Raw genomic sequence first — 111156 nt, 5'->3', positions numbered from 1 at the left:
ATAACGTCTTTCGCAAGCTGAGCGTGAAGAATCGTACTCAGGCGGTGAGCTGGGCTAACGAGCATCTCCGTCACTAGGTCGTCACTAAGTCGTCACGATGATGGCGCCGGCTCGGCGCCATCATGTCGGGGTTTAAAAACCCTGCTCGAAGTAGCTTTCCAGAATAACCACCGCCGAGGCTGAGTCGACGCTGCCTTTATTCAAGGCGCGAAACCCGCCGTGCTCAAAGAGCCCCGCGCGGGCTTCCACCGTGCTCAGACGCTCATCGTGCAGGGTTATCTTGACCCCGAAGCGGCCGTGAATTTTATTGGCGAAGTTGCGCGCGCGCGCGGTTAGCGGCTGCTCGGTGCCGTCCATATTCAGCGGCAGGCCGACGATAACGGCTTCCGGCTGCCACTCTTTCAGCAGCTTTTCGATAACGTTCCAGTCCGGCTTCCCATCCTGTGCTTTTAGCGCAGGAAGCGGGCGGGCGGTGCCGGTAATGCGTTGTCCAATCGCGACGCCGATGCTTTTGGTTCCAAAATCAAAGCCCAGTAAGGTTCCACTCATTACGCATGCCCCGCAACGCCGGGCATCGTCACAATATCGATCCCAATCAGTTTTGCCGCTTCACGCCAGCGATCGGCAATCGGTGTTTTAAACAAAATATTCTGATCCGCCGGGGCGGTGAGCCAGGCGTTATCGAGCAGCTCCTGCTCCAGCTGTCCCTTTTCCCAGGAGGCGTAGCCCAGCGCGACCAGAACGTTGCTCGGCTGTTTATCGGTACCGAGAGTTTCCAGCACGTCTCGCGACGTGGTGATCACGGTGTTGTCGGAAATACGGATGCTGGAAGAGAAGTCGGAGGGCGGCGAGTGCAGAATAAAGCCGCGATCTTCCGCCAGCGGGCCGCCAAGCATGACCGGCTTATCGAGACGAATATCGGGATTGCGCGGCTCAGCGACAATTTTCAGCTTCTCGAGGATCCCGTCAATCTGCAGATTTTCCAGCGGTTTGTTGACGATAATACCCATGGCACCGTCATCGTTGTACTCGCAGATATAAACCACGGAGCGGCGGAATATGGGGTCCTGAAGCGCAGGCATGGCAATCAAAAAGTGATGCTGTAAATTCATTGGCAGAGGTTCTGTTCCTGGTTCAAAAAGCAGCACCCAGTATGCGGGCAAAGTGCTGCCCTGTCGATTCAACTTTATCTTTCACGCTACGGGGGTGTTGGCTTCCTCGCTCGCCCCGGTCACATAGTAAACTATGCTCCCGGGCGCTCGCTGCGTCGCCGCCTTCCCGTAGCGCGAAATCTTTCGTTGAATCAGTTTGGCCGATTATCGGTTCGAAAAGGGCGAAGAGTAAAAAGCGAAGAACAAGGAGCAAAGAGCAAAGGGCAAGAGAACAAAAGAGTAAAGGGGCGTTGGCCCTTTTACTCTTAAGCTTTTGTTGATGCAAGCTGGCTCATCTACAAGCCGCGGATTACTTAGCGAGGCGCTTCTCGATGGCGTCCATCAGCATCCCGGTGATGGAGATCGGGAAGGCGGCCTCAATCTCGCGTACGCAGGTTGGGCTGGTGACGTTAATTTCCGTCAGGCGATCGCCGATGATATCCAGACCGACGAAAATCAGGCCCTTGGCCTTCAGCGTAGGGCCGACGCGGCGGGCAATCTCCCAATCGCTCTCGGTCAGCGGGCGGGCTTCGCCGCGACCGCCGGCGGCCAGGTTGCCGCGCGTCTCTCCACCCTGCGGAATACGCGCCAGGCACCAGGGAACCGGCTCGCCGTCGACGACCAGCACGCGCTTATCGCCGTCCTTGATGGCCGGTAGATAGTTTTGTGCCATGCAGTAGCGGCTGCCCAGATCGGTCAGCGTTTCCGCAATCACCGGCAGGTTAGGATCGCCCTCTTTCACGCGGAAAATAGAGGAACCGCCCATGCCGTCCAGCGGCTTGAGGATAATATCGCCGTGCTTTTCCCAGAAGGCTTTCAGCTGCGCCTTGTTGCGGGTGACCAGCGTTTCTGGCGTCAGGTCGGCAAACCAGGCGGTAAAGAGCTTCTCGTTACAGTCGCGCAGGCTCTGCGGCTTGTTGACGATAAGCGTGCCCTTATCTTCCGCGCGTTCGAGAATATAGGTGGCATAAATGAACTCGGTATCGAACGGCGGATCCTTACGCATCAGAATCACGTCGAGATCCGCCAGCGGCAGATCCTGCTCACTGCTGAACTCGTACCACTTGTCGTAATTCTGCTCGACGCTCAGCGTGCGCGTACGGGCGCGGGCTTCGCCGTTGATTAAGTACAGGTCGTTCATCTCCATATAATGGAGTTCGTAGCCACGACGCTGGGCTTCCAGCAGCATGGCGAAGCTGGTGTCTTTCTTGATGTTGATGGTTGCGATGGGGTCCATCACGATGCCGAGCTTGATCATTATTATTCTCCGTTAACGCTTCAACCTAAGTCGCCAAAACGCACCTGTAGCGCGGTAATGGCGGTTAGCGCAGTTGTCTCTGTACGCAGAACGCGCGGTCCCAACAGAATATCAGTAAACTGGTAACGAGCGGTCATCGCGATCTCTTCCGCTGACAGCCCTCCTTCAGGGCCAATCAGCAGACGAATGCGCTCGACCGGCAGCGGCAGCGTGTTAATGCTGGCGCTGGCGCGAGGGTGCAGGTTCAGCTTCAGGCTATCATCCTGCTCCGCACACCATGCCTCCAGCTGCATGGCCGGGCGAATCTCTGGCACCACGTTGCGGCCGCTCTGCTCGCAGGCGGCAATGGCGATTTTCTGCCACTGCTGGATCTTTTTCTGCAAGCGTTCGGCATCCAGTTTAACCCCGCAGCGCTCGGAAAACAGTGGCGTAATGAGGCTTACCCCGAGCTCGATCGATTTCTGGATGGTGAATTCCATCTTTTCGCCGCGCGACATGACCTGACCGAGGTGAATATGCAGCGGCGATTCGCGGTCGTCACGCTCGCCGCTGACAATCTCAACCGTCACGTTTTTCTTGCCCGCGTCGACGATTGTGGCTTCAAATACCTGATTACTACCGTCAAAAAGCTGAATGGCCTGGCCTTTACCCATTCGCAGTACGCGGCCAACGTGGTTCGCCGCGTCGTCGGAAAGGGCTATCTGGCTGCCGACGATAATCGGTTCGGGGTGGTGGATGCGGGGAGTGCGCATGCTTGATATTCCGTTCTTCGCGCAGGCCCCGGTTCCCCGCCGCGGCGGGAGAATAGCGGGACCTGCAAATTAACAATTGCCGCTAGTGTAGGTTAGCTCTTTTGCGCCTGGCAAGCCTGCTGGACGTAAGGATTGTGGTTGCCCTGAACTTTAGCGATACGCTCATCGCGTTCGCACTCCCAACTGGTGACCGGGTAGGTCTTATCCCAGGCGGTAAACAGCTGGGTTTGCTGACGGGAAAGGGTGAGCTGATAGCTATCGCGCATATAGAAGTAGGTCCGCGCAATCGCGCCGCGCGCGCGCACCGGCGGCTCGGCGACCTTCTCTTTAAAATCGACCTTCATCGCGCACTGGCCGTACTGGCCTTCGCCGCCGTTCCACTGGCTGTACATATAGTTAGCGCGGTCGCCGTTGACCTCGCCAACCGCCGGCTGCAGGTTGTGCATATCGCTTTCCATCCTGCGGTAAACCGGATCTTTGGCGCAGTTTTTACGCCCGCCATCCTGCCAGCACTGGCGCTGGTGGCCAAACTGCCACGCCGGGACGACGTGCTCCCACTCGACGCGGCTGGCGCGGTTTTCGTTTTTACGCACTTTATAGCCGCAGGATTGTAGATTGATAACGCCTTTTTTACCCTGCCAGTCGATTTTGCAGCCGCAGTAGAAGTCACCGGGGGCATCGGCGTTAACCTTCACTCCGGCGGCTTTTGCCTGGGAAAAACTGTGGATCCCTTCGGCCATAGCCTGACCGCTAAAGGCCGCAGTCAAAAGCGCTGCGGCAAAAATATGAGTACGGGACATCGTGAACTCCGTGTCAAAAAGAGCCCGCAACGTAGCGAATGCGATTGTCAGATGCAATCAGTCAGATCAGAAAATTTCCAGTTATAGCCGATATTTACTCTTCGGCGACCAGCAGATCGCCGCAGCGAACGCAGCGGTAGGTGGCTTCGCCGCGCGTCACGCGGTTGTGACGGCGAACGGTAAGCTGGTGCTGCTGGCACTGGCAGCGGTAGGGGAAGGTATTCTGTCGCACGGAGTCCAGTTCGAAGCGGTGGGTGCGGCGGGCCGGCACTTCCAGCACGCTTTCCATCATCCACTTCCACTCTTTGCCGTGCGGCGCCACGCGTCCAAAATGCTGCCACACCAGCAGGTGCGCCAGCTCGTGCGGCACGACCTCATCGATAAACGCCTGCTGGTTCTCCAGCAGCAGCACCGGGTTGAGGCGAATTTCATTCTTCTCCAGCCAGGCGGTGCCGGCGGAGGTTCCTCGCTGCTGATAGACCAGCGCGGGTTCCGGATAGCGGCGCTCAAGCTTGAGGTTCGCGAGGGCGAGTTTTTCCCGCAGGCTGCGCATTACGGCCTGCTGCGTAGCGATGGGAATTCGGGGTGTCTTCATAGCGCCAGAGGATAGTGCGGCGAGGAGAGGAGAGCAAGAAGAAGCTTCCTCCCGCGGGGGGAGGAAGCGCGGTGATGACTAGTCGCGAGCGCCGATTTCACGCAGCGGACGGCCCTTCATCAGGTTACGTTCGATATGTTCCAGCGAAACGTTTTTGGTTTCCGGAATCAGCCACAGGGTCAGGAAGATGAACAGGATATTCAGGCCGCCATAGACCCAGAAGGTGTTCGCGCTGCCCAGCGAGTTCAGCATGGTCAGGAAGGTCGCACCGACGATCATGTTGGCAATCCAGTTGGTGGCCGTGGAGCAGGTGATGCCGAAATCGCGGCCCTTCAGCGGCTGAATTTCTGAACACAGGACCCAGATCAGCGGGCCTGCGCTCATTGCGAAGCCGACGATAAACATCAGCAGCATCAGCACGGAGAAGTACTGCGCGGTCGTGGAGTGGATGCCGATATGCATCATGCTGCCCAGCACGCCCATGCCGACGGCCATGACGATAAAGCCGAGGATCAGCGTTGGCTTACGGCCCCAGCGGTCAACCAGGCCGATCGCGATAAAGGTCGCCAGCACGTTGGTCAGGCCGACGATAACCGTGCCCCACATCTGCTCGGTGGTGTTGGCGTAGCCCGCCAGCTCAAAGATCTTCGGCGCGTAGTACATGATGACGTTCATCCCGGTGAACTGCTGCATCACCTGCAGCAGGACCCCGAGGAACACCGCGCGGCGGAAGTTGCTGTTCTCTTTAAACAGCTCCCAGCCGGACTGTTTAACCTTCAGGCTTTCACGGATTTCATCGAGCTCACGTTTGGCTTCGGCGCTGGTATCACGCAGGCGCAGCAGCACGCGCTCAGCGTCGACAAAGCGGCGTTTAGCGGCAAACCAGCGCGGGCTGTCCGGCAGGAAGAAGACGCCAATCAGCAGCAGAATGGCCGGGATGATAATGACCCCGAGCATCCAGCGCCATGCGCCGCTGTAGCTAAACGCGGTATCCGACAGATAGGCGCCGAGAATACCGATGGTGATCATCAGCTGATACATCGAGATCATGCTGCCGCGAATTTTCTCCGGCGCAATTTCCGAGAGATACAGCGGGGCGGTGTAGGAGGCGACGCCTACCGCCAGGCCCAGCAGTACGCGGGAAATCAGCAGCACTTCAACGTTCGGCGCGGCGGCGGAGCACAGCGAGCCGGCAACGAACAGGATGGCGCCGATCATCAGGCTTTTCTTACGGCCCAGCTTGAAGGAGAGCCAGCCGCTGCCGACCGCACCGACCGCGGCGCCGAACATCATGGAGCTCACCACCCATTCCTGAGTGTGAGCGGTAATCTGAAACTCGTTGGCAATAAAGGGTAGGGCACCCGCAATGACGCCGATATCAAGGCCAAAAAGCAGGCCGGCCAGTGCGGCGAGGAAACAGACAAAGAACGTCATCGTTTTGTTCGAGCGCCCTTGTTTTTTGTTGTCAGGCATAACGCCCTCCAGTTGAGTTATTGATTCTGTCGCTGCTTAGAGTAGGGGAGTGCGTAGCAAAAAAATGTGATTGTAATCACGGCTGTGTAATCGCTTACACTAAGGTAAAGAAACGTAATCAATAAATATTTATATAAATCAATATAGTATGTGATTTTAGTTAATGAGATAAAAAACGGAAATCAGACTTGCCTGAAATAGTATGTAACATTGTGAAAGATTGCTTCATTAACGCTGATACGGAGCTAAATAATGGCTGCCAATCTGATGTAATCGCTTTCATCGTCGAGGGTTGCAGGAACCGATGGCGGCGGGGCGCAGAGTGCGGTGGGGGAAGAGATAAAGAAAAAGGCCAGCACGAGGCTGGCCTTTGAAACGGTAAAGCGTGCGGTTATTTCAGGCCGGCAGCTTCGCGCAGCAGAGCGGCTTTGTCGGTTTTTTCCCATGGGAAATGTTCGCGACCAAAGTGACCGTATGCCGCGGTTTCTTTGTAGATCGGGTGCAGCAGATCCAGCATCTGGATCAGGCCGTACGGACGCAGGTCGAAGAATTCGCGCACCAGCAGCGTCAGCTGCTCGGAAGCAATCTTCTCGGTGCCGAAGGTTTCCACCATGATAGAGGTCGGTTCAGCCACGCCGATTGCGTAGGAAACCTGAATCTCACAGCGATCGGCCAGGCCTGCAGCAACGATGTTCTTCGCCACATAGCGCGCTGCGTAAGCCGCGGAGCGGTCAACTTTAGACGGATCCTTACCGGAGAACGCGCCGCCGCCGTGACGAGCCATGCCGCCGTAGGTATCAACGATGATTTTACGCCCGGTCAGGCCGCAGTCGCCCATCGGGCCGCCGATCACAAAGCGGCCGGTTGGGTTGATAAAGAATTTGGTGGCGCTGCTCAGCCATTCGGTCGGCAGAACCGGCTTGATGATCTCTTCCATCACCGCTTCCTGCAGCGATTTCTGATCGATATCTTCCGCGTGCTGGGTCGACAGTACCACCGCGTCGATGCCGACGATTTTGCCGTCGTCATACTGGAAGGTCACCTGGCTCTTCGCATCCGGACGCAGCCACGGCAGCGTGCCGTTTTTACGCACTTCAGCCTGACGCTGCACCAGACGGTGAGCATAGGTGATCGGCGCCGGCATCAGCACGTCGGTCTCGTTAGTGGCATAGCCAAACATCAGGCCCTGGTCGCCCGCGCCCTGCTCCAGCGGATCGGCACGGTCAACGCCCTGGTTGATGTCCGGGGACTGCTTGCCGATTGCGCTCAGCACGGCGCAGGAGTTGGCATCAAAGCCCATATCGGAATGCACGTAGCCAATTTCACGAACCGTATTACGGGTGATCTCTTCGATATCAACCCATGCGCTGGTGGTGATTTCACCGCCAACCAAAACCATGCCGGTTTTGACGTAGGTTTCACACGCGACGCGGGCTTTCGGATCCTGTTCCAGGATCGCATCAAGCACGGCATCGGAGATTTGGTCAGCAATTTTGTCTGGATGCCCTTCTGATACGGACTCGGACGTAAAGAGGTGTTTTGCCATGTTTTATTTTACCTGTGGAGTATTCGTATAGCTCATACTGTTGTGTGGATTAGCTTTGGTGGATGATTCTACCAAAGCCTGCAGGTAGTGACACGAGCAGTCTGAGTGTTAATCAGTATAGACGGATTAACTTCTGGACGGCTATTTTAGGTCAAATCTTAATCCCATTTCCAGACTTTTTTTGATGCACATCGCATTTATGCGTCATAGCCGGTGGAAATTTTTCCTGCCAGATGCGGCAACGCGCATATTTTTATTTTGCATTTTAGCCTGCTTCTCGGTATAAAACGCCGCGCGCGGCTCATTATGACAGCGCACGAAGAGTACCTCGTGACGCCACTTCCAGCCGGGTTAAGCACTCTGTATTGACAGAATCCCGCAGCGGCCTTTGCGCCTGCTGCCAGGTATATAGCTTTGGCTTGTCGCTGGCCCGTTTCGGGGCAGTGTGGAGGTGATACCAGATAATGAACCCACGTTTTTCACCTGATTCGTCGCGTCGTTCCGTCGCGCGTCACTATCCCGCAATCTGCATCTCTTTCATGCACACCTGCCGATGTTCTACCCATCTCGGCGCTTCTCAGGATTCCAGGGCCGGAAGGTCGTCAGAAAACTGAACAAGGGCTCTCTTGCCGCTATCGCAAGGGTTTTCTCGTGGTTTCTCCGAACTGTCATACCAGGTTCGGGTACGTGTTTTATTATCATATGAAGAAGAAACCGGTCGCGCAGTCGCAGCGCCAGCACTATCTGCTGGGGTTTAGGACTGTTCATGGGTTGTTATCGCGTCTTTGGACTGCGATAGTAGTTAACTGTCTTACACTTATTATTAAAAATTGAGGTTCGCTATGTCTGACGACATGTCTATGGTTTCGCCTTCGTCAGCAGGCGAACACGGTGTACTACGTTCTATGCAGGAGGTGGCGATGAGCTCCCAGGAAGCTAGCAAAATGCTACGTACTTATAATATTGCCTGGTGGGGTAATAACTACTACGACGTCAACGAACTGGGCCATATCAGCGTTTGCCCGGATCCTGACGTACCGGAAGCGCGCGTCGATCTTGCCGAATTAGTTAAAGCGCGCGAAGCGCAGGGGCAGCGCCTGCCTGCACTGTTTTGCTTCCCGCAGATCCTGCAGCATCGCCTGCGCTCGATTAACGCCGCCTTCAAGCGCGCGCGCGAGTCCTACGGCTATAACGGCGACTATTTCCTGGTTTACCCGATTAAGGTTAACCAGCATCGTCGCGTGATTGAGTCGCTGATCCACTCCGGCGAGCCGCTGGGCCTGGAAGCCGGTTCAAAGGCCGAGCTGATGGCGGTGCTGGCGCACGCGGGCATGACCCGCAGCGTGATCGTCTGTAACGGCTATAAAGACCGTGAATATATCCGCCTGGCGCTGGTCGGCGAAAAGATGGGCCACAAGGTCTATCTGGTCATCGAAAAGATGTCGGAAATTGCCATCGTGCTGGAAGAAGCCGCGCGCCTGAACGTGGTGCCGCGTCTTGGCGTCCGCGCGCGTTTGGCCTCGCAGGGCTCCGGTAAATGGCAGTCCTCCGGCGGCGAGAAATCCAAGTTCGGCCTTGCGGCAACGCAGGTTCTGCAGCTGGTTGAAATTCTGCGCGCGGCAGGACATCTGGAAAGCCTGCAGCTGCTGCACTTCCACCTTGGCTCGCAGATGGCCAACATTCGCGATATCGCCACCGGCGTGCGCGAATCCTCGCGCTTTTACGTTGAGCTGCATAAGCTGGGCGTCAATATTCAGTGCTTTGACGTCGGCGGCGGCCTGGGCGTGGACTATGAGGGCACCCGTTCGCAGTCCGACTGTTCGGTGAACTACGGCCTCAACGAGTACGCTAACAACATTATCTGGGCGATCGGCGACGCCTGTGAAGAGAACGGTCTGCCGCACCCGACGGTGATTACCGAATCCGGGCGTGCGGTCACCGCGCACCATACCGTGCTGGTCTCCAATATTATCGGCGTTGAGCGTAACGAATACACCGAGGCGACCCCGCCTGCGGAAGATGCGGCGCGCCCGCTGCAGAGCATGTGGGAAACCTGGCAGGAGATGCACGAGACCGGCAACCGCCGCTCGCTGCGCGAATGGCTGCACGATAGCCAGATGGACCTGCACGATATTCACACCGGCTACTCTTCCGGCACCTTCAACCTGCAGGAGCGCGCGTGGGCGGAGCAGCTGTATCTGAACATGTGTCACGAAGTGCAGAAACAGCTCGACCCGAGCAACCGCGCGCACCGTCCAATCATTGACGAGCTGCAGGAGCGGATGGCGGATAAAATTTACGTCAACTTCTCGCTGTTCCAGTCGATGCCGGACGCGTGGGGTATCGATCAGCTGTTCCCGGTGATGCCGCTGGAAGGGCTGAACATGGTGCCTGAGCGTCGCGCGGTGCTGCTGGATATCACCTGCGACTCTGATGGCGCTATCGATCACTACGTCGATGGCGACGGGATCGCCACCACCATGCCGATGCCGGAATACGATCCTGATAACCCGCCGATGCTGGGCTTCTTTATGGTCGGCGCCTACCAGGAGATCCTCGGCAACATGCACAACCTGTTCGGTGATACCGAAGCGGTTGACGTGTTCGTCTTCCCTGACGGCAGCGTTGAAGTCGAGCTCTCCGACGAAGGGGATACCGTGGCCGATATGCTGCAGTACGTGCAGCTGGATCCGAACACGCTGCTAACCCAGTTCCGCGATCAGGTGAAAAACTCCGGTCTTGACGAGGCGCTGCAGCAGCAGTTCCTCGAAGAGTTCGAAGCGGGCCTGTACGGCTACACTTACCTGGAAGACGAGTAACATGCTGCGCGCCCTCTCTTATGAAGGAGGGGGCATCAGGTCACGCAAACGCGATACCGACTTGAACCCGCATGCATTAACGGCGATAATTCGCCCAACAAGCAGTCACCCTATTCAAACCCTTCCTCGTCGGGCCTAACGACGCGGAGGGGTTTTTTTATGTGCATTTTTAACACTATCGCCTGTAAAAAGAGGTCACACCCATGAGCACTTTAGGTCATCAATACGATAATTCCCTGGTCTCTAACGCGTTTGGTTTTTTGCGTCTGCCGCTGAACTTCCAGCCGTACGACAGCGACGCCGACTGGGTGATCACCGGCGTTCCTTTTGATGCGGCAACCTCCGGCCGCGCGGGCGGGCGTCACGGTCCTGCGGCGATCCGTCAGGTTTCCACCAACCTCGCCTGGGAAGGCAACCGCTTCCCGTGGAACTTCGACATGCGCGAGCGTCTGAACGTTGTCGACTGCGGCGACCTGGTTTACGCCTTCGGCGACGCGCGCGATATGAGCGAACGTTTGCAGGCCCACGCCGAGAAGCTGCTGGCGGCCGGGAAACGTATGCTCTCCTTCGGCGGCGATCACTTCGTCACTCTCCCGCTGCTGCGCGCGCACGCTAAGCATTTCGGTAAAATGGCGCTGGTGCATTTCGATGCCCATACCGACACCTACGCCAACGGCTGCGAGTTCGATCACGGCACCATGTTCTACACCGCGCCGAACGAAGGCCTGATCGACCCGAACCACTCGGTGCAGATCGGTATCCGCACTGAGTTCGACAAAGATAACGGCTTTACCGTACTGGATGCGGGCCAGGTTAACGATCGCACCGCTGAGGATGTTATTGCTCAGATCAAACAGATCGTTGGCGATATGCCGGTCTATCTGACCTTCGACATTGACTGCCTGGATCCGGCGTTTGCGCCGGGCACCGGTACGCCGGTGATCGGCGGGCTGACTTCGGATCGCGCGATCAAGCTGGTGCGCGGCCTGAAGGATCTGAACATCGTCGGGATGGACGTGGTGGAAGTGGCTCCGGCCTACGATCAGTCCGAGATCACCGCCCTGGCGGCGGCGACCCTGGCGCTGGAAATGCTCTATATCCAGGCGGCAAAAAAGGGCGAATAAGCCCTAAGCGCTCACTGCTGCTGCGCGACGCATGCGCAGCAGCAGCACGCCTCCGGCAAGCAGGGTAACGACCTGTGACGCCACCAGCACCGAAAATCCTGAACTGACCGACCCTACCGACTTCATCACCAGCCCCATCAGCAGCGGGATAAACGCCGCGCAGATATTGCCGATACCGTTAATGATGCCGTAGGCGCTGCCTACCGCCTCCTTTGCCGCGTGATGCTGCACCACCGCCGGTATCGCCGCTCCCTGAAGCCCCCAGAATATATTGGCCGACAGCATAAACAGCGCCAGCCACGCCGGCTGGTGGCTGAGCATCAGCGCCAGTATCGAGCAGGCCGTCAGAAGGCCGCCGCTTATAAACAGCAGCGGAGCCTGCTCGGGACGCATTTTATCGAGCAGCACGCCGCCAAGAAATTTAGAGCCGAGGCTGAGCAGAAAGGGGATCGCTGCCAGAATGCCGGTGGCCTGTAGCGAGAAGTGATGCTCATCGCGCAGCCACGCCGGCAGCCAGGCGCTGCTGCCCCACAGATAGCTGAGGGTGGCGATCTCGACCAGCAGGATCCAGCCGAGGAGCGGCGTGCGCCAGGCCAGCTGAAACGTCTGCTTAAAGCCGGCGCGAGACCTTTGCGCCGCCGCGGCCGGAGCCGGCAGGAAGCGCCAAATAAGCCCGCCGCCGAGTAGCAGGTTCAACGCGGCCAGGCTGTAGAAAGAGCCTTGCCACCCCTGATGCGCGATTAAAAAAGTGACCAGCGGGAAGCCCACCGCCAGCCCCAGCGAGACCCCGAGCGCGGTGACCGCGTTCGGTTTACCGATCTCGCCGGCGGCGAAGCTGTCGCTGATAAAGCGCGTTTTAAGTGAAAATAGCGGCCCCTCCGCAATACCTAAGATAACTCGGGCGATCAGCATCCCGAACAGCGATCCGAGCAGCGGAGAAACGGCGCACACCGCGGCCCAGATAGCGATACTGATTAATAGCCCCTGCCGATAGTGCAGTCGGTTTTCAATCACCGGCGTTAAGAGTAGTGCCGACAGTCCATAGCCCACAAGAAAGCAGGTCATCAGCATTCCTTGTAACATTCTGTTTTCATTTAGCTGAAAATGGGCCGCAAATTCGGGGTTAAGTATCATCACTGAGATATTTACCCGGTCAATATAAGAGATGATAATTAACAACAGTAGCGCGATTGTTCCCTGCCATCTTGCGGTCATGATTACTCTTTTCTCCCGGTCATTTATGAATCAAAGGCGCTATTTTTAAATAACGGTGATAGTCACGTATGTAAAATGATTCATAGGTGAAACTCGTTGTTTTAAAAGATAATAATTGAAAAGTGTTTCACCAGTGAAACTTGATGTTTAGCCGGATTTATCATTTTTAATGATTGTAGGGAAAAGAAGTCAATAGTCATTTTCGAAAAGTTAAGCGCCCGCTTAATTTATTTTGACGCTTCCTTTTAAATATCACAATTTCATATTACCGCAATTTTTCGTGATCGATTGCACACTTAGATAATTAAATCACGATCGGTTAACAAATCCTTCACATTGCCGCTTGACGAAAGATTGAACGCTTTTATATTGACCGTATTAAATAAGAAACAGAGTTTCATATATGAAACAAAGCCTGGAGGATCGTGATGAGCTGGATAGGCGTATGTGACGCAGAGCAGGTACAGGAAGATTTCCCTTATAGCGGCAATATCGACGGTAAAGAGATCGGCATTTATCTGATTGATGGCGAGTATTACGCGCTGGAGGACGTGTGTCCCCATGCCTACGCGCTGTTAAGCCAGGGCTTTGTGGAAGACGGCAAGGTTGAATGCCCGCTGCACGAAGCGGTATTCGATGTGAAAACCGGTCAGTGCCTGCACGGTCCGGGCGGTCGTAGCCTCAATCGTTACCCGGTGCGGGTATTCGACAATCAGATCCAGATTACTTTTATCGAGGAGAGCGTGGCATGAGCGAAACCCTGAACTTCAACCCGGCGCTGCCGGAAAGCCGCCAGTTTACGCCGCCCGCCGAGGGCGGTAACGGCAATATCCACAAGCCGGGCGACTACGCCAATCTTATCTGGCAGACCCGCAGCCGCGTTCCGGAAAACTGGGAGCTGCAGCTTATCGCCACCCTTGAAGGGCTGTTTGAGCAGGGCGCAGAGAGCCTGACGCAGCTGGTGGACGGGCTGAACGACCTGAGAATGCACGACCAGCAGGGCGAACCCTGGAGCGAGACCAGCTTCGAGGCTTTTTTGCAGGTAAACGGATACTGAGGACACAGCGATGACGACAACGGTACAAAACTATCTCGATAAAGGGTTACGCGGCCTGTGGTATCCGGTGCTGGCAAGCTGGGAGGTGCAGTCCGCGCCGGTGGGCATCACCCGTCTCGGCGAGCAGATTGTGGTCTGGCGTAATAAAGACGGCCAGCTGCAGGCGCTGGAAGACCGCTGCCCGCACCGCGGCGCGCGCCTGTCGATGGGCTGGAACCTCGGCGACCGCATCGCCTGCTGGTATCACGGCGTGGAAGTGGCGGGAAACGGCGAAGTGAAAGATGTCCCGGCGGTCGACAAGTGTCCGCTGGTGGGCCAGCAGTGCGTGCGCAGCTATAGCGTTCAGGAAGCGCACGGGGCGATCTTCTTATGGTTTGGCGCCACGGCGAACCAGCCGCCGGAGGAGCTGACCTTCCCGGAAGAGCTGGCTAACGGCGACAAATACAGCAACTTCCTCTGCACCGCCGCGTAGAAATGTAACTATCAGTACGCGCTGGAAAACGTCATGGACCCGATGCACGGCACCTATCTGCACTCCTCTTCGCACTCGATGGCGGAAGGCGAGCGTAAAGCGGACATGGTGCTGCAGCCGACCAAAACCGGCTTCATTTTTGAGAAGAAGGGGCAGAGCGGCGTCAACTTTGACTGGGTAGAGCTCGGCAACAGCGGCGCCTGCTGGATGCGCCTGTCGATCCCATATCAGAAACGCTTTGGGCCAGGAGGCCACTTCTTTATCGTCGGCATGGTGGTGCCGGAAGATAACGACAACTGTCGGGTCTTTTTCTGGCGTATCCGCGGCGTGCAGGGCTGGCAGCGCGATATGTGGCGCTTTATGTACCGCAACCGCCTGGAAAAACTGCACTGGGAAGTGCTCGAGCAGGATCGGGTGGTGCTGGAGAGCCTGGCGCCGAACGCCCGCGACCACGAATATCTCTATCAGCACGACGTCGGGCTGTCGCGCCTGCGCCGCATGATGCAAAAAGCGGCCAAAGAGCAGCTGGCGGCGCGTGAAGAACAGCAGGGTGCCGCCTGATGAACGGACTGCTGAACGGTAAACGCATCGTGGTGACCGGCGCCGCGCGCGGGCTGGGCTATCACTTTGCCAAAGCCTGTGCGGAGCAGGGCGCGAAGGTGGTGATGTGCGACATCCTCGAGGGCGAACTGGCCGAGCGCGCGCATGGGCTCAGTGAACAAGGTTTTGCCATTGAGTCTCAGGCTATCGATCTCGCCGATCCGCACTCAATCGCGCAGGCGTTTAGCGCGATTGGCGAACGAGGTCCCATTGACGGACTGGTGAATAACGCCGCGATGGCCACCGGCGTCGGCGGCAAAAATATGATCGATTACGATCCGGATCTGTGGGATCGGGTGATGTCGGTTAACGTCAAAGGCACCTGGCTGGTGACCCGGGCGGCGGTACCGCTGCTGCGAGAAGGCAGCGGGATCGTTAACGTGGCGTCGGACACCGCGCTGTGGGGCGCGCCGCGCCTGATGGCCTACGTCGCCAGCAAAGGCGCGGTGATCGCCATGACTCGTTCAATGGCGCGCGAGCTCGGGGAGAAGCGCATCCGCATTAACGCGATCGCCCCAGGGCTGACCCGCGTGGAGGCCACCGAGTACGTTCCGGCTGAACGTCATCAGCTGTATGAGAACGGCCGGGCCCTGAGCGGCGCCCAGCAGCCGGAAGATGTTACCGGCAGCGTGGTGTGGCTGCTCAGCGAGCTGTCGCGGTTTATCACCGGGCAGCTGATCCCGGTCAACGGCGGATTTGTTTTTAACTAAAGAGGCGAGGCGGTATGGCAAACGAGCGGGAAGTGAAGTACCTGGTGCCGGGCCTGGAGCGGGGGCTGGAGCTGCTGCTGGCGTTTGGCGAGCAGCATCGCGATTTGACCTTCGCCGAGCTGCATCGGCTGGTGGATATGCCGAAAGCGACCGCCTATCGCGTGGTGCAAACGCTGGAATATATGGGCTTTCTCGAGCGCAATCCGCGCACCAATACCTTTTCGCTCGGGATGAACGTCCTGCGTCTTGGCTTTGAATATATCGCCTCGCTGGATGTGGCGCAGGTCGGTCAGCCGGTGATTGAGCAGCTGCGCGATACCAGCCAGTGCAGCAGCCACCTGGCGATCCGCGACGGGCGGGACATTATCTACATCGCCCGCGTCAGCGCCGCCGGCTCGCGCATTAATCAGGTCAGCATCGGCACCCGCCTGCCGGTCCACTGCACTTCGCTTGGCCGCATGCTGCTGACCGATGTCTCCCGCCGCGAGTTCGAACTGCTGTTCCCTGACGAGCGGCTGCCGGGCAATACGCCGGGGCAAATTCACGACCGCGAAGCGCTGTGGCAGATGGTACAGCAGGATAAGGCGCGGGGCTTTGTGATCGGCGAGTCCTTCTACCGTCACGGCATCTCCTCCATCGTTTACCCGGTCTACGATCGCAGCGGACGGGTGGCGGCGGTGGTGAGTATCCTGGTGCCGTCGGATGAGATCCCGCAGGCCGACCGCGAGCGGCTGCAAAACGATGTCAGCATGGCGGCGGACAAAATTTCAGGCTTCCTCGGGCATTTAGCTCAGGCTATTTAAATCAATACGTTAACTGCAGGCGCTTGGGTGCGTCGGGCATGTTTTACGCCCAAATCCGGGCGACAGAACGGTAAAGAGGCAACGAACGATGAGTGTAACCGGAATTGAAAAGCTGGAGTTTGGCGTCGACGACCTGACCCATAGCGCCAAATTTATGCGTGATTTTGGCCTGACGAGCGATGCCGACGGCCGGCGTTTTACCACCCTGAGCGGCGCTCAGGTGCTGCTGAACCCGATCAACAGCCCGGATCTGCCGCCCGCCTTTGAGGCGGGTAATACCCTGCGCCGGATGACCTGGGGCGTAGCGGACCGGGCGGCGCTGGAGGCGCTGCGGCCGAAGCTGGCGCAGCAGCCGGCCTTTCGCGAAGTGGACGGCGCCCTCGAGTGCCAGGATCCGAACGGCATGACGCTGCGGGTTCAGGTGAGCCAGCAGACGCCGGTTGAGCTGGACGTCGAGCCGATAAACCAGTGGGGCGACGTGCGGCGGATCGATACGCCGAGCCCGGTTTACGAGCGTGCCCAGCCGATCAACATCGGCCACGTGGTGTTCTTCGTTGAGGAGCTGGCGGCGGTAGAGAGCTTCTACCGCGAGGTGCTGGGTTTCCAGGTGTCCGATCGCTATATCAACCGCGCGGTGTTCCTGCGCTGCGGCGTGCGCGGCGGCCATCACAATCTCTTCTTATTACAGCTGCCGACCCGCAAGCGCGGTCTTAACCACGTCGCCTTTACGGTGCGCGATATTCACGAAGTGATCGGCGGTGGGATCGCGATGAACAAAAGCCAGTGGAGCACCTTTATCGGCCCCGGCCGCCACCCGGTCTCTTCGGCCTACTTCTGGTACGTCAACAGCCCGACCGGCGGCGCGTTTGAGTACTACACCAACGACGACTATCTGACGGAAAACTGGCAGCCGCGCGAGCTGGAGCACTCCCTGGTTTCCTTTACCGAGTGGGCGGTGGAGGGCGGAATCGACCACGACACCCGCCGCCAGCAGAAAAAGCCGGAGGCGGTATGACGGTGCGGATAGTGATTATCGGCGGCGGCCAGGCCGGCGGCTGGGCGGCAAAAACGCTGCGTGATGAAGGCTTTGACGGCGAGATTTGCATTATTGCCGAGGAGGAGTGGGATTTTTACGAGCGCCCGCCGCTGTCGAAGGCGGCGCTGCTGGAGGCCGAACCGGCGCTGCCGCGTCTGTTTAGCGCAGAAGCGCAGCAGGCGCTGAACCTGAAGTGGTACCGCCCGCAGCGCGCGGAGGCCATCGATCGTGAAGCGAGAACCGTGCGCCTGAGCGGCGGTGAGCGGCTGGCCTACGACCGCCTGCTGATCGCTACCGGCGGCCGCGCCCGCCTGCCCGGCGAGGCCTGGGCGCAGCATCCCCAGGTCTACACCCTGCGCCACTGGCAGGATGCCCGGCGCCTGAAGGCGCGCCTGGCGGTCAGCACCCGGCTGGCGATTGTCGGCGGCGGCTGGATTGGCCTCGAGATTGCCGCCTCGGCGCGTAAAAGCGGTGTCGAGGTCACGCTCTACGAACAGCAGCCGGCGCTGTGCATGCGCTCGGTGAGCGGCGAGGTATCGCAGGAGCTGGAATGGCTGCACCGCGAGCAGGGGGTCAACGTCCGCACGGGGTGCGGCGCGCTGGGCCTCGAAGATAGCGACGGCCTGCCGGTGATCCGCTGCGACGGCCGGCGTCAGACCTTCGACGCGGTGGTGGTGGGGATCGGCGTCGAGCTTAATCTGGAGCTGGCGCAGGAGGCGGGCCTGCCCGTCGATCGCGGGATCGTGGTTGATGCCCAGGGGCGAACCGCCGATCCGGCTATTTTCGCCGCCGGCGATGTCGCCCGCCATCACCAGTACGGATTGTGCATTCAGTCGTGGGCCTTTGCCCAGAATCAGGCGGTAGCGACGGCGAAGGCGATGCTCGATCCGCAGGCCGAGGGCTACGACGAAGCGCCGTGGCTGTGGTCGGATCAATACGCGCACAACATTCAGATCCTCGGGATCCCCCAGCCGGGAACCCGGACGCTGGTTCGCCGCGATCCCAAAGGGCCACTCTTTTTCTCGCTCGATAGCGACGGCCGGCTCAGCCAGCTGGTGGCGTTTAACGATGCGCGTACCGTCAAGCTGGCGAAGCGCTGGATGGCGGCGGGGAGGGATCTTTCCGCGGTGCCGCTCGACGATCTGACCTTTTCGCTGATGTCATTGCGATAACACTCGCGCACCCGTAAGGGGGAGAGATGACCACATTAGAGACAAACACCGCGCCCTCCGTGGCGAGCGGTGAGGGCGTCCACGCGCCTGAAAAAGCGGTTCGCTGGGCTATTCCGCTGTCGTTACTGGCCTGCGTGCTGCTGGCGTTCTTCGACAAAATCAGCATTGCGGCGCTGTTTTCTGATAGCCATTTTCAGCAGGCGATGGGCATCGATTTTGATACCACGCGCCTCGGCATCCTGATGAGCGCTTTTTTACTGAGCTACGGTTTCTCCTCGGTTCTGCTCAGCGGGCTGGGCGACCGCATCGCGCCGCTGCGCCTGCTCACCGGCATGATGGTGGTGTGGTGCGTATTGATGGTGATGATGGGATTCACCCACAGCTACAGCGCCATGATCGTGCTGCGCGTGCTGCTCGGCATCGCCGAGGGGCCGCTGTTTCCGCTGGCCTTCGCTATCGTGCGCCACACCTTCCCGCAGCGTCTGCAGGCGCGCGCCACCATGCTGTGGCTGCTCGGGACGCCGGTCGGCGCGGCCATCGGCTTCCCGCTCTCCATCTGGCTGCTCAGCACCTTCGGCTGGCAAAGCACCTTCTTTGTGATGGCGATGCTGACGGCGCCGGTGCTGATTTTTGTCCGTATCGGCCTGCGCGGGATCCAGCTGGAGGGCAAAACGTCCGCGGCCGCCAGCTCGCAGGAAGAGCGGCGTAGCGCGCGCCGGGAGCTGTTTGTCAGCCCGCACTTTTGGATGATCTGCGTCTTTAATATCGCCTTCCTGGCCTATCTGTGGGGCATCAACGGCTGGCTTCCCGGCTACCTGATTAAGGGCAAGGGTATCCACCTGGAGCACGCCGGCTGGCTGTCGTCGATGCCGTTTATCGCCATGCTGCTTGGCGAAATCATCGGGGCGTGGCTTTCCGACCGGGTCGATAAACGCGCGGCTGCCTGCTTTATCTCGCTGGCCGGCGCGGCGGTGGGCCTGGCGGCGGTGATGCACTTCACCAGCCCGCTGACGGTTATCGCGGCGATGAGCTTTAGCACCTTCATGTGGGGAACCGGCGCCCCCAATATTTTTGCGCTGCTGGCGAAGGCGACCCATCCCCGGGTCAGCGCCACGGCGGGCGGGATTTTCAACGGGTTGGGAAACTTTGCCGGCGCCCTGTCGCCGGCGGTGATGGGCGCGCTGATCGCCTTCACCCACAGCATGGATTCCGGACTGATCTTTCTGGCGGTGATGGCGGTCGTAGGCTGTCTCCTGTTGCTGCCGCTGCTAAGACGTTACTGAGGAGAAGACGATGACAGATTCAAGCGTAACTGCAAAACAGGGCCTCAAGCCTGAGCACCTGACGATGGAAGAGTGGATTGAGTCGCGGATCGCGCGCTTTGAAGGACGCAAATATGACTGGAATGCGCTGAAGTTCCAGGCCGATTTCGACCCGAAATACCGCCGCGCCCAGATGCGCTACATCGGCACCGGCGCCACCGGCGTCGCCAACGATACCAATACCGTGGCGGCGGAGAACTTCACCTTCTCGACCATGGTGCTGCCGGCGAAGTGCGAAGGGCCGCTGCACCTGCACGATGACGTCGAAGAGGTGTTTTTCATGCTCAAGGGGCAGATAACCCTGATGGTTCAGGACGGCGATAGCTATACCGAAACCGTGCTGCGCGAGCGTGACCTGATCTCCGTCCCGGCGGGGATCTATCGCGGGCTGTTTAACCACGGCGAAGAGGAAGCGCTGATGTGCGTGATGCTCGGCACCCGCAAGCCGAACATCCCGACCTATCCGCAAGATCATCCCCTGTCGAAAGTGAAGCGGGGTTAAGGAGACATGATGACGGGTTTTCGTGAACAGGGGAGCGGCACACCGCTGGTGCTGCTGCACGGCATCAGCTCCGGCGCGGCCTCCTGGCATAAGCAGATGGCGCTGTCCGGCTACCGCGTGCTGGCCTGGGATATGCCCGGTTATGGCGAAAGCCCGATGCTCTCGGCCGAGCGTGCGGATGCCGGCGACTATGCCGAGGCGCTGGCGCGGCTGCTCGACCACGCCGGCGTTGAGCAGGCGGTGCTGGTGGGCCACTCGCTCGGCGCGCTGGTGGCCAGCGCCTTTGCGGCAAAGTATCCCGGGCGCGTTCTGCGCCTGGTGCTGGCCGATGCCGCTCAGGGCTACGGCCGGGCGGAAGCCGCGCAGCGTGAAAAAATCTGGCAGGGTCGGCAGCAGCAGATGGCCGCCGGCGGCGAAGCGATGGCGCAGGGCCGGGCGGCGAAGCTGCTGCACCCCTGTAGCGATGAGGCTAACGTTGCCGTCGTTGCCGCCGGGATGCGCAGGCTGCGCGCCGAGGGCTACCTGGCCGCGGCGTGGATGCTGGCCCATGACGATATTCACCGCTGGCTTGGCGATTTTGGCGGCCGCTTTGAGGCGTGGTGCGGCGAGCAGGACGCCGTTACCCAGCCGGAGCTGGTGCACGGCCTGGCGCTGCGCTACCGCATGCCGTACGTCGGCATCCCGCGAGCGGGGCACGCCAGCTATCTCGATAACGACACATTTTTCAATCAACAGCTTTTACGGGTAGGGGAAGAGGTGCGCGATGAATGCACAAATTGAGGGGCGCGTAGCGGTGGTCACCGGCGGGTCGTCAGGGATTGGCTTTGAAACGCTGCGCCTGCTGCTGGGGGAGGGGGCGAAGGTCGCCTTCTGCGGCCGTAATCCGGACCGGCTCGCCAGCGCCCATGCGGCGCTGCAAAACGAATATCCGGGAGCGGACGTCTTCTCTTACCGCTGCGACGTGCTGAAAGAATACGAGGTGCAGGGCTTTGCCGACGCGGTAGCGGCCCGCTTTGGCGGTGCCGACATGCTGATTAATAACGCCGGGCAGGGGTACGTGGCGCACTTCGCCGATACGCCGCGGGAGGCGTGGCTGCACGAGGCGGAGCTTAAGCTGTTCGGGGTGATTAACCCGGTGAAAGCCTTTCAGGCGCAGCTCGAGCGCTCGGATATCGCCTCGATCACCTGCGTGAACTCGCTGCTGGCGCTGCAGCCGGAGGAGCACATGATCGCCACCTCCGCAGCGCGCGCGGCGCTGCTCAACATGACCCTGACGCTGTCGAAGGACCTGGTTACCAAAGGCATTCGCGTGAACTCCATTCTGCTCGGCATGGTGGAGTCCGGACAGTGGCAGCGGCGCTTCGAGAACCGCACGGACAAGAGTCAGAGCTGGCCCGCGTGGACGGCGGATATCGCCCGCAAGCGCGGGATCCCGATGGCGCGCCTCGGCAGGCCGCAGGAACCGGCGCAGGCGCTGCTGTTCCTCGCCTCGCCGCTGGCGTCGTTTACCACCGGCGCGGCGCTGGATGTCTCCGGCGGCTTTTGCCGTCATCTGTAAGGAGTTGAGATGAAAAAGATCATGCTCATCGGCTATGGCGCGATGGCGCAGGCGGTGATTGAACGGCTGCCGCCGCAGGTCGCCCTTGGCTGGGTGGTGGCGCGCGAGGCGCACCACGCGGCGATCCGCCAGCGCTTCGGCGATGCGGTAGCGGTACTGGACGATCCGCAGTCCTGCGCGGAAACCCCGGATCTGGTGCTGGAGTGCGCCAGCCAGCAGGCGGTGGCGCAGTTTGGTGAAGCCATTCTCAGGCGCGGCTGGCATCTGGCGGTGATCTCTACCGGCGCGCTGGCGGATAGCGAACTGGAAAAGCGCCTCAACGGCGCCGGAGGCCGGCTAACTCTGCTTTCCGGCGCGGTGGCCGGTATCGACGGACTGGCGGCTGCGAAAGAGGGCGGTCTTGAGCAGGTGACCTACCGGTCGCGCAAAAGCCCGGCCAGCTGGCGCGGCAGCTATGCGGAAATGCTCATCGACCTCAACGCGGTCACTGAAGCAAAAATCTTTTTTGAAGGCAGCGCGCGCGAAGCGGCTCGCCTGTTTCCGGCGAACGCCAACGTTGCGGCAACCGTGGCGCTGGGCGGCATCGGGATGGACGATACCCGGGTACAGCTGATGGTCGATCCGCTGACCCGGCGCAATACCCACACCCTGCACGTACAGGGCGCGTTTGGCGAGTTCCATCTGGAGCTCAGCGGATTACCGCTCGCCAGCAACCCAAAAACTTCCACCCTGGCGGCACTGAGCGCGGTTCGCGCCTGCCGCGAACTGGCATAGCGCAAAGAGGCGGCGATGGATGAGTTAAAGATTTTTATCGGCGGTCGCTGGCGCCACGGCGGCGGCAACCTGATGCACAGCCAGTTTCCGGCCGACGGCACGGTCAACGCCACGCTGCATGCGGCAAGCCTTGAGGATCTGCATGAGGCGATCGCGCTGGCCGAAAGCGCCTGGCGCCAGCCGGCGTGGCGCAGCATGCTGCCCCATCTGCGGGCAAAGATCCTGCATAAAGCGGCGGATATTATCGAATCCCGCCTTGATGAACTGGCGCGGATGCAGAGCCGCGACAACGGTAAGCCGCTGGCGGAGGCGCGAGGCCTGGTGATGAGCGCCGCGGGCAGCGCCCGCTACTTTGCCGCCGCCTGCGAGCTGCTGGAGGGCGAACTGCCGACCCCGCGTCAGGCGGATCTGCTGACGCTCAGCCGCTACGAGCCGCTGGGCGTGGTGGCGGCGATTACGCCGTGGAACTCGCCGATCGCCAGCGAGATGCAAAAAGTGGCCCCGGCGATCGCCGCCGGTAACGCGGTGATCCTCAAGCCGGCGGAAGCCACGCCGCTGATGGCGCTGGAGCTGGCGCGGATCTTCGAACAGGCCGGCCTGCCGGCGGGCCTGCTCAGCGTCCTGCCGGGGAAAGGATCGGTGATTGGCGACGCGCTGGCCCGCCACCCTCTGGTGCGCAAAATTTCGTTTACCGGCGGCACCAGCACCGGACGTCATCTGGCGCACGTGGCGGCGGAAAAGCTGATCCCGGCGTCGCTGGAGCTTGGCGGCAAATCGCCGACTATCGTGCTGGAAGATGCCGATGTTGAGCAGGCGGCGCGCGGCATCTGCTACGGCATCTTTAGCTCCGGCGGCCAGGCCTGCATCGCCGGCTCGCGGCTGTTTGTGCATGAAAAAGTCTATCCGCAGCTGATGGCGCGCCTGCTGGAGCTGACCCGCGGGCTCAGAATCGGCCATCCGTTTAGCGCGGACACCCACGTCGGACCGCTGATTAATGAAAAGCACCGCGACAGCGTGCTGGAGTACGTCGAGCTGGCTAAACGCGAAGGCGGCCGGGTGCTGTGCGGCGGCGAGATCCCGGCGGATCCGGCGCTGGCGGCAGGCAGCTATTTTCAACCGACGATCGTTGAGGGGCTGACCAACGCGGCCCGCGCCTGCCGGGAGGAGATCTTCGGTCCGGTGCTGGTGGCGATGAGCTTCAGCGATGAAGACGCGCTGATCCAGCAGGCCAATGATTCGGTTTACGGCCTGGCGGCCGGGATCTGGACGCGAGACAGCGGACGCGCTCTGCGCTTAAGCGATCGCCTGGAAGTCGGAACGGTGTGGATCAACACCTACAAGGTTTTCTCCATTTCGACCCCATTTGGGGGCTTTAAAGAGAGCGGCCTGGGCCGCGAAAAAGGGATTCAGGGGCTAAAGGCCTGGATGCAACAAAAAAGCATTTATCTGGCGACGGGTAATAGCGTCAACCACTGGTGCGACTAAGAAAAGGGTGTGCAATGAGCGAAATGATAACCGTCGGCGAAGCCATCGCCAGAACGCTGGAGCAGTACAACGTTGAGGCTATTTACGGCGTCATCTCTATTCACAACCTGCCGATCGCCGATGCGGTAGGCCAGCGTGGAAATATCCGCTTTGTTCCGGCGCGCGGTGAGGCCGGATCGGTCACCATGGCCGACGCCCACGGGCGCTTTTCCGGACTGGGCGTGGCGTTGACCAGCACCGGCGCGGGGGCCGGCAACGCGGTAGGGGCGCTGGTGGAGGCGATGAACGCCTGTACGCCGCTGCTGCACCTCACCGGTCAGGTGGAGAAGACCTGGCTCGATGCCGACACCGGCTTTATTCACGAAACCCGCGACCAGCTGACCTTCCTGAAGGCCAGCTCGAAGCGCGCGTACCGCATCAGCAACGCCAGCCAGGCGCTGGCTATTCTGCATAAGGCGATTCAGGAGGCGCAAACGCCGCCGTGCGGGCCGGTATCGGTTGAGATCCCGATTGATATTCAGGGCGCGAAAATCCCGGCCTCGCTGGTGACCGCCGCGCTGAAAGCGGCCCCGGCGGCGGACGCCGATAGCGCCGTTGTCGATGCGCTGTGGGCGCAGCTGCGACAGGCGAAACGACCGCTGCTGTGGCTGGGCGGCGGGGCTATCGGCAGCGCGGCGGCGGTGAAAAAGCTGGCCGATGCCGGGATGACGGTGATCTCCAGCACCCACGGCCGCGGCGTGCTGCCGGACGCGCACCGCGCCAGCCTGCGCGCGTTCCATAATTCGCCGTCCGTTGAAGCGCTGATGGCGCAGTGCGATTTTACCCTGGTGGCGGGCTCGCGCCTGCGCAGCAACGAAACCCGCTCCTGGACCCTCGAACTGCCGTCGCCAAGGGTGCAGATTGATATCGACCCGGCAGCGGCCAGCCGTAACTATCTGATGGATAACACGCTGATTGCCGACTGTGCCAGCCTGCTGGCGGCGCTGGCGGAAAAAACGCAGGGGCGTGAATGGGGCAATGAGCAGTGGGACGCGCAGGTCAAAGAGGCGGTCGCGCTGGCGGATAGCGGGCTGCGCGAGCAGTGCGGCGCCTACGCACAGCTGAACGACGCCATCGCGCAGGCGCTGCCTGACGACGGGATCCTGGTGCGCGATATCACCGTTTCCGGCAGCCTGTGGGGGAGCCGTCTGTTCCGCGCCCACGGCCCGTTAATGAACATTCACTCGCTGGCCGGGGCCATTGGCATGGGCCTGCCGATGGCGATCGGCACGGCGATTGCTAACCCGCAGCGGAAGGTGGTCGGCCTCGTCGGCGACGGCGGGCTGAGCCTGAATCTGGGGGAGCTGGCGACGCTGGCGCAGGAAAAGGCTAACGTCACGCTGATTGTCATGAACGATGGCGGCTACGGCGTGATGCGCGGGATTCAGGATAAGTATTTCGGCGGGCGTCAGTATTACAACGAGCTGCATACTCCGGATTTCACGCTGCTGGCGCAGGCCATCGGCCTGCAGGCGTGGAGCGTTGAGCGGGCGGAGGATTTCCAGTCGGTGATGACCGAAGCGCTGGCGATGCCGGGGCCGTCGGTGGTGGAGGTCAAAATGGGGCAGATTGGCGCGCTGCGTTTTGCCGGGCCGCCGCAGAAAACGCTGTATTAAGCCGTTTTCCCCTCTCTGGCGTTGCAGAGAGGGGAGCCGGGATTATTTAATGCCGTCGGCCTTCATGCGATCGCGGATGTGCTGAGCGCGCTCCTGCGATGCCGGGTGATCGTCAAACATTGAGCTCTGACGCCCGGCTTCCAGCTTGGCCAGCTTCTCGAAGCTGGTGGCCAGTCCCGACGGATTAATTCCGCGCTTACGCAGCAGATCGTAGGAGTAGTCGTCCGCTTCGGACTCCTGGCGCTGGGAGAACTGCGAGTTCACCAGCTTTTCGCCCAGATCGCCCAACTGAGACTGGGAGAGGCTGCCGACGATACCGCCCGCAGACGCGGCGGCGGCGCGAACGGCGTTGGTGCCGAGCGCCACCTGCATACCTTTTTTCACGTGACCCAGCGCAACGTGGCCCATTTCGTGGCCGATAACCGCTTCCACTTCGTTATCGTTCATGATGTCCATCAGGCCGCTGTATACGCGGATGCAGCCGTTGGCCATCGCAAACGCGTTAACGTCTTTGGTTTCATACACTTTGTAGTTAACCGGCTGGCCGTTGATATTGTCCCCCAGCGCGGCGGCGATTTTATTCAGACGCTTGCTGTATTCGCTGCCGGCGGGCGAAATAGTTGCCTTGCTATCCATCTCTTTACAGGCCTGGTCGCTGAGCGCTTTGACCTGCGCGTCGCTCAGAGAGTAGGCCTGGAAAGCTTCGGCGCCGGAGCTGAGGAGGGCGTTGGAGTCCATGTTCTGACATCCGGTGAGCGTTGCTGCGATCCCAAGGGCAAGAATAGTTGAGCGAATTTTCATTTTTTATCTTCCACAATCTTACGATTTTTTGTCTGAAAAAGGCGACGGTAAGCATGTCGCATCCTGCACAAATTATAAAGAGTATTGCGCGTTACGGGCGAGAGGATTCCGGGGCAGCACAACGTGTTCCGGAGATTTCTTAAACCACAAAAGGATGCTCCATGTACATGTTTTGTCGCTTGGGTTACATTGTTGTCACTTTTTTCCGGCGTAGCCCAAAACGCGCTGTCGTCAAGTCGTTAAGGGTATGGCCTTCAACAGTCCGAACTGGAGTCAAAATGTCCTCACGTAAAGAGCTTGCTAACGCTATTCGTGCGCTGAGCATGGACGCGGTACAGAAAGCCAAATCCGGCCACCCGGGTGCCCCGATGGGTATGGCTGACATTGCCGAAGTCCTGTGGCGTGATTTCCTGAATCATAACCCGAACAACCCGGCCTGGGCCGATCGCGACCGTTTCGTGCTCTCCAACGGCCACGGCTCAATGCTGATTTACAGCCTGCTGCATCTCACCGGTTATGATCTGCCGATTGAAGAACTGAAAAACTTCCGTCAGCTGCACTCCAGAACCCCGGGCCACCCGGAAGTTGGCTACACCGCCGGCGTTGAAACCACCACCGGCCCGCTGGGCCAGGGGATTGCCAACGCGGTCGGGATGGCGATTGCTGAAAAAACCCTGGCGGCGCAGTTCAACCGTCCGGGCCACGATATCGTTGACCACTTCACCTACGCCTTCATGGGCGACGGCTGCATGATGGAAGGCATTTCTCACGAAGTGTGCTCCCTGGCCGGTACCCTGAAGCTGGGCAAGCTGGTGGCGTTCTATGACGACAACGGCATCTCCATCGACGGTCACGTTGAAGGCTGGTTCACCGACGATACCGCTAAACGTTTCGAAGCCTACGGCTGGCACGTGGTGCGCGGCGTTGACGGCCATGACGCTGAGGCCATCAAACGCGCGGTAGAAGAAGCGCGTGCGGTGACCGACAAGCCGTCCCTGCTGATGTGCAAAACCATCATCGGCTTCGGTTCGCCGAACAAACAGGGCACCCACGACTCCCACGGCGCGCCGCTGGGCGACGCGGAAATCGCGCTGACCCGCGAGGCCCTGGGCTGGACCCACCCGGCGTTTGAAATCCCGTCTGACATCTACGCGCAGTGGGATGCGAAAGAAGCCGGTCAGGCTAAAGAAGCAGCGTGGAACGAGAAGTTCGCTGCTTATGCGAAAGCCTTCCCGCAGGAAGCCGCCGAGTATACCCGCCGCATGAAGGGTGAAATGCCGGCTGACTTCGACGCGAAAGCGAACGAATTCATCGCGAAACTGCAGGCTAACCCGGCGAAAATCGCCAGCCGTAAAGCGTCGCAGAATGCGATTGAAGCCTTTGGCCCGCTGCTGCCTGAATTCCTCGGCGGCTCGGCTGACCTGGCGCCGTCCAACCTGACCATCTGGTCCGGCTCGAAGGCGATTAACGAAGACACCGCCGGGAACTACATCCACTACGGCGTGCGTGAGTTCGGGATGACCGCGATTGCCAACGGTATCTCCCTGCACGGCGGTTTCCTGCCGTACACCTCTACCTTCCTGATGTTCGTGGAGTACGCGCGTAACGCGGTACGTATGGCGGCGCTGATGAAGCAGCGTCAGGTGATGGTCTACACCCACGACTCCATCGGTCTGGGCGAAGACGGCCCGACGCACCAGCCGGTCGAGCAGGTGGCTTCCCTGCGCGTGACGCCGAACATGAGCACATGGCGTCCGTGTGACCAGGTGGAATCGGCGATTGCGTGGAAATACGGCGTTGAGCGTCACGACGGCCCGACGGCGCTGATCCTGTCACGTCAGAACCTGGCGCAGCAGGAGCGTACGGCGGAGCAGCTGGCGAACGTTGCCCGCGGCGGCTACGTGCTGAAGGATTGTGCCGGCCAGCCGGAGCTGATCTTCATTGCCACCGGTTCAGAAGTTGAGCTGGCGGTTGCCGCGTGGGACCAGCTGTCTGCAGAAGGGGTGAAGGCGCGCGTGGTCTCCATGCCGTCCACCGATGCCTTCGACAAGCAGGATGCGGCGTACCGTGAATCGGTGCTGCCGAAAGCGGTTTCGGCTCGCGTGGCCGTGGAAGCGGGTATCGCTGACTACTGGTTCAAATACGTGGGTCTGAACGGCGCCATCGTCGGTATGACCAGCTTCGGCGAGTCTGCGCCGGCTGAGCTGCTGTTCGAAGAGTTCGGCTTCACCGTTGAGAACGTGGTCGCTAAGGCGAAAGCGCTGCTGTAGTTCTGAGCAACGCGCTTCGCGAAGGCATCAGAAGAATGAGCCGGGCTAACGCCCGGCTTTTTTGTTGCTGTTATTCCCGATGGTTGTCACGAGGCTGCATATTATTCCAGTGAAAATGTGATGTATGTCAGATTACACGCTTCTCGTACTGGACAAGCATTCCTTTTATTCCGCGTTTGGCTTATTCTAGCTGAAGCGTTTCAGTCGTCTAAATGTTCGACAATTAATCAATCAGTCGCAGTTTGCGACGGGTAAGGTTTCCCTCCGGGCGTTGCTGGATTACTCTGTCAGCCACTTCACATCAGGGATAACCTTGCAGGAGACCTATGACCATACGCATTGCGATTAATGGCTTCGGTCGCATAGGACGCAACGTGGTTCGTGCTTTATATGAATCCGGGCGTCGTGCGGAAATTACCGTGGTGGCAATCAACGAGCTGGCGGATGCTGCGGGCATTGCGCACTTATTGAAATATGACACCAGCCATGGGCGCTTTGCCTGGGATGTTCGCCAGGAGCGGGAGCAGCTTTACGTTGGCGATGACGTCATTCGCCTGCTGCACGAAGCTTCGATAGAGGCGCTACCCTGGCAGGAGCTGGCGGTGGATATCGTACTGGATTGTACCGGGGTTTACGGCAGCCGTGAGCATGGCGAAGCCCATCTTCAGGCTGGCGCGAAGAAGGTTATCTTTTCGCATCCCGGCGGTAACGATCTCGATGCCACCGTCGTGTTCGGCGTTAACCATGATGAGCTACGTGCAGAGCACCGTATTGTCTCCAACGCCTCCTGCACCACCAACTGCATTATTCCGGTCATTAAGCTGTTAGATGATGCCTACGGCATTGAGTCAGGGACGGTAACAACGATCCACTCCGCCATGCACGATCAGCAGGTTATAGACGCCTATCATCCGGATTTACGCCGTACGCGTGCGGCCAGTCAGTCAATTATTCCGGTTGATACTAAACTTGCGGCGGGGATCGCACGTATTTTCCCTCAGTTTAACGACCGTTTTGAAGCGATTGCGGTTCGCGTACCGACGATAAATGTGACGGCGATCGACCTGAGCGTGACGGTGAAAAAACCGGTAAAGGCTAGTGAAGTCAACCAGTTGCTGCAAAAAGCAGCGCAGGGAACATTTCATGGTATAGTTGACTATACGGAATTACCGTTAGTCTCGACAGATTTTAACCACGATCCGCACAGCGCCATCGTTGATGGCACCCAGACGCGGGTGAGTGGGGCGCATTTGATCAAAACGTTGGTCTGGTGCGATAACGAATGGGGCTTTGCTAACCGGATGCTCGACACGACGTTAGCGATGGCCGCTCAAGGTTTCAGGTAAAGTGCGTGAGCGCTTGCAAAACTTTATGAATCAACGAGAGGATTCACCATGTCTGTAATTAAGATGACCGATCTGGATCTGGCTGGTAAACGCGTTTTTATCCGTGCCGATCTGAACGTACCAGTTAAAGACGGTAAAGTAACCAGCGACGCGCGTATTCGTGCTTCTCTGCCGACCATTGAGCTGGCTCTGAAGCAGGGCGCTAAAGTGATGGTCACTTCTCACCTGGGTCGTCCGACCGAAGGCGAGTACAACGAAGAATTCTCTCTGCTGCCGGTTGTTAATTACCTGAAAGACAAGCTGTCCAACCCGGTACGTCTGGTTAAAGATTACCTGGACGGCGTTGAAGTTGCCGCCGGTGAACTGGTTGTTCTGGAAAACGTTCGCTTCAACAAAGGCGAAAAGAAAGACGACGAAGCGCTGTCTAAAAAATACGCCGCGCTGTGCGACGTATTCGTTATGGATGCATTCGGTACTGCCCACCGTGCCCAGGCTTCTACCCACGGTATCGGTAAATTTGCCGACGTAGCCTGCGCCGGCCCGCTGCTGGCTGAAGAGCTGGACGCGCTGGGTAAAGCGCTGAAAGAGCCGGCTCGCCCGATGGTTGCCATCGTCGGTGGTTCTAAAGTTTCCACCAAGCTGACCGTTCTGGACTCCCTGTCTAAAATCGCTGACCAGCTGATTGTCGGTGGCGGCATTGCCAACACCTTCGTTGCCGCGCAGGGCCACAACGTGGGCAAATCCCTGTACGAAGCTGACCTGGTTGACGAAGCTAAGCGCCTGCTGACGACCTGCGATATCCCGGTTCCGACCGACGTTCGCGTGGCGACTGAATTCTCCGAAACGGCGACCGCAACCCTGAAATCTGTTAACGACATCAAAGATGAAGAGCAGATTCTGGACCTCGGCGACGTTTCTGCACAGAAGCTGGCTGATATCCTTAAAAATGCCAAAACCATTCTGTGGAACGGCCCGGTTGGCGTGTTTGAGTTCCCGAACTTCCGTAAAGGCACTGAAATCGTGGCTAACGCCATCGCCGACAGCGAAGCGTTCTCCATTGCAGGCGGCGGCGATACCCTGGCTGCAATTGACCTGTTTGGCATCTCGGACAAAATTTCCTACATCTCTACTGGCGGCGGCGCGTTCCTCGAATTCGTGGAAGGTAAAGTACTGCCAGCAGTAGCAATGCTCGAAGAGCGCGCTAAGAAGTAAGTTTGTACAGGCGGGTAACACCGCCTGTTTTTCAAATTCTATTCAATTGTCGCTCTAAATAATTCGCGCTGCCGGAAGGCAGCGACACGGCGAACCCCGGCGGCTTACGCAAGTTAGCGGCGGCGGTAAGCGAGGAAAGCCAACGCACCGGCAGCACGAATTGTGACGAGCAGAAACGGCCGAAGATACAGGACTACGTAACATGTCTAAAATTTTTGATTTTGTAAAACCTGGCGTGATCACTGGTGATGACGTTCAGAAAGTGTTCCAGGTAGCTAAAGAGAATAACTTCGCACTGCCAGCGGTTAACTGTGTGGGTACTGACTCCATCAACGCCGTTCTGGAAGCAGCTGCAAAAGCTAAATCTCCGGTTATCGTTCAGTTCTCTAACGGCGGCGCGGCGTTCATCGCGGGTAAAGCGGTTAAAACCGACGTTCCTCAGGGTGCGGCAATCCTCGGCGCTATCTCCGGTGCACATCACGTTCACCAGATGGCTGAACACTACGGCGTGCCGGTTATTCTGCACACCGACCACTGCGCTAAGAAACTGCTGCCGTGGATCGACGGCCTGCTGGACGCCGGTGAAAAACACTTCGCCGCTCACGGCAAACCGCTGTTCTCTTCTCACATGATTGACCTGTCCGAAGAGTCCCTGCACGAAAACATCGAGATCTGCTCTAAGTATCTGGCGCGCATGGCCAAAATGGACATGACTCTGGAAATCGAACTGGGCTGCACCGGTGGCGAAGAAGACGGCGTGGACAACAGCCACATGGACGCTTCTGCGCTGTACACCCAGCCGGAAGACGTTGATTACGCGTACACTGAACTGAGCAAGATCAGCCCGCGTTTCACCATCGCTGCTTCCTTCGGTAACGTACACGGCGTGTACAAGCCGGGCAACGTGGTTCTGACCCCGACTATCCTGCGCGACTCTCAGGAATATGTTTCTAAGAAACATAACCTGCCGCACAACAGCCTGAACTTCGTCTTCCACGGCGGTTCCGGTTCTTCTGCTCAGGAAATCAAAGACTCCGTAAGCTACGGCGTGATCAAAATGAACATCGATACCGATACCCAATGGGCAACCTGGGACGGTATCCTGCAGTACTACAAAACTAACGAAGCTTACCTGCAGGGCCAGCTGGGCAACCCGAAAGGCGAAGACCAGCCGAACAAGAAATACTACGATCCGCGCGTATGGCTGCGCGCTGCTCAGACGTCCATGGTGACTCGTCTGGAGCAGGCATTTAAAGAGCTGAACGCGATCGACGTTCTGTAAGAAAATTCTGTTTCTTGCCCTGAAGCCCGCTTAACTGCGGGCTTTTTCGTTTCCAGGCAAAAGGATATACCAGGGGGAAACTGTGATCGACTTGGCAAAACAGGCGCATATTGTTTACCCTTAACCTACCTGCCGTTTTGCAGGCCTGGTTTTTATTTCCCGCCCGGGTATTTATAAGGAATGTTAAATGGAAGATTTGAACGTTGCCGATAGCATACACAACGCCAGCTCGTGGCTGGTGCGTAATCAGGAGCTGCTCCTGAGCTATGCCGTCAACATCGTCGCGGCAATCGCGATTATTATCGTCGGGATGATCGTGGCGCGCATGGTGTCGAACACGGTTAATCGTCTGATGCTGGCGCGTAAGATTGATGCCACCGTTGCCGATTTTCTTTCCGCGCTGGTGCGCTACGCCGTTATCGCCTTTACCCTGATTGCCGCCTTAGGCCGCGTCGGCGTGCAGACGGCGTCGGTGATCGCCGTGCTCGGTGCCGCCGGTTTAGCCGTTGGTCTGGCGCTGCAGGGCTCGCTGTCCAACCTCGCCGCCGGCGTGCTGCTGGTGATGTTCCGTCCGTTCCGCGCGGGTGAATACGTCGATCTCGGCGGCGTGGCCGGTACCGTGCTGAACGTGCAGATTTTCTCCACCACCATGCGCACGGCCGATGGCAAAATCGTAGTGATCCCGAACGGTAAAATCATCGCCGGTAACATCATTAACTTTTCGCGTGAACCGGTTCGCCGCAACGAATTTATTATTGGCGTCGCCTACGATGCCGATATCGATAAGGTGAAGCAGCTGCTGACCAATATTATCGAATCCGACGAGCGCATCCTGAAAGATCGTGAAAGGACCGTACGCCTGAACGAGCTGGGCGCGTCGTCGGTTAACTACGTTATCCGCGTCTGGAGCCAGAGCAGCGATCTGCAAAGCGTTTACTGGGATGTTCTGGAACGCATCAAGCGCGACTTTGATGCCAACGGTATCAGCTTCCCGTACCCGCAGATGGACGTGCACGTGATCCGTCCGCAGGAGCAGGCGGAGTAGTTCAGCGCCCGCAGTCGATAAAGGCCAGCACCCGCTGGCCTTTAGCAGAACGCGACTATTAGTATCGCTTATTAATGATTAATATTATCAATTTCCTCTAATGATTTGTTCGCGCTATATTCCCCTGCATTAACGACCTCATCGGAAAAACCACTATGTTATCGTATTACTTTCAGGGGCTTGCCCTGGGAGCGGCTATGATTTTGCCGCTCGGTCCGCAGAATGCGTTTGTGATGAATCAGGGCATTCGCCGCCAGTATCATCTGATGATTGCGCTGCTGTGCGCGATTAGCGATCTGCTGCTGATCTGCGCCGGTATTTTTGGCGGCAGCGCGCTGCTGATGCAGTCGCCGTGGCTGCTGGCGCTGGTCACCTGGGGCGGCGTGGCCTTCCTGCTGTGGTACGGTTTCGGCGCGCTGAAAACGGCTTTTAGCGACAATCTGGAACTGGCGAGCGCGGAGGTGATGAAGCAGGGGCGCTGGAAAATTATTGTCACCATGCTGGCGGTCACCTGGCTCAACCCGCACGTCTACCTCGATACCTTCGTGGTGCTCGGCAGCCTGGGCGGGCAGCTGGCGGTTGAGCCGAAACGCTGGTTTGCGCTCGGTACCATCAGCGCCTCTTTCCTGTGGTTCTTCGGCCTGGCCCTGCTGGCGGCCTGGCTGGCGCCGCGTTTGCGCACCGCCCGGGCGCAGCGGATCATTAACGTGCTGGTTGGCCTGGTGATGTGGCTGATCGCCGTCCAGCTGGCGAAAGATGGCTTTTTACACGTACAGGCGCTGGTCAACCAGGCTTAGTCCGATGGACTTTTCGCTTATACGCGTTAAGCTTGCTGGCATGCGTCCGTATATGGGCGACCAATGTAGATGGAGAAACGACAGTGAAGTTAAAGCTCATGGCCCTGGCGGCAGCAATCGGATTCAGCTCAATGGCAGCTCAGGCAAATGAATTGCCAAATGGCCCCCACATTGTGACCTCGGGTACCGCCAGCGTTGCTGCGGCGCCCGATATTGCGACCCTGGCAATTGAAGTCAACGTGGCCGCGAAAGACGCCGCATCGGCGAAAAAGCAGGCCGACGATCGCGTTGCGCAATACCTCTCTTTCCTCGAAAAGAACGGCATTGCCAAGAAGGATATCAACTCCGCGAACCTGCGCACCCAGCCTGACTATGATTACCAGAACGGTAAAAGCATCCTGAAGGGCTACCGCGCCGTGCGCACCGTCGAAGTGACGTTGCGCCAGCTGGACAAGCTTAACGGCCTGCTGGACGGCGCGCTGAAGGCCGGCCTGAACGAAGTTCGCTCGGTATCCTTGGGCGTTGCGCAACCGGATGCCTACAAAGATAAGGCGCGCAAGGCGGCCATCGATGACGCCGTGCACCAGGCGCAGGAGCTGGCTGCCGGCTTCCACGGCAAGCTGGGCCCGGTTTATAGCGTGCGCTACCACGTCTCGAACTATCAGCCGAGCCCGATGGTGCGCATGATGAAAGCCGCCGATGCCGCGCCGGTTTCCGCCCAGGAAACCTACGAGCAGGCGACAATCCAGTTTGACGATCAGGTGGATGTGGTCTTTGAGCTGCAGCCAACCCAGCCGGCTCAACCGGCGGCGCCGGAGAAACCGGCCGCAGCGGCGCAGTAAGCCAGATGCAAAAAAGCCCCTTCAGCTGAAGGGGCTTTTTTTATGCCTGAAGTTTAGTCCTGGCGCAGCACCTTGTGCCCGTAGGCAATCAGCGCATCGGTGACCCGGCGCATCATCCGGCTTTCCGGCGCGAAGCGATGCCAGTAGAGCATCCGGCGCTGGAACAGGCCCGGCGTCAAATCGATAAGCTCGCCGCTGTTGAGCTCCTTTTCGATCTGCAGATGCGGGATCATACAGCAGGTGGTGCCCTGACGGGCGAGCTGCACAAAGGCTTCCGATGAGTTAACGATATGGCAAGGCACGCTGCCCGGCGGCAGATCGAAGTTCTGCTGCAAAAACGCCTGATGCATGTCGTCGAGATGATCGAAGGCGACTACCGGCGCTTTGAGCAGCGCCGAGCGGGTTACGCCGTTGGGAAAATAGCGTTGCGCAAACTCTTTCGAGGCGACAAACAGGTAGTCCAGCGCCCCGAGCTGATCGACCAGGCAGCTTGGCAGCGCCTGCGGCTGGATACTGACCGCCCCGACCACCTCACCGCGGCGCAGGCGCTCCTGGGTGCGGGTTTCGTCTTCCACCTGCAGATTCAGGCGAATAGGGGAGTCGGAAAGCACGCTGGAGAGCGCCGGCAGCAGCCAGGTCGCCAGGCTGTCGGCGTTCACCGCCAGCGACAGCAGCAGCGGCGTCGAGCCGGTTTGCTCATCGCCCAGCCACTCCTCTTCCAGTAGCTCAACCTGGCGCAGCAGGGCCAGCAGCTTCTGCCCCTGCTCGGTAGGACGCGGCGGTACGGTACGCACCAGCAGCGGCTGGCCGAACATGTTTTCCAGCTGTTTAATACGCTGAGAGACGGCGGACTGTGTAATGCATAGCTTCTGCGCGGCGCGCTCAAACCCACGTTCTCTTATCACCGCGTCCAGCGCTTGTAGTGTTCTGTAGTCCGGTCGTTTCATTGCTCTGGCGTACCCCCATAACTTTTCATTAACTTGCACTATGACATAAATTTCTTTTTGATGAAGACGAAAATAGTCTGCTCAGTTGTGTGATCCCCGTCGCAGGGACAATAACACCCCTGATGTTCTATAATGCGCCTCAGGTATTCACATCTCGGACCATAATCATGACGCAAGATGAACTGAAGAAAGCAGTAGGCTGGGCGGCATTGCAGTATGTTCAGCCGGGCACCATCGTGGGTGTCGGCACCGGCTCCACGGCCGCGCATTTTATTGATGCACTGGGCACAATGAAAGGGCAGATTGAGGGGGCGGTTTCCAGCTCCGATGCCTCCACCGAAAAGCTGAAGGGCCTGGGCATTCCGGTTTTCGATCTCAATAGCGTCGACCGTTTAGGTATTTACGTGGACGGTGCGGATGAGATCAACGGCCATATGCAGATGATTAAAGGCGGCGGCGCGGCGCTGACCCGCGAGAAGATTATCGCCTCGGTCGCGGACAAGTTTATCTGCATCGCCGACGCCTCAAAGCAGGTCGATATCCTCGGCAAATTCCCGCTGCCGGTAGAAGTTATTCCTATGGCTCGTAGCGCCGTGGCGCGTGAGCTGGTGAAGCTGGGCGGCCGCCCGGAGTACCGTCAGGGCGTGATTACCGACAACGGTAACGTCATTCTCGATGTTTTCGGCCTCGAGATCCTCGACGCTATCGCGCTGGAAAATGCCATTAACGGTATTCCTGGCGTCGTGACGGTGGGTCTGTTCGCCAACCGTGGCGCCGATGTCGCGCTGATCGGCACCGCCGATGGTGTTAAAACCATCGTAAAATAATCCGTTCGGAGGGAGCGAATCGCTCCCTCGCAAATATTTTTTCTCCAGGCTGAATTTGGTGACTTCTGTCACATTTATGCAACTAGCCTGAGTAACAATCTACCTTTCTTTCCCTTTCTGGTTTTTTGTCCTGCTATTTCCCTCTGTGTGATATTTCTTCAGGACGTCGACGCAAACGTTCATATTGCTGCGATAGTTTTTTTTGATATGTTGCTGGGATGAAGTGTCGTTCCACACGACATCAGATAAGACAAAAACAGGACGGGGAAATGGCTAAGGTATCACTGGAAAAAGACAAGATTAAGTTTCTGCTGGTTGAAGGTGTGCATCAAAAGGCGGTGGATAACCTCCGCGCTGCAGGCTATACCAACATTGAATTTCACAAAGGCGCGCTCGATAGCGAAGCGCTGAAAGCATCGATCCGTGATGCCCATTTCATTGGCCTGCGCTCCCGTACTCATCTGACGGAAGAGATTTTCGCTGCTGCAGAAAAGCTGGTCGCCGTTGGCTGCTTCTGTATCGGTACTAACCAGGTCGATTTGAACGCGGCAGCCAAACGCGGTATCCCCGTCTTTAACGCCCCGTTTTCTAACACCCGCTCCGTTGCCGAACTGGTCATTGGCGAGCTGCTGCTGATGCTGCGCGGCGTCCCTGAAGCTAACGCCAAAGCGCACCGCGGCGTGTGGAACAAACTGGCGGTTGGCAGCTTTGAAGCGCGCGGCAAAAAGCTCGGTATTATCGGCTACGGCCATATCGGTACGCAGCTGGGCATTCTGGCCGAATCGCTGGGGATGCACGTCTATTTCTATGATATTGAAAGTAAACTTACGCTTGGTAACGCCACTCAGGTGCAGCATCTCTCCGACCTGCTGAACATGAGCGACGTGGTGAGCCTGCACGTGCCGGAAAATGCCTCCACCAAAAATATGATGGGTGCGGAAGAGCTGGCGCTGATGAAGCCTGGTGCGCTGCTGATCAACGCCTCTCGCGGTACCGTGGTCGATATCCCGGCCCTCTGCGATGCGCTGGCGAGCAAGCACCTGGCGGGCGCGGCCATTGACGTCTTCCCGACCGAACCGGCCACCAACAGCGATCCGTTCACCTCGCCGCTGTGCGAGTTCGACAACGTGATCCTGACGCCGCATATCGGGGGTTCTACCCAGGAAGCGCAGGAAAATATCGGTCTGGAAGTGGCGGGCAAGCTGGCGAAGTACTCCGACAACGGCTCAACCCTTTCCGCGGTTAACTTCCCGGAAGTGTCGCTGCCGCTGCACGGCGGCCGCCGTCTGCTGCATATCCACGAAAACCGTCCTGGCGTACTGACCGCCATCAACCAGATCTTTGCCGCTCAGAGCATCAACATCGCGGCGCAGTATCTACAAACCACCCCGCAGATGGGCTATGTGGTTATCGATATTGAAGCCGAAGAGGATGTGGCGCAGCAGGCACTGCTGGCAATGAAGGCGATCCCGGGCACTATCCGCGCGCGTCTGTTGTTCTGATTCATATCGAGGATCCCTGCGGGGATCCCTTTAACCTATGCATAAATCACTACTGAATACCGGCGTTCTCCTCCTGCTGCTGATCCTTGCATGGACGGGATGGGGAACTCACGACCGCCTGACGTGGCTGATGGAAGTGACGCCGGTCATTATCATCGTTCCGCTGCTGCTGGCAACGCGTTCGCGCTATCCGCTCACCCCGCTCCTGTACACGCTTATCTTCTTTCACGCCATCATTCTGATGGTCGGCGGGATGTATACCTATGCCAAAGTGCCGATTGGTTTTGACGTGCAGGCGTGGCTTAACCTAAGCCGCAATCCGTACGATAAGCTCGGCCACTTTTTTCAGGGGCTGGTGCCGGCGCTGGCGGCGCGGGAAATCCTTATTCGCGGCGCTTACGTCCGCGGGCGCAAGATGCTGTCATTTTTGGTGTGCTGCATCGCGCTGGCCATCAGCGCGACCTACGAGCTGATTGAATGGTGGGCGGCGCTGGCGATGGGGCAGGGGGCGGACGATTTTCTCGGCACCCAGGGCGACCCGTGGGACACCCAGTCGGATATGTTCTGTGCGCTGCTGGGATCGCTGGCGACTCTCTTCCTGCTAAGCGGCCGGCATAACCGGCAGCTGAAGACGCTCGGCTACCAATAACCTACGCCCACTGCCACAGCTTTGAGGGCGTGATCACCGCGGGCAGCGGGATATCCCACTGCTCCGTCGGCAGTACGTCAACCTGCTGGCAATCGTGGGCATAGCCGACGGGCTGCAGAGGATACTGGCGCCAGTTTTGCAGCGTCCTGTCGTAAAATCCCCCGCCCATTCCCAGACGCTGGCCGAGCGCATCAAAGGCCACCAGCGGCGTAATCAGCACATCCAGCTGCGACAGCGGCAGCACGTCGCGCACGTCGAGCTTTGGCTCGTGAATTTTCAGGCGGTTTACCACCAGTTCGCTTTGCGGATGGTAGTGTAAAAACAGCAGGTTTCCCGGACTGAAAGGGTGGAGCACGGGGAGATAGACGCGTTTTCCCGCCCGCCACAGCTGCTCAATCAGCGGTCGGGTATCCAGCTCGCCATCGAAGGAAAGAAACAGCGCCACGGTTCGCGCGAGGGTCACAGGCGGATAGGCCATCATGCGGTTCGCACCCAGCGCGGCAAAACTGGCCTGCTGTTCAGGCGTCAGCGTGCGTCGAAGCTGGCGGATGTGCTGGCGGAGCTGCTGTCGGGTTGAGCGAGTATCAGAAATTTGGGTCATGAAAGATCGCCTGATCTGGCATTATCACGTCACGACGTGAGCCGGTTATGCATGTAGGCGTAGTGTAATACAGAGTAGGTGTAATGCTGAATGTGAAGTGGTGCGAATGAAGCGCTAAAAGAAGGGAATCTCCGAGATGCCGCCGCAGGCTGTAACCCTTGAACCCTTGGTTCAAGGTGAATGCGTCGTCACAGTTTTAAGGCTTCTCGGACGAACCGAGCATGCTCACCAACCGTGGAGCGCCACATTCTTGTGGTATGAAATATCGGCTCAGGGGACTGGCCCGCTTGCAAACATCTCAGAGAAATTTTGTTCTTGCGATTACTCTAACACAGTTAATTGCAAAGTGTTATTCAAACTTTGGCCCGGTTCTTTCGCTTATGCGACCTTGCTCAAGCAACGCTTGTTCGATGGTCTGCTGAAGCATCCGAATACGCTGTTCCATACTGGAGGCGTAGTCGCGGGTTTTCGCTTTTTCCTGAGTTAACTCATAGCTGATGTTCAACGCGGCGATGAAGACCAGCTGCTCAGTATTTGTGACTCTAGTGCGTTCTTTTAAATCTTGCAACCGCTGATTCAGGTCATCAGCTGCCTGACTCAAGGCATCCCTTTGTTCAGGCGGGCAATTCACGCGAAGTGAACGGCCAAAAATTTGGAGATCGACGGGTTGTGCAGACATGCCACCTTCCTGCTGATTGACTGCGCGGCCTTCACGCCCATACCCGGGGCTACGAAGGGGCGACACTATAGCTACCCTGATGCGAAGGTACAAGCCCTATTCTGGTTCACCAGGGTCCAAAGTGGTAGCATATCATGAATATTCCTCCCAACGATGACGAATGCGCATGTCTATACAGAACGAAATGCCTGGTTACAACGCCGTAGACCAGTTACTGAACCAACAGGGCGTGGGCTTAACCCCGGCCGAAATGCACGGTTTGATCAGCGGGATCCTGTGCGGCGGTAATAAAGACAGCAGCTGGCAGCCGCTGGTGCACGACCTGACGAACGAAGGTCTCGCATTCGGCCACGAGCTGGCGCAGTCTCTGCGCAACATGCATTCCGCGACCAGCGACTCGCTGGAAGACGATGGCTTTCTGTTCCAGCTCTATCTGCCGGAAGGGGAGAACGTGACCGTGTTTGAACGCGCCGATGCGCTGGCCGGTTGGGTTAACCACTTCCTGCTAGGCCTTGGTGTGACTCAGCCCAAGCTGGATAAGGTCAAAGATGAAACCGGCGAAGCCATCGACGATCTGCGCAACATTGCGCAGCTGGGCTACGACGAAGACGAAGACCAGGAAGAGCTGGAGATGTCGTTAGAAGAGATTATCGAGTACGTACGCGTTGCCGCGCTGCTGTGCCACGAAAACTTCTCGCGCCAGCAGCCAACCGCACCAGAAGTACGCAAGCCGACACTACACTAATTACAATTTGTTGAGGGGGCGTCATGACACAGCAGGAATTTCTTTCTCGTCGCCAGGCGCTGTTAGCGCAGATGCAGCCGGGCAGCGCGGCGCTCATTTTCGCCGCACCGGAAGCGGTACGCAGCGCAGATTCAGAATATCCCTACCGGCAGAACAGCGATTTTTGGTACTTCACCGGCTTCAATGAGCCTGAAGCCTTGCTGGTGCTGATTAAAAGCAACGACACCCATAACCATAGCGTGCTGTTTAACCGCGTCCGCGATCTGACGGCAGAGATCTGGTTCGGCCGTCGCCTTGGGCAGGAGGCCGCGCCCGCGAAGCTCGGCGTCGACCGCGCCCTGGCGTTCAGCGAAATTAACCAACAGCTGTTCCAGCTGCTGAACGGCCTTGACGCCATCTATTTTGCGCAGGGCGAATATGCCTACGCCGATAAAATCGTCTTCACGGCGCTGGAGAAGCTGCGTAAGGGCTCGCGCCAGAACCTGCAGGCGCCAAACTCCGTCATCGACTGGCGGCCGATAGTGCATGAGATGCGCCTGTTCAAATCGCCAGAAGAGCTTGAGGTGCTGCGCCGTGCCGGAGAGATCTCCGCCCTGGCCCACACCCGGGCGATGGAAAAGTGTCAGCCGGGGATGTACGAATACCAGCTGGAGGGCGAAATCCTTCACGAATTCAACCGTCACGGCGCCCGCTTCCCTTCCTATAACACCATCGTTGGCGGCGGCGACAACGGCTGCATTCTGCATTACACCGAAAACGAGTGCGAGCTGCGCGATGGCGATCTGGTGCTGATCGATGCCGGCTGCGAATACCGCGGCTATGCGGGCGATATTACCCGCACCTTCCCGGTTAACGGCAAATTTAGCCCGGCCCAGCGCGAGATTTATGACATTGTCCTCGAATCGCTGGAAACCGCGCTGACGCTCTACCGCCCTGGCACCTCTATTCAGGAGGTTAATCAGGAAGTTGTGCGGATAATGATCGTTGGCCTGGTGCGCCTCGGCATCCTTAAAGGGGATGTCGAAGAGCTGCTCGCCAGCAATGCGCACCGCCCGTTCTTTATGCACGGTCTGAGCCACTGGCTGGGGCTGGATGTACATGATGTCGGCCGCTACGACGCCGAGCGTTCGCGTATCCTCGAGCCGGGCATGGTGCTGACCGTTGAGCCAGGCCTGTACATCGCCACCGATGCCGACGTGCCGTCGCAGTATCGCGGTATCGGTATCCGCATCGAAGACGATATTGTGATAACCGCTGACGGCAATGAAAATCTCACCGCCGGGGTGGTGAAACGCGCTGACGATATCGAAGCGCTGATGGCGGCGGCGCGACGCTCATGAGCGTGCTGATCGTTGGCGGCGGAATGACCGGCGCGACCCTGGCCCTGGCTATCTCCCGGCTGACCGACGGCGCGCTGCCGGTCCATCTGGTAGAAGCGGCGGCGCCGGAATCATCGAAGCATCCAGGATTTGACGCCAGGGCGATTGCGCTGGCGGCAGGCACCTGCCAGCAGCTGGCGCGCGTCGGTATCTGGCAGGAGATCGCCGACTGCGCGACGCCGATCCAGCGCGTGCACGTCAGCGACCGCGGCCACGCGGGGTTCGTCACGCTGGATGCTCAGGACTATGGCCTGGCAGCGCTGGGCCAGGTCGTTGAGCTGCACGATATTGGCCAGCGCCTGTTTGCGCAACTGCGCGAGGCGCCGGGTATTACCCTGCACTGTCCGGCAAAAGTAGAGAACGTCAGCCGCCGGGAGGAGGGCGTCAGCATCACCCTGGACAGCGGTGAAACTATCGACGGCAGGCTGCTGGTGGCGGCGGACGGATCGCGCTCGACGATCGGCGCCCGCTGCGGTATCAGCTGGCAGCAGCAGCCCTACCAACAGCTGGCGATTATTGCCAACGTCAGCACCGCTTTGCCCCACGAGGGGCGCGCCTTTGAGCGGTTTACCGAGCACGGTCCCCTGGCGATGCTGCCGATGTCGCAGGGCCGCTGTTCGCTGGTGTGGTGCCACCCTCAGTCCCGCTATGACGACATCCTGAGCTGGTCGGACGAACGTTTTTGCCACGAGCTGCAGCAGGCGTTTGGCTGGCGGCTGGGGCGGATTACCCACGCCGGGGCGCGCAGCGTTTATCCGCTGGCGTTAACCACCGCCAGCCGCGCCGTTTCCCATCGCCTGGCGCTGGTCGGCAACGCGGCGCAGACGCTGCATCCCATTGCCGGGCAGGGGTTTAACCTCGGCCTGCGCGATGTGATGAGCCTGGCTGAAATTGTGGCCGAGGCCGGCGGGCGCGATCCCGGCGATTACGCCTTGCTTGAGCAGTATCAGGCGCGGCGAGCGGATGATAAGTCCGCGACTATCGGCGTGACCGATGGCCTGGTTCATCTGTTTGCCAACCGTTGGGCGCCGCTGGTTGCGGGGCGCAACCTTGGCCTGATGGCGATGGAATTATTTACTCCGGCGCGCGATGCGCTGGCGCAGCGTACCCTCGGTTGGGTCCCCCGTTAAGGAGTTGAACGTGCAAAGTGTTGATGTTGCCATTGTGGGCGGTGGCATGGTGGGGCTGGCGGTTGCCTGCGGATTGCAGGGCAGCGGGCTGCGCGTCGCCGTCCTTGAGCAGGCTGAGCCACAGCCGCTGAGCGCCGATGCGCGGCCAGCGCTGCGGGTCTCCGCGATTAACGCCGCCAGCGAGAAGCTCCTGAGCAAGCTTGACGTCTGGCCAGCAATTATCGCCCGCCGCGCCAGCTGCTATCACGGGATGGAAGTGTGGGATAAAGACAGCTTTGGCCACATCAGCTTTGATGACCAAAGTCTGGGCTTCAGTCACCTCGGACACATTATTGAAAATGCGGTCGTTCACCACGCGCTGTGGCAAAAGGCGCAGCGCTGCTCTGACGTTACGCTGCTGGCCCCGGCGCAGCTGCAGCAGGTCGCATGGGGGGAGAACGAAGCCTTCCTTAGCCTGCAGGACGGCAGCATGCTCACCGCCCGGCTGGTGGTCGGCGCCGACGGCGCCAACTCGTGGTTGCGCAACAAGGCCGATATTCCGCTGACCTTCTGGGACTATCGCCATCACGCGCTGGTGGCCACCATCCGCACCGCGGAGCCGCATCGGGCCATCGCACGCCAGGCCTTCCACGGCGACGGTATCCTCGCCTTCCTGCCGCTCAGCGATCCGCACCTGTGCTCGATCGTCTGGTCGCTACCGCCGCAGGAAGCGGAGCAGATGCAGCAGGCGGACGAGGCGACGTTTAATCAGGCGCTGAATATCGCCTTCGATAATCGCCTTGGCCTGTGCCAGATTGAGAGCGAGCGCGAAGTTTTCCCGCTGACCGGCCGCTACGCGCGGCAGTTTGCCGCCCATCGTCTGGCGCTGGTTGGCGACGCGGCCCACACTATCCACCCGCTGGCCGGGCAGGGAGTGAACCTGGGCTTTATGGATGCCGCAGAGCTTATCGATGAGCTCAGGCGCCTGCACGCTCAGGGCAAGGATATCGGCCAGCATCTGTATCTCCGCCGCTATGAGCGCAGCCGCAAGCACAGCGCCGCGCTGATGCTGGCGGGAATGCAGGGCTTTCGCGAAATGTTTGCCGGCAGCCATCCGGCGAAGAAGCTGCTGCGCGATATCGGTCTCAAGCTTGCCGATACGCTGCCGGGCGTCAAGCCGCAGCTGATTCGTCAGGCGATGGGGCTAAACGACCTTCCTGGCTGGTTACGTTAAGCTCGTCACACTTCTCTCACCCGGCTTCGCGCCGGGTTTTCCCCTCTCATTTGAAATAATCTAATCTCACCCATTTTTTCGCATTAGTTTTATTAATGTCTGTCTTTTTTTGTTAAAGAAAATAGGCCCATTTTTTCGCATAAAATACCATCATGACCTGCTTTGTTCGGCGGTTATGTTAATTTTATGTGGCATTAATCGCTTTTTTCCAGTCAATAATTCTGTAGAGTTTTCGGCGAGTTTTGGTCATAAGCTAATGTGATGTCCTGATTTACCTTATGGTTTAGCGCCGGTTTCGGTGGTAAGTTCAGGCAAAAGATAACGTTTGCGTCGGCGCCAGCGAAGGGCCTCGACGCCGGATTTCGCGGGGCGAAATCGCCGCAAAAAAGTAGCTGGTTCCGTTTTATTTGACGAGGAAAAGATGGCTCAACAGACTCCGTTGTATGAACAACACACGCTGTGCGGTGCTCGCATGGTGGACTTCCATGGCTGGATGATGCCGCTGCATTACGGTTCCCAGATTGATGAACACCACGCGGTGCGCAGCGATGCCGGCATGTTCGACGTCTCGCACATGACCATCGTCGATTTCCACGGGAGCCGGGTGCGCGAGTTCCTGCGCTATCTGCTGGCTAACGATGTAGCGAAGCTCACCGTCCCTGGCAAAGCGCTATACAGCGGAATGCTGACCGCTTCGGCGGGCGTTATCGATGACCTGATTGTCTATTTCCTGACGGAAGACTATTTCCGCCTTGTTGTTAACTCCGCGACGCGCGAAAAAGACCTCGCCTGGATCGGCCAGCAGGCTGAATCCTATGGCCTGGAGATAACCGTGCGCGACGATCTGTCGCTGATCGCCGTCCAGGGCCCGCAGGCGAAAGAGAAGGCCGCTACCCTGTTTAGCGAGCAGCAGCGCCAGGCCGTTACCGGCATGAAGCCGTTCTTTGGCGTACAGGCGGGGGATTTATTTATCGCCACCACCGGCTACACCGGCGAAGCGGGCTACGAGATTGCGCTGCCGAAAGAACAGGCCGCAGATTTCTGGCGCAGCCTGCTGGACGCGGGCGTGAAGCCCTGCGGCCTCGGCGCGCGCGATACGCTGCGCCTGGAAGCCGGGATGAATCTGTATGGCCAGGAGATGGACGAAGGCGTCTCCCCGCTGGCGGCGAATATGGGCTGGACCATCGCCTGGGAACCTGCCGATCGCAACTTTATCGGTCGTGAAGCGCTGGAGCTGCAGCGCGAAAAAGGCACCGAGCAGCTGGTTGGTCTGGTGATGACCGAGAAGGGCGTACTGCGCGGCGGTCTGCCGGTGCGCTTTACCGATGCTGATGGTAATCAGCAAGAGGGCATTATCACCAGCGGGACGTTCTCCCCGACGCTGGGCTACAGTATTGCACTGGCACGCGTACCGGCGGGCATCGGTGAAACGGCTGTCGTACAAATCCGTAACCGCGAAATGCCGGTAAAAGTGACTAAACCCGTTTTTGTGCGTAACGGCAAAGCCGTTGCGTGATTCCCCCTTTTGGAGATGAATTGATGAGCAACGTACCAGCAGAACTGAAATACAGTAAAGAACACGAATGGCTGCGCAAAGAGGCTGACGGCACCTACACCGTTGGCATCACCGAGCACGCGCAGGAGCTGCTTGGCGATATGGTTTTCGTCGATCTGCCGGAAGTCGGCGCGGCGGTTGAAGCCGGCGATGACTGCGCCGTTGCGGAGTCGGTAAAAGCGGCCTCGGATATCTATGCTCCGATTAGCGGCGAGATCGTGGCGGTGAACGAAGAGCTGAACGACTCCCCGGAGCTGATTAACAGCGATCCGTACGCCGACGGCTGGATCTTCAAAATCAAAGCCAGCGATGAAGCTCAGGTCGCGGCGCTGCTGGACGCGACGGCTTATGCCGCGCTGTTAGAAGACGAGTAACTACGTTCATCCTTCACGCGGCGGGCGGGTTAGCTTCCCGGCTAACCCGCCCGCTGGCGTCACTGCCAGCCGCGTGAACGGTTTTGCGTAGAAAGGTCCGGTGAGCATGCGTGCAAAACCGGGCAAACCAGTCAGACAATTACGATTCACTGCACGTTTCAGGAACCATCGCTCATGACTCAGACTTTAGGTCAGCTTGAAAACCGCGGCGCCTTTATTGAACGTCACATCGGTCCGGATGCTCAGCAACAGCAGGAGATGCTGAATACCGTTGGCGCCGATTCGCTTAACGCCCTGATTGGCCAGATTGTGCCGCAGGATATTCAGCTGGCAACGCCGCCGCAGGTCGGTGATGCGACGACGGAGTTCGCCGCGCTCGCGGAGCTGAAGGCAATTGCCGGGCGTAACAAGCGCTTTAAGTCTTACATCGGCATGGGCTACACCGCCGTGCAGCTGCCGCCGGTTATTCAGCGCAATATGCTGGAAAACCCGGGCTGGTATACCGCGTATACCCCTTATCAGCCGGAAGTATCGCAGGGTCGCCTCGAATCGCTGCTCAACTTCCAGCAGGTTACGCTCGATCTGACCGGGCTGGATATCGCCTCTGCCTCGCTGCTGGATGAAGCAACCGCCGGCGCGGAAGCGATGGCGATGGCGAAGCGCGTCAGCAAGCTCAAAAACGCGAACCGCTTCTTTGTGGCTGCCGACGTGCACCCGCAAACGCTGGACGTGGTCCGCACTCGCGCGGAAACCTTCGGCTTTGACGTTATCGTCGATGACGCGGACAAAGCGCTCGATCATCAGGACGTTTTCGGCGTGCTGCTGCAGCAGGTCGGTACGACCGGTGAAGTACACGATTACGCAGGCCTGATTGCCGAGCTTAAAGCGCGCAAGGTCGTGGTGAGCGTGGCGGCCGACTTTATGACCCTGGTGCTGCTGACCGCGCCGGGCAAGCAGGGCGCCGATATCGTCTTCGGTTCCGCCCAGCGTTTCGGCGTGCCGATGGGCTACGGTGGTCCGCACGCGGCCTTCTTCGCGGCAAAAGATGAATTCAAACGCTCCATGCCAGGCCGTATTATCGGCGTATCGAAAGATGCCGCCGGCAACACCGCGCTGCGCATGGCGATGCAGACCCGCGAGCAGCATATCCGCCGCGAGAAAGCGAACTCCAATATTTGTACTTCCCAGGTGCTGCTGGCCAACATCGCCAGCCTGTACGCGGTCTTCCACGGCCCGGCTGGCCTGAAGCGTATCGCCAGCCGCATCCATCGCCTGACGGATATTCTCGCCGACGGCCTGCAGAAGAAAGGGCTCAAGCTGCGCCACGCGCACTACTTTGACACCCTCTGCGTTGACGTTGCCGATAAAGCGGCGGTGCTGGCGCGCGCCGAGGCGCTGGAAATTAACCTGCGCAGCGACATTCACAACGCGGTCGGTATCACCCTCGATGAAGCCACCACCCGCGAAGACGTGCTGAACCTGTTCCGCGCGATCGTTGGCGAGGCGCACGGGCTGGATATCGATACCCTGGACAAAGACGTTGCGCTCGACAGCCGTTCGATCCCGGCCAGCATGCTGCGCGACGATGCGATCCTGACCCACCCGGTATTCAATCGCTACCACAGCGAAACCGAGATGATGCGCTACATGCACTCGCTGGAGCGTAAAGATCTGGCGCTGAATCAGGCGATGATCCCGCTGGGATCCTGCACCATGAAGCTCAACGCCGCGGCGGAAATGATCCCGATCACCTGGCCTGAGTTTGCCGAGCTGCACCCGTTCTGCCCGGCAGAGCAGGCGGAAGGTTATCATCAGATGATCGCCCAGCTCTCCGACTGGCTGGTGAAGCTGACCGGCTACGACGCCGTGTGCATGCAGCCGAACTCCGGCGCCCAGGGTGAATATGCGGGCCTGCTGGCTATCCGTCATTACCACGAGAGCCGCAATGAAGGCCATCGCGATATCTGCCTGATCCCAAGCTCGGCGCACGGTACCAACCCGGCATCCGCGCAGATGGCAGGGATGCAGGTCGTGGTCGTGGCCTGTGATAAAAACGGTAACATCGATCTCGCCGATCTGCGTCTTAAGGCAGAGCAGGCGGGGGAAAATCTCTCCTGCATCATGGTGACCTACCCGTCGACGCACGGCGTGTATGAAGAGACCATCCGCGAAGTGTGCGAGATTGTGCATCAGTTCGGCGGCCAGGTTTACCTCGACGGCGCGAACATGAATGCGCAGGTGGGGATCACCTCTCCGGGCTTTATCGGCGCGGACGTGTCGCACCTTAACCTGCACAAAACCTTCTGCATTCCGCACGGCGGCGGCGGCCCTGGCATGGGCCCAATCGGCGTGAAGGCGCACCTGGCTCCGTTCGTACCGGGCCACAGCGTGGTGCAAATTGAAGGTATGCTGACCCGTCAGGGCGCGGTTTCCGCGGCACCGTTCGGCAGCGCCTCCATTTTACCTATCAGCTGGATGTATATCCGCATGATGGGCGCGGAAGGGCTGAAGCAGGCCAGCCAGGTGGCTATTCTCAACGCTAACTACATCGCGACGCGCCTGAAAGAGGCTTTCCCGGTGCTCTATACCGGCCGCGACGGCCGCGTGGCGCACGAATGTATTCTGGATATTCGTCCGCTGAAAGAAGAGACCGGCATCAGCGAGCTGGACATTGCCAAGCGTCTGATCGACTTTGGTTTCCACGCGCCGACCATGTCCTTCCCGGTTGCCGGTACGCTGATGGTTGAGCCGACCGAATCGGAAAGCAAGGTTGAGCTGGACCGCTTTATCGAGGCGATGCTGGCGATCCGCGGCGAAATCGAGCGCGTGAAAGCGGGCGAGTGGCCGCTGGCGGATAACCCGCTGGTGAACGCGCCGCACACCCAGGGCGAGCTGGTTGCCGAGTGGAGCCATCCGTACACCCGCGAGCTGGCGGTGTTCCCGGCAGGGCTGGCGAATAAATACTGGCCGACGGTGAAGCGTCTGGACGATGTTTACGGCGACCGTAACCTGTTCTGCTCCTGCGTACCGATGAGCGAATATCAGTAATTAGCTGATTAGACTATCTTTTAAAGGCGCTGCGGCGCCTTTATTTTTTGGGAGAACGCGATGACGGTGGCACTGATTAGCGGCGCGAGCCGCGGAATTGGCAGGGCGACGGCGCTGCTGCTGGCGCAGGAAGGCTATACCGTGGCGGTGAATTACCATCACAACGTGAATGCGGCGACGGAAGTGGTGAATGAAATTATTGCCCGGGGCGGCAAGGCTATCGCGCTGCGCGCGGATATCAGCGACGAGGCGCAGGTGATGGCGATGTTTGCCGGCCTCGACCGCCTTGGCGAACCCCTGAGCGCGCTGGTCAATAATGCCGGCATTCTGTTTACCCAGAGCGCGATTGAAGACCTTAACGCTGAGCGGATTAATCGGGTGCTGAGCACCAACGTCACCGGCTATTTCCTCTGCTGTCGCGAGGCGGTAAAGCGGATGTCGCACCGTCACGGCGGCAAGGGCGGGGCGATCGTCAACGTCTCTTCGGCGGCGGCGCGTCTGGGCTCACCGGGGGAATACGTTGATTACGCCGCGTCGAAAGGGGCGGTCGATACGCTGACTACCGGCCTGGCGCTGGAGGTGGCGGCGCAGGGCATTCGCGTCAACGGCGTGCGTCCGGGCTTTATCTACACCGAAATGCACGCCTCCGGCGGCGAGCCGGGGCGCGTAGAGCGGGTGAAAGCGGCGCTGCCGATGCAGCGCGGCGGGCAGCCGGAAGAGGTCGCCCAGGCGATCGCCTGGCTGTTGAGCGACAAAGCCTCCTACGTCACCGGCAGCTTCCTCGAGCTGGCCGGAGGAAAATAGCCTCCGGCCGGTGCGAAACCCCGGGCGGCGTCCTGCCCGGGCTCACGGAGCTATGACGCCAGCCACAGCCGCAGACGCATCCCCCAGCCGCTGGTCCAGCCGGTGGTCACGGATTTCACCTCGCCGCGGGAAATCACCACCAGGGTGGGCGTCACCTGCACGTCCCACTGGCCTGAAAGCCGGCCGTCGGGATCGTTAACCGTCGGCAGCGCTATTTTTTTGCGCGCCAGCCACTTCTCCAGCGCCGGGTCATCACCGGAGCGCAGCGCCACCGTCATCACGTTGCCGCCATCGGCAGCCAGCGCGGCGACGGACGGCGTGGTGTAGCGACAGATGCCGCACCACGTGGCCCAGACGTAGAGCAGCAGCGGGCGCTCCTCGCTCATGGCGCGCAGATCGACCGTCCGGCCGTCAAGGGTCTGCAGCGGCGTGCTGGTAAAACTCTGCGGCAGCGCGGGTCGGCGCAGATAATCCATTCCGCCGATAGTCGCCGCCGCGAGCAGCAGCAGAATCATCAGTTCGCGCAGCCAGCGGCGCAGTTTACTGCGCATGGGATTGTGCCAGCTGCTCTTTCACCAGCCCCTCCAGGTCGGCATACGAAATGGCCCCCGCCACCATCTGGTCGCCGACGATGGTCGCCGGGGTCCCCTGAACGTTCAGCACCTGGGACAAAATCAGGTTCATCTTCAACGAATCCATCGTCTTATCATCCACCTGTACGCCATCGGTAGCGGTCTTCTGCCGGGCGGCGAGAATGCTGGCATCATCGTGATACCCCTTTTTCGCCATCAGCCGCTGGTGCAGCGCCCAGAATTTGTCCGGCTGCTGACGCCAGGTTGAGAGCGCGGCTTTGGCGGCGTTGACCGAGCTTTGTCCCTTAAACGGCAGCAGCTTGACGATCAGCAGGACGTCGGGATTATCGTGGACGATTTTTTCCAGCAGCGGGTCGAACTGCTTGCAGTAGGGGCAGTTGTAGTCGGTAAACGACACGATGGTCAGACGCGGCGCTTTGGCCCCGATGCGCGGGCTATTGGGATCGTTAAACAGCAGGTTCGCCAGCTGAGCGTCGGAGGATGATTCAGCCTGCGGCGCCGGAGCGGCGGAGGCGAAAGCTGAGATGCACAGCAGCAGGAGGGCGGTAATCGTTCTCATCATTATTGTCCTTTGGCGGCGGAGAGCGCGGCGAGCAGCGCGTCACGATTTAACAGCGCGGGGAGTATCTGGCCCTGGGCTAAATCCGGTCCGTAAATTTGGTTGAAGGGGACCGCGGCGCTGCCGCGAGCGTTCAGAAAGCGGCTGATGGTTTCCGACGGCCGGCTCCAGTCACCGCGCAGCGCCACCACGTCGGGCGCAGAGAGCGCGTCCTGCACATCATCCCGCAGCAGCACGTTGTATTTATTCGCTTTACAGGTCACGCACCAGTCGGCGGTCACGTCGATAAAGACCCGCTTATGGTCAGCCAGGGCGGCGGTAATGGCCTGCTCGCTGAGCGGCTGCCACTTCACCCGGTCACGCCGGGACCCTTGACCGTCCTGCGGGAAAACGAGGGCGACCGCCGCCGCGACGGCCACGGCCAGCGCGCCGGCACGCAGCGCCGTAAGCCAGCGGTAGCGCCAGGCCGTCGCTATTAGTAGTACGACCGCTAAAATCACCATCAGCGCGAGCACCGGCGTGCGGCCTGTGTGCACCGTCAGCAGGCTCATCAGCCACAGCGACGAGCCGAGCATCATCAGCCCGAGCGCGACCCGCACGGCGTTCATCCAGCGGCCGGGACGCGGCAGACGCAGGGCCAGCCCGGGCCAGGCGGCAACCAGCAGCCACGGCAGACTCATGCCTAATCCCATGGTGAAGAAGATGCCCCACAGCAGAGGCAGCGGCGCGACCAGCGCCACCGAAACCGCGGTACCGAGAAAAGGCGCGGTGCACGGGGTTGCCAGCAGCGTGGCCAGCGCGCCCTGGGAGAAATGCCCCATCAGGCCGTTGCCGCCGCGGGTGGCGAGGAAGGTGCTGGCGCGGGAGGAGAGGCGGATCTCCAGCAGCCCCAGCAGGCTGGCGCTGAACAGCACCATCACCAGCGCCATGACGCCGATAAACCACGGATTCTGGAACTGGATCCCCCAGCCTAAGGCCTGATTACCGAGGCGCAGCAGCGTCATCATCAGCGCCAGGGCGAGGAAAGAGGTGACGATGCCGCTAACCGACGCGAGGAACTGCCGCCGCACCGCGCCGCGCTGGTGAACGTCGGTTTGCACCAGCGAGCCGAGCTTCATCGCCAGCACCGGCAGAACGCAGGGCATGACGTTGAGGATCAGCCCGCCGGCCAGCGCCATCAGCAGCGCCCATCCCCACGACGTAGCGGGAGTCGGGGAGGCAGCGCCGATGATGAGCGCGCTCTCCTGCGCCTGGCCGCCGTCGGCCAGCACCAGAGAGAGGCGCTTATTGCGCAGGTCCGGTGCCGCCTCGCCCCAGCCGTCGGTCACCGGCAGCGTGGCGGTAAGGGTGTCGCCCTTGATGGTAAAGGTGGGTTTAGCGAAATCGACGTCATCCATGCTATCGATAAACAGGGAGGGCTGCTGCCAGCCGGCCTCACGAACGGCGGTCACCGTGAGCCTGCCGCTGCTGTAGCCGGCGGAGAGGTGCGTCGTCAGCCCGTCGGGCAGCGGCAGCGTGCCCATTGCGCGGGCGTAATCGTAGCCAAAGTCGCTCCCCGCAGGGGCGGTCATATCCAGCGAGAAGGGATAGTCGGTCAGAATGCAGACGTTGCTGCAGGTGGAAAGCGTCAGCACGCCGCTCAGCGTCGCGGGTAGCGGGCCGCGGATCGCCATCGGGAAGCTGACGTTGCCGTCATAGCCCTGGGTCGAAATACCGGCGACGTCAAAACGCTGCGGTACCGGCCAGCGCCAGCTCACCTCCAGCGGCTGATGCCAGGCGATGGCGGGCGCGATCCCACCTTCGCCCGGCGAGCGCCAGTAGGTTTTCCAGCCCTTTTCCAGAGCCACGTCCAGCAGCAGGCTGGTGTCGCCGCTGCCTTCGTTTTGCGCGCGCAGCCTGACGCTGGCGTGCTGATTATCGGCGGCGCGTAGCCAGCCGCTGTCGGCGGCCTGGCTTGCGGGCAGCCATAGCCAAAGCAGGCAGACCAGCAGTCGCCTGAATACCATAAGCATAAATTTTCTCCGTAAATGATTGATTAACCTGAACTGTCAGGAAAATTCTCATTCACGGAAGACGCAGAGTCGCAGATGCACCCGTAGCCGGGGAGGGGAGATAACGCGGGGAGGCCACAGCCGCTCGATGCGCGGCGGCACCGCCGCCAGCACCGTCAGCAGAAGCGCGAAAACAAACAGCGCCCCTTCAAACAGCACCGGCGGTGAGGCCAGCAGCGACTTTGCGCTCAGCTCGCAGGGGGTGACCGGCGCTTCGGCGCTGTCCGAACCCTGCTGGGCTGACTGCGTGACGGCGGCGGCGTTCATGACCAGCGCGTGCAGCCCCGCCATACGCTGCGCGGTGCATACCAGCACCACCAGACAGGCAAGGACTACAAGAAGAATGGCTTTTCGCTGTCGCTTAATCATGATCGCCTCAAATATTCACGTGGCCTATCTTAGCGGGCGAACGCGTTTTGGCAATGCGAAAGCTGTAAAGAAGTGTCCGCAACAGGTGTCCGTGAGGGGCATGACTCCTCTCCCGGCAGGGGGAGAGGAGGAGGCAGAGCAAGAAATCAGAGGTTTTCGCCGTTGCTGGCAATCACTTCTTTATACCAGTCGAAGCTCTTTTTACGCGAACGGGACATATCGCCGGTGCCGTCATCGTGCTTGTTGACGTAGATAAAGCCGTAGCGCTTGCTGTACTGGCCGGTGGTGAAGGAGACGCAATCGATGCAGCCCCACGGGGTGTAGCCCATCAGCTCGACGCCATCGTAAGTGACCGCTTTGATCATCTCTTCAACGTGGGCGCGTAGGTAGTCGATGCGGTAGTCGTCATTGATGCTGCCGTCTTCTTCTACTTTGTCATAGGCGCCAAAGCCGTTTTCTACGATGAACAGCGGTTTCTGATAGCGTTCGTACAGCTCGCACAGCGCGTAGCGCAGGCCCACCGGGTCAATCTGCCAGCCCCAGTCGGAGGCTTTAACGTGCGGGTTCGGTACGCTGCCTTCAAAGCCGGAAATGGCATCGCCGCTGCCGCCTTCGGCCTTCACGGCGTTGGTCATGTAGTAGCTGAAGCCGAGGTAGTCGCAGGTGCCTTCACGCAGGATCTGCTCGTCACCCTCTTCCATCCTGATGTTGAAGCCGCGTCGCTCCCACTCGTTCAGCACGTAGGTCGGGTAGTAGCCGCGCAGCTGCACGTCGGTGAAGACGTAGCGTTCACGCATCGACTCCTGAGCAAACATTACGTCTTCAGGCTTGCAGGAGAACGGATAGAGGGCAACCATCGCCAGCATGCAGCCAACCTGCATCTCGGGGTTGATGCGGCGCGCCGCCTTCACCGCCAGCGCGCTGGCCACGAACTGGTGGTGCAGCACCTGGTACATGGTCTCTTCCGGATTTTCATGCTCGGTATAGACCACGCCGGAGCAGCAGTAGCCAAACAGCGGCGCGCGCCAGTTACGCTGGTTGTTGATCTCGTTAAAGGTCATCCAGTATTTCACTTTGTGCTTATAGCGCTCGAAGACCACTTCGGCAAAGCGCACGAAGAAATCGACAACTTTACGGTTAGTCCAGCCGCCGTACTGCTGCACGAGGTGCAGAGGCATTTCAAAGTGGGAGAGGGTGATAACCGGTTCGATGTTGTACTTCAGCAGCTCATCAAACATGTCGTCGTAGAACTTCAGCCCCTCTTCGTTCGGCTGAGCTTCGTCGCCGAGCGGGAAGATGCGGGTCCAGGCGATGGAGGTACGGAAGCATTTGAAGCCCATCTCGGCGAACAGCTTGATGTCCTCTTTGTAGCGGCCGTGAAAATCGATGGCTTCGTGGTTCGGGTAATATTTACCTGGCTCAACCTGGTGGGTTATCTCGCGCGGTACGCCGTGCGCGCCGCCGGTCAGCACGTCGCAAATGCTCGGGCCTTTGCCGCCTTTATTCCAGCCGCCTTCCACCTGGTGCGCCGCTACCGCGCCGCCCCATAAAAAATCTTGCGGTAAGGATATTTTTTTCATGGTTGCTAATCTCGTTTGATGATCCGTTGTTTTCGAGTCTAGCAAAGGGCATATAAATGTCACGATATAACAATTTCCCGCTGCTGGAATATGTTACATCGAAAAAACAGGGTGTTATTTTCAGGCTATTTTGCGGGCTAATTTACGCCCGAGGCTTTCAAGAATATAAATGACCGGGATTTGCGTCGTAATATCGTAGACGCCGCCGATGCGCGTTTGCGGTATGTGCCAGGAGAGGTTGAAATCAGCCAGCTTCGCCAGCCGCGAGTGTTCGTGGCTGGTTATCGACATCACCTTGCAGCGATGGAGGCTGAACTGACCGGCAAAGCGCAGGATCTCTTCGGTTTCACCGGAAACGGAGAGGACGATCGCCAGCGCGTTGCGGGCCATATCGTTCGTCACCGGGAAATAGGGATCGTCGATGTGATTACTGAATTTCCCGACGTTCGAGAAGAAGCGTGCGCCATATTTCGCCAGCGCGCCGGAGGTTCCGGCACCGACGAAAATAATACGCTCCGAGGCGAGGATAATATCCACCGCGCGCTCGAGTAAATCATCAAATTCATCGTTATTGACGCTTTTAAAAAAGCTCATTATTTCGCTGGCGCCGATATTTGCCTGTTGAGGCTGGTTTTGCTCGAGATATAATTTAAAGCGGACGCGAAACTCTGAGTATCCCTCACACTGCAGCTTGCGGCAGAAGCGCAGCACGGTGGTGGTGGAAACGCCGGCGGCTTCCGACAGCTCGCGGATGGTCATATACATCACTTTGTCACGATTCTTAATGACGTAGTGGTAGACCATCATCTCAAGATTGTTGAGACTGGCAATAGCGGCGTGGGAGAACATACTCACGGTAATAACTCACAATTCAGAATGACCAGGACGGAATGATATCATGCAGCCGAATGACATAACCTTTTTTCAGCGCTTTCAGGACGACATCCTCAGCGGCCGCAAAACGATCACCATCCGCAATGCCGCGGAGTCGCATTTCAAGGTCGGCGACGTGCTGCGCGTCGGGCGTTATGAAGATGACGGCTATTTTTGCACGATTAGCGTGGTCGCGACCTCCACGGTAACCCTCGCCACGCTGAGCGAACGGCACGCGCAGCAGGAAAATATGACCCTTGCGCAGCTGCGGCAGGTCATCACGGAGATCTACCCGGACGAAGAGCAGTTTTATGTCATTGAATTCAAACTGCTTTGAAAATAGTGAACGACTGTTAGGTGAAATTTAACTGTAACGTTATGATTTTAAACTGCTTACAAATATTCATCGTTTTATTTTAGCTAACAGGTGTTCACTGGAATCATTCTCAGTTACCCTAGGTAGGCGTTGAAAGATTTCACGTTTTTGGAGTCAAATATGGTTCGCAAACCATTAATCACACAGGGATATTCTCTGGCAGAGGAAATTGCCAACAGCATCAGTCACGGGATTGGGCTGGTGTTTGGTATCGTCGGCCTGGTGCTGCTGCTGGTGCAGGCGGTGGACGCTAACGCCGGCGCCATGGCGATTACCAGCTACAGCCTCTACGGCGGCAGCATGATCCTGCTGTTCCTCGCCTCTACGCTCTATCACGCCGTTCCGCATCAGCGGGCTAAGCTATGGCTGAAAAAATTCGACCACTGCGCCATCTATCTGCTGATTGCGGGTACCTATACCCCTTTTCTGCTGGTGGGGCTCAACTCGCCGCTCTCGCGCGGCCTGATGATCGTTATCTGGAGCCTGGCGCTGCTGGGGATCTTGTTTAAGCTGACCATCGCGCACCGCTTTAAAGTTCTGTCGTTGGTGACCTATCTGACGATGGGCTGGCTGTCGCTCATCGTGGTCTATCAGCTGGCGATTAAGCTGGCGGCTGGCGGGGTAACGCTGCTGGCGATCGGGGGGATTGTCTATTCGCTGGGGGTTATCTTCTACGTCTGCAAGCGGATACCGTACAACCACGCTATCTGGCACGGCTTTGTGCTCGGCGGCAGCGTGTGTCACTTCCTGGCGATCTATCTGTACGTTGCGCAGGTTTAAATAACCGGCGTGCGGCGATGGCCTGTCGCGCGGGTTACGTGGCGCGGATAGCAGCGTCAGCGCCGCCTGAGGGCAGAGCGCTGGCGCCATTATCCGCACGCGGAGAGCTACTCTTCTTCCAGCGAGTACGGCAGCGGGGTGATGCTTAACGTGCCGGCATCATCGCGAACGCGGAACACGCTGTCCGCTTCCATGTCGTTGTTCATCACCACCTGTACCAGCAGATGACCATCATCTAACTGTACGGCGGCCAGCACGGTGCCGGTACGGCGCCAGTTCTCGCCCATCTGCAGCTCAAGATCTTCCCCGGCCTGCGGAACGCGGCTGGCTTTCCCGGTCAGAGACCACAGCGCCCGCTTGTTGGCTCCGCGGAATTTTGCCCGTGCGACCATCTCCTGCCCGGTATAGCAGCCCTTTTTAAAGCTGATGCCGCCCAGCGCCTGCAGGTTAGTGGCCTGCGGCAGAAACTGCGCGCTGTTGGCACTATCAATGACCGGTAAGCCGGCTTCAATATTCAGCGCCAGCCACTGCTGGCTGTTATTCAGCTGGGCATCGCTGCGCAGGGCTTCGGTCACCCGGGCGGCGGTTTCAGCGTCGGTGACCAGCAGGAAGCGCTCTGCCGGATGTTCAAACCACAGCAGGCTGGTCGCGCCGTCGGTCACCACCTGCTTGTCGGCATTTGGCAGCTCGCTGAACAGCGGTGCCAGCGCAGCGCGGGCCTGGAAGCCGGCGACGCCCAGCAGGACGAGTTCATCGTCCGCGGCGATGGTCACCTTAGAGAACACCGCGTATTTTTTCAGTTCGGTCAGCTGCGCGTCGCGCAGGCTGCGGCGCTCAATCCACGCGAAGCCGTCGTCGCGGCGAAACACGCGCAGGTTGCTCCACATTTTACCCTTGGCGTCACAGTGCGCGGCCAGCAGGTGGCGATCGTCAGTCAGCGCGCTGACGTCAGCGGTGACCTGTCCCTGCAGATATTTCTCCGCATCCTGACCGGTGATTGTCGCCAGCGCCCAGTCGTCGAGGGTCATCAGCGTTAACGGCAGCCGCGCGGAAGAAGAGGGCTGACGTGGAGGAAAAGGTGTAAAAGCCATAGTCATGTCCTGAATAGCTTAACGCAGAGTGAATGACTAATGGTAAAAGAGCTATGGTGCAATGCAAGCGCTTTCGGCAGGCCATTTGTGCCCTAAGGGCGCAAGTGGGCGAACGAAGGAAAAGGATAAAGCCATAATAAATTTGTGGTTTTTATGGAATGCTGCTCGCGCTTCTCGATAATGCTGTAAAGTAAGTGCTAAAAACGGGTTAAACTAACCTATAGCCTAAATAATTCGAGTTGCAGGAAAGCGGCAAGTGAGCGAGTCCCCAGGAGCTTACTCGGGTAAGTGGCTGGGGGAACGAACGCGGCTAACGCACGTGCAACTTGAAGTATGACGGGTATATACCTTTACGCTGGAAGGATAACATGGACATTACTAATAAAGCCCGCATCCACTGGGCATGCCGCCGGGGTATGCGTGAACTCGATATCTCCATCATGCCGTTTTTCGAGTATGAGTACGATACGCTCAGCGATGAAGACAAGCTGCTGTTCATCCGGTTGTTAGAAAACGACGACCCGGATCTGTTCAACTGGTTGATGAATCACGGCGAACCCTCCGATGCCCAGCTGCAGCGGATGGTAAAATTAATCCAGACTCGGAATCGGGAACGTGGTCCTGTGGCAATCTGATTTACGCATTTCCTGGCGTTCGCAGTGGTTCTCGCTGTTGCTCCACGGCATCGTGGCGGCCATCGTCCTGCTGATGCCCTGGCCGCTCAGCTACACCCCGCTATGGCTACTGCTGCTCTCTCTGGTGGTGTTTGACAGCGTACGCAGCCAGCGGCGGATCCACGCCTGTCAGGGAGAAATAAAGCTGATGACCGATTCCCGACTGCGCTGGCAAAAAGCGGAGTGGGAAATAGTCGGCATGCCGTGGGTCATTAACAGCGGGATGCTGCTGCGTCTGCGCCATCCGCAAACGCGTCGCAGCCAGCACCTGTGGGTGGCGGCTGATAGCATGGATGCGAAGGAGTGGCGCGATTTGCGCCGGCTGGTGCTGAACAAACCGGCGCAGGACTAGCAGGGCTAAGAGCCTGGAGCGTCAGGCTCTTGCTTAAGCTCAGGCGACTCAGGCGAACTGTTCGGCCATTTCCCCAAGGATTTGCTCGCACCAGCTCTGGATACGATCGTCGCTCAGGTCATACTGGTTTGTTTCATCGAGCGCGAGGCCAACGAACAGTTGGCCATCGGCGACGATCGGCTTCTGGCTGGTGAACTCGTAGCCTTCGGTCGGCCAGTAGCCGATAAACTTCACGCCCCGGGTTGCCAGCCTGTCGTGCAGCATGCCCAGCGCGTCGAGGAACCACTCGCCGTAGCCCAGCTGATCGCCCATGCCGTACAGCGCCACTATCTTATCCTGCAGATCCAGCGTCTCGAGCTGCGGCCAGATAGCCTCCCAGTCTTCCTGAATCTCGCCGAAATCCCAGGTGGGGATGCCGAGGATCAGCACGTCGTAGCCGGTCATCAGCTCAGGGGAGTCATCTTTCAGATTGTGCAAGGTCACTAATTCAGGACCGATAATATCGCGGATTTTCTCCGCAGCCATTTCGGTGTAGCAGGTACTGGAACCGTAAAAAAGGCCTATGTTCATGACGTAAACATCTCAATTCATGCTGTGACTTTGCGGCTAGTCTACCAGAAAGGTGATGATACCCGTCATACTTCAGGCAGCCCGCCGCCGCCGTTTTTGTCCAGTCGTGCGGCTTATTTGGGTATACTGGGGACGATTTAACGAGCAAAGAGGCCGATGTGGAACAGGATCTGGCACAAATCGAGCAGTTTCTTGATGCCCTGTGGCTGGAGCGCAACCTGGCGGAAAATACGCTGAGCGCCTACCGCCGGGACCTGACGATGGTCGTGGAGTGGCTGCACCATCGCGGGCTGACGCTTGGCAGCGTCAGCGGGGAGGATCTCCAGTCCCTGCTGGCCGAAAGGCAAACCGGCGGCTACAAGGCCACCAGCACCGCGCGGCTGCTGAGCGCGGTGCGCCGTTTTTTCCAGCATCTGTATCGGGAAAAAATCCGCACCGACGATCCCAGCGCGCTGCTGGCGTCGCCAAAGCTGCCGCAGCGCCTGCCGAAAGATCTCAGCGAAGCGCAGGTGGACCGCCTGCTGCAGGCGCCGCTGGTGGAGCAGCCTCTGGAGCTGCGCGACAAGGCGATGCTGGAGGTGCTGTATGCCACCGGCCTGCGCGTCTCGGAGCTGGTGGGCCTGACGATGAGCGATATCAGCCTGCGTCAGGGCGTGCTGCGCGTGGTGGGTAAAGGCAACAAAGAGCGGCTGGTGCCGCTCGGCGAAGAGGCGGTGCTGTGGGTGGAGAACTACCTTGAGTACGGCCGCCCGTGGCTGCTGAACGGCGTCGCCTCCGACGTGCTCTTTCCCAGCCAGCGCGCGCAGCAGATGACCCGGCAGACGTTCTGGTATCGAATTAAGCACTACGCGGTGCTGGCGGGGATCGATAGCGCCAAGCTCTCCCCGCACGTTTTACGCCACGCGTTTGCGACGCATCTACTAAATCATGGCGCCGACCTGCGCGTGGTACAGATGCTGTTAGGACATAGCGATCTCTCGACGACGCAGATATACACCCACGTGGCGACCGAGCGTCTGCGACAACTTCATCAACAGCACCACCCGCGGGCGTGAGTGCTGAATAAAAAGGATTGAGTATGAAAAAAGGTTTACTGATGTTCACCCTGCTGGCGGCAACGCTCTCCGGCGCGGCGCACGCCGATAGCGCGACGATTAAGCAGTCGCTGGCCAAGCTGGGCGTGCAGAGCACCGACATTCAGCCTTCGCCGGTTAGCGGTATGAGCACCGTACTGACCGACGGCGGCGTGCTGTACGTGACCGACGACGGTAAGCACATTATTCAGGGGCCGATGTACGACGTCAGCGGCGCCCAGCCGGTTAACGTCACTAACTCGCTGTTGGTGGGTAAGCTGAACGCGCTGGAAAAAGAGATGATCGTCTACAAGGCGCCGCAGGAAAAGCACGTCATCACCGTCTTTACCGACATCACCTGCGGCTACTGCCACAAGCTGCATGAGGAGATGAGCGACTACAACGCCCTCGGCATCACCGTGCGTTACCTGGCCTTCCCGCGCCAGGGGCTGCAGAGCCAGACCGAGCAGGATATGCAGGCCATCTGGTGCGCCAAAGATCGCAACAAAGCGCTGGATGACGCGATGGGCGGCAAAGGTGTACAGCCGGCCAGCTGCAAGGTTGATATCAGCAAGCACTACACGCTCGGCGTGCAGTTCGGCGTCAACGGCACGCCGGCAATGGTATTGAGCAACGGCTACGTGCTGCCGGGCTATCAGGGACCGAAAGAGCTGAAAGCCTTCCTCGATGAGCATCAAAAACAAACCAGCGGTAAATAACTCGCGTGAAACAACAGACACAACTGCGCCGCCGTGAGGCGGTCGATGGCGCGGAGCTTCCCGCCGACCTTTCGCCGCTGCTGCAGCGGCTCTACGCGAGCCGCGGCGTACGCAGCGCGCAGGAGCTGGAGCGCGGCGTCAAGGGCATGCTGCCGTGGGCGCAGCTCAACGGCATCGACAAAGCCGTGGAGATGCTCTACGACGCCTTCCAGCAGGATTTGCATATTGTAATCGTCGGTGATTTTGACGCCGATGGTGCCACCAGCACTGCCCTGAGCGTGCTGGCGCTGCGCGCGCTGGGCTACGGCAACGTCTCCTATCTGGTACCGAACCGCTTTGAAGATGGCTACGGCCTGAGCCCGGAAGTGGTCGATCAGGCCCACGCCCGCGGCGCGCAGATGATCATGACCGTCGATAACGGCATCTCCTCGCATAGCGGCGTCGATCGCGCACACGATCTGGGGATCCCGGTAGTCGTCACCGATCACCACCTGCCGGGCGATACGCTGCCGGCGGCGGAGGCTATCGTCAACCCGAACCTGCGCGACTGCGCCTTCCCGTCAAAATCGCTGGCCGGAGTCGGGGTGGCGTTTTACCTGATGCTGGCGCTGCGCACCTTCCTGCGCGATAAAAACTGGTTTGAAACGCGCGGGATTGCCGCGCCTAACCTCGCTGAGCTGCTGGACCTGGTGGCGCTGGGAACGGTGGCCGACGTGGTGCCGCTGGATGCCAATAACCGCATCCTCACCTGGCAGGGGCTGAGCCGCATTCGGGCGGGCAAGTGCCGCCCGGGAATTAAAGCGCTGCTGGAGATTGCCAACCGCGACCCGCAGAAGCTGGCGGCCAGCGATCTCGGCTTTGCCCTTGGCCCGCGGCTGAACGCGGCGGGAAGGCTGGACGATATGTCGGTCGGCGTGGCGCTGCTGCTGTGCGATAACGCCGGCGAAGCGCGGGTGCTGGCCAACGAGCTGGATGCCCTGAACCAGACGCGCAAAGAGATAGAGCAGGGGATGCAGGTGGAAGCGCTCACCCTGTGCCAGCAGCTTGAACGCAGCAGCGAAGCGCTGCCGGGCGGGCTGGCAATGTATCACCCGCAGTGGCATCAGGGCGTGGTCGGCATTCTGGCCTCGCGAATTAAAGAGCGCTTTCACCGTCCGGTTATCGCCTTCGCGCCGACGGGTGACGGGCTGTTAAAAGGCTCCGGCCGCTCTATTCAGGGGCTGCACATGCGCGATGCGCTGGAGCGTCTCGACACGCTCAACCCGGGGCTGATCCTCAAGTTTGGCGGCCACGCGATGGCGGCAGGACTGTCGCTGGAGGAGGCCCGCTTCGAGGAGTTCCAGCAGCGCTTCGGCGAGCTGGTGACCGAGTGGCTGGATCCCGCGCTGCTGCAGGGGGAAGTGGTTTCCGACGGTCCGCTGGACGCCGGGGAGATGAGCATGGAGGTAGCGCAGATGCTGCGCGATGCCGGGCCGTGGGGGCAGATGTTCCCAGAGCCGCTGTTCGACGGCCGCTTCCGCCTGCTGCAGCAGCGTCTGGTGGGCGAGCGGCACCTCAAGGTGATGGTCGAGCCGGTTGGCGGCGGCCCGCTGCTGGACGGGATCGCCTTTAACGTCGATACCTCGATTTGGCCGGATAACGGCGTGCGCGAAGTGACCCTCGCCTATAAGCTCGATATCAACGAGTTTCGCGGCAACCGCAGCCTGCAGCTTATCATTGACCATCTTTGGCCGGTGTGACGAAAAAACCGACAACAAAGAGGCCGCCTGAGGGCTGAAGTGGCTATAAAAGAGAGCGGGGATCCGGTACAATTCCGCTCTTATCACCGCATTTTGACCAATCCATTAAAAGAAAATCGATCATGTTTGAAATAAATCCGGTAAAAAACCGTATTCAGGACCTCACGGAGCGCTCCGACGTTCTCAGGGGGTATCTTTGACTATGATGCCAAGAAAGAGCGTCTGGAAGAAGTAAACGCCGAGCTGGAACAGCCGGACGTGTGGAACGAGCCCGAGCGCGCACAGGCGCTGGGCAAAGAGCGTTCTTCACTGGAAGCCATCGTTGACACCCTCGATCAGATGTCCCAGGGTCTGGAAGACGTTTCCGGCCTGCTGGAGCTGGCCGTTGAAGCCGAAGACGAAGAGACCTTCAACGAAGCCGTCGCCGAGCTGGATGTGCTCGACGAGAAGCTGGCTCAGCTTGAATTCCGCCGCATGTTCTCCGGTGAGTACGACAGCGCCGATTGCTACCTCGATATTCAGGCCGGCTCCGGCGGCACCGAAGCGCAGGACTGGGCCAGCATGCTGACGCGCATGTATCTGCGCTGGGCCGAAGCGCGCGGCTTTAAGACCGAAATTATCGAAGAGTCTGAAGGTGAAGTGGCGGGCATCAAGTCCGTGACCATCAAGATTATCGGCGATTACGCCTACGGCTGGCTGCGTACCGAAACCGGCGTCCATCGCCTGGTGCGTAAGAGCCCGTTCGACTCCGGCGGCCGTCGTCATACCTCCTTCAGCTCCGCGTTCGTTTACCCGGAAGTCGATGACGATATCGACATCGAGATCAACCCGGCGGACCTGCGTATTGACGTTTACCGTGCCTCCGGCGCGGGCGGTCAGCACGTTAACCGTACCGAATCCGCGGTGCGTATTACCCACATTCCAAGCGGGTTAGTGACGCAGTGCCAGAACGACCGTTCGCAGCACAAAAACAAAGACCAGGCCATGAAGCAGATGAAAGCCAAGCTTTATGAACTGGAGATGCAGAAGAAAAATGCCGAGAAACAGGCGATGGAAGATACCAAATCAGACATCGGCTGGGGCAGCCAGATCCGTTCTTACGTGCTGGATGATTCCCGCATTAAAGATCTGCGCACCGGGGTGGAAACCCGCAACACTCAGGCGGTGCTTGATGGCAGCCTGGATCAATTTATCGAAGCAAGTCTGAAAGCAGGGTTATGAGGAACCAACATGTCTGAACAACAAGCACAGGGCGCTGACGCGGCAATTGACCTTAATAATGAACTGAAAAGCCGTCGTGAAAAGCTGGCTGCGCTGCGCGAGCAGGGTATCCCGTTCCCGAACGATTTCCGTCGTGACCATACCTCTGACCAACTGCACGCTGACTTCGATGCGAAAGAAAACGAAGAGCTGGAAGCGCTGAACGTTGAAGTCTCCGTGGCTGGCCGCATGATGACCCGTCGTATCATGGGTAAAGCCTCATTCGTCACCCTGCAGGACGTCGGCGGCCGCATCCAGCTGTACGTTGCGCGTGACGATCTGCCGGAAGGCGTCTACAACGAGCAGTTCAAGAAGTGGGACCTCGGCGATATCCTCGCGGCGCGCGGCAAGCTGTTCAAAACCAAAACCGGCGAGCTCTCTATTCACTGCACCGAGCTGCGTCTGCTGACCAAAGCCCTGCGCCCGCTGCCGGACAAATTCCACGGCCTGCAGGATCAGGAAGCGCGCTATCGCCAGCGTTACCTGGATCTGATCTCCAACGATGAATCCCGCAACACCTTTAAAGTGCGCTCGCAGATCCTGGCCGGCATTCGCCAGTTCATGGTCGGTCGCGGCTTTATGGAAGTTGAAACCCCGATGATGCAGGTGATCCCAGGCGGTGCGTCAGCCCGTCCGTTCATCACCCATCACAACGCGCTGGATCTGGACATGTACCTGCGTATCGCGCCGGAACTGTACCTCAAGCGTCTGGTTGTCGGCGGCTTCGAGCGCGTGTTCGAGATCAACCGTAACTTCCGTAACGAAGGCATCTCCGTACGCCACAACCCAGAGTTCACCATGATGGAACTCTATATGGCGTATGCGGACTATAAGGACCTGATCGAGCTGACTGAATCCCTGTTCCGCACCCTGGCGCAGGATATTCTCGGCAACACCGCGGTGCCTTATGGCGATCAGACCTTTGACTTCGGCAAGCCGTTTGAAAAGCTGACCATGCGTGAGGCTATCAAGAAATACCGTCCGGAAACCGAGATGGCGGATCTTGATAACTTCGACTCTGCGAAAGCGATTGCTGCCGCCGTCGGCGTCAAGGTTGAGAAGAGCTGGGGTCTGGGCCGCGTTGTGACCGAGATCTTTGAAGAAGTGGCGGAAGCGCACCTGATTCAGCCGACCTTCATCACCGAGTACCCGGCTGAGGTTTCTCCGCTGGCGCGTCGTAACGATGACAACCCGGAAATCACCGATCGCTTTGAGTTCTTTATCGGCGGACGTGAAATCGGTAACGGTTTCAGCGAGCTGAACGATGCTGAAGACCAGGCGCAGCGTTTCCTTGACCAGGTGAACGCTAAGGCCGCCGGCGACGACGAAGCGATGTTCTACGACGAAGACTACGTGACCGCGCTGGAGCACGGCCTGCCGCCGACCGCTGGCCTGGGCATTGGTATCGACCGTATGGTGATGCTGTTTACCAACAGCCACACCATCCGCGACGTGATCCTGTTCCCGGCGATGCGCCCGGTTAAATAAGACCGACTGCGACCACCGCGAACGACAAAACCCCGGCCTGCGTGCCGGGGTTTTTTTATGGGTGCTGCCGAGAGCCTCTGCAATGGCCGCTCGAGGAGGCGCTTACGTACGGTAGGGCGGCCGTCAGCGCAGCGACGCGGCGTAGTCTTGCAGCGCCGCACCCGCATCCGTGGCCTCCAGCACCATCCACGGGCTAAAGGCCCACGGCGTTATTGCCAGCGCGTTGAGCAGGTCCTGCAGCGGGCACCATTGATAGTCCATGACCTCATCGCTATTCGGCCGCAGCGGGCCGATGACGCGCGCTGCGTATACCGGGCAGACTTCGTTTTCGACGATGCCGTTGGGGGCCACGGCCCGGTAGCGGAACTGCGGCGCGACCGGCGCGATAGCGGTGATTTCGGCGCCGAGCTCAAAGCGGCTGCGCCGCGTGACGGCCTGCTCGAAGGTTTCGCCCTCCTGAGGGTGTCCGCAGACCGAATTCGTCCAGACTCCCGGCCAGGCTTTCTTCTCCAGCGAGCGCCGGGTGACCAGCAGCTGGCCCCGTGCGTCAAACAGCCAGCAGGAAAACGCGAGGTGCAGTGGGGTATTGAAGGTGTGGGCGGCATACTTTTCCAGCATGCCGGCAGGCTTATCCTGCTCGTCCAGCAAAATGACGTGTTCCCCGGTCATAACGACTCCTGAAAATAATAAATGACCCGGTACAAACCCGCCGGGCCATGTACTCAGGCCGTTAGGGTAGACCATTCGCGGACGAAAGGCATTACCAAAACAAGCCCAGGAGCCTGGCGGACAGCGGCAGGGCGCGATATTGGCGGCTGTCAGCGGGGTGTTTAATCCTTAAGGATAAGAGGCGTATCGATTGGGGATCCGGCTATGGGCTGGTATGATATTCGTCCATTCTGACGAGGTGAAAGTTTGTGTTGAGTGCAGGACGCCTGATGAGAAAACGCTTTTATATCACGATGATGTTGGTTAGCAGCCTGGTGATTGCCGGATGCTCCAGTTCATCTGATTCTGGTTCCGCCTATACCGTTAAACGCGGTGATACGCTGTACCGTATTTCCCGCACCACCGGCACCAGCGTCAAAGATCTGGCCCGGCTGAATAATCTTTCGCCGCCCTACACCATCGAAGTGGGACAGCGTCTGAAGCTGAACAGCGCCTCGGGGACGAGCGGCGGAAAGAGCGCGAAGAAAAGCAGCGCGACCCGCACCGCAGCGGCTAAGCCGCCGGCCGCTCTGCCGCAGGTGTCGTGGCCGCCGGTGGGGCAGCGCTGCTGGCGCTGGCCGGCCAGCGGTAAGGTGATACTGCCTTATTCCTCAAACGATGGCGGCAATAAGGGCATTGATATCGCCGGTACGCGCGGCCAACCGGTGTATGCGGCCGGAGCAGGGAAGGTGGTGTACGTCGGCAGCCAGCTGCGCGGCTACGGTAATCTGATCATGATTAAGCACAGCGATGATTACATCAGCGCCTACGCGCACAACGATAAAATGATGGTCAATAACGGCCAGAGCGTGAAGATAGGCCAGCAGATCGCCACGATGGGCAGCACCGATGCTGACTCCGTGCGCCTGCACTTCCAGATACGCTACCGGGCCACGGCCATCGATCCGCAGCGCTATTTACCGCCGCAGGGCAGTAAGCCTAAGTGCTAACGGGTTATTTTATCAGCAGTTAGCATGGTTCAGTCTTGTCAGACGGTGCGTAAGGTCTATAATGACCCTCGCACCTCTTTGCGGGCGTAGTTCAATGGTAGAACGAGAGCTTCCCAAGCTCTATACGAGGGTTCGATTCCCTTCGCCCGCTCCAGATTTCCCCCTTTGTAGCAAAACCTCAATAAAACTCATTTTTCTTTCAACAAGTTACCTTAGATAAGTTGTCGCGATCGTTCTACCAATGAACGACGAAGTACCAACACAAGAAAATCGCTACGCCCCGCTTGTCGCTGTATCACCAATGAGGCTTTATGGCTTCTATTGCCTAAAAATCAGAAGTTTCGTGGAAGAAATCTTCCCCCTCTCTGATTGCGTAGGAGTACGATAAATAAGCAAACCAATAGAAAGTATAGGGTTACTGATGGATACAGTGGAAGAGCTTAACGGAACGTACTTCTACAAAGGGATCGATAACATTTCAGCGGGTGAATTGTTCTTTTGGCTCTTTCTGGACAAGACAAACGAGCAGTTTGGAGGGGTTACAGACCTTCTGGCATTGAGTTGCATCATACTGGGGTTACCACTGTTAAAGACAAGGGGCAAACCTTATGGGGCGACTCAAGGAACCTCTATAGCCTCTAAATACTTACGCCAGTATCTTAACGTTGAATTACCGATCAGACTTCCCACATTGACAGAAGCCAGCATAGCAACGCTTAAACCAAAGTACGTAAGTAATTTAGGAGCTTTCGTAGGTCGTGGCTTTCCTGTAATCGGTTGGGTGATTCTTGCAAGTGATGTTAGTCAGATCGTTTATAAAACTGTTCGAGACTATAACACCATTGCTCATGAGAAAGATCGCATATGGTAACGGATCAGGAAGTATTAGAGTTTTTCCGTAATGAGCTGCCTGTGTTGGGTACTTTCTCAGGAAAACTAATACCGTTGGAACTGGACGACGTATTGCAAGATTATGCTGATGATGATGATTTAATTTGCTGTATTGATAAATACGATGAGGTATTTCATGTTGATGTATCAGTAATGAATTACGAAAAATATTATCCGTGGTTTCATACGTGGTTCTTTAGAAAATGGTTCACTGATAAACCAGTAAAACAAATATCAAAACCTCTTACTGTAAGAATGTTTGCAGAATCGGCTAAAGCCGGGAAATGGTTGTACGACTAATTACAAGGAGCTTAATAAATGGCTGTACCTGTTCACCTAATTTTAAAAGATGATGGCGGATCGCAGATTATGGGATCTTGTGATGTTCACGGAAGGGATGGAAGTATAGAGCTACGCAGCTTGCAACATGGCGTGGTTATTCCTACAGATCCTCTTACTGGTAAAATTACTGGTTCCCGTCAACACTGCTCTTTTAATTTCACCAAAGAGATCGATAGTTCATCACCTTACCTGTTTAAAGCCGTTGCAACAGGCCAGACGCTTAAAAGTGCTGAATTTCAGTTCTACAGAATAAACTACAATGGACAGGAGGAAATTTACTACACGATCGCTTTGGAAAATGTGAAAGTGGTTAGCCATAGCCCGCTGATGCACGACACCCGCGACGTAACAGGTACAGGACACATGGAAGATGTTTCTCTGAGTTATGAGAAAATCACTCATCTCTATAAAGACGGTAATATTCTTCACTCTGACGCGTGGAACGAGAAGAAACAAGCCTAACCACGCGTGTACTTAATCGACAATGGCGAATAAACGAGCGGATGTCCGCGGCGGCTCAAAATTTGGCGACGCTCAAAATGTCTGGCGAAGACGATAACCTACGATTGTACCCGCAGCCCGTCTACGCTTTCCGGCGGCAGGTTTATCACTGTTTTCAAGCTGGTTTCAATGTTGTGAATGATCTCTTCGCGTGGGCCGTTGCGCCAGTCAGCGCTGGCGTAAAAAGAATCGAGAACCGTAGCCATGCTTTCAGGATTATCAAAGGCGCGCATCAGGTAGTAGCAATCCGGGTCATGTAGCGAGTTGCCAAATGACACGACATCGATCCCGTGTCGTTGGTGTAGGGGAACGCTGATGTCCTGCATGATGGCGTGAAAAGTGGCTCCGGTGCCTTTGCGTAGGATGTACTGCAGTATCTCGACGGTTTTCAAAGCGTTATCTCCGTTTCGCCTCTGAGCGGCTCCTGGCTAATAGCAATAAAGTAAACCGGACCGGGCCACGAAGCTACTACTAATCAGACCGTCATTCCGAACCCTATAAAGCCAGGAGACAAACGATGCAAGGCCAGGTCAAGATCGTCAATTTTCCCGCGTCATCAGTCGCCATGCTGACTCATTATGGACAGCCGGAGCTCATAAACGAAACTGCGGCCCGCTTTATTGAGTGGCGAAAAACCACGGGCTATTCTCCCGTTGCCAGCAGCCAGACGTACGGTCTTGCTCCGGACGATCCGGCTACAACGCCGTCGGATGAATTTGCGTTCCATATTTGCGGAACGGTAACCTCACCGATTGCCGAAGACAATCGCTTCGGGGTGGTTAATAGCGACATCCCCGCGGGTCGATGCGCGGTGCTGCGCCATCAGGGATCGCACGATGCGTTAACCGGGCTGGCGCAGGCCCTGTATCGCGATTGGCTGCCCGGCAGCGGAGAAGAGCTGCGCGATTTCCCGCTTTTCTTTCACTACCACAACTTTGTCCATGAGGTGGCGGAACATGAATTGCTCACGGATATCTATTTGCCGCTGAAATAAACTGATTCGGCCGGCCCTGTTCGTCGTCGCCTCAGGCGTGAGACTTTCCCGAGCAGCTCTCCCATCTTTCTTTTGACGGGAGAGCTTCTTATCGGTTTACCTTCCTCTTATCCCCGATTAAAGCGCGTTTTCGCCGCCTCCGTTACCGGAGTATAAAGTGAGATCAACGTGCCTTCAGGATCGCGAAACTGCGCCGTCCTGTTTCCCCAGGGTAAATCTTTCGGGGGATGAACCACTTCGATGTGCTCTTTTAAGCGATTAAATTCGGCATCGACATCTTCTACCCTGAACTCCAAAATTACCGAGCGATTAAGTGCGGGCTGGGCGCTGCCCTCTTTAAACAGCGCTACCGTCTCAACGCTACCTATGGCGATAACGGCGACCGGCGTGACGATTTCGGCAAAAACCGGGGCTAACCAGTCAGCCTTGCTGCGGGTAACTAATTCATAAAACTGCACAACGTCTTTGATGTTTTGCGCAATCAGGCGGACAGAGACAAATTTCATAGCGATGCTCCATTATGGCGGCGAATAGCGCGGCCTCTGAAAAATATCTTTACTCAGGTATGCTGACAGCGTGGTGGCAACAGGATGAAAAAATGCGGCGTGCAGACAGGTTGTTCCAGATTCTCCAGATACTCAGGCGTTCGACGCTTCCAGTCACCGCGGCGAAACTGGCCGAAGAGCTTGAAGTCTCAAAGCGAACCATTTATCGGGATATGGCGGATCTCGCCGGACAAAGGGTGCCGGTAGAGGGGGAGGCGGGGGCGGGCTATATTTTAAGTTCAGACTACAACATGCCTCTTTTGATGTTTACGGCCGAGGAGCTGGAAGCCATCTTTCTTGGCGCGGAACTGGTGCGGCGCTTACCGGATGCGACGCTGGCGAATAATGCCAGCGACGTGCTGGCAAAAATCGCCTCGGTAGTTCCCGCGCGGCTGCTCGGTTGTTTATCTTATTCGGCAGTAGGGATAAAGCCGGATGAGTCTGACAGGTTCAAACCCGATACGCGGAATATACGTATCGCCATTCGGGAAGGAAAAAAGCTGTTGCTGGATTACTGCTCCAGCTCCGGTGACATCACTCAAAGAATCGTTTGGCCGGTGGTGTTGGGCTATGACCAGAACTGCTGTCTCCTCATTAGCTGGTGCGAGCTACGCGGCGGCTTTCGTCACTTCCGGGCTGAGCGCATACGCCAGGCGACGATATTGAATGAAGATATTGGCTCCAGCAGGAGTGAACTCAGGAACCGTTGGGAACGCTGGCGGGATAATGAGATGAGACAGTTCAATGCAGAGAATGTTCGAGGGAAGGGAGGTTAACTCGCCGCCTGAAAAAATCAGGCCGACCTCCATTCGCTAATATCTCTCATCATGCCCGATAGGCCCGGGCGACGGCTCCGCCATGATTCTTGTGCGAACCCTTTTCCCGGTTTAGCTAAGTCCCGACGCACGCTATCTGCAGCCTCTCCGCTAGCTGTCCGCTTCGCCTCTGCCTGCCGCAATACGGCCAACGTTCCCTGGCCCGTTCACCTTTCTCCGCTCATTGCCGGTTACATCACAAAAACAACTGATCAATAAACGATCAATATCACGTTAATATTTCATCAACATATCTACCATTGGTATTACCACTACAGACCACTGGTGAGATCACATGGAAATCAGGCGTGAAAAGACAGAAGCCGGCAGCGGCTACGACCGAGTTGTAAAGTTTTTGCGGGATCAGCTACTCAACGGCGAACTGAAAGCCGGGGACAGCCTTCTGCCGGAGCGCGAGCTTTCGGCAAAGTTAGGCGTCAGTCGGCCGGTACTGCGCGAAGCGCTGCGGGCGCTCGCCATGGTCGGGGCGGTGGAGATCCGCCACGGCGTTGGTACCGTGATAACCAAACCTGATGTCTCCATTCTCGGTGAATTCTTTACTTTCGTACTTGCCCACCAGCCCAACGTGGTAGATGACGTCATGCAGGCACGAATCGCGATTGAGCGTCAGGCCGTTCGCTTAGCCTGTCGCCGCGCAACGCAAAGTGACTACGATCGCCTGGCCGCCTGTCTCGGTGAAATCATTGAGACCATCCGCACCCCGGAGCTCGGCGCCTTAGCGGATTTCAGGTTTCACGAAAGCATCGTCACCGCATCCGGTTCGCCCACGCTTATCAATATTTATCAGTCCATCAGCATGTTGATGCGTCGTTCACACCTTGACCGCCGCGAGCAGATCATTCAGGTCGAGGGGATTGAAGAGTTCCTCATTAACCATCACCGCGCCATTTTTTCCGCCATCGTCGAACGTGATGAAAATAAAGCCGATGAGTTACTTGGCCGCCACTTCGAGATTGGCTCAGATTTTCGCCGTCGCGCCACCATCCTCAAGGCCAGCAGCGGTTCATCGACCTTCACTACTCCGTAAAAGGAAAACAGCAGATGCAGATTGTGATTGGCAGTGACCACGCAGGATTTCACCTCAAGCAGGAGCTTAAGCAGTGGCTGCATCAGGCCGGATATCAGATTGACGATGTTGGCAGCCACGACCCCGAACCGGTTGATTTTCCGGATATCGCCCTGGCGCTATGCAGCAAGGTGCGCGGCAGCGCGGATCGGCGCGGCATTCTGGTCTGTGGCACCGGCGTCGGGGCGGTTATCGCCGCTAACAAAGTCAAAGGGATCCGCGCGGCGGTCTGCCATGACGTGCACTCCGCGCACCAGTCGGTGGAGCATGACGACGTCAACGTCATGTGCGTGGGGGCGCAAATTGTCGGGCCGTGGCTTGCTCGCGATCTGATTCTTGCCTTCCTCGAAGCGAAGTTTGTGCATGACGACGACTTTGTTCGTCGCGTCGCGAAGCTCGCTCAGCTGGAACAACTTAACTAACCATCAACCTGGAGCATAACGATGAGTAACAGCACTTCCGGCATTGTCGGGTTTATTGGACTTGGCGTCATGGGCCGCGAGATGGCGCGCAATCTGGCACAGGCGGGTTTTACCGTTCGCGCGTTTGATGTTGTCGCAGCGGCAGGCGATGCGCTACGCCCGTACGGCGTGGACGTCGTCAGCGATCTTTCCAGCGCTATCATTGATGCCGATATCGTCATCTCCATGCTGCCAGACACCCCGCAGGTTGAAGAGATCGTGCGCGGCGCCGGCGGACTGCTGAGCAGCCCGCCGCGTGGGAAATTGTTTGTTGATATGAGCACTATCGCACCCGCCGCGACGCGCCAGCTAAGCGAATCGCTGGCAACCATTGGCGTCACGATGCTGGATGCGCCGGTTTCCGGCGGCCCGGTTGGCGCAAAAAACGGCAATCTGACGATCATGGTGGGCGGCAGCGCCGAAGGTTTTGCCCACGCAACGCCTTATTTGCGCGCCATGGGCACCACGCTCAATCACGTTGGCGCATCCGGCGCGGGGCAGACGGTAAAGCTATGTAACCAGCTGATTTGTGGTATCAACATCCAGGCAATTTGCGAAGCGTTAGCGCTGGCGCGCGCCTGGGATATCAATCTTCCGCAGATGCGCGAGGTGCTGATGGGCGGGTCGGCGGCCTCCTGGATGCTCGACAAACTGGGTGGCGCAATGATTGAGGGTGACGTCTCCGCAGGATTTCGCATCGACCTGATGATGAAAGATCTGCGTCTTGTGCTGGAGGCCGCGCAGAAGCATCCGGTCCCGCTCCCCGCTACCGCGCTGGTCGCCTCGCAGTTTCAAAACGCGCAGGCCTATGGCGAAGGTGCCAACGGCAATCAGGCGCTCTTTAAAGTTTACGACCGCCTGACCGGCCAGCAAAACAGCGTAACAAAATAACCGGGGTTGACCTTATGATGCTCGATTTCACAGCAATTCTCGCGCAGTGGCAGCTTCTGTGGAGCGGCGCGTTACTCACCGCCAAACTGGCTTTGGTGACGACGTTAACCGGTTTTCTGATAGGTACGCTGTGCGCAGCGGCGCGTCGTTCGGAGTCGGTTTGGTTGGCGCGCCTGACGGGCGTTTATGTCGAGTCGATTCGCAATACGCCTTTTCTGGTGCAGATCTTCCTGGTCTATTTTGGTCTCTCCAGTCTGGGCTTCTCATTCAGCGCTTTCACGGTTTCAGTCATTGCGCTCACCATCAACGTCGGGGCGTATACGGCGGAGATTATGCGCGCCGGCTTCGAGTCGATTCACAAAGGCCAGTGGGAAGCCGCCGAAACGCTGGGGCTGAACCGCTGGCAGCAATACTGGCACGTGGCGCTGCGCCCGGCGATTGAGCGCGTTTACCCCTCGCTCACCAGCCAGTTTATTTTGCTGATGCTGGCATCGTCGGTGACATCGCAAATTTCCACGGAAGAGCTCACGGCAACGGCCAATTTTATCCAGTCAGAAACCTATCGCCCCTTTGAAACGTTCTTCATCGTGGCCTGTATTTACATCGCGCTGTCGCTGCTGATGCGGGTGATATTCTGGCTATTTGGTCAGGTAATTTTCCCGCGCCGCCGCCGTCTTGGCACGTCGATTTAAGGAGAGCCGTTGATGAATATTTCGCTTAACTTTGCTCATCTGCAGTTTCTGCTTGATGGTGCGCTGTGGACAGTGATTTTGTCGCTCATGGCCTTCGGCGGCGGCGGTCTGGTGGGGTTCCTCATTGCGCTGGGACGTATTGCGCCAGTGAAGCCGCTGCGGCTTCTGGTCAGCGCATGGGTGCAGCTGATTCAGGGCACGCCGCTGCTGATCATCATGTTTATGGTCTACTTCGGCCTGCCGCAACTCGGCTATTCGATTGCGCCTCTGCCGGCAGCGGGCATCTCTCTCACCGTTTATGCCAGCGCCTATCTCGGTGAGATCTGGCGCGGCTGCATACAAGCGGTTCCGCGCGCGCAGTGGGAGGCGGCCGAATGCCTGGCGCTGTCGCGCACTCAGCGCATGTTCAAAGTGATCATGCCGCAGGCAATCAAGCTGGCAACGCCGCCTACCGTGGGATTCTCGGTGCAGATAATCAAAAACACCTCGCTGGCGTCGGTGGTGGGTTTTGTCGAGCTGGCGCGCGCTGGCCAGCTCATCAACAACTCGATTTTCCAGCCCTTCGTTATCTATCTGATCGTTGCCGGCATTTACTTCTGCCTGTGTTTTCCGGTTTCAGCGCTAAGCCGCCGGCTGGAACGCGGAGCACCGCAGAAGCAGGCAAAGCGCCTGCAGTCCATGGCGGCACGCGTTAACCGAGGATAAGGATAAAGTTATGTCAATCATTACCTTAAGCAACGTACAGAAGAGTTTTGGTCAAAATTCAGTGCTGAAAGACGTCTCGTTTTCCGTGAATCAGGGCCAGGTCGTGGCGCTGATTGGCGCCAGCGGCTCGGGCAAAAGCACGGCGCTCCGCTGTATCGATCGGTTAGAAACCATCAACGGCGGCAGCATCGAAGTGTGCGGCTATAAAGTGGAGGATCCCAAAGTCGACCTGCGTAAGCTACGTCAGGACGTTGGCATTGTCTTTCAGAGCTACAACCTGTTTCCCCATCTCACCATTGAGCAGAACATTACGCTTGGTCCGGTCGCGGTGAAAAAAATGCCGAAGGCGGAAGCCAGAAGGCTGGCGCTCTCCGTTCTGGAGCAGGTCGGGCTTGCGGATAAAGTGGACAGCTATCCTGAGCAGCTCTCCGGCGGGCAGCAGCAGCGTGCCGCTATCGCCCGCTCTCTGGCGATGAAACCAAAAGTGATGCTTTTTGATGAAGTCACGTCGGCGCTGGATCCTAAATTAACCGGCGAAGTGCTGCGCGTGATTGAGCGGCTGGCGGGCAGCGGCATGACGATGATCATGGTGACGCATGAGATGAATTTCGCACGCAAAGTCGCCGATAAGGTGATCTTTATGCATCAGGGAAAAGTGCATGAAAGCGGGAGTGCCGCCATTTTGAAAGCGCCGGAAACCGAGGCCTTAAAGGAGTTTATTGCCAACGATCTGTAATTCACCCGATACCCTGTACCCATCCTCATCAGGAGAATAATAATGAAATACGCAAAATCGATTGCTCTACTCGCCGGCGTGGTAACCGCGCTCATCGCCCAGCCGGCCTCCGCAAATGCGCTGCAGGATATCCAACAGCGCGGCGAGCTGCGTGTTGCCACCGATATGTCACTGCCGCCTTCAGGCATGCTGGACGCCTCGATGAAGCCGGTCGGCTCCGATGTCGAAACCGCTGAACTGCTGGCGAAGGATTGGGGCTTAAAGCTGAAGTTTATTGAAACGACCGGACCGACGCGTATTCCGAACCTGCAAACCGGTAAGGCAGATATCGTCATTTCAACCCTATCCGTCACGCCACAGCGTGCACAGGTGATTGATTTTACCCGCGCCTATGCCGGGCTGCGCTCCGTTATTGCCGCGCCTGCCGCCACCAAAGTCAGCGACTGGGCCGATTTAAAGGGGCATGCGATTACCGTTACGCGCGGCACCACTCAGGACTCAATGCTGAGTCAGGATGCGATGAAAAAGGGCTATAGCATCCAACGCTATGATGATGATGCAACCTTAGTCACCGCTGCCGTTAGCGGCCAGGCATATGCGGTCGCCACTTCCGCCACGCTGGTTAATCAGATTAAAAAACAGAATCCTAAATTAAGCTTTGAACCCAAATTGACTCTAACGGTATTTGATTTAGCTATCGGAGTTAAAAAAGGTGAGCCCGAGTTGAAAGAAAAATTAAATGAATGGATTGTCACCAATCTTAAAAATGGGAAACTGAATGCCATTTACGAAAAATATCACGGTGAAGCTATCCCGGCGGAAATAATAAACCGTAAATAGCTTATCGCGTCCCTGCCGGCCCTTCGTTAAACAAGCCGGCTCTCCCCATCCTCAGAGGTTATTTTTCCCCACAGCGCGTCGCTAACGGGAGGATTTTGCTGAAAATAGTCCATCAGGAAATCGATGCATACCTTCAGCTTTGCCGAACCCGAAGTGCGGTTGGAGTAAACCGCCCAGATGTCGGCGCTCTGATGCCACGGCGGGAGGATTTGCACCAGCTCGCCGCTCGCCAGATAGCGCTGAACCTCCCACAGGGAGCGAAGAATAATTCCGTGGCCGTTAAGCGCCCAGCTTAGCACCACGCTGCCGCTGTTGGAGGAGAGCTGGCTGCCGATATGCAGCTGCGTGCTGTCGCGTCCGTTGGTGAGCGGCCAGACGCCGAACTGCGCGCTACGCTCCTGGATAACCAGACACTTGTGCTGCTTGAGATCGCTTATCTGAGCCGGCGTGCCGTGCCCGGCAAGATACTGCGGCGCGGCGCACAGCACCCGTCGATTGAGCGAGAGCCTGCGGGTAATGTAGAGATCTTTAATATCGTCGCCGACGTGGATCTCGAGATCCACTCCCTCTTCAATCAGGTCAACCACCCGGTCGGTCAGCGTGAGCTTAACGTTGAGCGCCGGGTAGCGCTCCGCCAGCGCGGAGAGCGCTTCTGCCATGTACGTTGAACCGAACCCAAAAGAGCAGCTAATGTGGATATTTCCCTCGATGGCGTCGCGCCAGGCGGCAAGCCCCGCAACGAACTCGCCCATGCTGTCCAGGACGGAGATCGCGCCGCTCAGCGCCTTATGCCCGTCGGCGGTAAGCCGGATAGCGCGGGCGCTGCGATGGAACAGGCGCATGCCGAGGCTTTTTTCAAGCAGGCCGATACGCTTGCTAACGTAGGAGGGCGATAGCCCAAGCTCGGCCGCCGCGTTGGCAAAGCTCTCCTTGCGCACCACGGTCAGAAAAACATTCAGATCTTCGATAAGCGGCCACTGCGCCCGCTGCTTGTCATGAGTGCTCATGTGCGTGCCATCCGGAGAATAAAAAAGGAGGCCCGCTATCGAGCCTCGTGGGTGGCGCGGAGCCTTCAGGAAAGGAAGGGCATGATGACCCTGAGCATCTCTTCCGGGCACTCTTCCTGAGGGCTGTGTCCGCAAGGCATCGGCACGCCGCTCACGTTCAACGCCTTTTCCTGCCACGTTGATGTTACATCATAAAGCTGGCCTACGGTGCCTTTTGCGCCCCACAAGGCCAAAAGCGGGCTGCCGATGCGCAGATGCTTATCGGCCTCATCGTCCGCCAGGTCTATCGTGGCCGCCGCCCGGTAATCTTCGCAAACCGCGCGCAGCGTTTCCGGGTTCTGATAGCAGCGCAGATACTCGGCAAACACCTCTGGCTCCGTGGCGCCTGGCGTTTTCAACTGGCCGTTGATGTGCTTTTGCAGGAAGAAGGCCGGATCGGAGGCCACCAGCTTCTCCGGCAGCGGCGCGGGCTGGATCAGGAAGAACCACCAGAAATAGCGCGTGGCAAACGCCTTATCCGTACGCTCATACATGGTGGCCGTTGGCGCAATATCAATAAAGACGCTGCGCTTAACCTGCTGTGGATAGTCCAGCGCCAGGCGATGCCCGACGCGAGCGCCGCGATCGTGGCCAACGAAGGCGAATCCGTCGTTAAAGCCCAGCCGCGCCATCAGCAAAACGATGTCCTTTGCCATCTCGCGCTTGGAGTAGGCGCGGTGCTCGGGGTCGCTCGGCGGCTTGCTGCTGTCACCGTATCCCCGAATATCGGGCATGATGACGGTAAAGTGCCGGGCAAGCGTGGGGGCAATCTTGCGCCAGGTGACGTGGTTTTGCGGGTGGCCGTGCAGCATCAGCAGCGGCTCGCCCTGGCCGCCAACCGCGGCGCGCAGGCGGATGCCGTTGCCCAGCTCAACGTCCAGCAGGCGAAAGCCGGGGATAAAGGCGGACTCGCCTTTATCCTTAATGCCTTCAGCGGTATCTATCATCATCAAGCTCCTTATGTTTTCTCCGCTCATGCCGGTCTCTCAACCGCCTGACGCGCCTCGCTTACCGTATTGCTCAGACGGCCAAGCCCCTCAATCTCCACCTCAATGCGGTCCCCCTGGCGTAAGAATAGCGGGGGAACGCGCTTTTTACCCACGCCGCCAGGCGATCCGGTAATGATCACATCTCCGGGCATCAGGCGCGTAAAAGCGCTGATGTAGCAAATAAGTTGGGCGATCTTATGTACCATATTGCGGGTGTTATCGTTCTGCACCATCTGCCCGTTCAGCCAGGTGTGGATGGCCAGCGCCTGCGGATCGACAATTTCATCCTCGGTGGTTAAGTAGGGGCCAAAAGAGCCGGTCTGCGGCCAGTTTTTACCGGCGGTATACCAGGTATGCTGCCAGTCGCGCACGGAGCCATCCATGTAGCAGCTGTAGCCTCCCACGTACTCCAGCGCCCGCTCGGCGCTCGCCTGAAAGCAGCTTTTACCGATAATTACCGCAAGCTCGCCCTCATAGTCAAACTCGGCGCTGGCCCCCGGTTTGAGCAGCGTGCCGTTGTGCCCGGTCTGCGAATCGGCAAAGCGAATAAACAGCGTGGGTTCGTTGTTCTTTTCGTCAAACTCAAGGCGCTTGTCGGCGTAGTTCATGCCCACGCAGATGATTTTGTTCGGATCTTCGATAACCGGAAGGTAGCTAATCTCCTCCAGCGCGTAGTCCGGCTGCTGCAGCCCGTAGGCGGCGGCCTCGGCCAGAGCTTCGCCGGCCAGCAGGGATTTGATGGTCGGGTAGCGCGCGCCTATCCGTTTCCCCAGATCGATAACGCCGTTTTCAGTCCAGATACCGTAGCTTTTATCGCGGCCATTCTTGCCGCCCTGATGCATAAAACTGACCAGTTTCATAATGTTCTGCTCACTCCTCAGAGTCGTTCTTTCGTTCTACGCCACAAGCCACGGGTGGGTGGTGAAGTAGCGCTCCTCAAAATCACGTATCTCCTGCTGATACTGCAACGTGTAGCTAATCGCATCGTGGCCTTGCAGCAGCATCTGTTTTTTCAGTTCATCCACGGCAAAGGAGAAGCCCGTTTCCCCGGCCTGAATGCGCTGCTGCTGCAAATCAACGGTGATGTGATTACCTGCCGGATCGCCTGCCGCCTGGGCCAGCAGGTCGATATCCGCTGCTGAAAGCGTCAGGGTCAGCACGCCGTTGCGCTGGCAGTTGTCGTTAAAAATACCGGCGAAGCTGGTGCCGATAAGCGCCCGAATACCGAGCTGGCGTAGTCCCCAAACCGCGTGTTCGCGGCTGGAGCCGCAGCCAAAGTTGGGGCCAACGATCAGAAACGTCGCGCCGCGCCACTCGGGGCGGTTGAGAATAAAATCGGGATTGGGCTCGCCGCTGGCTAACCATCGCTGGTCGTAAAAGGCGCCCTTATCCAGCCCGCTGCGATCGATGCCCTTAAGGAACTGCTTGGGCATGATGACGTCGGTATCAATGTTGGCCGCCATCATCGGTGCGGCAATGCCGGTAACGCTGTTGAAAGGTTCCATTGTCTATTGTTCCTGCTGCAAAAACTGGCGCACGTCGACCAGGTGACCGGCTACCGCGGCGGCGGCCACCATTGCCGGACTCATCAGATGGGTTCTTGCCCCCGCGCCCTGGCGACCGGCAAAGTTGCGGTTGGTGCTCGACGCGCAGCGATCGCCCGGCATCAGCACGTCCTCGTTCATCGCAAGGCACATTGAGCATCCGGACTGGCGCCACTCAAAGCCGGCGGCAATAAAGATTTTTGCCAGCCCTTCACGCTCGGCGCGGGCGCGTACCTGGGTTGAGCCCGGAACGATGATCCCTCTGACTCCCGGTGCGATTTTTCTATCGCGCAGCACCTGCGCGACGGCGCGTAAATCTTCTATACGCCCGTTGGTGCAGGAGCCGATAAAGGCGTGGGAGATAGGAATTCCGCTTATCGGCATGCCGGGCTCAAGACCCATGTAGGCCAGCGCCTGTTGCATGTCACGCCGCCTGGATGGATCCTGCTCATCGGCAGGATTGGGAACGCGATCGGTAATGCAGCCGCCCTGGTCGGGGCTGGTCCCCCAGGTGACGCGCGGCGTCAGATTTGCGCAATCAAGCGCCACTTCTTTATCAAAGACCGCGCCTTCGTCGCTGTGCAGCGTGCGCCAGTGGGCCAGCGCCTGCTGCCACATTTCGCCCTGCGGCACGCGCGGCGCGGGCCTGATGTAAGCAAATACCTTCTCGTCCGGCGCCATAAACGCGCCGCGCGCCCCCGCTTCAACCGCCATATTGCAGACGGTCATGCGCCCTTCGACGCTCAGCGCATCAATCGCTTCGCCGCAAAACTCGATTGCGTAGCCCGTCGCGCCATCGGCGCCGATTTGGGCGATAAGCAGCATGACGATATCTTTTGCCGTCGCGGCAAACGGCAGCTCGCCGTCTACTCGGACGCGCAGCGTTTTCAGCTTTTTATAGGCCAGCGTCTGCGTCGCCAGCATATGCTCAATTTCAGAGGTGCCAATGCCGAAGCCGAATGCGCCAAAAGCGCCATAGGTCGTGGTGTGGCTGTCACCGGCGGCAATCACCATGCCCGGCAGCACCATTCCCTGTTCGTGGGCGACAACGTGTTCGATACCCTGGCGCTCATCCATCACGCCAAAAAGCTCGAGGCCAAAATCCCGGCTGTTCGATTCAAAATAGCGAACCTGGAGCTCACCGCCCGGATCGGTCATCTCGGTGGTGCGTTCGGGGCGCGTCGGGTTAACATGATCGACGTTAAGTAAAATACTTTTGGGCTGCCAGACCTGGCGCTTCGCTTCGCGTAACCCGCTGAACGCCTGCGGGCTGGTATATTCGTTCAAAATAGAGCGATCGATATAAAGCAGCACATTACCCTGTTGGTCTAATTGTCGAATAATATGTGCGTCGATTATTTTATCGTACAGCGTTTTAGGTTTCATGGTTGGATTACCTTGCTTATATACAGCAATAATAAAAGGCGTTGCTCACGTCAGAAGAATATTAGCAACCGCAGAGAAAAAGCTTAAGTAAAAGCATGAAGTACAATCATGAGGCTAAAGGACACGAAACGTGTTTTATGTAATTTAATGATATTAATAACCTTTTTATCTCTGCGTGGTTGGCTTATGGGCTATTTGCAAAAGTGTGATCGCGATAGCTTGAAAAGTGAAAAAAAATAATAATGCAAGAGTTAATTTTCAGCCCGCGGCGCGCAAGGTCATTGGAAATAAATAAGATGCACGATTCATAATTCAATCTATTACGCCTGGTAAGTATCGCGCGGCAATAATTAATGTATAAATCCCATGGTTATTTGAATGGACTACCTGATGGCGCGCTAACGCTTTTAGCAGTACGCGCGCAGCGCAGAAATTATCTAAAGAAATAATGTGAGGAATAAAAATGAAGCCAACACCGAATAACATCGGACTTAGACATTATTTACCCATACTGCTCACGCTGCCGCTGGCCGGGCTGGCGGAGCTTGCCTCTCTGTACTCTATCCAGGCGCTGCTGCCCAAGCTGGCGGAGGTTTACCATATTCCGCTTAATCAGGTTGGCCTGATCCTTTCTGCTGAGGTCGGCTGTCTGGCCCTGGCGATGCTGTTTACCGGCAGCCTTTCCGATCGCTTTGGACGCAAGCAAACTATCGTCGTTTCACTGCTGTTAGGCGGCATTTTGACGCTGATGTGCACTACCGTCAGCGCCTGGCCGGAGCTGGTGCTCTATCGCGCTCTGCTTGGCCTTGCCGTCAGCGGCATCACGGCGGCGGTCACCGTTTATATTTGCGAAGAGGTCTCTCCCGCTCTGGCGGGCGTAGTCACCGGCTATTTTATTTTTGGTAACTCGCTGGGCAGCATGTCCGGCAGGGTTTTCGCCACATTGATGATGGAACAGGTTTCGCTAAACGTTATTTTCATGCTGTTTGGCGGCCTGCTGATCTTTATGGCGCTTTACGTCCTCTATTTCCTTCCGGCGTCGAAAAACTTTACCCCGAGCACCGCGCTAAACCTGACGCAAATGTTAAAAGGCGGCATTGAGCATTTTAAAAACAGAAATATCTCCCTGGCCTACGTTATCGGCTTTATTCTCTTCGGCTCCTTTACCTCTATTTTTAATTTCGTCGCCTTCTATCTGCACCGCGAACCGTTCAATCTGTCATTTACCCATATCGGGCTGATCCCTGTTAGCTTCGCGCTAACCTTCTTCTCCGCGCCGACGACCGCCAGGCTGGCCGTGCGTTTCGGGGCCATGAATATGCTCAGCATGCTGCTGCTGGTGATGATTGCCGGCGCCGCTATCAGCATTTTTGCCACCACCGCGGCGGTATTTATTTTCGGGGTGGTTGTCCTCTCGGTGGCCTTCTTTACCTCGCACTCAACCATTCTCTCCTGGGTGAGCGGGCACGCCTCCCACGCTAAAGGACAGGCAACGGCATTTTATCTCTTCTGCTATTACGCGGGCGGCGCGGTGCTGGGCTACCTCAACGGCTTCGTCTTTGCCAAAGCGGGATGGAACGGGCTGGCGCTCGCCGTGATTTCCCTGCTGGCGATTGGGCTGCTGCTGAGCCGGATTCTGCATCGGCTGCCGAATAAGCAAAGAGCAGTGGAGGCGCGGGAGATGTTTAATATCGGGATCGACGCCGATCGTTAAGCACTCCATCTGACCCGCCTCCGCGTTAAGTTCGGCGGCGGGCCGGATGTTTTAGCCGTAGAGAGCACGGCTCATCGTGACTTACGGGGCCGGGTGATTAAGCGCATCATTAAATTTTATTTCAGCTGCATCTACGACGCGTTTGAGCAGGCCAGGATCGATAAAGGCCCGCTTGTCGCCCTCTTTGACCCGCTCCTCGCGCGACATAACCTGCGTCACCGACCGGCAAGCGGTCGCCGCGGCGATTGCCGAAGCGGAGCAGCAGTTTGGGCCGGTAGATGCGATGGTGAACAACGCGGGTGTGATGCTGCTGGGTAACATTGACCAGCAGGATCCCGATGAATGGGAGCAGATGCTGGACGTGAACGTCAAGGGCCTGCTGAACGGCGTTCACGCGGTCACCAAAGGGATGATTGAGCGCAAGGCCGGGACCATCATTAACATCAGCTCCATCGCCGGGCGTAAAACCTTCCCCAACCACGTGGTGTACGTCGGCACCAAGTTTGCCGTCCACGGCCTGTCGGAAAACCTGCGTGAAGAGCTGTCGCCGCACAACGTGCGGGTGGTGGTGATTGCGCCAGGCGCGGACGAGACCGAGCTGCTGAGCCATACCTCCAGCGACGTCATTAAGGCCGGTTACCAGGCGTGGAAGCAGGATATGGGCGGCAAAGTCCTCAGTCCGGAAGACGTCGCCCACGCCATCGAGTACGCCTACTCCCAGCCGCAGTACGTCTGCATTCGCGAAATTATCCTCGCGGCAACCCGCCAGGGCGCGTAGCGGTTCTCGCAAAAAGAAGGGGGGATGACTCCTCCCTTTACCCCTCTTGCGATCCCCACACCAGCGCCATGCCTTCGCTCTCCGGGCGCACCAGCTTAAAGCCGAATTTTTGATACAGCTCAGGGACGTCGGCCACCAGGCTCACGTAGGCGCCCACTGGCGCATGCTGCTCGAGCCAGGCCATCAGGTGCGCCATGATTTTTCGCCCCAGCCCTTTTCCCTGATGCGCCGGATCGACGGCAATATCGACGATCTCGAAGTTAAGCGCGCCGTCGCCAACGATGCGCCCCATGCCGACAATCAGCCCGGAATTCTCCACGTACACGCCGTGGCAGCTGCGGGGAAGCGCGCGCTTAGCCGCCTCAAGAGGCCGGGGCGTTAAACCGGAGATGACGCGCAGGCGACAAAAATCGTCTGCCGGAGGAACGGTTTCCACAAAGGTGTAGGTTGCTAACATGTATCGATCTCAGAAGTGGGCGTTACCCTGTTTACCATCAACCACGCGTTCGCTCAATCGCCACGCGTACCGATCCGCCTGCAAAAAAAGAGATGAATAAAAACGGGGCCAGGCGCGTTTACCGGTTATCGATACTGAGGATAACCCACTATGACGCGCATTGTTTCCGCCATTGCCTTCGGGCTGCTGATCGGCCCGGCGCCGCTGTACGCGATGCCGGTTAGCTACGGCATCAGCACCCCCGACACCGCGATCGGGCTCTCATGGCAGGCTTTCGGCGGCACCTCGCAGGCGCATCTTGCCGGCGTAACGGGAGAATTTACGCTGGATATGGCTAATGACATGGACGATCGCCTGAGCGTCAACATCCCGGTCGCCACCCTTACGGCTTCCAATAGCCTGCTGACCTGGCAAATGAAGGGCCGTCTCTTTTTCGACGCCGATCGCTACCCGGCGATCCGCTTTACCAGCAGCCGCGTGGTGGCGCTGGGAGGCGGACGTTTTCGAGTTTTTGGCTACCTCGGCGTAAAAAATATCCTGCGTCCGGTCATTCTCGAGGCGATCCTCGAAGCGCCGACGGGCAGTTCCGTTGGCCGGGGCCGGGAGGTGCTTTCGCTGCATGCGACGACCGCCATCTCACGCTCGGCCTTTAATATGGACAGCCTGGCGGCGCTGGTGGGCGATACCGTCACCATCGATATCGCCATCGAGGCTAAAGTCCGGCATCGGGCATAGCTCCCCGCGCGCTCTTTGCGTGGGGGCGTTATCTAACCGTCAGGGATTAGCGGCCGGCGCGTCCGGGCAGCACGCTATCGCGAAGCCGATACAGGCGTTTGCCTCCTGCTGCGCGGCAGGAGATTGCTGCCGTTCGACGACGGCGCAAAATCAAGAGCCCTGTTTATCCTCCTTTCCCGCCGTAGATGCTGCCAACCCTACATTTACCCCGGTTTTAATCACGCTGTTCCGCCGCCGCTGGCTATCCATTTATGCTGAATGAATATTCATTAACGTTATGTTTATAAACAATAAAATTGTTAAAATGCTCAAGATGTCAATGTCAACAGTATTCACGTCTCGACCAACTTAAAATCTATAAAAGTAGACGTTTGTCGACTTTTCATCTAAAAAGTCTGGGTAAGGGGCTAGACAAAACCACCATCCGGTTATCAAATGGTTAAATAATATTAAATTTTAAGTAAATGATTGGCCAAATGAAAAAACGGCCAACGCGCTTTCCGCGATTTACAAGCGCTTCGGCGCACCTTATTGGGAGAAGTTATGCATTCCTCTGTTAATAAAAACGAAAGTCGGACCTTCTTTGGTCACCCCTATCCGCTAGGGTCGCTGTTTTTTACCGAAATGTGGGAGCGATTCTCTTTTTACGGCATTCGCCCGCTTTTAATCCTGTTTATGGCCGCCACCGTCTATGACGGCGGAATGGGGCTGGCGCGCGAAAACGCGTCGGCGATCGTCGGCATCTTCGCCGGCAGCATGTACCTCGCGGCGCTGCCGGGCGGCTGGCTGGCGGATAACTGGCTGGGTCAGCAAAAGGCCGTCTGGTACGGCTCGATTCTGATTGCGCTCGGCCATCTGTCGATTGCCCTCTCTGCCTGGATGGGCGACACCCTGTTCTTTATCGGGCTGATGTTTATCGTGCTCGGTTCCGGCCTGTTTAAGACCTGTATCTCGGTGATGGTCGGCACGCTGTATAAGAAGGGCGACGCGCGCCGCGACGGCGGATTCTCGTTGTTCTACATGGGCATCAATATGGGCTCGTTTATTGCCCCGCTGATCTCCGGCTGGCTTATCAAATCCCACGGCTGGCACTGGGGCTTTGGCATCGGCGGTATCGGGATGCTGGTGGCGCTGGTTATCTTCCGCCTGTTCGCCGTTCCGGCCATGAAGCGCTACGACAGCGAAGTGGGTCTCGACTCCACCTGGAACAGCCCGGTGGCGAAGAAAAACGGCGTCGGCGCCTGGCTGCTGGCGCTGGCGGTCGGTGTTGCGGCGGTGATTGTTCTGATTGCTCAGGGCGTTATCGTGATTAACCCCGTGGCGGTCGCCAGCACGCTGGTGTACGTCATTGCGGCGTCGGTGGCGCTGTACTTTATCTATCTGTTCGCCTTTGCCGGCCTGAGCCGCAAAGAGCGCGCTCGCCTGCTGGTGTGCTTTATCCTGCTGGTCTCTGCCGCCTTCTTCTGGTCGGCCTTCGAGCAGAAGCCGACCTCGTTTAACTTGTTTGCCAACGACTACACCAACCGCACCATCGGCAGCTTCGAGATCCCGGCGGTATGGTTCCAGTCGATTAACGCCCTGTTTATCATTCTGCTGGCGCCGGTATTCAGCTGGGCATGGCCGGCGATGGCGCGTAAAAACGTCCGCCTGAGCAGCATTACCAAGTTCGTTATCGGTATTCTCTGCGCCGCCGGCGGCTTCGGTCTGATGATGCTGGCCGCCGAGAACGTGCTGAGCAGCGGCGGAGCGGGCGTATCGCCGCTGTGGCTGGTGGGCAGTATTCTGATGCTGACGCTGGGCGAGCTGTGCCTGAGCCCGATTGGTCTGGCGACCATGACCCTGCTGGCTCCGGAAAGAATGCGCGGTCAGATGATGGGGCTGTGGTTCTGCGCCAGCGCGCTGGGTAACCTGGCCGCCGGCCTGATTGGCGGTCACGTCAAGGCCGACCAGCTGGATATGCTGCCGGATCTCTTCGCCCGCTGCTCGATTGCGCTGCTGATCTGCGCCGCCGTACTCTGCGTGCTGATCGTTCCTGTGCGCCGGATGCTGCAAAATGCCCAGAGCAAAACCGCCCAGGAGCCGGCGGCGAACGCCTGACGCTAAAAAGAACCGATACTCTGTAAGCCGGCGCGTGATGCGCCGGTTTTTTTTCGCCCATACTCTGCCGACGGGCTTATGCCTCCGCCGCGTGCAGCGGTAAATGAGCATCATGGCAAAGGCGTACAGCACCATCACCGACCGCCAGATAGCCCCGGGGCGATAATCAATCCTGCGCCGAAGTTAGCGTTGAACATGTAGGCAATGCGCCAGCCGTTGAGTACGATGCTGGCAATCAGCTGCGCCAGCGGATCGTGAGCGTGCAGACTGAAGGAGAGGGTGAGCCGAACCGCGCGGTGAACGCGGCCCGGCGTCAGGATTTAGCGGTAGACGATGCCGCCGTCGATGAGGATCGACTGACCGGTAACGTAGTCAGAGTCCGGACCGGCGAGATAGGAGACCAGGCTTGCCACGTCGTCCGGGGTTTCGGCACGGCCCAGCGCGATGCCTTCCACGTATTTCTTGTAGGTTTCACCTACCGGCGTGCCGGTGATCTCGGAGAAACGCTTGTCGATCTCGGTCCACATGCCGGTACCGACAATCCCCGGACAGTAGGCGTTTACCGTGATGCCGCGGCTGGCGTACTCTTTGGCCGCCGCCTGGGTCAGCGCGCGGACGGCAAATTTGGTGGCGGAGTAGATCCCCAGCAGGGCGAACCCATCGTGCCCGGCAATGGAGCAGGCGTTGATGATTTTACCTTTCTGCTGACGGTCGATGAATTTTTTCGCCGCGGCCTGAATGCCCCACAGGGTACCCTGGACGTTGATGCGCATGATGCGATCGACCTCTTCCGGGGTCACGTCGGCCAGCGCCTGCACCTGAGCAATCCCGGCGTTGTTCACAATAATATCGAAGCCGCCCAGCTGCTTCTCCGCTTCGTCAATCGCGGCGTAAACCTGATCGCGGTCGGCGATATTGGCGACGAAGGTAGCCGCCTTGCGGCCCAGGGCCTCAACCTCAGCGGCGACGGCGGCAATCCCTTCCGGGTTGACGTCGACGAGCATCAGCGATGCGCCATCTTTAGCCAGACGTAAAGCAATCCCGCGGCCAATGCCCTGACCTGCGCCGGTGACCAACGCCACTTTATTTTCGATAGCCATTCTGTACTCACCTTGAGCTAATTAATAAACGACGGCTGCCCGATGCGTTGTGAGCCCGGTGCGGGAAGGGCGCAGCGGGCCAGAGGAGCATCAGCGGCAGAGAATGGCACTACTCTATAGCGGCGGATAAACGTGGCCTACCCCCCAGCTGGGGGGGAATGGGGCGCAGTGATGAAAAGCTGGAGCGCGCTCGGATATCGCAGCGATGCCTTGGTTCAACCTCCTCTCCTTGGGTACACTCGGGGAATGGACTGGATGAAAAGGTAACGGCACGATGGAATTTTTGCCCGCAACGGATGACTCACTGAGTGAATGTGTTCCCGAAGAGCCTTTAGGCTTTACGCGCCAGCTGCCGCTTATCGCCACCCGCTTTACGCCGCCTCGCTCACCCGGTGAGCTGCAGCTGCGCGACCGCCTGCTACGCCGTCTGGACGCCGCCACCGGCAGCGCGCTGACGCTGGTGTGCGCCCCGGCCGGGTTTGGCAAAACGACCCTGCTGGCCCAGTGGTACCACCATCGCCAGCAGCAGGGGGACGCCCTGGCCTGGCTGAGCATGGATGAAGACGACGGCCCGCCGGCGCTGTTTATGCGCTATCTACAGGCGGCGCTGGCACCCCTGTGGCAAGGGTGGAGCCCGGCGTTTCTCCGCCAGGCGGATGACGGCCCTGCGGCCGATCTCACGCTGTTTCTGGCGGAGCTGGTGAACCAGCTGCACCGCTGCCCGCACCCGCTGTATCTCATCATTGACGACTATCAGAATATCTCCCACCCGGCGATCCACGCCGGGCTAAGCTGGCTGCTGAACCACGCCCCGGCCGCTCTGCACCTGATTATCGGCAGCCGCTGCCAGCCGACGCTGGCGCTGGGCCGGCTGCAGATGCAGGATCAGCTGGTGGAGGTGGACGATAGCGAGCTGCGTTTTAACGTCGGCGAAGCCAGCGCCTATTTTTCCGCCGCGCTGGCGCCGGGGTTCAGCCAGCAGGAGATCCCCCGGCTGCTGGCCCTGACGGAGGGCTGGGTCGCCGGGATGAAAATGGCCACCTTATCCAGCGGTCCCGCGCACTCCCACCCGGCGGCGGGCGGACTGAACGCCGGCTCGCGCTCAATTGCCCGCTATCTTGACGAAGTTATTTTTGCCCCTTTGCCTGCCGAGGTGCTCGACTTTCTCCTGCAAACGTCGGTGCTCAACCGCCTGCATCCGGCGCTGTGCGACGCCGTCACAGGCAAAACTAACGGCGAGGCGATGCTGGCATGGATTGCGCAGCGCAACCTGTTTCTTTCCGCCCTCGACGAGGGTGGGCTGTGGTTTCGCTACCATCCGCTGATGCGCGACGCGCTGCTCTCTCGCCTGCAGCGCGGCGGCGAGGAGGATATTCGCCGGCTGCACGAACGCGCCGGCGGCTGGTTTGCCGGGCAGCAGCTGTGGGCGGAGGCGATCCGCCACGCTCTTGCCGCCGGTAAGGGCGGCGCCGGGCACGCGGAGGTCGGGGCGCAGTCGCTGGCGGAAGAGGGGGACATCGACACGATGGTGCGCTGGATCCGCTACCTGCCGGCGGATCTCGACCCTTCGCGGATCGATCTGCAGATTAACCTCGCCTGGGCGCTGGCGCACCGCTTTCGCTTTCAGGATGCCCGCCAGCTGCTGGACGCGCTCGAAACCCTGGCGGCGGCCAGCGGTGAAGCATTAGCCCACAGCTCGTGGGTCAAGCTGCGGGTGGTGCGGGCGATTTGCGAAGCCTTTGCCGAGAATATCCCGCAGAGCATTGCTATCGTTGAGCCGCTGCTGCGGGAGGTGCCCTGCGGCGACGTGTGGGTCGATGGCCTGGTGTGCAACATTCTCAGCTACTGCCATCTGGCCAACTCCCGGCCGCAGCAGGCGCTCGACGTTCAGCAGCGGGTATCGGGCGAGCGCGAGGCCAGCCGCAACCTGTTCGTCGGCGTGTATCGGGCCTTCGTCATGGCCCAGGGCTACCTGCGCCAGGGTAACCTGGTGGAGGCCGAGCGTCAGGCCAGCCGGGCGCTGGAGGCTGCGGAACGGCAGACCGGCGCCCGCTCCAGCAGCGGCGCGACGCTGGCGCCGATCCTCGCCGAAATCGCCTGGGAGCAGGGGGAGACGCAGCGCATTGACGCGCTGCTGGCGCTGCGCCTGGAGACGATCGATGATTTTTGCCCGCCGGACGGCTTCAGCCGCTGCTATATCGTGCTGGCGAGGCGGGCACGGCTCAATGCCCGTCGGGAGGACGCGGAATCCCTGCTGCTGCACGCCGAAGGCCTGGCGGTTCAGCGCGGATGGCTGCGGGCGCTGGCGCCGCTGCTGGCCGAGCGCCTCAGCCAGTCGCTGCAGGACGGCGATATCTCCGCCGCCGAAGCGCTGCTCTCCCGGCTGCAGGCGCTGGCCGAAGATGCGGACAAAAGCGACGTGGCGCACGCCTCTCTGGCCCTAAGCCGCTGCCGGGTGCTGATGGCGAAAGGGGAAGCGATGGCGGCGGCGCTGCGGCTCGATACGCTGGCGGCCGAGCAGGAGCGCAGCGGGGAGTGGCTGTTCGCCGTGCGCCTGCGGCTGCTGCAGGCCCAGGCCCTGTGGCAGGCGAATGCCCCGGAGCAGGCCGTGGCGGTCGGCGTTCCCGCGCTGCGGCGGGCAATGCGCCAGAAGCTGCTGCGCAGCCTGCTGGACGGCGGCCCGGCGCTGGCGTCGTTGCTGCAGCTGATCGCTAAACGCGGCGCGGCAGGGGCGGAGTTCAGCGCCGACCTGACGCAGCTACTGGCGCACTTCGCCGCCGCCGGGATCCCGCTCAGCGCAGGACGCGCCGCGCCGCCAGACGTACGCCTAACCGAGCGGGAACGGCAAACTCTGCGCCTGATTGCCGAAGGCTACTCGAATAAGGGGATGGCGCGGGAGCTGGGGATTTCGGCGGAGACCGTCAAGTGGCACCTCAAGCAGCTGTACGAAAAGCTGCAGGTCAGCGGCCGCATCCAGGCGCTCAACCAGGCGCGCGAGTGGCAGCTGCTAAGCTAGAGGTACAGTTCGCGCCGTCATTTCTGCGGGGCCGCGTTCGCCGCCCCGCCTTTATTGCTGCTCGTATTACTTCTTGCTAACTTCCGCCAGCGGGCTGCGATAGTCGCCACCCAGCGCCTTGATCAGCGTAACGTCGGTGCTCAGGCGCTGGGCCTGGATATCCAGCAGCATCAGCCGCTGGGCGATGGCCGGTCGACGCGCCTCCTGGGCGGCGTAATAGCTTAGCAGCCCGCGCTGATAGTGCGCGCTGGCGCTGTGGGTGGTGGCCATGGCGGCGGTCACCTTCAGCTGCTGGAGCGCCACCTGCTGGTTGAGATCGTTGAGCTGGCTGGAGCTTATCGCCACGTCGCGTACGGCATCAAGGACGGCCTGGTTGTACTGCTTGATCAGGATATTGCTGGCGGTGCGCACCGAACGCAAATTGGCGTTCAGACGCCCGCCGTCAAAGATCGGCAGATAGAGGCCGGGCAGCAGGTTAATCTGCTGGAACGTCGATTTAAACAGATCCCCGACGCTCAGCGCGTTATATCCCCAGAAGGCCTTGATATCGAAGTGCGGGTAGAACGCCGCCTTCGCCGCATCGACCTGGCTTAACGAGGCGGTGACGTAGCCGCGCAGCGCCTGCAGGTCCGGGCGGCGGGCCAGCAGCTCGAAGGAGAGCGAATCGGGAAGCGTCTCCTGCAGCGTCGGCAGCGGCACCGGGTGGATCTCCGGCATGCTGTTGGCGTCGGCGCCGATCAGCGCGCGCAGGGTTTCGCGATACTGGGTCAGGGTACCTTTGGCGGTAATCGTCTGCTGCTGCGCCGCCAGCAGCTCGGCCTGGGCGTTGGCGATATCGACGCTATCCTCCACGCCCCGGCGGGTGCGGTGCTCGTGCGCCTGTACCGACAGGCGGGCAATCTCTTCCAGCTGGTTGAGCAGCTCAATTTTCTGGAAGGTAGCCTGCATCGCGAAGTACAGCTGCGCCACGCTGCTGGCGAGATCCAGCTCGATACCGGCGGTTTCCGCCTGGCGCGCGTTTTTCTCGCCGATGGCCGCCGCGACGTGGGCGCGGTCGGCGCCCCAGAGATCGATATTCAGCGTGGCGCCGACGCCTACCGTATTCAGGGTGTACCAGGGGCCGTTTTTATCGACCGGCAGAGAGTAGGAGTAGGGCCAGGTGAACTGCTTGTTGGTCACCCGCAGGCGGTTTTGCGCCGCCACCGCGGTGGCCTGCACGCCCATTGCCGACTGCGCCAGCTCTACCGTTGACTGCGATTGCGAAATGCGCAGCCGGGCGGCCTGCATGGTCGGGGAGTTCTGCAGGGCGCGGTTCACCAGCATGTTGAGCTGGGCATCGTCATAGCCTTCCCACCACCTGGCTGTCGGCCAGCCGCTGTTCGCCAGATGAATCACCTGCGCGAGCTCGGCCTGCTGCGGGTTGACTATCCTGACCTGAGAAGGATCGTCCTGAATCAGCGCGCACCCGGCGAGCAGGACGAAGGCGAGGGGTGAGTAGCGCAGGTAGCGTGCTGCGGTGTCCATTTTTCTCATGACTTATCTGCCTGTCGCGGAAGATCTGAAGGTGCGGACGACCACGTCGGTAACGTCGTCAGTAGCGTCGCCAGCGGCGGACCAAAGGGGTTGTGCGGATCCGGATGCACTCCGTGGGGCAGAGCCGGCGCGGCCTGCTGGCGCTCGATATCCTCGGCGTAGGCCTGGAGCTGCGCGGCGCTGCGCTGGAGAAAATCATCCCCCGGCGCGGCGTACAGCCGATAGCCTTCGCTTAAGCGCACGATCTCCTGGGCCCGCAGCCAGGTCGCTTTGACCGGCCAGGTTTTGGCCTCCGGATGCGGATGGGCCCAGGCGTTGAGCGGCTCGGCCGCCACCCGATGCATCAGCGTTTCGGCGCCGTTCAGGGAGTGGAACAGCGGCACCAGCCTGACCTCATCATCCCCGGCGCGCAGGTAGCCGGCAATCTGCCGGTAGAGCTGCGCGAGGCGCGATTTCAGCGGCAGGGCTTCGCTATCCGGCCACAGGTAGAGGTGGACGATCGACGAGACCAGCACCCCGAGCAGGATGCCGATAACCCGATCGCGCAGCTCGGTGAGATTGGTCAGCGGCCCGAACCAGCTGAGAAACGCCAGCGAAAAGGTAAAGCCTATCTGGATCCCGGCGTAGGCGATGCGTTCCGAGCCGGCGGCAATCCACGCCGACAGCGCCATCACCGGGAGGGTCATCGCCAGCAGCCCGACGATGGATTCGGTGTGCGGCTGAACGTAGACGATCATCAGCAGCGCCAGCAGGGTGGCGAGCAGGGCGCCGCCGATGCGCAGCCAGGTCTTCTGCAGGGTCGCCCCCAGCCCCGGCTGGGCGACAATCACGCAGCTCAGCATAATGGTGTGGATACCCTGCCAGTCGGCGGCGGTATAAAAAACGTAGCACAGCAGGGTCGCCAGCAGCGTTTTGAGGGCGAAGTGCAGGTAGGCCGGATTGGTCCAGGCATCGGGCAGCAGCAGCGGGGCCTTTTCCTCTTCCCCGGCCGGCAGCGCAACCGCTTCGCCGCGGGCCAGCTTGCCCAGGGTGGCGGCCATCTCCTGGAGAATTACGCCGTTGGCGCTATCCCGGGCGACGATCTCCGGCTGTGCGGGCAGGGCGTCGGCGCGCAGATTCTCCGCCAATGCCGAGAGCGAAACGGAGAGCTGCTGGCGCTCTGCGGGATGGTCATCCCGCGGCTGAAGCAGCGCGGCTAGGTGATAGCAGTGCAGCGCGGCGGCCATCAGCGATTGCCACCCCTGCGGGTCGGCGGCCATCTCCGGGCTGGAGCGGGTAGCCTGCTTATAGAGGGCGTTTAGCTGGGCAAAGTTTTCGGCGATCTCTTTAAACGTCGGCTGGTTTTTCAGCGGCCCCGGCTGGACGAGCAGCTGCGCAACCTGGCGCAGCAGGACGACGATCCGCGCCTTGAGCTGGTAGCCGGGAAACGCCTGCTGAAAACAGGCGTTCACCAGCAGGGTGACCACGATGGCGGTGTTAATGACCACCCACAGCCACAGCAGCAGGCGCACCAGGATCTCGCTCTGGCTGGTCATCGACGGGAAGGTTTGCGCGTAGATAACCACCAGCGCCACCACGAAGAAGGCCAGCCCCAGCTTGCCCAGCACCCGCATCAGGTAGATCGCGCCGAAAAAGAGCAGCACTGAGGCCACCAGGCGGATCAGCGGATAATCATAGGTCCATTTGATGATCAGCAGCACGCAGCCCAGCGCCACGCTGACGGTGATAAAAAACACCACGCTCACCAGCTTGATCATCAGCACGTTCGGCTGGCTGACGTAAAACACCACGATCAGCGCGACGGCCAGGAAGGGGATCTGCAGCGTCATAAACAGGACGATCAGCACCGCGCAGCTCAGCGTCAGGCGCAGGGTATAGTTGGCCCGGCCCGGCACATCGCGGAGTTCCCGGGTCAGGAACGACCAGAAGTTCTGCATGCCGTCCCCTTACTGCGGCTGAAGCACGGCGCTGGCAGAGGCGCCCATGCGGAACAGTTCAGGGTCGGGATCTTTGACGGCGATCTTCACCGGGAAGCGCTGGGAAACGTGGACCCAGTTGATGCTCTTCTGAATAATCGGCAGGCCTTCAATCACGCTCCCGCCCTCGGGCAGCACCCCGGAGCCCACGGAATCCACCACTCCTGAGAAGGTTCTGTCGTGGTTGGTCATCACGGTAACCCGCGCCGGAACGCCCGGGCGGACGTTTTTAAGATCGGTCTCGCGGAAGTTGGCGATCACGTACCAGCGGTCATCGTCCATTAAGGTAAACACCGGCTTGAGCGCCGAGGCGTACTGGCCGACGGTGGTTTTCAGCGCCACCACCACGCCGTTGAAGGGGGCGTGGACTTCGGTAAATTCAAGATGCAGCTCCGCCAGCGCAATCTGCGCCAGGATCCCTGCCCGCTGGGCAACCATCGCGTCTACGCCGGAGACGGCGGCGGAGGCCTGTTTCGCCTGCAGCAGCGTCGCCTGCAGCTCGGCGCGGGCGGCCTTTTCCGCGGTTCTCGCCTGGTCGAGATCTTCCTGCGAGGCAAAGCCCTGCGGCACCAGCGGCTCGAGGCGGGTGCGGGAAGAGGTGGTCTGCTTCACCAGCGCCCTGGCGCGTTCGACGGCGGCGGCCACCGACTGGGCGTTGTACTCCTGGGCCTTAACCGTGCGCTGGGTCAGCATGATTTGCGCATCCAGCGTCGTCAGCCGGGCTTTGGCGTCGTCGAGCATCGCCTGGTAGGGGCGCGGATCGATGCGGAACAGCAGATCGCCTTTCTTCACCCGCTGGTTGTCGCGGATCGGCATCTCGACGATCCGCCCGCTCACCTCCGGCACCACGTCAATGGTGTCGGTATAGACGTAGGCGTCGTTGGTGGCCGGCGAGGTCTGGAGCTGCCAGATAACCACAATAAGCGCCACGATCGCGGCGAGGACGAGGGCCAGCAGGGGCCACTTTTTCCGTAATACGCTTGGGCTGGAGTTTGTCATAGCGGCTTAGTTAACAAAGAAGAGGAACCACAGGATCGTGGCGAACAGGAACATCAGCGCCAGGTAGCTGAAGACCAGCGGCGAAAATCGCGACTGCCAGCCCCGGCGAACGATCAGGATATGGCAGGGAATGAGTAAAAATACGCCGCCCAATAAACAGAAGAACCAGCCGGGAAATGCGGCGCCTAATACCGGGATCGCCGGTGATAAAGAGCAGCCGGAAATTAAAGGCGCGGTTAATAATAGTGCTGGCGGAGCCAGCTTCGCTATACGATTCAAGGGAGGATACCTGCGCGCTCATATCATTGTGGAGTGAGTTTAATCGGCCTGAAGGGTAATTAAAAGCCGCTCGGCAGACTAAAAACCTATATTCCTGGCGTCGCTTGAGCGTAGCCTTTGCATAGCGAATGAATATAAACGCATTTATTTTGCATTAACCGCGATAGCGGCCGATAAAATAGGGGGAAGGGTTTCTGCTGCTGCCCGTAGTCAGCGCCTCCCGCCAGGGCTATGCTTAGGGTCTGAACAATAAAAACAATGGGGCAATGTCATGGATAAGGAACTACTGGACGCGGGATTTCGCGCCTACAGGGGAGAGAAAATCGATGTCTACTTCAATACGGAAATCTGCCAGCACTCGGGGAATTGCGTACGCGGTAGCGCGAAGCTCTTCAATCTGAAACGTAAGCCGTGGATCGTGCCGGACGAGGTGGATGCCGCCACGGTCGTGCGCGTCATCGATACCTGCCCGAGCGGCGCCCTGAAGTATCGCCAAAAATAAGTGAGGACGTGATGGAAATACTGGAAGGCCATAACAAGTTTTACGTTAACGACGCCGAGGGCAATCAGGTCGCCGAAATTGTCTTTGTCCCCACCGGGGAGCATCTCAGCATTATTGAACATACCGACGTCGACGAGAGCCTGAAAGGGCAGGGCGTCGGTAAAAAGCTGGTGGCGAAAGTGGTGGAAAAAATGCGCGGCGAGCAGCGTAAAATTATCCCGCTATGCCCGTTTGCTAAACACGAGTTTGATAATACCCGCGAATACGATGATATCCGCGCCTGATATAAATGCGCCGGCTTTTGCCGGCGCTAAATGTTAGGCGAGAAACGCAGACGCGCTTGCCGCATCCGGGATCTTTTTTCTGGCGCTTATTTCGTTGAGAAAGAGCTTAGCCAGAATTTTTACCGCAGCCGCGCGCGTCAATATTATTTCGGCAGCCTGTTTCCGGCTTCGCGCATAAAGTACCTCGCATCTTTGCTATCAGCGGGTGCCTTCATTTTCCAGCTTCTGCCGTTTGCGCAGATGCGGGAAAATGGTCATCCATATCGCCACCACCACCAGCGTGCCGATCCCGCCGAGCGCCGCGGCCGGTACGGCGCCCATGCACGCCGCCAGCAGGCCGGACTCAAACTCGCCAAGCTGGTTCGAGGTATTGATGAAGATGGCGTTTACCGCGTTCACGCGGCCGCGCATATCATCCGGCGTATCCAGCTGCACCAGCGCGCCGCGAATGACCATGCTCACCATATCGAACCCGCCGAGCGCAGCCAGCGCCAGCAGGGAGAGCCACAGCTTCGTCGAGAGCGCAAACACCAGCGTCGCCAGGCCAAAGCCGGCCACCGAGGCGAACATGATCATACCCACGTTCTTCTCCAGCTTGTTGCGGCTGAGCCAGACGCCCACCAGCAGCGCGCCGACCGACGGCGCACCGCGCAGCATCCCCAGCCCCCAGGGGCCGGTGTGCAAAATATCCTGAGCGAAGATCGGCAGCAGCGCCGTCGCCCCGCCGAGGAGCACGGCAAACAGATCGAGCGAGATCACGCCGAGGACGTCTTTTCTCTCGCGGATAAAATGGACGCCGGCAAACAGGTTCTTGAGATTCATCGGCAGGCGGGTTTGCGGCGGCCGCTCGTAGCGCAGCCGGCTCACCAGCACAATTGAGAACAGATAGAACAGGGCGGAGACGCCGTAGACCACTTCCGGACCGGCGACGTACAGCAGGCCGCCAAGGGTTGGGCCGATAATCACCGCCGCCTGTCCCCCAACGGAGCTGGCCGCCATCGCGCGGGCGAGGATCGGCGGCGGCACCAGCGCCGGCAGCATCGAGGTGATCGCCGGCCACTCCAGCGCTTTTGCCACCGAGATTAAGAAGACCAGCCCCCAAATCTCAATTTTATCCGCCCAGTGCAGCAGCGTCAGCGCCACCAGTCCGAGTAGCGCCGCCCATTCGATGAACTGGCCTAGCAGCACGATGCGCCGGCGATCGAACTGATCCGCGAGGTGTCCGGCGGGCAGGGCCAGCAGCACTGAAGGGAGGAACTGCATCAGGCCGATCATCCCCAGCGCCATCGCGCTGTGGGTGATGGCGTAAATTTGCCAGCTCACGGCAACCGAGAACATCTGAAAACCAAACGATGAACAGGTGCGCGCCAGCCAAAAGGTGACGAACGACCCGTGCCGCAGGAGAGAATCTTCCGCTGCGGATACCTGTGAACCCATAGTCTTATCCCATTCAAAGCCAATATTCCGGCCAGCATCTTTGTGCCGGCCTGGTGAGGCGCCCGTAACGGGCGCTTCTTATCTTTTTTTGCACATTGCAGAGTGCGGTATCCTGGCCGTTCGGACAGTGGCGAGGCGTGCGCTGAGCATGCGATTAATTATCTTAAATGGGTTTAAGCAGGTGCGTTTAAGTATTCGCCGTCTTGCCCTGCGCCTCGGGTCTGGCGTGCCGGGTCAGCTCATCGATCAGCGCTCGCAGGGCGGGTGAAACGTGACGATGGCCGGAATAGTAGAGGCAAAGCCCGGGATACGCCGGACACCACTCCTCTAAAACCCGTTCAAGACGGCCATCCCGCAATGCGTCCATGGCAAGGTGGTCGGGTACAAAGGCGATCCCTATTCCATCGAGCGCCGCTTCCACCATCATGGGCTGATCGCTCAGGGTCAGCGGTCCCGTGACGTTAATCTTTTCAATTAACCCCTTACGCGCAAACTCCCAGCGATAGATCGCCCCGCTGTCAAAGCGAAAGCGTATGCAATCGTGGTGATAAAGATCCTGCGGAACGGCGGGGCGACCGCGGCGTTTGAAATAATCGGGCGAGGCGATAGCGGCGAAACGCACCGGCCCCATAAGCGAAACCGCCACCATATCCTTTGGCACCGCCTCGGCCAGACGGATGCCGGCATCGAAGCCGTCGCCAACGATATCGCTGAGCCTGCCGTCGCTAACGATATCGAGATGAATGCCGGGATAGCGCGCCAGAAAGCCGGCCAGGATCGGCTTCAGGACCAGGCGAATGGCGCCCTCGCTGGCGTTAATCCGCACCGTTCCAGTGGGCGTCTGGTCATGTGTATCGAGTTCCTGCAGCGCATCTCCAATCGCCTCCATTGCCGGACGTAATTTGGCAACCAGGCGCTCTCCCGCCTCGGTCAGAGAGACGCTGCGCGTGGTCCGGTGAAAAAGCCGGACGTTCAGCCGCTTTTCAAGGACCTTGATCGAATGGCTGATTGCCGACGGCGTCATGTTCAGCTGGATCGCTGCCGCACGAAAGCTGCGGTTAACCGCGACGGCCAGAAAAGCGGTAAAGGCTGAAAAATCAGCGCCCTTCAATTGGTGAATGTCTTTCATCATCACATCAAAAATTGCGTGGATTGTTTTGATAATCCACGAACCATAGACTCGAAATAGCAGGAACTCAACATGCTTCGTTAACTTTGCGTTTCCCATTAACGGTAACCGCGCACCCGCCTGCTTCCCTCATCAACGACAAGTGAAATAAGGATAACCAAATGAAAATGAAAGCGATTGTTATGACCGGCGCCAACCGACCGTGGGAAGTCCAGGAAGTCCCTGTTCCTAAGGTCGAGCCCGGGCAGGTGCTGGTAAAAGTGCATGCTTCAGGCATGTGCTACACCGACGTGTGGGCGACGCAGGGATATGGGGGCGACATTTACCCGCAAACGCCGGGTCATGAAGTTGTTGGGGAGGTTGTCGAGGTTGGGGCCGGGGTCCACACGCGCGTGGTGGGGGATCGCGTAGGAACTACCTGGGTGCAATCGTCCTGCGGCCGCTGCCCATACTGTCGTGAGAACCGGCCGTTGACGGGCCAGACGGCAATGAACTGCGTTCAGCCGCGTACCACCGGCTTTGCCGCGCAGGGAGGCCACGCGGAGTATATTACGATTGCGGCTGAGGGAACCGTGCTTCTGCCCGACGGGCTGGATTATGTCGATGCGGCGCCCATGATGTGCGCAGGCTACACCACCTGGAGCGGTTTACGCGATGCCGCGCCGAAGCCCCGTGAGAAGGTGGCGATTGTCGGCATCGGCGGGCTGGGGCATGTCGCGCTGCAGCTCTCCCGTGCCTGCGGGTTTGAAACTATTGCCGTTACCCATTCAGCGGATAAGCATGCGCTGGCCCGCCAGCTGGGGGCCAACCATGTGGTGGCGAACGGGAAAGCGCTGCGGGAAATGGGGGGCGCGGACGTGCTGCTGGTCACCACCAACCACTTCAACGCGGCTGAGGACGCGCTCACCGGGCTGCGGGCTGACGGCAGGGTGGTGCTGTGCGGGCTTGATTTTAACCGGCCGTTCTCGATCTCTTCCGAAGGCGTGCCGTTTCACATGATGCGCCAGCGCGTTATCGGCTCAACGCACGGCGGGCAGCACTACCTGAGTGAAGTGCTCGATCTGGCGGCAAAAGGCAAAGTGAAGCCGATCGTGGAAACATTTTCGCTGGATCAGGCTGCGGAAGCTTACGAGCGCCTGGCCTCCGGCAAGATGCGCTTCCGGGGCGTGTTTACGCCCGCGCGGTAATAGGGGAGGAGTTGAAAGGGGGCATTATTGCCCCCGCAGGCGGCCGCGGCGGCGCATTTCCTGCAATTAAACACGACGCATTTATACGGCCGGAGGCGAATCACGTGGGCGCGGTGGGCGAGGCCAGGGAAGCGTAAAGGGGGAAGAGCGGGGCAGCACATAGCAGGGCGGGGGGCTGGATGATGCCCGTATGCTATAGTTTTAGGCTTCTCTGTGGATGAGAAGGCGTTTAATCACTCCACCACGACAGGAAATGTAATTTGCCTCAACCCCCGGAACGGTCGATGCGTCGGACCGCATTTATTGCAGATACCGCTGCGCTGATCCTCTTCTTCACCACAACCGGCATTATTAACGAACGCGTGATAGCCGGTATGACCTGGGAGCAGGTTCTCCACGCCTGCCTGCTGGGGGCGGTGCTGATGGTCCCGGTCGCAAGGCCCTACGGTATCTGGCGGGATTGGCTGATGCGGCGCGCCGGCCCCGGTCGGGTATCTCAGCTGCTCTGGGACAGCGCGGCTCTGGTCAGTTTTCAGGTGCCGATCTATGCGCTGATTATTGCCTTCAGCGGCGCTTCGGGAAGCGGGTTGGTGCGAGGCACTCTCGGCGCCGCGCTGATGATGCTTTGCCTGGGACGGCCCTACGGCGCGTTTCTTAACTGGGTGCGTCGGTTATTTGGTTTACCTCCTGGAGGGAGTAAGCCGATGTCGTTGAACAGCTGAGCGGGGCTGTGACCCGCTGCACCTTTAGAGTCCGGGCCACATGCCGCCATCAAGTCTTAAATTCGTTCCGGTTATGTAGCTTGCCCGGGGGCTGGCAAGAAGTGTGACGGCATCGGCTATTTCCTCGAGCGTTCCCACGCGGCCCATCGGAACCTGGGCGAACATGGGAAGCACCGAGCATCGGTGCCTGGTACGTAGGGAAAATCGATCGGGAAAACCTGTTGCAGGTAGCCTGCAATAATTTTTACGTCCAGCGGATTGATGCCTGTCGCCTCAATGCGAACCATAACCTCAGCCGGCTGCAGATCGCGCGCCGATGCTGACGACATCCGGGCCGCCAAAACTCTTTATTAACGCTGCTTTCATGATGAATCTCGTTTTCAATACGATCAGGATTGAGCCGGGAACTGGCCGAGCTGAATGAACAGGCCGAACCAGTCCTCCATATGCCAGGTGGTGGTGACGCGACCGTCGCTCAGCGTGTGAAATTCATGCAGTCGAAAACTTATCTTCTTGCCAGTCGGGGCGATGCCGAAAAATTCTCCCTGATGCGTACCGCCGATCTCTGCACGCACGCCGATCCGACCGGGTACCTGAATCATGTCGTGGATGGCAATATGTACATCGGGAAAAGCCTCGCCGAAGCTGCGGATGATTGGCTTGATGCCTTCCGGCCCAGGGCCTTGATTCGGCGCAAGCGGGATGTCGTCCCACTGCGGCGCCAGTACGGTATCAACCAGGTCGGGATTCTTTTCGTTGAAGGCGCGATAGAGCGTTTCTACGGCCAGACGCTCAATGCGCAGGCGTTCGGTGAGTTCAGCACTCTCTGTATTCATGGGTCACCTTGGTTGGGTTGCAGTTACGTGCGATGGCTTAAGAGTGACGAGAGTATCTGCTCGATGCTAAAATCCGTCTAACAAATAAACTGTATAATGGATTATTTGATTTATGGATTTTCATGGCATTGATTTGAATCTGCTCGCCGCCTTTGACGCGCTGATGAGCGAATGTAATGTGACGCGAGCCGCCACCCGGGTCGGGGTGAGTCAACCAGCCATGAGCGCAGCCCTGTCCAGGCTACGAAAGCTGTTAGGCGATCCGTTGTTTTTGCGCAGCGCCGAAGGCCTGCTGCCGACGCCGCGCGCGCGCGAGTTGGCCGAACCCATTTCACAGGCATTGCGGCAGCTCGAAGCCACTCTGGTCAGGAAGCCGGATTTTGTTCCGGGGGTAGCAAAGCTGACGGTCAACCTGGGTCTGTCAGACTATCCGGCGTTCGTTGTGCTGCCCGCATTGTTAGAGGCGCTCGCAGAACAAGCACCCGGTATTTCGGTCAATGTGCATGCCTTTAACGACCGCGACCATGCGGTGGACCTGCTCGATGCCGGAGCGATCGATGTGGCCATTGGCGTGCCGCCTACGCATTCCGATGGCCGCATCCTGACCCGGCCGATCCTGCGTGACGAATTCGTCACCATCATCGCAAGTAAGCATCCCGCAGCAAGACGCGGGATGAATATGAAGACCTATTTGTCACTTCCCCATGCGCTCGCCTCGCCGGAGGGGCAGCGACATGGTCTCGTGGATCAGGCTCTTGCCCAGTTGGGCCAGCAGCGCACGCTCGCGCTAACGCTTCCTCACATGTTCGCCCTACCGGCCATCGTGGCCCGCACCGGTATGACGGCAACCGTCATGAAGCGGGTCGCGCTTCAATCTCCGGCTGGAAGACAGTTGGCCTTTTTCCCGCCGCCGGTTACTTTGCCCGAGATCGTTTTTTACCTGATCTGGCATCGTCGAAGCGATGGCCACCAGGCGCAGAAGTGGCTGCGGACGCTGATCGAATCCATCGCGTTGGCGCTGTAGTTACCCGGCCAGTTTTCGAGTTCGGACGGTAGCGTCAATCTGCCATCGCCGGCATAAACACCAGAGAGGGTTCATGCATTTGCCTGTGCGTCAGCCAGGACTGGAGGCCGTTTGGCATCGACAATCCTCCTGCTCTGCCGTGAGCCGTAGATCTGCCACGCATAGAGTTTTCCGAGTTCATATTTTTAATATTTATTAGTAGGTTAGTCATACATCAGGCAATGACTTTTTGTGGCAAATATGCCGCAGGAGGGAGGGAGACTGAAGCCGTTGATGATCTAAGTTGAACTTAATATGACGGTCATCTATGTGCCAGGAGCGGACGGACTGGCACGCTATTAAAAAGATTGCTGTACAGCTTATCCAACCTGTCATCTAAAAATGGCACTCACTGAAAGACGCCAATCCATCTCCTCATGTATATCTACATCCATACATAGTCATTAAGAAAGGATGAATGAAGATGCTAAAAGGTAAGAGGGCTGTGATTACCGGTGGTGGCGGGGGATTTGGTCAGGCGTTGAGCGTATGGTTGGCACGAGAAGGCGTCGAGGTAGATTTTTGCGCGAGGCGTGCCAATGATATTCAAAAAACTTGCAGTATCATCTCGGCTGAAGGCGGAATTGCGAAAGGATATATCTGTGATTTAACCCAGCCTGAATCCCTTTCTCAGTTTTCTTCACAGTTGTTAACTTCAGATAAGCCCATAGACATTTTAATCCTCAATGCTGCCCAGTGGTTATCCGGAACGTTAGACGATCAACCAGACACAGAAATTATCAATACTGTCAGCTCAGGACTAACAGGTTCGATTCTACTGACTCAGGCATTGCTGCCCAGCTTAAGACGTTCAGAAAGTGCGGATATAGTCTCAATTATATCTTCATGTGGGATTCCGAATTTCACAGATTCAATTGCGCATCCCGCATTTTTTGCCAGTAAACACGGCCTTAGCGGGTTTACAACTAAACTCTCACACCAGTTGTCCGAAGAAAATATACGTGTGACTGGGTTATATCCCCCAGATTTCGAACTGACAGGATTAGATACGTTTGTCGATAACCAATTCAAAATGGGGGAGCGTTTAATGAATGGGCGCTCGGTCTGGGAAACAATTCGCTTTGTGTTGGTTCAACCGCGTAGTTGCCACATTAGTAACATCTATTTTGATGGTCCTACACGCGAAAAAGTGGGGAATAAAGGCTGAATTTGGGGACGTTGAACACTTCTCGCTCTCAGCGGACCCACAGCACTCACATCCGCTTGGTACCCGGAGCGGATGTGAGCAGGTATAATTCAACAAGGGTCAGGCCAATGTTGAATACGGTATTAAGTCAGCGAACTCTCAATAACGAAAAAGTTCGCTGCACGCTCGTTTGAGTGGGTGTCTGAAGGGAACAAGGATATCTACAAATCAAAGGCAGGCTTCGGAAACTGCGTAGCTATCCTCGAACATACGAAAACGGGTAATAAGACCATCTTCAATGTGCATATCGAGTACAAACTCGGTTTCAATCAGCTTGTTCGTTTTTTTAACGCGTGATGCAAGCTCACCGATAGCCGCTACATGCTTATCTTTGATAAGGATATCTTTGATTTCAAAATGTTCTGATGAAATCTGTGCCCGGATTTGCGCATAGAATTCGGCTACACCCTTTCTGCCGTGTTTGCGGCCAATCCAGGGAACTACCTGAGTATTTCCGGAGACCAGCCAGTCTACATTTTCACTAACCAATTCAGCTATTTCATTCACATCTTCTGCTGTGGCTATACGATGAAAAAAAGCTTCCGTTACTGCCTGCGGTGTTTGAATTGTCATAGCTTGTCAATCCGTAGTTAAGGGCCTTTAGATTAATTGATTGTCTTAAAAATCACCTTATCCTGTAGTGCCGCTAAGTGAGGTAATTGAGAGCAATTGGTAAGTGACTCATTTTTATGGCTACATTCACAATACTGTCTGTGAGTTTATCAACCTGGCATGCTTTTACTTATATGCCAGTCATCAAAAAGAAGAGCATATAGCATGCTCGGAGGGGCGTCTTTGACATCATCTATATCTCTGACGTAGCTCAGGCCTGCCTTTTGTAGAACTTTTTGCGATGCCAGATGGTTTGCTCTTACAACAGCATTAACTTCTGCAAGTTTTATTACCTCAAAGCCATACCTTACGGCATATTCAGCAAACTCCGTCGCCAGTCCTTTTCCCCACGCTTCAGTTGCAAACCGATACCCCAGATTATTGAACGGTTTATCGGTATAGCTGAGGATACTCAGTCCACCGAAGCCAATGAGATCTTCGGGGCTGTCGAGAAGGGATATTGCCCAGTTACCAAAACCATTGGCTACCCAATGCTCTACCCATCGATTCAAAACTGCCTGCGCATGTTGAATATCTGGATAAGGTCCAGCCGGATTGAATTGGTTCGTGGCAGGGTCGCCATATATCCTGAATAGATCGGCTACATCTGATGCAACTACCGGTCTAAGACATAAACGCCTGGTTTCAAGTTGCAAACTTACCTCCAGATTGCTGATTTCAATGTATTGGCTTCGATGACGCCGCAGGTTGATTTAAGCACACTTCGGCTGTGAAGCCATCGCCTTGCTCGATTTCGGGTATGCCCGCTCGTCGTTCGTGGCCGGCCTGGATATGACGGACCTCCCGTCCGTCATACGTGAGGGGGCAATAATGTTAACTTTGGCGGAGTGGCATCTGCAGCAACGAACAAAGTACCTGCTTACGACTCCCGCAGCTGAAAACCACCTTTCAATTATGCAAAATAATTCTCATTCACATGTAATATGGTGTGATGTTTATTAGCGCTTTTGGTTTTAAAAGGATGTGAAATGGGGACTCGATTTTCGACATTACGGCGCATTCCCGGTGGCGTCTGGATTATTGGTTTTGTCAGTCTTTTGATGGATGTTTCTTCTGAAATGATCCACAGCCTTCTTCCACTTTTTATGGCCACTGCTTTAGGGACGCCAGTAGTCATCATTGGACTGATTGAGGGACTGGCTGAAGCGACGGCTTTATGCGTCAAAGTTTTTTCAGGTGTAATCAGTGATTACATTGGCAAACGTAAAGGGCTTGCAGTGCTTGGCTATGGCCTTGGTGCACTTAGCAAGCCACTTTTTGCGCTGGCTTCAACCTCAGGGATGATCTTCAGCGCGCGCATGATTGACCGAGTCGGAAAAGGAATTCGGGGCGCACCACGAGATGCGATCGTTGCCGACGTTACTCCCCCCGAGATCAGAGGGGCGGCTTATGGCCTGCGCCAGACACTGGACACGATGGGCGGTTTTCTTGGGCCGCTGCTGGCTGTGGGGCTAATGCTTTTATGGAGTAACGATTTCCGTGCTGTTTACTGGGTTGCCGTCGTGCCGGCATTTCTGGCCGTAGCCCTGTTATTTTTCGGATTACATGAACCACGCACACCAGTCGCTGCGGTCAGAACTAATCCGGTGAGAAAGGAGAATCTGAAAAGGCTGGGTGTGGATTGCTGGTGGGTTATAGGACTCGGTGGGGTATTTACTCTCGCCAGATTTAGTGAGGCTTTCCTGGTGCTAAGGGCGCAAGAGGTTGATATCCCACTAGCTTTAATTCCTCTCGTGATGGTCGCCATGAATGTCGTCTTTTCTTTTACTGCGTACCCTTTCGGGCGCTTATCAGACAGCATCAGTCATAAGCGATTACTTCAAATGGGGCTTGTAGTGCTCATCGCGGCTGACTTAGTACTCGCCCTCAGTCATACCTGGGTAGGAATAATCGTGGGTGTTGCTTTGTGGGGCGTACATATGGGAATGACTCAGGGTCTGCTGAACACCATGATTGCCCGTACGGCACCCGCTGATCTTCGTGGTACGGCCTTTGGATTTTTCAGCTTACTGAGCGGAGCAGGATTGCTGATTGCAAGCCTGGGCGCAGGCCTGTTATGGGACATTTGGGGTTCTGCTTCAACATTTTTTGCCGGCGCGGTTATTTGTGTCTTGACGCTATTGCTGATGTATTTTGTGCCAGACCAGTCTAAATGAATCCTTCATTTACGGTCATGTGCTGACATCTGCCGGTTAAACCTGTTTAGCCCCTCCAGGAGACTCAATATTATTTCGAGGGGTTTTATTCCTGGTCTACTATTCGCACAGAGTGGACCTGCACACCCACGCTTCGGCCGTCCTCGCGGCAGGAGCGTGCATTGCTAACATCAACCTATGTTTGCTGGCCGGCCATGAAAAGAACTATTCCGGGTGTAGAATACGTTCGTATTATGGAATGTTAATAATTAATTGTGCTTATTTTATTTCAAAATAATATGTAGCGTACTCTTCATGATGTATTAATCTCTACATCATTAAAATACTCATTCTGATCCTTATGCTCTCAACTGAGCAGGCTACGCTTCGTATGCGGGCCTGGTGAATGTTAAAAACTGCCGGTGCGGCAGTATTACGTGATGGCGGTTACCTTATGCCAGACAACCATTCAGGGAAGGAGACCTTTAACCAGATTGCACTGGGTGTTCGCGCCGTTGGCGGTACTGCTTTTGTTATGCTGGCTAAGGAGCCGGAACACGTTGATTTCAGATCTCTGTTTGACCGTGCTGAGGATTACGCCGGATTACTCACAGAAATACGAAAAACACGCTCAGTTATCACGAAAGAAACTGCACTGACTCAACTCTTCGACAGCTGCTCTTGAAACCCTTTCTGTCAGTGAATTCAACAACAGGATCTGGGCAACATGCCGTCGACCCTGGGTGGACAGATTAGCCAGCGCCTGGTTGATCCTTCGTTTTATCGATACAGAAGCTCGTTTCATATGGCTGGATGACATCGCTTCCTGACCATCATTTAGATCCACATTACTGTCAGTAACATCCAGTTGAATATCAAATTCAGGATATCTCTGCCTGAACCGGCTCAGACGCGGTGCCAACCACTTGCTGGCAAATGAAACTGTTGTACTGACACGTAAACTTTTTGCAGGGTTCCTTCCGCGCAGACGTTCAGATTCCATCATTAACTCATTCAGAAGGCGGGTAACAGTGAGATGATATTCAGCCCCTTCCTGAGTCAGTGTTATCTGTCGGGTCAGCCTGAAAAATAGTTTTAACCCCAGATGCTCTTCAAGCTTCCGGATTTGCCGGCTTATCGCGCCATGCGTTACGTGCAGCTCTGTTGCAGCCAGTGTCATACTAGAGAGACGGGCTGCGGCTTCAAAAGCACGCAGAGTCTGCAATGGGGGGAGGCGATCAAATATCATACGCGTGATAATAATTCACGCGTATTGTGAGAACAAATGATTTGTCAGGCCAGAGTCCGAAAAACAAAATTAGCACATATAACATTCACATTGGCTTTACGATAAGCGGAGGAATGATGGAAAGCTTGTTTGTTTACGGGACCCTGGGTCCTGGCCGACCTAATGCTCATATTCTTGAAAAGATTGGGGGGACATGGCAGGAAGGCCACGTTGGCGGTTCTTTATTAGATAAAGGTTGGGGTGCAGAGATGGGATATCCGGGGATCGTATTAGATGATTCCGGTAATCGTGTGCAGGGGTTTATTTTCATGTCAGAGAATTTGCATCTTCACTGGCACATGCTCGATGAGTTCGAAGGTTTTGAGTATGAACGGGTACCCATGTTTGGTCCAGATTCGCTACCGGAGCCATATTTATCCTGAAGAGAACTCAGATATTTTCCGGTGATCTCATCATTACCCATCATTTCCAGGGTAATCAGGTGATCCAGTTCATCTGATGTCATCTTATCGGCAACATCCTTGATGGCTGCTCCGGCAAGACCCACGATTCCAGCTTTTGCACCTATCTCCAGTAGCTGCTCTGCAACCTTATTCCGGCACGGCGAGAGAGCGGCACAACCACGTGCAATCAGAGCCAGATTATTATTCTCCACCGTCGTCTTCCCGGCCTGCACGCCGGAAATCGCAGAGGCGCTGCTGTCACCGGCCAGCCCACCCGCCAGTCCCGCCGCCAGCGTTGCCAGGGTCGAGACGGTTTGCTTCTGCGTTTCGTCCAGTTCGCTGACCGTTTTGCTGTACATCTGCGTGGCGATGATGCCGATCAGTTCGCCGGTTGCAGCGCCAGCGGCGCCGGCGAGGGCGCTCTGGTTCTGCGCGGCGGCAAGGGCGG

At 58.3% G+C, this 111156-nt stretch carries 114 protein-coding genes, 1 tRNA gene, 1 other RNA gene and 2 pseudogenes (1 of these 118 only partly in view); 73 read left to right on the top strand and 45 right to left on the bottom strand.

The genetic code is table 11. The features are described 5' to 3' along the window. Positions 1–77, top strand: partial view of a LuxR C-terminal-related transcriptional regulator gene (locus RTE01_RS17725; protein WP_041147201.1) — the end only. It extends 577 nt beyond the left edge of the window; only the last 77 of its 654 coding nucleotides appear in the window; its start codon lies beyond the left edge, outside the window; its stop codon occupies positions 75–77. A 55-nt stretch (positions 78–132) separates the two neighbouring features. On the opposite strand, the gene ruvX is transcribed toward RTE01_RS17725, so the two are convergent. The 8 genes from ruvX to metK form a co-directional block, all read right to left on the bottom strand. Then, entirely contained in the window at positions 133–549 is a 417-nt protein-coding gene (ruvX, locus tag RTE01_RS17720) for a Holliday junction resolvase RuvX (RefSeq protein WP_041147200.1), read from the bottom strand. Beyond that, positions 549–1112: a YqgE/AlgH family protein gene (locus tag RTE01_RS17715; RefSeq protein WP_041147199.1), complete on the bottom strand. Its 564-nt coding sequence runs from the start codon at positions 1110–1112 to the stop codon at positions 549–551. Before RTE01_RS17715 ends, ruvX begins: the two co-directional genes overlap by 1 nt. A 349-nt stretch (positions 1113–1461) precedes the next feature. Continuing rightward, positions 1462–2409 carry a glutathione synthase gene (gshB, locus tag RTE01_RS17710; RefSeq protein WP_041147198.1) on the bottom strand — a complete coding sequence of 316 codons (948 nt, stop codon included), beginning with the start codon at positions 2407–2409 and terminating at the stop codon, positions 1462–1464. A 20-nt stretch (positions 2410–2429) separates the two neighbouring features. Beyond that, positions 2430–3161, bottom strand: a complete 732-nt coding sequence (gene rsmE, locus RTE01_RS17705) for a 16S rRNA (uracil(1498)-N(3))-methyltransferase (RefSeq protein ID WP_076946674.1) — start codon at positions 3159–3161, stop codon at positions 2430–2432. Between the two features lie 92 nt (positions 3162–3253). Beyond that, entirely contained in the window at positions 3254–3961 is a 708-nt protein-coding gene (endA, locus tag RTE01_RS17700; RefSeq protein ID WP_041147196.1) for a deoxyribonuclease I, read from the bottom strand. 94 nt (positions 3962–4055) lie between these two features. Further along, positions 4056–4556, bottom strand: a complete 501-nt coding sequence (locus tag RTE01_RS17695) for a SprT family zinc-dependent metalloprotease (protein ID WP_041147195.1) — start codon at positions 4554–4556, stop codon at positions 4056–4058. A 78-nt stretch (positions 4557–4634) separates the two neighbouring features. After that, on the bottom strand, positions 4635–6029 hold the full coding sequence (locus tag RTE01_RS17690; RefSeq protein WP_041147194.1) for a sugar porter family MFS transporter: 1395 nt from the start codon (positions 6027–6029) through the stop codon (positions 4635–4637). Between the two features lie 391 nt (positions 6030–6420). Further along, a complete protein-coding gene (metK, locus tag RTE01_RS17685; protein ID WP_041147193.1) occupies positions 6421–7575 on the bottom strand; it encodes a methionine adenosyltransferase in 1155 nt (384 codons plus the stop codon). A gap of 464 nt (positions 7576–8039) precedes the next feature. Here metK and RTE01_RS26715 point away from each other — a divergent pair, with 464 nt between their 5' ends. From RTE01_RS26715 to speB, 4 genes are all read left to right on the top strand, one after another. Beyond that, positions 8040–8189, top strand: a complete 150-nt coding sequence (locus RTE01_RS26715; RefSeq protein ID WP_421672658.1) for a hypothetical protein — start codon at positions 8040–8042, stop codon at positions 8187–8189. A gap of 88 nt (positions 8190–8277) precedes the next feature. Beyond that, positions 8278–8409 (top strand): acid stress response protein YqgB, encoded by a 132-nt coding sequence (gene yqgB / locus RTE01_RS17680; protein ID WP_115191897.1) that lies wholly within the window; start codon positions 8278–8280, stop codon positions 8407–8409. 8 nt (positions 8410–8417) lie between these two features. After that, positions 8418–10394, top strand: coding sequence for a biosynthetic arginine decarboxylase (gene speA / locus RTE01_RS17675; protein WP_071844984.1), 1977 nt, complete (start codon positions 8418–8420; stop codon positions 10392–10394). A gap of 203 nt (positions 10395–10597) precedes the next feature. Then, complete coding sequence (speB, locus tag RTE01_RS17670) at positions 10598–11518, top strand: agmatinase (protein WP_041147191.1); 921 nt, start codon at positions 10598–10600, stop codon at positions 11516–11518. A gap of 3 nt (positions 11519–11521) precedes the next feature. Here speB and RTE01_RS17665 read toward each other — a convergent pair whose 3' ends face one another. Then, the gene (locus RTE01_RS17665) at positions 11522–12733 is read right to left on the bottom strand and encodes an MFS transporter (RefSeq protein ID WP_141335225.1); all 1212 of its coding nucleotides are present in this window, start codon (positions 12731–12733) and stop codon (positions 11522–11524) included. Between the two features lie 428 nt (positions 12734–13161). Between RTE01_RS17665 and RTE01_RS17660 the strand changes: the two genes are divergently transcribed. From RTE01_RS17660 to RTE01_RS17595, 14 genes and pseudogenes are all read left to right on the top strand, one after another. Next, a complete protein-coding gene (locus RTE01_RS17660) occupies positions 13162–13485 on the top strand; it encodes a Rieske (2Fe-2S) protein (protein WP_041147189.1) in 324 nt (107 codons plus the stop codon). Then, positions 13482–13790 (top strand): recombinase-like helix-turn-helix domain-containing protein, encoded by a 309-nt coding sequence (locus tag RTE01_RS17655; RefSeq protein ID WP_041147188.1) that lies wholly within the window; start codon positions 13482–13484, stop codon positions 13788–13790. Before RTE01_RS17660 ends, RTE01_RS17655 begins: the two co-directional genes overlap by 4 nt. 10 nt (positions 13791–13800) lie before the next feature. Then, positions 13801–14823: pseudogene (locus RTE01_RS17650) on the top strand (Rieske 2Fe-2S domain-containing protein). Beyond that, positions 14823–15572: an SDR family oxidoreductase gene (locus RTE01_RS17645; protein ID WP_041147186.1), complete on the top strand. Its 750-nt coding sequence runs from the start codon at positions 14823–14825 to the stop codon at positions 15570–15572. Before RTE01_RS17650 ends, RTE01_RS17645 begins: the two are co-directional and overlap by 1 nt. Positions 15573–15586: 14 nt before the next feature. Then, complete coding sequence (locus RTE01_RS17640) at positions 15587–16375, top strand: IclR family transcriptional regulator (RefSeq protein ID WP_045857098.1); 789 nt, start codon at positions 15587–15589, stop codon at positions 16373–16375. Between the two features lie 88 nt (positions 16376–16463). Continuing rightward, the gene (locus RTE01_RS17635; protein WP_041147184.1) at positions 16464–17390 is read left to right on the top strand and encodes a VOC family protein; all 927 of its coding nucleotides are present in this window, start codon (positions 16464–16466) and stop codon (positions 17388–17390) included. Then, positions 17387–18583, top strand: a complete 1197-nt coding sequence (locus RTE01_RS17630; RefSeq protein ID WP_134528650.1) for an NAD(P)/FAD-dependent oxidoreductase — start codon at positions 17387–17389, stop codon at positions 18581–18583. The genes RTE01_RS17635 and RTE01_RS17630 overlap by 4 nt, the downstream gene beginning before the upstream one ends. 26 nt (positions 18584–18609) lie before the next feature. Next, entirely contained in the window at positions 18610–19866 is a 1257-nt protein-coding gene (locus RTE01_RS17625; RefSeq protein WP_076946682.1) for an MFS transporter, read from the top strand. Positions 19867–19876: 10 nt separating this feature from the next. Then, a complete protein-coding gene (locus RTE01_RS17620; protein WP_123551960.1) occupies positions 19877–20407 on the top strand; it encodes a cupin domain-containing protein in 531 nt (176 codons plus the stop codon). A 9-nt stretch (positions 20408–20416) separates the two neighbouring features. After that, a complete protein-coding gene (locus tag RTE01_RS17615; RefSeq protein WP_134528647.1) occupies positions 20417–21187 on the top strand; it encodes an alpha/beta fold hydrolase in 771 nt (256 codons plus the stop codon). Beyond that, entirely contained in the window at positions 21171–21965 is a 795-nt protein-coding gene (locus tag RTE01_RS17610; RefSeq protein WP_134527738.1) for an SDR family oxidoreductase, read from the top strand. The genes RTE01_RS17615 and RTE01_RS17610 overlap by 17 nt, the downstream gene beginning before the upstream one ends. Positions 21966–21974: 9 nt before the next feature. Beyond that, entirely contained in the window at positions 21975–22739 is a 765-nt protein-coding gene (locus RTE01_RS17605; protein WP_076946685.1) for an aspartate dehydrogenase, read from the top strand. A 15-nt stretch (positions 22740–22754) separates the two neighbouring features. Then, positions 22755–24224 carry an aldehyde dehydrogenase gene (locus tag RTE01_RS17600; RefSeq protein ID WP_141335222.1) on the top strand — a complete coding sequence of 490 codons (1470 nt, stop codon included), beginning with the start codon at positions 22755–22757 and terminating at the stop codon, positions 24222–24224. Positions 24225–24238: 14 nt separating this feature from the next. Further along, on the top strand, positions 24239–25879 hold the full coding sequence (locus RTE01_RS17595) for a thiamine pyrophosphate-binding protein (RefSeq protein ID WP_141335220.1): 1641 nt from the start codon (positions 24239–24241) through the stop codon (positions 25877–25879). A 42-nt stretch (positions 25880–25921) separates the two neighbouring features. Here the strand turns inward: RTE01_RS17595 and loiP are convergent, their stop codons facing one another. Next, positions 25922–26680 (bottom strand): metalloprotease LoiP, encoded by a 759-nt coding sequence (loiP, locus tag RTE01_RS17590; protein ID WP_041147175.1) that lies wholly within the window; start codon positions 26678–26680, stop codon positions 25922–25924. A gap of 278 nt (positions 26681–26958) precedes the next feature. On the opposite strand from loiP, the gene tkt reads away from it, so the two are divergent. From tkt to RTE01_RS17550, 7 genes are all read left to right on the top strand, one after another. Beyond that, a complete protein-coding gene (gene tkt, locus RTE01_RS17580) occupies positions 26959–28950 on the top strand; it encodes a transketolase (protein WP_041147174.1) in 1992 nt (663 codons plus the stop codon). Positions 28951–29276: 326 nt separating this feature from the next. After that, positions 29277–30296: an erythrose-4-phosphate dehydrogenase gene (gene epd / locus RTE01_RS17575; protein WP_041147173.1), complete on the top strand. Its 1020-nt coding sequence runs from the start codon at positions 29277–29279 to the stop codon at positions 30294–30296. A 48-nt stretch (positions 30297–30344) separates the two neighbouring features. Further along, on the top strand, positions 30345–31508 hold the full coding sequence (pgk, locus tag RTE01_RS17570) for a phosphoglycerate kinase (protein ID WP_041147172.1): 1164 nt from the start codon (positions 30345–30347) through the stop codon (positions 31506–31508). A 202-nt stretch (positions 31509–31710) separates the two neighbouring features. Continuing rightward, complete coding sequence (gene fbaA, locus RTE01_RS17565) at positions 31711–32790, top strand: class II fructose-bisphosphate aldolase (RefSeq protein ID WP_041147171.1); 1080 nt, start codon at positions 31711–31713, stop codon at positions 32788–32790. Positions 32791–32977: 187 nt separating this feature from the next. Continuing rightward, the gene (mscS, locus tag RTE01_RS17560; RefSeq protein WP_041147170.1) at positions 32978–33835 is read left to right on the top strand and encodes a small-conductance mechanosensitive channel MscS; all 858 of its coding nucleotides are present in this window, start codon (positions 32978–32980) and stop codon (positions 33833–33835) included. Between the two features lie 155 nt (positions 33836–33990). Continuing rightward, positions 33991–34632 carry an arginine exporter ArgO gene (argO, locus tag RTE01_RS17555; RefSeq protein ID WP_041147169.1) on the top strand — a complete coding sequence of 214 codons (642 nt, stop codon included), beginning with the start codon at positions 33991–33993 and terminating at the stop codon, positions 34630–34632. A gap of 83 nt (positions 34633–34715) precedes the next feature. Then, on the top strand, positions 34716–35474 hold the full coding sequence (locus RTE01_RS17550; protein WP_041147168.1) for an oxidative stress defense protein: 759 nt from the start codon (positions 34716–34718) through the stop codon (positions 35472–35474). A gap of 53 nt (positions 35475–35527) precedes the next feature. Here RTE01_RS17550 and argP read toward each other — a convergent pair whose 3' ends face one another. Continuing rightward, on the bottom strand, positions 35528–36421 hold the full coding sequence (gene argP / locus RTE01_RS17545; protein ID WP_041147167.1) for a DNA-binding transcriptional regulator ArgP: 894 nt from the start codon (positions 36419–36421) through the stop codon (positions 35528–35530). A gap of 167 nt (positions 36422–36588) precedes the next feature. On the opposite strand from argP, the gene rpiA reads away from it, so the two are divergent. The 3 genes from rpiA (at position 36589) to RTE01_RS17530 (ending at position 39399) form a co-directional block, all read left to right on the top strand. Next, complete coding sequence (gene rpiA, locus RTE01_RS17540; RefSeq protein WP_041147166.1) at positions 36589–37248, top strand: ribose-5-phosphate isomerase RpiA; 660 nt, start codon at positions 36589–36591, stop codon at positions 37246–37248. Positions 37249–37517: 269 nt separating this feature from the next. Further along, entirely contained in the window at positions 37518–38750 is a 1233-nt protein-coding gene (gene serA / locus RTE01_RS17535) for a phosphoglycerate dehydrogenase (protein ID WP_041147165.1), read from the top strand. A gap of 37 nt (positions 38751–38787) precedes the next feature. Beyond that, on the top strand, positions 38788–39399 hold the full coding sequence (locus RTE01_RS17530) for a DUF2238 domain-containing protein (RefSeq protein ID WP_115191908.1): 612 nt from the start codon (positions 38788–38790) through the stop codon (positions 39397–39399). A 1-nt stretch (position 39400) separates the two neighbouring features. Here RTE01_RS17530 and RTE01_RS17525 read toward each other — a convergent pair whose 3' ends face one another. The 3 genes from RTE01_RS17525 to zapA form a co-directional block, all read right to left on the bottom strand. Further along, positions 39401–40000 (bottom strand): 5-formyltetrahydrofolate cyclo-ligase, encoded by a 600-nt coding sequence (locus tag RTE01_RS17525; protein ID WP_134527735.1) that lies wholly within the window; start codon positions 39998–40000, stop codon positions 39401–39403. A gap of 124 nt (positions 40001–40124) precedes the next feature. Next, positions 40125–40308: non-coding RNA, 6S RNA (gene ssrS / locus RTE01_RS17520), on the bottom strand. Positions 40309–40349: 41 nt separating this feature from the next. Further along, positions 40350–40679, bottom strand: a complete 330-nt coding sequence (gene zapA, locus RTE01_RS17515) for a cell division protein ZapA (protein WP_041147162.1) — start codon at positions 40677–40679, stop codon at positions 40350–40352. Positions 40680–40845: 166 nt separating this feature from the next. Here zapA and RTE01_RS17510 point away from each other — a divergent pair, with 166 nt between their 5' ends. The 8 genes from RTE01_RS17510 to RTE01_RS17475 all read left to right on the top strand — a co-directional run bounded on the left by RTE01_RS17510 (position 40846) and on the right by RTE01_RS17475 (position 50927). Continuing rightward, entirely contained in the window at positions 40846–41424 is a 579-nt protein-coding gene (locus RTE01_RS17510; RefSeq protein ID WP_123551966.1) for a YecA/YgfB family protein, read from the top strand. A gap of 23 nt (positions 41425–41447) precedes the next feature. After that, on the top strand, positions 41448–42764 hold the full coding sequence (pepP, locus tag RTE01_RS17505; RefSeq protein ID WP_076948137.1) for a Xaa-Pro aminopeptidase: 1317 nt from the start codon (positions 41448–41450) through the stop codon (positions 42762–42764). After that, positions 42761–43933: a 2-octaprenyl-6-methoxyphenyl hydroxylase gene (gene ubiH, locus RTE01_RS17500; RefSeq protein ID WP_134527732.1), complete on the top strand. Its 1173-nt coding sequence runs from the start codon at positions 42761–42763 to the stop codon at positions 43931–43933. The genes pepP and ubiH overlap by 4 nt, the downstream gene beginning before the upstream one ends. A gap of 10 nt (positions 43934–43943) precedes the next feature. Then, the gene (ubiI, locus tag RTE01_RS17495; protein ID WP_041147158.1) at positions 43944–45146 is read left to right on the top strand and encodes an FAD-dependent 2-octaprenylphenol hydroxylase; all 1203 of its coding nucleotides are present in this window, start codon (positions 43944–43946) and stop codon (positions 45144–45146) included. A gap of 421 nt (positions 45147–45567) precedes the next feature. Continuing rightward, positions 45568–46662 carry a glycine cleavage system aminomethyltransferase GcvT gene (gcvT, locus tag RTE01_RS17490; protein WP_141335218.1) on the top strand — a complete coding sequence of 365 codons (1095 nt, stop codon included), beginning with the start codon at positions 45568–45570 and terminating at the stop codon, positions 46660–46662. A 23-nt stretch (positions 46663–46685) separates the two neighbouring features. Next, positions 46686–47075: a glycine cleavage system protein GcvH gene (gene gcvH / locus RTE01_RS17485; RefSeq protein WP_041147156.1), complete on the top strand. Its 390-nt coding sequence runs from the start codon at positions 46686–46688 to the stop codon at positions 47073–47075. A gap of 174 nt (positions 47076–47249) precedes the next feature. Then, positions 47250–50123, top strand: a complete 2874-nt coding sequence (gene gcvP, locus RTE01_RS17480; protein ID WP_076948133.1) for an aminomethyl-transferring glycine dehydrogenase — start codon at positions 47250–47252, stop codon at positions 50121–50123. 60 nt (positions 50124–50183) lie between these two features. Beyond that, positions 50184–50927 (top strand): SDR family oxidoreductase, encoded by a 744-nt coding sequence (locus tag RTE01_RS17475; RefSeq protein ID WP_041147154.1) that lies wholly within the window; start codon positions 50184–50186, stop codon positions 50925–50927. Between the two features lie 50 nt (positions 50928–50977). On the opposite strand, the gene RTE01_RS17470 is transcribed toward RTE01_RS17475, so the two are convergent. The 6 genes from RTE01_RS17470 to RTE01_RS17440 all read right to left on the bottom strand — a co-directional run bounded on the left by RTE01_RS17470 (position 50978) and on the right by RTE01_RS17440 (position 56928). Continuing rightward, positions 50978–51478, bottom strand: coding sequence for a protein disulfide oxidoreductase (locus RTE01_RS17470; RefSeq protein WP_134527729.1), 501 nt, complete (start codon positions 51476–51478; stop codon positions 50978–50980). Then, positions 51468–52079, bottom strand: coding sequence for a DsbA family protein (locus tag RTE01_RS17465; RefSeq protein ID WP_041147152.1), 612 nt, complete (start codon positions 52077–52079; stop codon positions 51468–51470). The genes RTE01_RS17470 and RTE01_RS17465 overlap by 11 nt, the downstream gene beginning before the upstream one ends. A gap of 2 nt (positions 52080–52081) precedes the next feature. Continuing rightward, complete coding sequence (locus RTE01_RS17460; protein ID WP_134527727.1) at positions 52082–54091, bottom strand: cytochrome c biogenesis protein CcdA; 2010 nt, start codon at positions 54089–54091, stop codon at positions 52082–52084. Between the two features lie 48 nt (positions 54092–54139). Continuing rightward, the gene (locus tag RTE01_RS17455) at positions 54140–54499 is read right to left on the bottom strand and encodes a copper resistance protein (protein WP_134527725.1); all 360 of its coding nucleotides are present in this window, start codon (positions 54497–54499) and stop codon (positions 54140–54142) included. Positions 54500–54645: 146 nt separating this feature from the next. After that, positions 54646–56079 (bottom strand): 6-phospho-beta-glucosidase, encoded by a 1434-nt coding sequence (locus RTE01_RS17445; RefSeq protein ID WP_041147149.1) that lies wholly within the window; start codon positions 56077–56079, stop codon positions 54646–54648. 120 nt (positions 56080–56199) lie between these two features. Then, positions 56200–56928, bottom strand: a complete 729-nt coding sequence (locus RTE01_RS17440) for a MurR/RpiR family transcriptional regulator (protein ID WP_045857150.1) — start codon at positions 56926–56928, stop codon at positions 56200–56202. A 49-nt stretch (positions 56929–56977) separates the two neighbouring features. Between RTE01_RS17440 and yqfB the strand changes: the two genes are divergently transcribed. Together yqfB and trhA are read left to right on the top strand one after the other, a co-directional pair. After that, the gene (gene yqfB, locus RTE01_RS17435) at positions 56978–57289 is read left to right on the top strand and encodes a N(4)-acetylcytidine aminohydrolase (RefSeq protein ID WP_076948127.1); all 312 of its coding nucleotides are present in this window, start codon (positions 56978–56980) and stop codon (positions 57287–57289) included. 159 nt (positions 57290–57448) lie between these two features. Continuing rightward, positions 57449–58108, top strand: a complete 660-nt coding sequence (trhA, locus tag RTE01_RS17430) for a PAQR family membrane homeostasis protein TrhA (protein ID WP_041147747.1) — start codon at positions 57449–57451, stop codon at positions 58106–58108. Positions 58109–58215: 107 nt separating this feature from the next. On the opposite strand, the gene ygfZ is transcribed toward trhA, so the two are convergent. Beyond that, positions 58216–59199: a tRNA-modifying protein YgfZ gene (ygfZ, locus tag RTE01_RS17425; protein WP_134527722.1), complete on the bottom strand. Its 984-nt coding sequence runs from the start codon at positions 59197–59199 to the stop codon at positions 58216–58218. A 368-nt stretch (positions 59200–59567) separates the two neighbouring features. On the opposite strand from ygfZ, the gene sdhE reads away from it, so the two are divergent. Further along, positions 59568–59834, top strand: coding sequence for an FAD assembly factor SdhE (gene sdhE, locus RTE01_RS17420; protein ID WP_041147145.1), 267 nt, complete (start codon positions 59568–59570; stop codon positions 59832–59834). Beyond that, complete coding sequence (locus RTE01_RS17415; RefSeq protein WP_041147144.1) at positions 59815–60225, top strand: protein YgfX; 411 nt, start codon at positions 59815–59817, stop codon at positions 60223–60225. Before sdhE ends, RTE01_RS17415 begins: the two co-directional genes overlap by 20 nt. 48 nt (positions 60226–60273) lie before the next feature. On the opposite strand, the gene fldB is transcribed toward RTE01_RS17415, so the two are convergent. Further along, positions 60274–60795 (bottom strand): flavodoxin FldB, encoded by a 522-nt coding sequence (gene fldB, locus RTE01_RS17410; protein WP_041147143.1) that lies wholly within the window; start codon positions 60793–60795, stop codon positions 60274–60276. Positions 60796–60953: 158 nt separating this feature from the next. Between fldB and xerD the strand changes: the two genes are divergently transcribed. The 5 genes from xerD to lysS all read left to right on the top strand — a co-directional run bounded on the left by xerD (position 60954) and on the right by lysS (position 67074). Then, a complete protein-coding gene (gene xerD / locus RTE01_RS17405; protein WP_041147142.1) occupies positions 60954–61850 on the top strand; it encodes a site-specific tyrosine recombinase XerD in 897 nt (298 codons plus the stop codon). Between the two features lie 23 nt (positions 61851–61873). Continuing rightward, the gene (gene dsbC, locus RTE01_RS17400) at positions 61874–62587 is read left to right on the top strand and encodes a bifunctional protein-disulfide isomerase/oxidoreductase DsbC (protein WP_134527718.1); all 714 of its coding nucleotides are present in this window, start codon (positions 61874–61876) and stop codon (positions 62585–62587) included. Between the two features lie 5 nt (positions 62588–62592). After that, a complete protein-coding gene (gene recJ, locus RTE01_RS17395; RefSeq protein ID WP_141335214.1) occupies positions 62593–64326 on the top strand; it encodes a single-stranded-DNA-specific exonuclease RecJ in 1734 nt (577 codons plus the stop codon). 122 nt (positions 64327–64448) lie between these two features. After that, positions 64449–65547, top strand: a protein-coding gene (gene prfB, locus RTE01_RS17390) for a peptide chain release factor 2 (RefSeq protein WP_115191916.1) whose coding sequence is annotated in 2 segments (ribosomal slippage) — positions 64449–64523 and positions 64525–65547 — 1098 coding nt in all. Because the reading frame shifts where the segments join, the coding sequence is not laid out codon by codon here. A gap of 9 nt (positions 65548–65556) precedes the next feature. Continuing rightward, entirely contained in the window at positions 65557–67074 is a 1518-nt protein-coding gene (lysS, locus tag RTE01_RS17385; RefSeq protein ID WP_041147139.1) for a lysine--tRNA ligase, read from the top strand. A 123-nt stretch (positions 67075–67197) separates the two neighbouring features. Here lysS and idi read toward each other — a convergent pair whose 3' ends face one another. Next, entirely contained in the window at positions 67198–67743 is a 546-nt protein-coding gene (idi, locus tag RTE01_RS17380; RefSeq protein WP_134527715.1) for an isopentenyl-diphosphate Delta-isomerase, read from the bottom strand. Positions 67744–68012: 269 nt separating this feature from the next. On the opposite strand from idi, the gene actS reads away from it, so the two are divergent. From actS to RTE01_RS17355, 5 genes are all read left to right on the top strand, one after another. Then, positions 68013–68732, top strand: coding sequence for an amidase activator ActS (gene actS, locus RTE01_RS17375; protein WP_041147137.1), 720 nt, complete (start codon positions 68013–68015; stop codon positions 68730–68732). Positions 68733–68812: 80 nt separating this feature from the next. Then, positions 68813–68886: transfer RNA gene (locus tag RTE01_RS17370), tRNA-Gly, on the top strand. Positions 68887–69153: 267 nt separating this feature from the next. After that, positions 69154–69603 carry an STM2901 family protein gene (locus tag RTE01_RS17365; protein ID WP_141335212.1) on the top strand — a complete coding sequence of 150 codons (450 nt, stop codon included), beginning with the start codon at positions 69154–69156 and terminating at the stop codon, positions 69601–69603. Continuing rightward, positions 69597–69923 (top strand): DUF1493 family protein, encoded by a 327-nt coding sequence (locus tag RTE01_RS17360; RefSeq protein WP_115191920.1) that lies wholly within the window; start codon positions 69597–69599, stop codon positions 69921–69923. Before RTE01_RS17365 ends, RTE01_RS17360 begins: the two co-directional genes overlap by 7 nt. 18 nt (positions 69924–69941) lie before the next feature. Beyond that, positions 69942–70427 (top strand): Hcp family type VI secretion system effector, encoded by a 486-nt coding sequence (locus RTE01_RS17355; RefSeq protein ID WP_134527712.1) that lies wholly within the window; start codon positions 69942–69944, stop codon positions 70425–70427. A 98-nt stretch (positions 70428–70525) separates the two neighbouring features. Here RTE01_RS17355 and RTE01_RS17350 read toward each other — a convergent pair whose 3' ends face one another. Next, the gene (locus tag RTE01_RS17350; RefSeq protein WP_123552007.1) at positions 70526–70858 is read right to left on the bottom strand and encodes an NIPSNAP family protein; all 333 of its coding nucleotides are present in this window, start codon (positions 70856–70858) and stop codon (positions 70526–70528) included. A 116-nt stretch (positions 70859–70974) separates the two neighbouring features. Between RTE01_RS17350 and RTE01_RS17345 the strand changes: the two are divergent. Continuing rightward, positions 70975–71460: pseudogene (locus RTE01_RS17345) on the top strand (AraC family transcriptional regulator); the annotation flags it as partial. 107 nt (positions 71461–71567) lie between these two features. On the opposite strand, the gene RTE01_RS17340 reads toward RTE01_RS17345, so the two are convergent. Beyond that, positions 71568–71966, bottom strand: a complete 399-nt coding sequence (locus RTE01_RS17340; RefSeq protein ID WP_134527709.1) for a VOC family protein — start codon at positions 71964–71966, stop codon at positions 71568–71570. 14 nt (positions 71967–71980) lie between these two features. On the opposite strand from RTE01_RS17340, the gene RTE01_RS17335 reads away from it, so the two are divergent. The 8 genes from RTE01_RS17335 to RTE01_RS17300 all read left to right on the top strand — a co-directional run bounded on the left by RTE01_RS17335 (position 71981) and on the right by RTE01_RS17300 (position 78232). Continuing rightward, on the top strand, positions 71981–72781 hold the full coding sequence (locus tag RTE01_RS17335) for a helix-turn-helix transcriptional regulator (RefSeq protein WP_255313541.1): 801 nt from the start codon (positions 71981–71983) through the stop codon (positions 72779–72781). 334 nt (positions 72782–73115) lie between these two features. Then, positions 73116–73868 carry a FadR/GntR family transcriptional regulator gene (locus tag RTE01_RS17330; RefSeq protein WP_045857186.1) on the top strand — a complete coding sequence of 251 codons (753 nt, stop codon included), beginning with the start codon at positions 73116–73118 and terminating at the stop codon, positions 73866–73868. A 14-nt stretch (positions 73869–73882) separates the two neighbouring features. Beyond that, positions 73883–74329, top strand: a complete 447-nt coding sequence (gene rpiB / locus RTE01_RS17325) for a ribose 5-phosphate isomerase B (protein WP_045857187.1) — start codon at positions 73883–73885, stop codon at positions 74327–74329. A gap of 21 nt (positions 74330–74350) precedes the next feature. Continuing rightward, complete coding sequence (locus RTE01_RS17320; protein WP_134527706.1) at positions 74351–75259, top strand: NAD(P)-dependent oxidoreductase; 909 nt, start codon at positions 74351–74353, stop codon at positions 75257–75259. A 14-nt stretch (positions 75260–75273) separates the two neighbouring features. Next, positions 75274–75951, top strand: a complete 678-nt coding sequence (locus tag RTE01_RS17315; RefSeq protein WP_115191925.1) for an amino acid ABC transporter permease — start codon at positions 75274–75276, stop codon at positions 75949–75951. 12 nt (positions 75952–75963) lie between these two features. Beyond that, a complete protein-coding gene (locus tag RTE01_RS17310) occupies positions 75964–76656 on the top strand; it encodes an amino acid ABC transporter permease (RefSeq protein WP_115191926.1) in 693 nt (230 codons plus the stop codon). 10 nt (positions 76657–76666) lie between these two features. Next, positions 76667–77392, top strand: a complete 726-nt coding sequence (locus tag RTE01_RS17305) for an amino acid ABC transporter ATP-binding protein (RefSeq protein ID WP_045857196.1) — start codon at positions 76667–76669, stop codon at positions 77390–77392. Positions 77393–77434: 42 nt separating this feature from the next. Beyond that, positions 77435–78232, top strand: a complete 798-nt coding sequence (locus RTE01_RS17300) for a transporter substrate-binding domain-containing protein (protein ID WP_052698736.1) — start codon at positions 77435–77437, stop codon at positions 78230–78232. 26 nt (positions 78233–78258) lie between these two features. Here RTE01_RS17300 and RTE01_RS17295 read toward each other — a convergent pair whose 3' ends face one another. The 5 genes from RTE01_RS17295 to leuC form a co-directional block, all read right to left on the bottom strand. Next, positions 78259–79239 (bottom strand): LysR substrate-binding domain-containing protein, encoded by a 981-nt coding sequence (locus RTE01_RS17295; protein ID WP_134527696.1) that lies wholly within the window; start codon positions 79237–79239, stop codon positions 78259–78261. A 65-nt stretch (positions 79240–79304) separates the two neighbouring features. Next, positions 79305–80228 (bottom strand): alpha/beta fold hydrolase, encoded by a 924-nt coding sequence (locus RTE01_RS17290; RefSeq protein WP_134527693.1) that lies wholly within the window; start codon positions 80226–80228, stop codon positions 79305–79307. 23 nt (positions 80229–80251) lie between these two features. Continuing rightward, positions 80252–81127 carry a fumarylacetoacetate hydrolase family protein gene (locus RTE01_RS17285; RefSeq protein WP_134527690.1) on the bottom strand — a complete coding sequence of 292 codons (876 nt, stop codon included), beginning with the start codon at positions 81125–81127 and terminating at the stop codon, positions 80252–80254. A gap of 36 nt (positions 81128–81163) precedes the next feature. Next, positions 81164–81772, bottom strand: coding sequence for a 3-isopropylmalate dehydratase small subunit (gene leuD / locus RTE01_RS17280; protein WP_134527687.1), 609 nt, complete (start codon positions 81770–81772; stop codon positions 81164–81166). Positions 81773–81775: 3 nt separating this feature from the next. Next, the gene (gene leuC, locus RTE01_RS17275; RefSeq protein ID WP_134527684.1) at positions 81776–83197 is read right to left on the bottom strand and encodes a 3-isopropylmalate dehydratase large subunit; all 1422 of its coding nucleotides are present in this window, start codon (positions 83195–83197) and stop codon (positions 81776–81778) included. 463 nt (positions 83198–83660) lie between these two features. On the opposite strand from leuC, the gene RTE01_RS17270 reads away from it, so the two are divergent. Together RTE01_RS17270 and RTE01_RS17265 are read left to right on the top strand one after the other, a co-directional pair. Then, positions 83661–84911 (top strand): MFS transporter, encoded by a 1251-nt coding sequence (locus RTE01_RS17270; protein ID WP_141335210.1) that lies wholly within the window; start codon positions 83661–83663, stop codon positions 84909–84911. A gap of 172 nt (positions 84912–85083) precedes the next feature. Continuing rightward, the gene (locus tag RTE01_RS17265) at positions 85084–85689 is read left to right on the top strand and encodes an SDR family oxidoreductase (RefSeq protein WP_255313540.1); all 606 of its coding nucleotides are present in this window, start codon (positions 85084–85086) and stop codon (positions 85687–85689) included. Between the two features lie 37 nt (positions 85690–85726). On the opposite strand, the gene RTE01_RS17260 is transcribed toward RTE01_RS17265, so the two are convergent. Then, positions 85727–86146 carry a GNAT family N-acetyltransferase gene (locus RTE01_RS17260; protein WP_141335208.1) on the bottom strand — a complete coding sequence of 140 codons (420 nt, stop codon included), beginning with the start codon at positions 86144–86146 and terminating at the stop codon, positions 85727–85729. A 150-nt stretch (positions 86147–86296) separates the two neighbouring features. Here RTE01_RS17260 and RTE01_RS17255 point away from each other — a divergent pair, with 150 nt between their 5' ends. Further along, positions 86297–86881, top strand: coding sequence for a YceI family protein (locus tag RTE01_RS17255; RefSeq protein ID WP_134527675.1), 585 nt, complete (start codon positions 86297–86299; stop codon positions 86879–86881). 543 nt (positions 86882–87424) lie between these two features. Continuing rightward, positions 87425–88978 (top strand): peptide MFS transporter, encoded by a 1554-nt coding sequence (locus tag RTE01_RS17250; protein ID WP_123552010.1) that lies wholly within the window; start codon positions 87425–87427, stop codon positions 88976–88978. A 320-nt stretch (positions 88979–89298) separates the two neighbouring features. On the opposite strand, the gene RTE01_RS17245 is transcribed toward RTE01_RS17250, so the two are convergent. Beyond that, positions 89299–90078: an acetoin reductase gene (locus RTE01_RS17245; protein WP_134527671.1), complete on the bottom strand. Its 780-nt coding sequence runs from the start codon at positions 90076–90078 to the stop codon at positions 89299–89301. A 274-nt stretch (positions 90079–90352) separates the two neighbouring features. Here RTE01_RS17245 and RTE01_RS17240 point away from each other — a divergent pair, with 274 nt between their 5' ends. Further along, positions 90353–93094 (top strand): LuxR C-terminal-related transcriptional regulator, encoded by a 2742-nt coding sequence (locus tag RTE01_RS17240; protein WP_141335206.1) that lies wholly within the window; start codon positions 90353–90355, stop codon positions 93092–93094. 66 nt (positions 93095–93160) lie between these two features. Here the strand turns inward: RTE01_RS17240 and RTE01_RS17235 are convergent, their stop codons facing one another. From RTE01_RS17235 to RTE01_RS17220, 4 genes are read right to left on the bottom strand one after another with little or no spacing between them, the layout of a single operon-like run. Beyond that, entirely contained in the window at positions 93161–94627 is a 1467-nt protein-coding gene (locus RTE01_RS17235; protein ID WP_141335204.1) for an MdtP family multidrug efflux transporter outer membrane subunit, read from the bottom strand. Next, entirely contained in the window at positions 94624–96564 is a 1941-nt protein-coding gene (locus tag RTE01_RS17230; protein ID WP_134527668.1) for an FUSC family protein, read from the bottom strand. The genes RTE01_RS17235 and RTE01_RS17230 overlap by 4 nt, the downstream gene beginning before the upstream one ends. Before the next feature lie 9 nt (positions 96565–96573). Then, complete coding sequence (gene mdtN, locus RTE01_RS17225; RefSeq protein WP_115191934.1) at positions 96574–97602, bottom strand: multidrug transporter subunit MdtN; 1029 nt, start codon at positions 97600–97602, stop codon at positions 96574–96576. 6 nt (positions 97603–97608) lie between these two features. Then, positions 97609–97881, bottom strand: coding sequence for a YtcA family lipoprotein (locus RTE01_RS17220; protein ID WP_041147124.1), 273 nt, complete (start codon positions 97879–97881; stop codon positions 97609–97611). Between the two features lie 271 nt (positions 97882–98152). Between RTE01_RS17220 and yjdI the strand changes: the two genes are divergently transcribed. Further along, positions 98153–98383 carry a 4Fe-4S mono-cluster protein YjdI gene (gene yjdI / locus RTE01_RS17215; RefSeq protein ID WP_041147123.1) on the top strand — a complete coding sequence of 77 codons (231 nt, stop codon included), beginning with the start codon at positions 98153–98155 and terminating at the stop codon, positions 98381–98383. A gap of 11 nt (positions 98384–98394) precedes the next feature. Further along, on the top strand, positions 98395–98667 hold the full coding sequence (locus RTE01_RS17210; protein ID WP_041147122.1) for a GNAT family N-acetyltransferase: 273 nt from the start codon (positions 98395–98397) through the stop codon (positions 98665–98667). 198 nt (positions 98668–98865) lie between these two features. On the opposite strand, the gene RTE01_RS17205 is transcribed toward RTE01_RS17210, so the two are convergent. Further along, on the bottom strand, positions 98866–100104 hold the full coding sequence (locus RTE01_RS17205; RefSeq protein WP_134527665.1) for an MFS transporter: 1239 nt from the start codon (positions 100102–100104) through the stop codon (positions 98866–98868). A gap of 187 nt (positions 100105–100291) precedes the next feature. Beyond that, complete coding sequence (locus RTE01_RS17200) at positions 100292–101233, bottom strand: LysR family transcriptional regulator (protein WP_218029262.1); 942 nt, start codon at positions 101231–101233, stop codon at positions 100292–100294. A 161-nt stretch (positions 101234–101394) separates the two neighbouring features. Here RTE01_RS17200 and RTE01_RS17195 point away from each other — a divergent pair, with 161 nt between their 5' ends. Both RTE01_RS17195 and alaE read left to right on the top strand, forming a co-directional pair. Beyond that, complete coding sequence (locus tag RTE01_RS17195; protein WP_218029261.1) at positions 101395–102420, top strand: alcohol dehydrogenase catalytic domain-containing protein; 1026 nt, start codon at positions 101395–101397, stop codon at positions 102418–102420. Positions 102421–102704: 284 nt separating this feature from the next. Then, positions 102705–103142: an L-alanine exporter AlaE gene (gene alaE, locus RTE01_RS17190; protein WP_255313539.1), complete on the top strand. Its 438-nt coding sequence runs from the start codon at positions 102705–102707 to the stop codon at positions 103140–103142. 24 nt (positions 103143–103166) lie between these two features. On the opposite strand, the gene RTE01_RS26645 is transcribed toward alaE, so the two are convergent. From RTE01_RS26645 to RTE01_RS17180, 3 genes are all read right to left on the bottom strand, one after another. Further along, positions 103167–103289, bottom strand: a complete 123-nt coding sequence (locus RTE01_RS26645) for an SDR family oxidoreductase (RefSeq protein ID WP_409372341.1) — start codon at positions 103287–103289, stop codon at positions 103167–103169. Continuing rightward, positions 103259–103429, bottom strand: coding sequence for a hypothetical protein (locus RTE01_RS26640; RefSeq protein ID WP_409372340.1), 171 nt, complete (start codon positions 103427–103429; stop codon positions 103259–103261). The genes RTE01_RS26645 and RTE01_RS26640 overlap by 31 nt, the downstream gene beginning before the upstream one ends. Positions 103430–103531: 102 nt before the next feature. Further along, the gene (locus tag RTE01_RS17180) at positions 103532–103978 is read right to left on the bottom strand and encodes an ester cyclase (protein WP_115191937.1); all 447 of its coding nucleotides are present in this window, start codon (positions 103976–103978) and stop codon (positions 103532–103534) included. A 112-nt stretch (positions 103979–104090) separates the two neighbouring features. Here RTE01_RS17180 and RTE01_RS17175 point away from each other — a divergent pair, with 112 nt between their 5' ends. Both RTE01_RS17175 and RTE01_RS17170 read left to right on the top strand, forming a co-directional pair. Then, complete coding sequence (locus tag RTE01_RS17175) at positions 104091–105002, top strand: LysR family transcriptional regulator (RefSeq protein WP_134527659.1); 912 nt, start codon at positions 104091–104093, stop codon at positions 105000–105002. A 463-nt stretch (positions 105003–105465) separates the two neighbouring features. Further along, entirely contained in the window at positions 105466–106209 is a 744-nt protein-coding gene (locus tag RTE01_RS17170; RefSeq protein ID WP_041147743.1) for an SDR family oxidoreductase, read from the top strand. Positions 106210–106416: 207 nt separating this feature from the next. Here the strand turns inward: RTE01_RS17170 and RTE01_RS17165 are convergent, their stop codons facing one another. Both RTE01_RS17165 and RTE01_RS17160 read right to left on the bottom strand, forming a co-directional pair. Next, on the bottom strand, positions 106417–106821 hold the full coding sequence (locus RTE01_RS17165) for a nuclear transport factor 2 family protein (protein WP_134527656.1): 405 nt from the start codon (positions 106819–106821) through the stop codon (positions 106417–106419). Positions 106822–106970: 149 nt separating this feature from the next. Then, positions 106971–107516, bottom strand: coding sequence for a GNAT family N-acetyltransferase (locus tag RTE01_RS17160; protein WP_134527653.1), 546 nt, complete (start codon positions 107514–107516; stop codon positions 106971–106973). A gap of 333 nt (positions 107517–107849) precedes the next feature. Between RTE01_RS17160 and RTE01_RS17155 the strand changes: the two genes are divergently transcribed. After that, positions 107850–109037, top strand: coding sequence for an MFS transporter (locus RTE01_RS17155; RefSeq protein WP_134527650.1), 1188 nt, complete (start codon positions 107850–107852; stop codon positions 109035–109037). A 610-nt stretch (positions 109038–109647) separates the two neighbouring features. On the opposite strand, the gene RTE01_RS26710 is transcribed toward RTE01_RS17155, so the two are convergent. Then, entirely contained in the window at positions 109648–110265 is a 618-nt protein-coding gene (locus tag RTE01_RS26710) for a LysR family transcriptional regulator (protein WP_304363565.1), read from the bottom strand. 116 nt (positions 110266–110381) lie between these two features. Between RTE01_RS26710 and RTE01_RS17140 the strand changes: the two genes are divergently transcribed. After that, positions 110382–110687, top strand: coding sequence for a gamma-glutamylcyclotransferase family protein (locus RTE01_RS17140; RefSeq protein ID WP_134528638.1), 306 nt, complete (start codon positions 110382–110384; stop codon positions 110685–110687). Here the strand turns inward: RTE01_RS17140 and RTE01_RS26510 are convergent. Then, the coding region (locus RTE01_RS26510; RefSeq protein WP_304363564.1) for a VENN motif pre-toxin domain-containing protein at positions 110594–111156 on the bottom strand (563 nt) is incomplete at its 5' end. The genes RTE01_RS17140 and RTE01_RS26510 overlap by 94 nt on opposite strands.

This window comes from Klebsiella terrigena, from assembly GCF_006539725.1.
Classification (GTDB): Bacteria; Pseudomonadota; Gammaproteobacteria; order Enterobacterales; family Enterobacteriaceae; genus Klebsiella; species Klebsiella terrigena.
Note: the sequence above shows the minus strand (reverse complement) of the source record. Positions and strands in the feature narration are given on the sequence as shown.

Excerpts from the sequence above, each read along its gene's own strand:
- RTE01_RS17270 (WP_141335210.1), top strand. The coding sequence starts at position 83,661 with ATGAAGCCAACACCGAATAACATCGGACTTAGACATTATTTACCCATA.
- gcvH (WP_041147156.1), top strand. The coding sequence starts at position 46,686 with ATGAGCAACGTACCAGCAGAACTGAAATACAGTAAAGAACACGAATGG.
- RTE01_RS17640 (WP_045857098.1), top strand. The coding sequence starts at position 15,587 with ATGGCAAACGAGCGGGAAGTGAAGTACCTGGTGCCGGGCCTGGAGCGG.
- RTE01_RS17180 (WP_115191937.1), bottom strand. The coding sequence starts at position 103,978 with ATGAATACAGAGAGTGCTGAACTCACCGAACGCCTGCGCATTGAGCGT.
- RTE01_RS17445 (WP_041147149.1), bottom strand. The coding sequence starts at position 56,079 with ATGAAAAAAATATCCTTACCGCAAGATTTTTTATGGGGCGGCGCGGTA.
- RTE01_RS17205 (WP_134527665.1), bottom strand. The coding sequence starts at position 100,104 with ATGGGTTCACAGGTATCCGCAGCGGAAGATTCTCTCCTGCGGCACGGG.
- RTE01_RS17320 (WP_134527706.1), top strand. The coding sequence starts at position 74,351 with ATGAGTAACAGCACTTCCGGCATTGTCGGGTTTATTGGACTTGGCGTC.
- dsbC (WP_134527718.1), top strand. The coding sequence starts at position 61,874 with ATGAAAAAAGGTTTACTGATGTTCACCCTGCTGGCGGCAACGCTCTCC.
- rpiB (WP_045857187.1), top strand. The coding sequence starts at position 73,883 with ATGCAGATTGTGATTGGCAGTGACCACGCAGGATTTCACCTCAAGCAG.
- RTE01_RS17690 (WP_041147194.1), bottom strand. The coding sequence starts at position 6,029 with ATGCCTGACAACAAAAAACAAGGGCGCTCGAACAAAACGATGACGTTC.
- speB (WP_041147191.1), top strand. The coding sequence starts at position 10,598 with ATGAGCACTTTAGGTCATCAATACGATAATTCCCTGGTCTCTAACGCG.
- RTE01_RS17235 (WP_141335204.1), bottom strand. The coding sequence starts at position 94,627 with ATGAGAAAAATGGACACCGCAGCACGCTACCTGCGCTACTCACCCCTC.
- RTE01_RS17200 (WP_218029262.1), bottom strand. The coding sequence starts at position 101,233 with ATGAAAGACATTCACCAATTGAAGGGCGCTGATTTTTCAGCCTTTACC.
- RTE01_RS17155 (WP_134527650.1), top strand. The coding sequence starts at position 107,850 with ATGGGGACTCGATTTTCGACATTACGGCGCATTCCCGGTGGCGTCTGG.
- RTE01_RS26710 (WP_304363565.1), bottom strand. The coding sequence starts at position 110,265 with ATGATATTTGATCGCCTCCCCCCATTGCAGACTCTGCGTGCTTTTGAA.
- RTE01_RS17195 (WP_218029261.1), top strand. The coding sequence starts at position 101,395 with ATGAAAATGAAAGCGATTGTTATGACCGGCGCCAACCGACCGTGGGAA.
- actS (WP_041147137.1), top strand. The coding sequence starts at position 68,013 with ATGAGAAAACGCTTTTATATCACGATGATGTTGGTTAGCAGCCTGGTG.
- yqfB (WP_076948127.1), top strand. The coding sequence starts at position 56,978 with ATGCAGCCGAATGACATAACCTTTTTTCAGCGCTTTCAGGACGACATC.
- RTE01_RS17595 (WP_141335220.1), top strand. The coding sequence starts at position 24,239 with ATGAGCGAAATGATAACCGTCGGCGAAGCCATCGCCAGAACGCTGGAG.
- RTE01_RS17255 (WP_134527675.1), top strand. The coding sequence starts at position 86,297 with ATGACGCGCATTGTTTCCGCCATTGCCTTCGGGCTGCTGATCGGCCCG.
- ygfZ (WP_134527722.1), bottom strand. The coding sequence starts at position 59,199 with ATGGCTTTTACACCTTTTCCTCCACGTCAGCCCTCTTCTTCCGCGCGG.
- RTE01_RS17665 (WP_141335225.1), bottom strand. The coding sequence starts at position 12,733 with ATGACCGCAAGATGGCAGGGAACAATCGCGCTACTGTTGTTAATTATC.
- serA (WP_041147165.1), top strand. The coding sequence starts at position 37,518 with ATGGCTAAGGTATCACTGGAAAAAGACAAGATTAAGTTTCTGCTGGTT.
- RTE01_RS17330 (WP_045857186.1), top strand. The coding sequence starts at position 73,116 with ATGGAAATCAGGCGTGAAAAGACAGAAGCCGGCAGCGGCTACGACCGA.
- RTE01_RS17285 (WP_134527690.1), bottom strand. The coding sequence starts at position 81,127 with ATGAAACTGGTCAGTTTTATGCATCAGGGCGGCAAGAATGGCCGCGAT.
- trhA (WP_041147747.1), top strand. The coding sequence starts at position 57,449 with ATGGTTCGCAAACCATTAATCACACAGGGATATTCTCTGGCAGAGGAA.
- RTE01_RS17465 (WP_041147152.1), bottom strand. The coding sequence starts at position 52,079 with ATGAGAACGATTACCGCCCTCCTGCTGCTGTGCATCTCAGCTTTCGCC.
- RTE01_RS17340 (WP_134527709.1), bottom strand. The coding sequence starts at position 71,966 with ATGAAATTTGTCTCTGTCCGCCTGATTGCGCAAAACATCAAAGACGTT.
- pepP (WP_076948137.1), top strand. The coding sequence starts at position 41,448 with ATGACACAGCAGGAATTTCTTTCTCGTCGCCAGGCGCTGTTAGCGCAG.
- loiP (WP_041147175.1), bottom strand. The coding sequence starts at position 26,680 with ATGAAAATTCGCTCAACTATTCTTGCCCTTGGGATCGCAGCAACGCTC.
- RTE01_RS17210 (WP_041147122.1), top strand. The coding sequence starts at position 98,395 with ATGGAAATACTGGAAGGCCATAACAAGTTTTACGTTAACGACGCCGAG.
- ubiH (WP_134527732.1), top strand. The coding sequence starts at position 42,761 with ATGAGCGTGCTGATCGTTGGCGGCGGAATGACCGGCGCGACCCTGGCC.
- RTE01_RS17230 (WP_134527668.1), bottom strand. The coding sequence starts at position 96,564 with ATGCAGAACTTCTGGTCGTTCCTGACCCGGGAACTCCGCGATGTGCCG.
- RTE01_RS26645 (WP_409372341.1), bottom strand. The coding sequence starts at position 103,289 with ATGGGCCGCGTGGGAACGCTCGAGGAAATAGCCGATGCCGTCACACTT.
- RTE01_RS17610 (WP_134527738.1), top strand. The coding sequence starts at position 21,171 with ATGAATGCACAAATTGAGGGGCGCGTAGCGGTGGTCACCGGCGGGTCG.
- mscS (WP_041147170.1), top strand. The coding sequence starts at position 32,978 with ATGGAAGATTTGAACGTTGCCGATAGCATACACAACGCCAGCTCGTGG.
- RTE01_RS17300 (WP_052698736.1), top strand. The coding sequence starts at position 77,435 with ATGAAATACGCAAAATCGATTGCTCTACTCGCCGGCGTGGTAACCGCG.
- zapA (WP_041147162.1), bottom strand. The coding sequence starts at position 40,679 with ATGTCTGCACAACCCGTCGATCTCCAAATTTTTGGCCGTTCACTTCGC.
- metK (WP_041147193.1), bottom strand. The coding sequence starts at position 7,575 with ATGGCAAAACACCTCTTTACGTCCGAGTCCGTATCAGAAGGGCATCCA.
- gcvP (WP_076948133.1), top strand. The coding sequence starts at position 47,250 with ATGACTCAGACTTTAGGTCAGCTTGAAAACCGCGGCGCCTTTATTGAA.
- RTE01_RS17335 (WP_255313541.1), top strand. The coding sequence starts at position 71,981 with ATGGCGGCGAATAGCGCGGCCTCTGAAAAATATCTTTACTCAGGTATG.
- RTE01_RS17250 (WP_123552010.1), top strand. The coding sequence starts at position 87,425 with ATGCATTCCTCTGTTAATAAAAACGAAAGTCGGACCTTCTTTGGTCAC.
- RTE01_RS17460 (WP_134527727.1), bottom strand. The coding sequence starts at position 54,091 with ATGCTTATGGTATTCAGGCGACTGCTGGTCTGCCTGCTTTGGCTATGG.
- yqgB (WP_115191897.1), top strand. The coding sequence starts at position 8,278 with ATGAAGAAGAAACCGGTCGCGCAGTCGCAGCGCCAGCACTATCTGCTG.
- RTE01_RS17695 (WP_041147195.1), bottom strand. The coding sequence starts at position 4,556 with ATGAAGACACCCCGAATTCCCATCGCTACGCAGCAGGCCGTAATGCGC.
- gshB (WP_041147198.1), bottom strand. The coding sequence starts at position 2,409 with ATGATCAAGCTCGGCATCGTGATGGACCCCATCGCAACCATCAACATC.
- tkt (WP_041147174.1), top strand. The coding sequence starts at position 26,959 with ATGTCCTCACGTAAAGAGCTTGCTAACGCTATTCGTGCGCTGAGCATG.
- argP (WP_041147167.1), bottom strand. The coding sequence starts at position 36,421 with ATGAAACGACCGGACTACAGAACACTACAAGCGCTGGACGCGGTGATA.
- ruvX (WP_041147200.1), bottom strand. The coding sequence starts at position 549 with ATGAGTGGAACCTTACTGGGCTTTGATTTTGGAACCAAAAGCATCGGC.
- RTE01_RS17360 (WP_115191920.1), top strand. The coding sequence starts at position 69,597 with ATGGTAACGGATCAGGAAGTATTAGAGTTTTTCCGTAATGAGCTGCCT.
- RTE01_RS17165 (WP_134527656.1), bottom strand. The coding sequence starts at position 106,821 with ATGACAATTCAAACACCGCAGGCAGTAACGGAAGCTTTTTTTCATCGT.
- RTE01_RS17455 (WP_134527725.1), bottom strand. The coding sequence starts at position 54,499 with ATGATTAAGCGACAGCGAAAAGCCATTCTTCTTGTAGTCCTTGCCTGT.
- rsmE (WP_076946674.1), bottom strand. The coding sequence starts at position 3,161 with ATGCGCACTCCCCGCATCCACCACCCCGAACCGATTATCGTCGGCAGC.
- RTE01_RS17715 (WP_041147199.1), bottom strand. The coding sequence starts at position 1,112 with ATGAATTTACAGCATCACTTTTTGATTGCCATGCCTGCGCTTCAGGAC.
- RTE01_RS17290 (WP_134527693.1), bottom strand. The coding sequence starts at position 80,228 with ATGATGATAGATACCGCTGAAGGCATTAAGGATAAAGGCGAGTCCGCC.
- RTE01_RS17305 (WP_045857196.1), top strand. The coding sequence starts at position 76,667 with ATGTCAATCATTACCTTAAGCAACGTACAGAAGAGTTTTGGTCAAAAT.
- RTE01_RS17600 (WP_141335222.1), top strand. The coding sequence starts at position 22,755 with ATGGATGAGTTAAAGATTTTTATCGGCGGTCGCTGGCGCCACGGCGGC.
- RTE01_RS17260 (WP_141335208.1), bottom strand. The coding sequence starts at position 86,146 with ATGTTAGCAACCTACACCTTTGTGGAAACCGTTCCTCCGGCAGACGAT.
- argO (WP_041147169.1), top strand. The coding sequence starts at position 33,991 with ATGTTATCGTATTACTTTCAGGGGCTTGCCCTGGGAGCGGCTATGATT.
- gcvT (WP_141335218.1), top strand. The coding sequence starts at position 45,568 with ATGGCTCAACAGACTCCGTTGTATGAACAACACACGCTGTGCGGTGCT.
- RTE01_RS17630 (WP_134528650.1), top strand. The coding sequence starts at position 17,387 with ATGACGGTGCGGATAGTGATTATCGGCGGCGGCCAGGCCGGCGGCTGG.
- sdhE (WP_041147145.1), top strand. The coding sequence starts at position 59,568 with ATGGACATTACTAATAAAGCCCGCATCCACTGGGCATGCCGCCGGGGT.
- RTE01_RS17365 (WP_141335212.1), top strand. The coding sequence starts at position 69,154 with ATGGATACAGTGGAAGAGCTTAACGGAACGTACTTCTACAAAGGGATC.
- RTE01_RS17315 (WP_115191925.1), top strand. The coding sequence starts at position 75,274 with ATGATGCTCGATTTCACAGCAATTCTCGCGCAGTGGCAGCTTCTGTGG.
- mdtN (WP_115191934.1), bottom strand. The coding sequence starts at position 97,602 with ATGACAAACTCCAGCCCAAGCGTATTACGGAAAAAGTGGCCCCTGCTG.
- RTE01_RS17530 (WP_115191908.1), top strand. The coding sequence starts at position 38,788 with ATGCATAAATCACTACTGAATACCGGCGTTCTCCTCCTGCTGCTGATC.
- RTE01_RS26715 (WP_421672658.1), top strand. The coding sequence starts at position 8,040 with ATGAACCCACGTTTTTCACCTGATTCGTCGCGTCGTTCCGTCGCGCGT.
- leuD (WP_134527687.1), bottom strand. The coding sequence starts at position 81,772 with ATGGAACCTTTCAACAGCGTTACCGGCATTGCCGCACCGATGATGGCG.
- RTE01_RS17605 (WP_076946685.1), top strand. The coding sequence starts at position 21,975 with ATGAAAAAGATCATGCTCATCGGCTATGGCGCGATGGCGCAGGCGGTG.
- fldB (WP_041147143.1), bottom strand. The coding sequence starts at position 60,795 with ATGAACATAGGCCTTTTTTACGGTTCCAGTACCTGCTACACCGAAATG.
- pgk (WP_041147172.1), top strand. The coding sequence starts at position 30,345 with ATGTCTGTAATTAAGATGACCGATCTGGATCTGGCTGGTAAACGCGTT.
- alaE (WP_255313539.1), top strand. The coding sequence starts at position 102,705 with ATGCGTCGGACCGCATTTATTGCAGATACCGCTGCGCTGATCCTCTTC.
- RTE01_RS17525 (WP_134527735.1), bottom strand. The coding sequence starts at position 40,000 with ATGACCCAAATTTCTGATACTCGCTCAACCCGACAGCAGCTCCGCCAG.
- RTE01_RS17240 (WP_141335206.1), top strand. The coding sequence starts at position 90,353 with ATGGAATTTTTGCCCGCAACGGATGACTCACTGAGTGAATGTGTTCCC.
- lysS (WP_041147139.1), top strand. The coding sequence starts at position 65,557 with ATGTCTGAACAACAAGCACAGGGCGCTGACGCGGCAATTGACCTTAAT.
- endA (WP_041147196.1), bottom strand. The coding sequence starts at position 3,961 with ATGTCCCGTACTCATATTTTTGCCGCAGCGCTTTTGACTGCGGCCTTT.
- RTE01_RS17655 (WP_041147188.1), top strand. The coding sequence starts at position 13,482 with ATGAGCGAAACCCTGAACTTCAACCCGGCGCTGCCGGAAAGCCGCCAG.
- fbaA (WP_041147171.1), top strand. The coding sequence starts at position 31,711 with ATGTCTAAAATTTTTGATTTTGTAAAACCTGGCGTGATCACTGGTGAT.
- RTE01_RS17660 (WP_041147189.1), top strand. The coding sequence starts at position 13,162 with ATGAGCTGGATAGGCGTATGTGACGCAGAGCAGGTACAGGAAGATTTC.
- RTE01_RS17615 (WP_134528647.1), top strand. The coding sequence starts at position 20,417 with ATGACGGGTTTTCGTGAACAGGGGAGCGGCACACCGCTGGTGCTGCTG.
- RTE01_RS17310 (WP_115191926.1), top strand. The coding sequence starts at position 75,964 with ATGAATATTTCGCTTAACTTTGCTCATCTGCAGTTTCTGCTTGATGGT.
- RTE01_RS17510 (WP_123551966.1), top strand. The coding sequence starts at position 40,846 with ATGTCTATACAGAACGAAATGCCTGGTTACAACGCCGTAGACCAGTTA.
- RTE01_RS17620 (WP_123551960.1), top strand. The coding sequence starts at position 19,877 with ATGACAGATTCAAGCGTAACTGCAAAACAGGGCCTCAAGCCTGAGCAC.
- RTE01_RS17175 (WP_134527659.1), top strand. The coding sequence starts at position 104,091 with ATGGATTTTCATGGCATTGATTTGAATCTGCTCGCCGCCTTTGACGCG.
- RTE01_RS17245 (WP_134527671.1), bottom strand. The coding sequence starts at position 90,078 with ATGGCTATCGAAAATAAAGTGGCGTTGGTCACCGGCGCAGGTCAGGGC.
- RTE01_RS26640 (WP_409372340.1), bottom strand. The coding sequence starts at position 103,429 with ATGGTTCGCATTGAGGCGACAGGCATCAATCCGCTGGACGTAAAAATT.
- RTE01_RS17295 (WP_134527696.1), bottom strand. The coding sequence starts at position 79,239 with ATGAGCACTCATGACAAGCAGCGGGCGCAGTGGCCGCTTATCGAAGAT.
- leuC (WP_134527684.1), bottom strand. The coding sequence starts at position 83,197 with ATGAAACCTAAAACGCTGTACGATAAAATAATCGACGCACATATTATT.
- RTE01_RS17140 (WP_134528638.1), top strand. The coding sequence starts at position 110,382 with ATGGAAAGCTTGTTTGTTTACGGGACCCTGGGTCCTGGCCGACCTAAT.
- RTE01_RS17470 (WP_134527729.1), bottom strand. The coding sequence starts at position 51,478 with ATGCGCAGTAAACTGCGCCGCTGGCTGCGCGAACTGATGATTCTGCTG.
- RTE01_RS17170 (WP_041147743.1), top strand. The coding sequence starts at position 105,466 with ATGCTAAAAGGTAAGAGGGCTGTGATTACCGGTGGTGGCGGGGGATTT.
- RTE01_RS17440 (WP_045857150.1), bottom strand. The coding sequence starts at position 56,928 with ATGTTCTCCCACGCCGCTATTGCCAGTCTCAACAATCTTGAGATGATG.
- rpiA (WP_041147166.1), top strand. The coding sequence starts at position 36,589 with ATGACGCAAGATGAACTGAAGAAAGCAGTAGGCTGGGCGGCATTGCAG.
- speA (WP_071844984.1), top strand. The coding sequence starts at position 8,418 with ATGTCTGACGACATGTCTATGGTTTCGCCTTCGTCAGCAGGCGAACAC.
- RTE01_RS17645 (WP_041147186.1), top strand. The coding sequence starts at position 14,823 with ATGAACGGACTGCTGAACGGTAAACGCATCGTGGTGACCGGCGCCGCG.
- yjdI (WP_041147123.1), top strand. The coding sequence starts at position 98,153 with ATGGATAAGGAACTACTGGACGCGGGATTTCGCGCCTACAGGGGAGAG.
- epd (WP_041147173.1), top strand. The coding sequence starts at position 29,277 with ATGACCATACGCATTGCGATTAATGGCTTCGGTCGCATAGGACGCAAC.
- RTE01_RS17635 (WP_041147184.1), top strand. The coding sequence starts at position 16,464 with ATGAGTGTAACCGGAATTGAAAAGCTGGAGTTTGGCGTCGACGACCTG.
- RTE01_RS17625 (WP_076946682.1), top strand. The coding sequence starts at position 18,610 with ATGACCACATTAGAGACAAACACCGCGCCCTCCGTGGCGAGCGGTGAG.
- RTE01_RS17475 (WP_041147154.1), top strand. The coding sequence starts at position 50,184 with ATGACGGTGGCACTGATTAGCGGCGCGAGCCGCGGAATTGGCAGGGCG.
- idi (WP_134527715.1), bottom strand. The coding sequence starts at position 67,743 with ATGACCGGGGAACACGTCATTTTGCTGGACGAGCAGGATAAGCCTGCC.
- RTE01_RS17355 (WP_134527712.1), top strand. The coding sequence starts at position 69,942 with ATGGCTGTACCTGTTCACCTAATTTTAAAAGATGATGGCGGATCGCAG.